At 30.9% G+C, this 115,343-nt stretch carries 102 protein-coding genes and 6 tRNA genes (1 of these 108 only partly in view); 39 read left to right on the top strand and 69 right to left on the bottom strand.

Annotation, left to right across the window (positions count from 1 at the left end; all coding sequences use genetic code 11):
* Window positions 1-89 precede the first annotated feature (89 nt).
* The 3 genes from BM072_RS10245 to BM072_RS10235 all read left to right on the top strand — a co-directional run bounded on the left by BM072_RS10245 (window position 90) and on the right by BM072_RS10235 (window position 3,177).
* Window positions 90-1,264 (top strand): IS3 family transposase gene (locus BM072_RS10245; protein ID WP_245752128.1). Its coding sequence is split into 2 segments (ribosomal slippage): window positions 90-357 and window positions 357-1,264, totalling 1,176 coding nucleotides; the frame shifts between segments, so codons are not numbered across the junction.
* An 81-nt stretch (window positions 1,265-1,345) separates the two neighbouring features.
* Entirely contained in the window at window positions 1,346-2,167 is an 822-nt protein-coding gene (locus tag BM072_RS10240; RefSeq protein WP_245752126.1) for a M15 family metallopeptidase, read from the top strand.
* A gap of 2 nt (window positions 2,168-2,169) precedes the next feature.
* Entirely contained in the window at window positions 2,170-3,177 is a 1,008-nt protein-coding gene (locus tag BM072_RS10235; RefSeq protein WP_092908569.1) for an MORN repeat-containing protein, read from the top strand.
* Window positions 3,178-3,200: 23 nt separating this feature from the next.
* Here the strand turns inward: BM072_RS10235 and BM072_RS10230 are convergent, their stop codons facing one another.
* Genes BM072_RS10230 through BM072_RS10200 form a run of 7 tightly spaced genes read right to left on the bottom strand, consistent with a single transcriptional unit; the run spans window position 3,201 to window position 9,439 of the window.
* The gene (locus BM072_RS10230; protein WP_092908568.1) at window positions 3,201-3,623 is read right to left on the bottom strand and encodes a DUF1810 domain-containing protein; all 423 of its coding nucleotides are present in this window, start codon (window positions 3,621-3,623) and stop codon (window positions 3,201-3,203) included.
* A complete protein-coding gene (locus BM072_RS10225) occupies window positions 3,624-4,094 on the bottom strand; it encodes a hypothetical protein (RefSeq protein WP_092908567.1) in 471 nt (156 codons plus the stop codon).
* Between the two features lie 15 nt (window positions 4,095-4,109).
* Window positions 4,110-5,051 carry an SPOR domain-containing protein gene (locus tag BM072_RS10220; RefSeq protein ID WP_177190303.1) on the bottom strand — a complete coding sequence of 314 codons (942 nt, stop codon included), beginning with the start codon at window positions 5,049-5,051 and terminating at the stop codon, window positions 4,110-4,112.
* A gap of 10 nt (window positions 5,052-5,061) precedes the next feature.
* Window positions 5,062-6,285, bottom strand: a complete 1,224-nt coding sequence (locus tag BM072_RS10215; RefSeq protein WP_143080485.1) for an XAC2610-related protein — start codon at window positions 6,283-6,285, stop codon at window positions 5,062-5,064.
* Window positions 6,286-6,300: 15 nt separating this feature from the next.
* Window positions 6,301-7,218, bottom strand: coding sequence for a hypothetical protein (locus tag BM072_RS10210; protein WP_143080484.1), 918 nt, complete (start codon window positions 7,216-7,218; stop codon window positions 6,301-6,303).
* 1 nt (window position 7,219) lies between these two features.
* Window positions 7,220-8,005, bottom strand: a complete 786-nt coding sequence (locus tag BM072_RS10205; RefSeq protein ID WP_092908563.1) for a hypothetical protein — start codon at window positions 8,003-8,005, stop codon at window positions 7,220-7,222.
* Between the two features lie 9 nt (window positions 8,006-8,014).
* Entirely contained in the window at window positions 8,015-9,439 is a 1,425-nt protein-coding gene (locus tag BM072_RS10200; RefSeq protein WP_092908562.1) for a hypothetical protein, read from the bottom strand.
* 76 nt (window positions 9,440-9,515) lie between these two features.
* Between BM072_RS10200 and BM072_RS10195 the strand changes: the two genes are divergently transcribed.
* Window positions 9,516-9,836, top strand: a complete 321-nt coding sequence (locus BM072_RS10195; protein ID WP_092908561.1) for a DUF805 domain-containing protein — start codon at window positions 9,516-9,518, stop codon at window positions 9,834-9,836.
* Window positions 9,837-9,872: 36 nt separating this feature from the next.
* On the opposite strand, the gene BM072_RS10190 is transcribed toward BM072_RS10195, so the two are convergent.
* The 13 genes from BM072_RS10190 to BM072_RS10130 all read right to left on the bottom strand — a co-directional run bounded on the left by BM072_RS10190 (window position 9,873) and on the right by BM072_RS10130 (window position 25,479).
* A complete protein-coding gene (locus BM072_RS10190) occupies window positions 9,873-10,793 on the bottom strand; it encodes a hypothetical protein (protein WP_092908560.1) in 921 nt (306 codons plus the stop codon).
* A gap of 2 nt (window positions 10,794-10,795) precedes the next feature.
* Window positions 10,796-11,491 carry a hypothetical protein gene (locus tag BM072_RS10185; protein WP_092908559.1) on the bottom strand — a complete coding sequence of 232 codons (696 nt, stop codon included), beginning with the start codon at window positions 11,489-11,491 and terminating at the stop codon, window positions 10,796-10,798.
* Between the two features lie 2 nt (window positions 11,492-11,493).
* Window positions 11,494-13,050, bottom strand: coding sequence for a hypothetical protein (locus BM072_RS10180; RefSeq protein ID WP_092908558.1), 1,557 nt, complete (start codon window positions 13,048-13,050; stop codon window positions 11,494-11,496).
* An 11-nt stretch (window positions 13,051-13,061) separates the two neighbouring features.
* Window positions 13,062-14,303: a TRAFAC clade GTPase domain-containing protein gene (locus BM072_RS10175; RefSeq protein WP_092908557.1), complete on the bottom strand. Its 1,242-nt coding sequence runs from the start codon at window positions 14,301-14,303 to the stop codon at window positions 13,062-13,064.
* A 10-nt stretch (window positions 14,304-14,313) separates the two neighbouring features.
* Window positions 14,314-15,291, bottom strand: a complete 978-nt coding sequence (locus BM072_RS10170) for a hypothetical protein (RefSeq protein ID WP_092908556.1) — start codon at window positions 15,289-15,291, stop codon at window positions 14,314-14,316.
* Between the two features lie 6 nt (window positions 15,292-15,297).
* Window positions 15,298-16,638 carry a S8 family peptidase gene (locus tag BM072_RS10165; protein WP_092908555.1) on the bottom strand — a complete coding sequence of 447 codons (1,341 nt, stop codon included), beginning with the start codon at window positions 16,636-16,638 and terminating at the stop codon, window positions 15,298-15,300.
* Window positions 16,638-17,171 (bottom strand): hypothetical protein, encoded by a 534-nt coding sequence (locus BM072_RS10160; protein ID WP_245752124.1) that lies wholly within the window; start codon window positions 17,169-17,171, stop codon window positions 16,638-16,640. Before BM072_RS10160 ends, BM072_RS10165 begins: the two co-directional genes overlap by 1 nt.
* Before the next feature lie 2 nt (window positions 17,172-17,173).
* The gene (locus BM072_RS10155; RefSeq protein WP_092908554.1) at window positions 17,174-17,941 is read right to left on the bottom strand and encodes a hypothetical protein; all 768 of its coding nucleotides are present in this window, start codon (window positions 17,939-17,941) and stop codon (window positions 17,174-17,176) included.
* Window positions 17,934-20,720, bottom strand: coding sequence for a virulence factor SrfC family protein (locus tag BM072_RS10150; protein WP_092908553.1), 2,787 nt, complete (start codon window positions 20,718-20,720; stop codon window positions 17,934-17,936). Before BM072_RS10150 ends, BM072_RS10155 begins: the two co-directional genes overlap by 8 nt.
* Window position 20,721: 1 nt before the next feature.
* Window positions 20,722-23,721, bottom strand: coding sequence for a virulence factor SrfB (locus BM072_RS10145; RefSeq protein ID WP_092908552.1), 3,000 nt, complete (start codon window positions 23,719-23,721; stop codon window positions 20,722-20,724).
* 604 nt (window positions 23,722-24,325) lie between these two features.
* Window positions 24,326-24,396 (bottom strand) — tRNA-Cys (locus BM072_RS10140).
* Between the two features lie 52 nt (window positions 24,397-24,448).
* Entirely contained in the window at window positions 24,449-24,805 is a 357-nt protein-coding gene (gene folB, locus BM072_RS10135; protein WP_092908551.1) for a dihydroneopterin aldolase, read from the bottom strand.
* A 71-nt stretch (window positions 24,806-24,876) separates the two neighbouring features.
* A complete protein-coding gene (locus BM072_RS10130; RefSeq protein WP_092908550.1) occupies window positions 24,877-25,479 on the bottom strand; it encodes a superoxide dismutase in 603 nt (200 codons plus the stop codon).
* Between the two features lie 134 nt (window positions 25,480-25,613).
* On the opposite strand from BM072_RS10130, the gene BM072_RS10125 reads away from it, so the two are divergent.
* Together BM072_RS10125 and BM072_RS10120 are read left to right on the top strand one after the other, a co-directional pair.
* On the top strand, window positions 25,614-26,816 hold the full coding sequence (locus BM072_RS10125; protein ID WP_092908549.1) for a serine hydrolase domain-containing protein: 1,203 nt from the start codon (window positions 25,614-25,616) through the stop codon (window positions 26,814-26,816).
* Window positions 26,794-27,501: a 3'-5' exonuclease gene (locus BM072_RS10120; protein ID WP_092908548.1), complete on the top strand. Its 708-nt coding sequence runs from the start codon at window positions 26,794-26,796 to the stop codon at window positions 27,499-27,501. Before BM072_RS10125 ends, BM072_RS10120 begins: the two co-directional genes overlap by 23 nt.
* 52 nt (window positions 27,502-27,553) lie before the next feature.
* Here the strand turns inward: BM072_RS10120 and BM072_RS10115 are convergent, their stop codons facing one another.
* Window positions 27,554-28,975, bottom strand: a complete 1,422-nt coding sequence (locus tag BM072_RS10115; RefSeq protein WP_092908547.1) for a hemolysin family protein — start codon at window positions 28,973-28,975, stop codon at window positions 27,554-27,556.
* Window positions 28,976-29,182: 207 nt separating this feature from the next.
* Between BM072_RS10115 and BM072_RS10110 the strand changes: the two genes are divergently transcribed.
* Window positions 29,183-30,886: an ABC transporter ATP-binding protein gene (locus BM072_RS10110; protein ID WP_092908546.1), complete on the top strand. Its 1,704-nt coding sequence runs from the start codon at window positions 29,183-29,185 to the stop codon at window positions 30,884-30,886.
* A gap of 106 nt (window positions 30,887-30,992) precedes the next feature.
* Here the strand turns inward: BM072_RS10110 and BM072_RS10105 are convergent.
* The 5 genes from BM072_RS10105 to BM072_RS10085 all read right to left on the bottom strand — a co-directional run bounded on the left by BM072_RS10105 (window position 30,993) and on the right by BM072_RS10085 (window position 32,033).
* Window positions 30,993-31,064 (bottom strand) — tRNA-Glu (locus BM072_RS10105).
* Window positions 31,065-31,164: 100 nt separating this feature from the next.
* A tRNA-Glu gene (locus BM072_RS10100) sits at window positions 31,165-31,236 on the bottom strand.
* Between the two features lie 289 nt (window positions 31,237-31,525).
* Window positions 31,526-31,597 (bottom strand) — tRNA-Glu (locus BM072_RS10095).
* 14 nt (window positions 31,598-31,611) lie between these two features.
* Complete coding sequence (gene rpsT / locus BM072_RS10090; RefSeq protein WP_092908545.1) at window positions 31,612-31,866, bottom strand: 30S ribosomal protein S20; 255 nt, start codon at window positions 31,864-31,866, stop codon at window positions 31,612-31,614.
* A 95-nt stretch (window positions 31,867-31,961) separates the two neighbouring features.
* Window positions 31,962-32,033, bottom strand: a tRNA-Glu gene (locus BM072_RS10085).
* A gap of 216 nt (window positions 32,034-32,249) precedes the next feature.
* Between BM072_RS10085 and BM072_RS10080 the strand changes: the two genes are divergently transcribed.
* Window positions 32,250-32,882 (top strand): C40 family peptidase, encoded by a 633-nt coding sequence (locus tag BM072_RS10080; protein ID WP_092908544.1) that lies wholly within the window; start codon window positions 32,250-32,252, stop codon window positions 32,880-32,882.
* A gap of 84 nt (window positions 32,883-32,966) precedes the next feature.
* Here the strand turns inward: BM072_RS10080 and BM072_RS10075 are convergent, their stop codons facing one another.
* From BM072_RS10075 to BM072_RS10060, 4 genes are read right to left on the bottom strand one after another with little or no spacing between them, the layout of a single operon-like run.
* The gene (locus BM072_RS10075) at window positions 32,967-33,674 is read right to left on the bottom strand and encodes a rhomboid family intramembrane serine protease (protein WP_092908543.1); all 708 of its coding nucleotides are present in this window, start codon (window positions 33,672-33,674) and stop codon (window positions 32,967-32,969) included.
* Window positions 33,674-36,244, bottom strand: a complete 2,571-nt coding sequence (locus BM072_RS10070; protein WP_092908575.1) for a DNA gyrase/topoisomerase IV subunit A — start codon at window positions 36,242-36,244, stop codon at window positions 33,674-33,676. Before BM072_RS10070 ends, BM072_RS10075 begins: the two co-directional genes overlap by 1 nt.
* A 4-nt stretch (window positions 36,245-36,248) precedes the next feature.
* The gene (locus BM072_RS10065; protein WP_125113481.1) at window positions 36,249-36,755 is read right to left on the bottom strand and encodes a hypothetical protein; all 507 of its coding nucleotides are present in this window, start codon (window positions 36,753-36,755) and stop codon (window positions 36,249-36,251) included.
* A gap of 50 nt (window positions 36,756-36,805) precedes the next feature.
* Entirely contained in the window at window positions 36,806-38,653 is a 1,848-nt protein-coding gene (locus BM072_RS10060) for a DNA topoisomerase IV subunit B (RefSeq protein WP_092908541.1), read from the bottom strand.
* Window positions 38,654-38,762: 109 nt separating this feature from the next.
* Between BM072_RS10060 and BM072_RS10055 the strand changes: the two genes are divergently transcribed.
* Window positions 38,763-39,902, top strand: coding sequence for a methionine aminotransferase (locus tag BM072_RS10055; RefSeq protein WP_092908540.1), 1,140 nt, complete (start codon window positions 38,763-38,765; stop codon window positions 39,900-39,902).
* A 33-nt stretch (window positions 39,903-39,935) separates the two neighbouring features.
* On the opposite strand, the gene BM072_RS10050 is transcribed toward BM072_RS10055, so the two are convergent.
* The 3 genes from BM072_RS10050 to BM072_RS10040 form a co-directional block, all read right to left on the bottom strand.
* Window positions 39,936-40,730 carry a T9SS-dependent choice-of-anchor J family protein gene (locus BM072_RS10050; protein ID WP_092908539.1) on the bottom strand — a complete coding sequence of 265 codons (795 nt, stop codon included), beginning with the start codon at window positions 40,728-40,730 and terminating at the stop codon, window positions 39,936-39,938.
* A 149-nt stretch (window positions 40,731-40,879) separates the two neighbouring features.
* The gene (gene ychF, locus BM072_RS10045; protein ID WP_092908538.1) at window positions 40,880-41,971 is read right to left on the bottom strand and encodes a redox-regulated ATPase YchF; all 1,092 of its coding nucleotides are present in this window, start codon (window positions 41,969-41,971) and stop codon (window positions 40,880-40,882) included.
* Between the two features lie 89 nt (window positions 41,972-42,060).
* A complete protein-coding gene (locus tag BM072_RS10040) occupies window positions 42,061-42,459 on the bottom strand; it encodes a hypothetical protein (protein WP_092908537.1) in 399 nt (132 codons plus the stop codon).
* A gap of 64 nt (window positions 42,460-42,523) precedes the next feature.
* On the opposite strand from BM072_RS10040, the gene BM072_RS10035 reads away from it, so the two are divergent.
* Window positions 42,524-43,033 (top strand): thioredoxin family protein, encoded by a 510-nt coding sequence (locus tag BM072_RS10035; protein WP_092908536.1) that lies wholly within the window; start codon window positions 42,524-42,526, stop codon window positions 43,031-43,033.
* 40 nt (window positions 43,034-43,073) lie between these two features.
* Here the strand turns inward: BM072_RS10035 and BM072_RS10030 are convergent, their stop codons facing one another.
* Window positions 43,074-43,769: an ABC transporter ATP-binding protein gene (locus tag BM072_RS10030; protein ID WP_092908535.1), complete on the bottom strand. Its 696-nt coding sequence runs from the start codon at window positions 43,767-43,769 to the stop codon at window positions 43,074-43,076.
* A 249-nt stretch (window positions 43,770-44,018) separates the two neighbouring features.
* On the opposite strand from BM072_RS10030, the gene BM072_RS10025 reads away from it, so the two are divergent.
* The 11 genes from BM072_RS10025 (at window position 44,019) to BM072_RS09975 (ending at window position 55,450) form a co-directional block, all read left to right on the top strand.
* The gene (locus BM072_RS10025; protein WP_092908534.1) at window positions 44,019-44,840 is read left to right on the top strand and encodes a prephenate dehydratase; all 822 of its coding nucleotides are present in this window, start codon (window positions 44,019-44,021) and stop codon (window positions 44,838-44,840) included.
* Entirely contained in the window at window positions 44,837-45,979 is a 1,143-nt protein-coding gene (locus tag BM072_RS10020; protein ID WP_092908533.1) for a pyridoxal phosphate-dependent aminotransferase, read from the top strand. Before BM072_RS10025 ends, BM072_RS10020 begins: the two co-directional genes overlap by 4 nt.
* The gene (locus BM072_RS10015; protein WP_092908532.1) at window positions 45,976-46,824 is read left to right on the top strand and encodes a prephenate dehydrogenase; all 849 of its coding nucleotides are present in this window, start codon (window positions 45,976-45,978) and stop codon (window positions 46,822-46,824) included. The genes BM072_RS10020 and BM072_RS10015 overlap by 4 nt, the downstream gene beginning before the upstream one ends.
* A 46-nt stretch (window positions 46,825-46,870) precedes the next feature.
* Window positions 46,871-47,950: a bifunctional 3-deoxy-7-phosphoheptulonate synthase/chorismate mutase type II gene (locus BM072_RS10010; RefSeq protein WP_092908531.1), complete on the top strand. Its 1,080-nt coding sequence runs from the start codon at window positions 46,871-46,873 to the stop codon at window positions 47,948-47,950.
* 6 nt (window positions 47,951-47,956) lie between these two features.
* Window positions 47,957-48,874, top strand: a complete 918-nt coding sequence (gene rsgA, locus BM072_RS10005) for a ribosome small subunit-dependent GTPase A (protein ID WP_092908530.1) — start codon at window positions 47,957-47,959, stop codon at window positions 48,872-48,874.
* Window positions 48,875-49,044: 170 nt separating this feature from the next.
* Entirely contained in the window at window positions 49,045-49,278 is a 234-nt protein-coding gene (locus BM072_RS10000; protein ID WP_092908529.1) for a hypothetical protein, read from the top strand.
* Between the two features lie 159 nt (window positions 49,279-49,437).
* Window positions 49,438-49,887: a D-aminoacyl-tRNA deacylase gene (gene dtd / locus BM072_RS09995; RefSeq protein ID WP_092908528.1), complete on the top strand. Its 450-nt coding sequence runs from the start codon at window positions 49,438-49,440 to the stop codon at window positions 49,885-49,887.
* 21 nt (window positions 49,888-49,908) lie between these two features.
* Complete coding sequence (locus BM072_RS09990; protein WP_092908527.1) at window positions 49,909-51,801, top strand: DUF3857 domain-containing protein; 1,893 nt, start codon at window positions 49,909-49,911, stop codon at window positions 51,799-51,801.
* Window positions 51,802-51,809: 8 nt separating this feature from the next.
* Window positions 51,810-53,804 (top strand): transglutaminase family protein, encoded by a 1,995-nt coding sequence (locus BM072_RS09985; protein WP_092908526.1) that lies wholly within the window; start codon window positions 51,810-51,812, stop codon window positions 53,802-53,804.
* Between the two features lie 88 nt (window positions 53,805-53,892).
* Window positions 53,893-54,219 carry a nucleotide pyrophosphohydrolase gene (locus BM072_RS09980; RefSeq protein WP_092908525.1) on the top strand — a complete coding sequence of 109 codons (327 nt, stop codon included), beginning with the start codon at window positions 53,893-53,895 and terminating at the stop codon, window positions 54,217-54,219.
* 1 nt (window position 54,220) lies between these two features.
* Window positions 54,221-55,450, top strand: coding sequence for a 3-phosphoshikimate 1-carboxyvinyltransferase (locus BM072_RS09975; RefSeq protein ID WP_092908524.1), 1,230 nt, complete (start codon window positions 54,221-54,223; stop codon window positions 55,448-55,450).
* Between the two features lie 51 nt (window positions 55,451-55,501).
* On the opposite strand, the gene BM072_RS09970 is transcribed toward BM072_RS09975, so the two are convergent.
* Both BM072_RS09970 and BM072_RS09965 read right to left on the bottom strand, forming a co-directional pair.
* On the bottom strand, window positions 55,502-57,334 hold the full coding sequence (locus BM072_RS09970; protein WP_092908523.1) for an ABC transporter ATP-binding protein: 1,833 nt from the start codon (window positions 57,332-57,334) through the stop codon (window positions 55,502-55,504).
* Window positions 57,335-57,482: 148 nt separating this feature from the next.
* A complete protein-coding gene (locus BM072_RS09965; RefSeq protein WP_092908522.1) occupies window positions 57,483-57,908 on the bottom strand; it encodes a DUF2147 domain-containing protein in 426 nt (141 codons plus the stop codon).
* 333 nt (window positions 57,909-58,241) lie between these two features.
* On the opposite strand from BM072_RS09965, the gene epsC reads away from it, so the two are divergent.
* The 6 genes from epsC to BM072_RS09935 all read left to right on the top strand — a co-directional run bounded on the left by epsC (window position 58,242) and on the right by BM072_RS09935 (window position 64,300).
* Window positions 58,242-59,015, top strand: a complete 774-nt coding sequence (gene epsC, locus BM072_RS09960) for a serine O-acetyltransferase EpsC (protein WP_092908521.1) — start codon at window positions 58,242-58,244, stop codon at window positions 59,013-59,015.
* Window positions 59,016-59,026: 11 nt separating this feature from the next.
* Window positions 59,027-59,935 (top strand): cysteine synthase A, encoded by a 909-nt coding sequence (cysK, locus tag BM072_RS09955; protein WP_092908520.1) that lies wholly within the window; start codon window positions 59,027-59,029, stop codon window positions 59,933-59,935.
* A 154-nt stretch (window positions 59,936-60,089) separates the two neighbouring features.
* Window positions 60,090-62,702, top strand: a complete 2,613-nt coding sequence (clpB, locus tag BM072_RS09950) for an ATP-dependent chaperone ClpB (protein ID WP_092908519.1) — start codon at window positions 60,090-60,092, stop codon at window positions 62,700-62,702.
* Between the two features lie 93 nt (window positions 62,703-62,795).
* Window positions 62,796-63,470: a TIGR02117 family protein gene (locus tag BM072_RS09945; protein ID WP_092908518.1), complete on the top strand. Its 675-nt coding sequence runs from the start codon at window positions 62,796-62,798 to the stop codon at window positions 63,468-63,470.
* 171 nt (window positions 63,471-63,641) lie between these two features.
* Window positions 63,642-63,715, top strand: a tRNA-Asn gene (locus BM072_RS09940).
* A gap of 123 nt (window positions 63,716-63,838) precedes the next feature.
* Entirely contained in the window at window positions 63,839-64,300 is a 462-nt protein-coding gene (locus BM072_RS09935; RefSeq protein WP_177190302.1) for an ecotin family protein, read from the top strand.
* Between the two features lie 52 nt (window positions 64,301-64,352).
* Here BM072_RS09935 and BM072_RS09930 read toward each other — a convergent pair whose 3' ends face one another.
* The 3 genes from BM072_RS09930 to era all read right to left on the bottom strand — a co-directional run bounded on the left by BM072_RS09930 (window position 64,353) and on the right by era (window position 67,467).
* Window positions 64,353-65,597, bottom strand: coding sequence for a DUF445 domain-containing protein (locus tag BM072_RS09930; RefSeq protein WP_092908516.1), 1,245 nt, complete (start codon window positions 65,595-65,597; stop codon window positions 64,353-64,355).
* Between the two features lie 83 nt (window positions 65,598-65,680).
* Window positions 65,681-66,469: a universal stress protein gene (locus BM072_RS09925; protein ID WP_092908515.1), complete on the bottom strand. Its 789-nt coding sequence runs from the start codon at window positions 66,467-66,469 to the stop codon at window positions 65,681-65,683.
* A 110-nt stretch (window positions 66,470-66,579) separates the two neighbouring features.
* Window positions 66,580-67,467: a GTPase Era gene (era, locus tag BM072_RS09920; protein ID WP_092908514.1), complete on the bottom strand. Its 888-nt coding sequence runs from the start codon at window positions 67,465-67,467 to the stop codon at window positions 66,580-66,582.
* Between the two features lie 169 nt (window positions 67,468-67,636).
* Between era and BM072_RS09915 the strand changes: the two genes are divergently transcribed.
* Window positions 67,637-67,960: a hypothetical protein gene (locus BM072_RS09915; protein WP_245752122.1), complete on the top strand. Its 324-nt coding sequence runs from the start codon at window positions 67,637-67,639 to the stop codon at window positions 67,958-67,960.
* A gap of 61 nt (window positions 67,961-68,021) precedes the next feature.
* On the opposite strand, the gene BM072_RS09910 is transcribed toward BM072_RS09915, so the two are convergent.
* Window positions 68,022-69,065 (bottom strand): hypothetical protein, encoded by a 1,044-nt coding sequence (locus tag BM072_RS09910; RefSeq protein WP_125113477.1) that lies wholly within the window; start codon window positions 69,063-69,065, stop codon window positions 68,022-68,024.
* Between the two features lie 177 nt (window positions 69,066-69,242).
* On the opposite strand from BM072_RS09910, the gene scpA reads away from it, so the two are divergent.
* From scpA to BM072_RS09895, 3 genes are all read left to right on the top strand, one after another.
* On the top strand, window positions 69,243-71,375 hold the full coding sequence (gene scpA / locus BM072_RS09905) for a methylmalonyl-CoA mutase (RefSeq protein WP_092908512.1): 2,133 nt from the start codon (window positions 69,243-69,245) through the stop codon (window positions 71,373-71,375).
* Between the two features lie 76 nt (window positions 71,376-71,451).
* Window positions 71,452-71,961: a hypothetical protein gene (locus tag BM072_RS09900; RefSeq protein ID WP_125113476.1), complete on the top strand. Its 510-nt coding sequence runs from the start codon at window positions 71,452-71,454 to the stop codon at window positions 71,959-71,961.
* A gap of 56 nt (window positions 71,962-72,017) precedes the next feature.
* A complete protein-coding gene (locus BM072_RS09895; protein WP_092908510.1) occupies window positions 72,018-74,771 on the top strand; it encodes a TonB-dependent receptor in 2,754 nt (917 codons plus the stop codon).
* 49 nt (window positions 74,772-74,820) lie between these two features.
* On the opposite strand, the gene BM072_RS09890 is transcribed toward BM072_RS09895, so the two are convergent.
* Complete coding sequence (locus BM072_RS09890) at window positions 74,821-75,330, bottom strand: DUF2480 family protein (protein ID WP_092908509.1); 510 nt, start codon at window positions 75,328-75,330, stop codon at window positions 74,821-74,823.
* A 102-nt stretch (window positions 75,331-75,432) separates the two neighbouring features.
* Here BM072_RS09890 and lpxB point away from each other — a divergent pair, with 102 nt between their 5' ends.
* The 4 genes from lpxB (at window position 75,433) to BM072_RS09870 (ending at window position 79,178) form a co-directional block, all read left to right on the top strand.
* The gene (gene lpxB, locus BM072_RS09885; protein ID WP_092908508.1) at window positions 75,433-76,545 is read left to right on the top strand and encodes a lipid-A-disaccharide synthase; all 1,113 of its coding nucleotides are present in this window, start codon (window positions 75,433-75,435) and stop codon (window positions 76,543-76,545) included.
* Window positions 76,546-76,804: 259 nt separating this feature from the next.
* Entirely contained in the window at window positions 76,805-77,251 is a 447-nt protein-coding gene (locus BM072_RS09880; protein WP_092908507.1) for a hypothetical protein, read from the top strand.
* A 15-nt stretch (window positions 77,252-77,266) separates the two neighbouring features.
* Window positions 77,267-77,824: an RNA polymerase sigma factor gene (locus tag BM072_RS09875; RefSeq protein WP_092908506.1), complete on the top strand. Its 558-nt coding sequence runs from the start codon at window positions 77,267-77,269 to the stop codon at window positions 77,822-77,824.
* Window positions 77,811-79,178, top strand: a complete 1,368-nt coding sequence (locus tag BM072_RS09870; RefSeq protein WP_092908505.1) for a porin family protein — start codon at window positions 77,811-77,813, stop codon at window positions 79,176-79,178. Before BM072_RS09875 ends, BM072_RS09870 begins: the two co-directional genes overlap by 14 nt.
* 13 nt (window positions 79,179-79,191) lie before the next feature.
* Here the strand turns inward: BM072_RS09870 and BM072_RS09865 are convergent, their stop codons facing one another.
* Complete coding sequence (locus BM072_RS09865; protein WP_245752120.1) at window positions 79,192-79,629, bottom strand: DUF2141 domain-containing protein; 438 nt, start codon at window positions 79,627-79,629, stop codon at window positions 79,192-79,194.
* Between the two features lie 80 nt (window positions 79,630-79,709).
* Between BM072_RS09865 and BM072_RS09860 the strand changes: the two genes are divergently transcribed.
* Window positions 79,710-81,686 (top strand): ComEC/Rec2 family competence protein, encoded by a 1,977-nt coding sequence (locus tag BM072_RS09860; RefSeq protein WP_092908504.1) that lies wholly within the window; start codon window positions 79,710-79,712, stop codon window positions 81,684-81,686.
* Here BM072_RS09860 and BM072_RS09855 read toward each other — a convergent pair.
* From BM072_RS09855 to BM072_RS09840, 4 genes are all read right to left on the bottom strand, one after another.
* Window positions 81,676-82,119 carry a thioredoxin family protein gene (locus tag BM072_RS09855; protein WP_092908503.1) on the bottom strand — a complete coding sequence of 148 codons (444 nt, stop codon included), beginning with the start codon at window positions 82,117-82,119 and terminating at the stop codon, window positions 81,676-81,678. The two genes, BM072_RS09860 and BM072_RS09855, sit on opposite strands and share 11 nt — an antisense overlap.
* A 12-nt stretch (window positions 82,120-82,131) precedes the next feature.
* Entirely contained in the window at window positions 82,132-84,216 is a 2,085-nt protein-coding gene (locus BM072_RS09850; RefSeq protein WP_092908502.1) for a peptide MFS transporter, read from the bottom strand.
* A 29-nt stretch (window positions 84,217-84,245) separates the two neighbouring features.
* A complete protein-coding gene (locus BM072_RS09845; protein ID WP_092908501.1) occupies window positions 84,246-85,772 on the bottom strand; it encodes a peptide MFS transporter in 1,527 nt (508 codons plus the stop codon).
* Window positions 85,773-85,941: 169 nt separating this feature from the next.
* On the bottom strand, window positions 85,942-88,101 hold the full coding sequence (locus BM072_RS09840) for a S9 family peptidase (RefSeq protein ID WP_092908500.1): 2,160 nt from the start codon (window positions 88,099-88,101) through the stop codon (window positions 85,942-85,944).
* 178 nt (window positions 88,102-88,279) lie between these two features.
* Here BM072_RS09840 and BM072_RS09835 point away from each other — a divergent pair, with 178 nt between their 5' ends.
* The 3 genes from BM072_RS09835 to BM072_RS09825 are packed head-to-tail and all read left to right on the top strand — an operon-like array spanning window position 88,280 to window position 90,411.
* Window positions 88,280-89,635 carry a hydroxymethylglutaryl-CoA reductase gene (locus BM072_RS09835; RefSeq protein WP_092908499.1) on the top strand — a complete coding sequence of 452 codons (1,356 nt, stop codon included), beginning with the start codon at window positions 88,280-88,282 and terminating at the stop codon, window positions 89,633-89,635.
* The gene (locus BM072_RS09830) at window positions 89,636-90,124 is read left to right on the top strand and encodes a YkgJ family cysteine cluster protein (RefSeq protein ID WP_092908498.1); all 489 of its coding nucleotides are present in this window, start codon (window positions 89,636-89,638) and stop codon (window positions 90,122-90,124) included.
* Window positions 90,124-90,411: a hypothetical protein gene (locus BM072_RS09825; RefSeq protein ID WP_092908497.1), complete on the top strand. Its 288-nt coding sequence runs from the start codon at window positions 90,124-90,126 to the stop codon at window positions 90,409-90,411. The genes BM072_RS09830 and BM072_RS09825 overlap by 1 nt, the downstream gene beginning before the upstream one ends.
* A 32-nt stretch (window positions 90,412-90,443) precedes the next feature.
* On the opposite strand, the gene BM072_RS09820 is transcribed toward BM072_RS09825, so the two are convergent.
* The 23 genes from BM072_RS09820 to BM072_RS09710 all read right to left on the bottom strand — a co-directional run.
* Window positions 90,444-90,893: a hypothetical protein gene (locus BM072_RS09820; RefSeq protein WP_125113473.1), complete on the bottom strand. Its 450-nt coding sequence runs from the start codon at window positions 90,891-90,893 to the stop codon at window positions 90,444-90,446.
* Window positions 90,894-91,050: 157 nt separating this feature from the next.
* Window positions 91,051-92,091 (bottom strand): hypothetical protein, encoded by a 1,041-nt coding sequence (locus BM072_RS09815; RefSeq protein ID WP_092908495.1) that lies wholly within the window; start codon window positions 92,089-92,091, stop codon window positions 91,051-91,053.
* Between the two features lie 31 nt (window positions 92,092-92,122).
* Entirely contained in the window at window positions 92,123-92,782 is a 660-nt protein-coding gene (locus BM072_RS09810; RefSeq protein WP_092908494.1) for a hypothetical protein, read from the bottom strand.
* A complete protein-coding gene (locus BM072_RS09805) occupies window positions 92,766-93,341 on the bottom strand; it encodes an RNA polymerase sigma factor (protein WP_092908493.1) in 576 nt (191 codons plus the stop codon). Before BM072_RS09805 ends, BM072_RS09810 begins: the two co-directional genes overlap by 17 nt.
* 126 nt (window positions 93,342-93,467) lie before the next feature.
* Entirely contained in the window at window positions 93,468-94,238 is a 771-nt protein-coding gene (locus tag BM072_RS09800) for a type III pantothenate kinase (protein WP_177190301.1), read from the bottom strand.
* Window positions 94,238-96,091, bottom strand: a complete 1,854-nt coding sequence (locus BM072_RS09795) for a M1 family metallopeptidase (protein WP_092908491.1) — start codon at window positions 96,089-96,091, stop codon at window positions 94,238-94,240. The genes BM072_RS09800 and BM072_RS09795 overlap by 1 nt, the downstream gene beginning before the upstream one ends.
* 190 nt (window positions 96,092-96,281) lie before the next feature.
* Window positions 96,282-97,670: an NADH-quinone oxidoreductase subunit N gene (locus BM072_RS09790; RefSeq protein WP_092908490.1), complete on the bottom strand. Its 1,389-nt coding sequence runs from the start codon at window positions 97,668-97,670 to the stop codon at window positions 96,282-96,284.
* 21 nt (window positions 97,671-97,691) lie between these two features.
* On the bottom strand, window positions 97,692-99,110 hold the full coding sequence (locus tag BM072_RS09785; protein ID WP_092908489.1) for a complex I subunit 4 family protein: 1,419 nt from the start codon (window positions 99,108-99,110) through the stop codon (window positions 97,692-97,694).
* A 7-nt stretch (window positions 99,111-99,117) separates the two neighbouring features.
* A complete protein-coding gene (gene nuoL, locus BM072_RS09780; protein ID WP_092908488.1) occupies window positions 99,118-101,010 on the bottom strand; it encodes an NADH-quinone oxidoreductase subunit L in 1,893 nt (630 codons plus the stop codon).
* 2 nt (window positions 101,011-101,012) lie between these two features.
* A complete protein-coding gene (gene nuoK, locus BM072_RS09775) occupies window positions 101,013-101,339 on the bottom strand; it encodes an NADH-quinone oxidoreductase subunit NuoK (protein ID WP_092908487.1) in 327 nt (108 codons plus the stop codon).
* Between the two features lie 16 nt (window positions 101,340-101,355).
* A complete protein-coding gene (locus tag BM072_RS09770; RefSeq protein WP_092908486.1) occupies window positions 101,356-101,874 on the bottom strand; it encodes an NADH-quinone oxidoreductase subunit J family protein in 519 nt (172 codons plus the stop codon).
* Entirely contained in the window at window positions 101,874-102,377 is a 504-nt protein-coding gene (nuoI, locus tag BM072_RS09765) for an NADH-quinone oxidoreductase subunit NuoI (RefSeq protein WP_092908485.1), read from the bottom strand. The genes BM072_RS09770 and nuoI overlap by 1 nt, the downstream gene beginning before the upstream one ends.
* A gap of 22 nt (window positions 102,378-102,399) precedes the next feature.
* On the bottom strand, window positions 102,400-103,449 hold the full coding sequence (gene nuoH / locus BM072_RS09760; protein WP_092908484.1) for an NADH-quinone oxidoreductase subunit NuoH: 1,050 nt from the start codon (window positions 103,447-103,449) through the stop codon (window positions 102,400-102,402).
* A 25-nt stretch (window positions 103,450-103,474) separates the two neighbouring features.
* Window positions 103,475-104,557 (bottom strand): NADH-quinone oxidoreductase subunit G, encoded by a 1,083-nt coding sequence (locus BM072_RS09755; protein WP_092908483.1) that lies wholly within the window; start codon window positions 104,555-104,557, stop codon window positions 103,475-103,477.
* A gap of 7 nt (window positions 104,558-104,564) precedes the next feature.
* Window positions 104,565-105,923: an NADH-quinone oxidoreductase subunit NuoF gene (gene nuoF / locus BM072_RS09750; RefSeq protein WP_092908482.1), complete on the bottom strand. Its 1,359-nt coding sequence runs from the start codon at window positions 105,921-105,923 to the stop codon at window positions 104,565-104,567.
* Entirely contained in the window at window positions 105,923-106,414 is a 492-nt protein-coding gene (locus BM072_RS09745) for an NADH-quinone oxidoreductase subunit NuoE family protein (RefSeq protein ID WP_092908481.1), read from the bottom strand. Before BM072_RS09745 ends, nuoF begins: the two co-directional genes overlap by 1 nt.
* 15 nt (window positions 106,415-106,429) lie before the next feature.
* Window positions 106,430-107,671, bottom strand: coding sequence for an NADH-quinone oxidoreductase subunit D (locus BM072_RS09740; RefSeq protein WP_092908480.1), 1,242 nt, complete (start codon window positions 107,669-107,671; stop codon window positions 106,430-106,432).
* 2 nt (window positions 107,672-107,673) lie between these two features.
* Window positions 107,674-108,213, bottom strand: coding sequence for an NADH-quinone oxidoreductase subunit C (locus tag BM072_RS09735; protein ID WP_092908479.1), 540 nt, complete (start codon window positions 108,211-108,213; stop codon window positions 107,674-107,676).
* A gap of 8 nt (window positions 108,214-108,221) precedes the next feature.
* Window positions 108,222-108,794, bottom strand: coding sequence for an NADH-quinone oxidoreductase subunit B (locus tag BM072_RS09730; protein ID WP_092908478.1), 573 nt, complete (start codon window positions 108,792-108,794; stop codon window positions 108,222-108,224).
* Window positions 108,795-108,830: 36 nt separating this feature from the next.
* Entirely contained in the window at window positions 108,831-109,196 is a 366-nt protein-coding gene (locus tag BM072_RS09725) for an NADH-quinone oxidoreductase subunit A (protein ID WP_092908477.1), read from the bottom strand.
* Between the two features lie 228 nt (window positions 109,197-109,424).
* Complete coding sequence (gene mfd, locus BM072_RS09720; RefSeq protein ID WP_092908476.1) at window positions 109,425-112,793, bottom strand: transcription-repair coupling factor; 3,369 nt, start codon at window positions 112,791-112,793, stop codon at window positions 109,425-109,427.
* A gap of 88 nt (window positions 112,794-112,881) precedes the next feature.
* Window positions 112,882-114,246: a T9SS type A sorting domain-containing protein gene (locus tag BM072_RS09715; protein WP_092908475.1), complete on the bottom strand. Its 1,365-nt coding sequence runs from the start codon at window positions 114,244-114,246 to the stop codon at window positions 112,882-112,884.
* A 146-nt stretch (window positions 114,247-114,392) separates the two neighbouring features.
* On the bottom strand, window positions 114,393-115,343 hold the 3' portion of the coding sequence (locus tag BM072_RS09710; RefSeq protein ID WP_092908474.1) for a tetratricopeptide repeat protein. Its footprint extends 723 nt past the window's final position; only the last 951 of its 1,674 coding nucleotides appear in the window; the start codon falls outside the window, past its right edge; it ends in the stop codon at window positions 114,393-114,395.

The raw sequence follows: 115,343 nt of genomic DNA, 5'->3' as shown, positions 1-115,343 counted from the left end.
TTCCAGTAATGATTATTGGTTTAACAAAACTGGATATCCTAACGAAAGTTCCAGAGTAAGAAAAGGTATATAATACTTATCTTACAATTATGAAAGGAATAAAAAATCATTACGATGCTTCATTTAAATTACGAGCGGTAGAATTGAGTTATGAAAGAAGTAATATATCGGAATTAGCAAGGGAACTTGGAATAAAAGCCTCCTTATTATACAAATGGCGCAAAGATTATCAAGAATACGGATCCAATAGTTTTCCAGGAAAAGGTAATTTAAAACTAACGCCAGAACAGGAGCGAATAGTTGAATTAGAAAGAAAGCTTAAAGATGCAGAATTAGAATGTGATATCTTAAAAAAAGCAATCAGCATTTTCTCCAAGAACGGTCGATGAAATATAGATTTATAAAGAATCACGATTGCCAATTTCCGATTGAGAAAATGTGTATTATCTTAAAAATCCACTCCAGCAGCTATTATAAATGGAAAAATAAAGGTTGCTCCAATCGACTTTTGAGAAAAAATTTGATGCTAGATAAAATAAAGTATCTATATTTTAAATTCAAGCAGAGATATGGAAGTCCTCGAATTCATTCAGAATTAAATGCTTTAGGTTACAGAATATCAGTTAAAACAGTTGCTAAATATATGCAAGAGCTTGGTTTAAGAAGTAAATTAAGTAAAAAGTTTAGAGTTACAACAAATTCTAAACATAATTATTTAACTGTAAATAATCTTCTTAATCGAGATTTTTACGCTTCAAAACCTTCTATGAAATGGGTATCAGATATTACTTATATTCAAACTCAAGAAGGATTTTTATATTTAACAACAATTATCGATTTATATGATAGAAAGGTCATTGGTTGGAGTTTGAGCAATACGATGAGTACTGAAGATACAACTTTATCAGCATGGCGTATGGCTATAAAGAATAGATCGATTAAAAAAGGAATGCTATTTCATTCTGATCGAGGAATACAATATGCGTCAAAGAAGTTTGCAAATACGCTTGATTCTTATGGTGTTATCCGTAGCATGTCAAGGAAAGGGAATTGCTGGGACAATGCTGTGGCTGAGAGTTTCTTTAAATCGTTAAAAACTGAAATGATTTATGGAAATAAATTAATTACAAGAGAGAAAATGAAAAAACAAATTTTTCAGTATATTGAAATTTGGTATAACAGAAATAGAAGACATAAAGCTTTGAATTATAAAACTATTTTTGAGTTTAATAATAATTTACAATTTTTAAAAAATGTAGCTTAACTTACACTGGAAAATTCAGGGGGATATCCAGTATATTATTTAATATATTTGTTCCTAGTTAAATAATTATAATTAAATCATTTGAAAAAAATATTTTACACACTTATATGTTTTCCGTTTATTTTTTCATGTAACAAATCTGAAAAAAAAGATCAAGAAAAAACACAAACAAACTTATACAATAATTCTGTCGACAGTTCTGAAATTATTTTGGATGAAGAATTAGCTGATACAATTAAAAAAGCTGAAACAAAATTAACTACAAATCAAGAAGAGTTAATAGGTAAAGGAAATCCTACTTTAGTAAGGAAAGATAATTATGCTTTATTGCCGGAAGCTGCAAAAGCTTTTGACAAAATGAAAGCTGAGGCTAAAAAAGCAGGTTTTAATATACATGTTATTTCTAGTTATAGGAATTTTGATTATCAGAATGGAATTTGGAACAGAAAATACAATTCAAATAGCAAGGATTTAACTCCTGAAAAAAATATTCAGAAAATTATAGAATATTCTACAATTCCCGGAACTTCTAGACATCACTGGGGAACAGATTTAGATATAATACACTCTACAACTGGTATTCCTACGGATCCACTAAATGAAAAACACTTTAACAAAGGTGGAAGTATGGAAAAATTCAAAGCTTGGTTAGACGAAAATTCAGAGAAATATGGTTTTTATTTAGTTTACACGAATAATCCAAGTCGAAAAGGATTTAAGTACGAACCTTGGCATTTTACATACAAACCACTTTCTCAAAAAATGCTTCAAGATTACATTAAATTAGATTTAAATACCATTTTAAAAACAGAAAAACTAGCAGGAAGTCAATCTTTTACTCCAGAATTTATTAATCAATATAAAAAAGAGCAAATTCTTGATATTAATCCCGCTATAAAATAATCATGAAAAAAATATTTACACTACTTCCTATTCTAGGAGTAAGCCTTTTATTTGGACAAGTTCATATTAATGAATTTGATATGAAAACAAAAAATAATAATGCTGAAATTTTTATAGAATTAAAAAGCGCTCAACCCAATTATTCTTTAGACGGTTATCAACTTGTTTTTGTGAAACAAGACGACAAAGATGATACTAAGAACTATTTGTATTACAAGATTAATCTAGTTGATGTAACAACAGACAAAGATGGTTTTTTAGTGATCGGTAGCAAAACTGTTAATCCACAGCCAACGGTCACATTTAATACTAAAATCGCTGAAAACACTCCGATGATTGTAGGGTTATATTATGGTGCTGATACTATAAAAATGTATGAACATAATGATAATTTGAAGCTTATAGAAGGTTTTGCGTATAATTATGATTCCAAACCTTTTCCTGCATTTTATACTAATATTGCTGATAATACTTTTTCTGACATTGATGATAACTTATCTTTTCAACGAGATGAATATTTTGATTTTGTTACAAAAAAACCAACACCTGGATATGATTTTTATAACCCAAAAGTAACTTTTTCTGATGATGAATATATAACGGATAGTGTTCCTGAAAAAGTGAAACCTGAAATTGCTCAAAAATCATCAACTAATTTCAAAACAAGTAAGTTTTATTTTCCTGACGGAAGAGTGTTAGAGGGATATTTTCCGAATGAAATACATACAGGAAAAGGTGTTTATACCTTTACAAATGGAGATTCTTACGAAGGTGATATTGTAGATGACGAAATGACTGGTTTTGGCGTTTTTAAATGGAAAAACGGCGATCGTTATGAAGGAATGTTCTTAAAAGGCGTGTTGAACGGAAGAGGAACTATGTATTTTACTGACGGTGATCGATACGAAGGTTTCTTTAAAAACAATCTTTTTCATGGAAAAGGAAAATTACTAAAAACAAATGGTAAAACTGAAGAAGGAGAATTCTTCGAAGGAAATATAAAAGAATAAGAGGCTAATAAGCCTCTTATTTTTTATTTGATAATTAAATTTAGTGTGTTAGAATCTAATTCTCCGTTAAAATATTTATCTAAAACCAACGTAAATAAATTGTCTTCATTCTTTTCAATAAATGCAAAAAGTGTCATACAAGATTTTAATTTGAGATTATCAGGAAAGTAAAAAATATTTTCAATTTTTGTTTCATTACTTTCTATCAACACTTTTGTAATTTGCTTTAATCTAACTCCAAGAGTCGAATCATTTAAATATTCATTTGCTTCGTCCAAACTTTGTATAGAATAATAATTAGCCGTTTCACTAGAGCCAAGTCCTTTGTATTGTGGAAAAATAAACCACATCCAATGAGAAATTTTTCGTCCATTCTTCACCTCTTGTAAAGCTCTTTCAAAATCTATTTCTTGGGCTTCTAAAAATCTATTCAAATTAAATTGCATTTATTGTAAATAAGCCGTTTCTACCCAACCTTTGGATGTTTTGTTCTCCGAATTTGTAAACTCTACATAAGCAAAATCTTTTACAACTTCTTGTACATAAACAATTTCATTTGTTGTAAATCTTGCTTTTCGTTTATCATTAAAATTTGGCGAATTATAAAAATGTGCAGGATAACGATCACTTGCAATTACTCTATACTGATTATAAGGCTGAATATGAGAAGCTGAACTTTCTTGCTCTTGCATCGCTTGTTGTTGAATCTGCTTTTCTTCGTCTAATTTCTTTTTCTCATTAGCAACATATTGCGCATTAGAGTTAACCTTTCTATTTTTTTCTGCTAATTCGCTTTGTTGTTTTAGCAGCTCAAGTTCTTTTACTTTTAACTCCAACTCCTTTACCTTTTGGTCTTCTTTATTAGAACAAGAAACCGTTGCTCCAAAAAGAACTGTAAGTAGAATTATATTTTTCATAGAATTATATTTTATTTAATTATTGGTTACAGTAACTTTTCCGACTCCATTAATTTGAACTCTTTTAGGTTCTTGCGAGACCAAAAGTCCATAGGCATTTTTATCTTTTTTCCTGTATTCTTCTGTTGCTATTTCACACTCTTGTTGTGTAGAAAATGGTCCAATATAAACACTGTAAAATTTAGCACCACTTAACGAAGCATAATCTGGTATCCATAAATAATTTGCTTGATAACCTTTATTTTCTAGCTTTATTACTTCGTTTTTTGCATCCGATTCAGTTTTTACTGCAGCAACACTTACCATATAAAAAGACGATTCAATATTCGGACTTACAGCTTCTACTAATTTTATCCAACCGTAGTCATATTTGTATTTATCAATAATAACGTGTTCATCATTTATCAATAATTTATTTTTTCGATCAAATCTTTTGCCGAAATAATGAAATTTGTCTGACAGAAAATTATCCCGTTCAAAATCACCTTGATCTGTTTGTAAATAGTATTCGTAAAAAAATATTTCTCGATCAGTTTCTTTGCTGTGATATATTGCGATATCATCTTTTCCATCAAAATTATAATCGCCAACTACAATGTTTCCGTCATATAATTTATCACTCCATTGTTTTGAAATATTATAATTTTTGGACAACGATTTTACTTGGTCACATTGTTTGTAAAAATTAATTTCTGAAGCTATTATCTTAGGTTGTGTTGTAATTTTTTTTAGGATATTGTTCTTCTTGTCCGTAATTTGAACAACAAATTCTATCGCTCCATTTGCAATGTTGTTATCTTGATTAATTTTGAAATTTACATTAAACTGATCGGATAAATTGTTATAATCACAGTTTAATTGGGTGTTTTCTGAAACTACTTCACTTACATTTTTCTCATTATTACAGCTTGTAATCAAAAGAAAAATAGTTACATATATTAGAAATTTCGTATTCATTAAATAATAATTAATTACTGAAATTAAAATTAGGATAACCATTATCCCCTATAATTTTTATCCAACCTGTAGTATAGTTTAGAATATAATAATCAGATTCTGGAAAAATAATTTCAGACACTTCAGCCCATTGCCCTTTTTTATTTCCAGTAAAAACAACGTAATAATTACCTATATCTGGGTGAATTTGTCCGATTAATTCTGATTTTGAACTTGGTGATTTTCTCACATTCATAACTATTCCATTTGGAGAAATATACATTTCATGATTTACAAAGTAATCTATAAAACTCTCTGGTTTAAAATTATTTTTTTTCAACTCTAAGGAATTAATATAATAATTCCCAGGAACATCTAATTGTAGAAATAAACCATTTTTGGACTTATATATTAATGATGAAACACGACTATTACTATTATAAATTTCGTTCACGTTAAGAAAACGATTATTTGTTGATACAGAATTTTCCCATGTATTAAATTCTACTTTTCCTACTTTTATAAAATTAGAATCATAAAGTGATATAAAAACTTGACTCTTTCTATCAAAATTAGAAATTATACCCTTTTCAGGAGAACCTGGAAAAGGATCATTTACTTCTTCCTTCATTGTCCAAGAACCATTGTTGTATGCATATTTTTTGATAGCAGATTTATCTTGGATAACAATTGTTTTACCATTCACATCATATTTTTTACTGAAATAATCGGTATCATCAGACAAAAAAATATCTATTTTAAACTCGCCACTCGCATCTTGCAAATAATAATTGTAATACGCTTTGTTGTCTTGTTTACGGTTATAAACTGCGAAATCGTCTTTTCCATCAAAATTAAAATCTCCTACAACTACATTTCCATCAAAAGATTCAATATCAAAATTCTTTGCTAAATTATATTTTGTTGCCAATGATTTCACTTGATCACAAATCTTGTATTTATCCAATTCATCAGTTGAAATAGAAGGTTGAGAAACAATTGTTTTTAAAACTTTGTTGTTTTTATCTAAAATCTGTACAGCATAATCTACACCTGTTGTTGCTTTTTTGGGATCTTTATTGATCACAAATTTCACATTAAATTGATTGGATAAATTGTTATAATCACAATTTAATTGGGTGTTTTCTGATATTATATTTTCAGAAGATCCACCTCCAATTTTTTCTTTAATTTGATTACAGCTCATTATATAAAATAAAGAGCTAACACAAAGAAGTATGTTTTTCGTTTTCATACAGTTACGAGTTTGTTAGTCAATATATAATTCGATTATTTTCCCATTTTTATCAAATTGATAAATACCATAATAAATCACATTTTTTTCATTTCCACCCTCAACCTGATAGTTGTAGTTTATTTTAACTTTATAAGTATTATCTCCCAAAGCGGTGATACCAGCGACTTGTTTATCTTCGAAAACCACAGTGTTCCACCATTCATTAAAAATTGATATTAACTGATTTTTTGAGAGATTATTTTTTGATTTGTAACGTTTTATTTTTGATGAAAATAGATTGACCAATCCATTCGCATTTTTATTATTTTCTAACGAAATAGATTGTTTGATTATTGCTTTGGCTTGCTCTTCCGAAAATTGTTTTTCTTCTGTTTTAGGTGCTACTTCTGCTACTGAAGCTGGTTTGTTTTCTTCAACTTTTTTTGACTCAATTTTTGACTTTTCCTCTTTTGGTTTTTCAGCTTGTTCAACTTCATTTTTATCAACAAACTCTACAGAATTCTCTATATTAGACTTTTCTGTTTCGTTTTGCTCAACCACTTCGGTTTTAATTGTCGTTGATTTTTCGTCTGTTTTCGAATCAAAAAACCAATAACCAAGTCCAATAAATCCTAGTACAGCGACAATTCCACCAATCATATACAATTTATTGTTAGACGATGGTGTGTTTGGATTTAATGCGTCAATTGTTGATCCATCACTGGTATATACTTCCTCTTCATTTTGATTAATTGTTTTCCTGAAAGATTCTTCAATAAAATTGGTGTTTTCATTAATGACAAATTCTTTGATTATTCCGTCATAATTAATGAAAATCTTTTGTCCTAAATAATCTTCTTTATCAATTTCAAAAGGAGTTTTTCCTATTTTATCAAAATTTTGATTTCTTACAATTGCACCTTCTGGAGTTGTGTTAATTCGTATTTTCATGTTAATTTCTTGGCTTATTATCAATATAGTTTATTAGACCATTTTCTGCAAATCCAAAATATATTTTCGGATATTTTTCTTTTTGTTCATTAGACGAATTGGTGTACGTATATTTTACATCAACTTTATACAATTCATTTTCTTTTATGATCGATAAAACTTCATTTTTAGAATTTGAAATTCGGTTTGAATCATTTCTATATGCTTTATCCAACAATGATTCTGCAATATTATCAACGTCCCAAAAATGTAAATTAGATAGATTTAACAATGTTTTTAAATAATGATGATCTCGTCTATCTTCAAAAAATAAATAATGTTTAATTTTTTCTTCGTTGGTTAATTCTAAAAATTGTTTTGATGAAATTTGTTGTTCAATATTAACTAAATTAGGTTTTGACGCAAGTTTATCCAACAAATAATTTCCTCCAAGTCCTATCAATAAAAGGACAAAACCTATGAGAAATGGTCTCATTTTTTTGAAAGATTTTTTCGGTTTTTCTTCCGGAATCGAAACATTTTCTACAAAAACTTCATCCTCTTTTATTTCGTCTTCTTTTGGCAGTTCTGGCGTTTTGATCACTGGAACTTCTTGTTCAAAATTCAAATTAATTTGATCTAAATCATCAGTAATACTAATCTTTTTTGACTCTATTCCGTAATTTATTATGATGAATTGACCAACATATTCTTCTTTTAGAATTGTAATAGGTGTTCGTCCAAGTATATCAAAATTTTGATTTCTTACAATTGCGCCTTTAGGGTTAGTGTTTATAGTAATTTGCATAATTTTATTTTAGTATCCATCGTAATAATAAGCAGAAGAATCGACCGCTGTATCATCATAATAATATGGGCTAGCTGCTGTAGAATCTACATTTATTACTGCGGAGTCAACTACTGCGCTAGCCGAATCAATAGACATAGATTCTTCCTCATATTTATCTCGAGCATAAAAGTCTGAAAACACTGCACTATTGTACAAAATAACTATAATCATTGAAAAAAATAAAATTCCGATGTACGACCAAAAAAACACACGTTGTGTGGTATTTTTAGACTCGGTTACAGTAACAAGAGTTTGTTTTTTTACTTCAGGAGAAATTGAATTTTGAGTTGGAGCAACGGTTTCATTAAAATCAACAAAAACATCATTCATTCCATAAAAAATATCTACTTTTTTAATATTACTTTTTTCAGTTAAAATTAATTGAAATGGATGGTCTCTTTCCTTAACTTCTATTATGTATGGTGTATTACCAAAAACTTCATATTCATTATCTCTCACTGTTACACCTTGTGGTGAAGATGTAATGACAATTTTTTGAACCTTCTCATCTGATCTACTATCTACTATTGAATTTTGAGATAAGTTTTGTAAGGGATAATCTTCAGCATTATGATCGTTTGTTACAAAATTTTCTATTTTTTCAGGCTCGACTAAAGCATCATAATCAAGGTAATTATTTGCTGCTTGATTTTCATAACTATTGATTAACGAATAAGCAACAGAATTTTCAATTTGATTTAAATCTTGCGAATTAAATGTAAAAATTAAATTATTAGACTGAATTGAATTATCAGTTTTAGCAATTTCTAATGCGCTTAAGATCATTGCAAATGATGCTAAATCTTTATTATGTAAATTGACAAATGAATCTTTATTAATTTTTGTAGTTTCAAATTCAGGAATGTATAAATCATCTAAAAAAGTTAAAACCAATTCGTTTTTAGTATTTACTCTAATTGTTTTGAACGTTAGATTTCCATGTGCAAATTGCTTTGCTTTTAATTGTGAAGATAAATCTTTCAGATCCTCTTGAAGCTTTGTTACTAGTTCTGGCAAAAAAGAAATATTGTCAAAATAATTATCTAAAGAAATTGTTTGATCATCTTCAACAAGAACTACAGAGGAATTGTAACTATTTATTATAATTTCATTTTCTTTAAACTCTAATTTTGGGATAAAACTAAGATTATAATTCCCTATTATTTTTGCTAAACTTTTATATCTATTTTCAGCATTTTTATTCTGATTAGTAAAACAAACTAAAATATATTCTTTTTTATCTATTTTACATTTTACATGTACAGTTTCTTCTCCGGAAAACAATAAATAATTATTCTCTGAATTTAAAAATTCAATATTAGTTAATGATGAAAACAAATCAAGTTTATCACTCTGAAATACTTGATTATACGTCAATATATCTGGTTGCATGTTTTTGTCTCTTTAGTATTATATATTCTCTAAAATTAAATATTTTTTTTTATATTTATCAGTATAAAATTTAACTATGTTTTTAAACCCATTTTCTTTAAAAGGACGTATAAGAAGAACTGAATATTGGTTAACCAATTTTATTTATGCCATCTTATATGTAACGTATATTTTCATGTACGAAGTTGTAAAATACAACAACAATGAATTTGCCGTAATTTTTATTGGTTTATTGTTTTTACCTTTATGGTATATACTTATAGCTCAGTCTGTAAAGCGTAGTCATGACATTGGTAATAGTGGCTGGTTTAACTTAATCCCTTTTTATGGATTATTTCTACTCTTTAGCGATAGTAACGAGGGCGATAATAAATATGGAAGTAACCCTAAAAAATAATGAAAAGTCTCTCTAATTTTGAGAGACTTTTTTTATTTATTTCGGTAATTCTTCTTTCTTTTCTTGAACAATCATAGTATCAACTTTTGACTCTTGAGCTAAAGGTTTTGTTTTGACTTGACAATATTTTTCATCAATAAAAGTAGATTGATTAAACGATGTTGGATTTTTCTTGACATCATTAATCATATCTACCAAAAATGGATTGAAGATCTTATCATCATTCATTAATTGATTGAATTTGATAATTGGTTCTTCCGTTTTCTTTTTAGAGATAATATTATCAAAGTCCTTCGATTTGAATGTAGCAATAGAAATACCTGATTTCATAACACCTTGTTGTATTTTCGTTACAACTTCTGTCGCATTACATGCATTTTCTTTGTAATTAACCAGAGCTTCAGTTATAGAATTTTTATCAACTTCTACTTTTGATGTTGGATCAAATTTTTGTAAATTATGTAATCTTGTTATCGCAGATGATACTTTTACCGAATCATATTTTTCTTTCATAACAGTTTGAAAAACCTCATCCATTGCTTTAAGATAATCTGTAAAAACAATTGATTTTTTGGCTCTTTTATAAATTTCTGAATTCTTATCTTCTGCTGCCAAAATACTTTCTACCATCAATTGTGCTTGGCTAATTGTATTTTTATCTTCTTCTTTTAAAATTTTAAATCCTTGTGTTTTGAAATAATCGTCAGAATAAAAATTTTTAAATGTTGAAACAAAATATTTTGCATTTACTTTTGTCAAAATGTCTTTTAACTGTTTATTTTCAACTTTCAGTTTTTCTAATTCCTCTTTATCTTTAGAATTTACAACTACAGTTTTTTGATCATTCTTTGTTTCGACAATCTCTGTGTTTTTTCCTTTATTCTTTTCTTTTTTGTCCTCTTTACTTTGAGCAAAAATGAAACAAGGCAATAAGATTAAAACATATTTTATTTTCATGATTATTCAAATTCTACATCAATACTATTTAACCTTCTCTCTCTGTCGTATTCTTCAAATTTATTTTTGTAAGAATTCAATTTAGAAACTGCACTTGATTTGATACTCGTAAATTTCCCTTTTGATTTGTATTGATTATCTAATCCAGGCATATTTTCGGCTTCTCTTTTCAATGAATTGTATTTTTCTGTAGAAAAACTTGCAGGATTTCCATTGGTAAAAGACGTTACTTTCCCTGGAAACGAATTGACGTAATAATCGTATTTCGGAATTTGAGTTTTATAAAAATCTATTTTTGCGTCTTTACCTGTCGCTTTTTCTAAACTAGACAAATAAGTCAATACCGTATTTTTATCTCCATTTCCTTGGTTAAGAAAATAATCAGCCTTGTTAAATACATGGTTTTTGTATACATTATTTAATTCTTCTGTTAGATAAATTGCAGATGAAGATTCTATCAAACCTTGATCTTTTGATGAATTAATTTCCATTAACAAGGTTGAATATAGCTCTGGTTGAAAATTATCTTTTTTAAAATTTTCAATCTTTTTTTCTAAATCATTTTTATTAGAACCTGCTTTATTATTCACCATTTCAGGTCCCGAAATATTAGAACCCTCAAAAACTGTAACTCCACCTATCAATAACAAACCGATGACAATTACACTTCCTAATATGATTAACTTTCTTTTTTCCATTATTATAAACTTGAATTAACCTCTAAACCTCCTTTATTTACAACTGGTTTAACTAATTTTGTAGATTTTTCTGGATTTGGTTTTCCTTCAACTTTTGGTTGAGAGACTTCTTTATTAGGTTCAGTCGTATTACCATTTTTAGGTTGAGGAGAAGTTACTTCATCTCTTTTATTAGTAGAATTAACATTGTTATCAGCAGATGTCTTATCCTTTTCAGAATCTACAGTTACTTTTTCATTATAAGGTAAGATTAATCCTTGTTTTTTTCCTTCTACTACAATTTTATTCCAGTTTATTGTGTCTGTAGATATATCACCTAAAAATTTATTTAAACTTTCTTTATTTAAAATTTGCTTGTTGGTCTTTGATTTTAAATTTTCAAAAGAAGAATAATATTCTACAGAATTATCGTCTTTATTTTTGAAGTAATATGATTCAAGCATTAGAGTTTGCTTGTCGTCTATTTGGTAATAATCATTTTTAACTTCAACTGAATCTGTTTTTTGTTTGTTAACTACAAATTTGTTAGCTAAAAATCTTTTTATTTCTGGAACATACATTGATACGTTATCAATAGATTCTCTATTCTCTATTTTTCCTAAACTATCAATGGGTTCATTTTCTTTATGTTTTGGAAAAATTAAGTCATACGAGAAATAACCTCCTACTCCCAAAGCAAGAATTCCTATAATTGCTACAATAATAATTGGTGTGTTGTCTTTTTTTGGTTGTGTTGATCTTGATAGAGTAGGTTGAGGAATTACATTAGGTTTTCTTAACTCATTAAAATCTGCAACCGAAATATTTTTCTTTTCTGTAGTAGAATATTTTAGCGTTCCTGCTAAACTTGATGGATATATTATTTTAAAATTTTCTTTACCAACTATTCTGAAATCAATTGGTTGATTATTCTGTGTAATCTCTCTTAAGATACGATCAGAATTGTCAAAGTTTGCTTTCTTTATTTTGTAGTCGTTAAAAGAATCTAATCCATACGCTTTCACTTGATCTTCTGCTAATGATTTTGCAACATCAAAAGCATATAATTTTTCTATTGTAAAAACCTTTTCATCGTTCAACTTTTCTGTTAAAGCTGTAGAATTATTAGGATCAAAATAAGTGACAAATTGTTTTTTTTCGGTTAAATAAAGAAATGGTTTAACTTCTTTTCCTTCCAATAAACTTTGAATTACTGTATAGTCTTGTCCTGCTAAAGTATTGTTATTTTTATGCTCTAAATATTTAGCTTCAATTTTATTAAAAAGACTAATTAGATTAATCGGATTGACAAACTTATTGTGAAAATATAATTTGATTGCATAATAACCAGAACGTCCGAACTCATCTGTAACATTAGGGTTTACGTAGGTATAAATTTTATATGATTTTGTAACCTCAACACTATAAAATTTTGATTGATTGACGAGTTGAGTAGCCAAAATTCTTTCGTCTTGTGTTGTTTGAATTACTTCACTATTATTACGATCTAAATCAGGAGAAATGTATTGAGTGTTTAACCCTGATGTTGTTTCTTGTATAATTATTCCGAATTGATTCATAGTTTCTTAGATTAATTAAATAAACCCCATTTTCCTCCTTTTACAACAAAAGAATCTTCTATCAAATTGTTTATCACAATTGAAGAATAGTTACGATTAAAATCTTCTACAATAAATTCATAACTTACTTTACCAATAGAATATGGTAAAATTTTAATTTTGAATTTGTTTTTTGACTCATCTCTTATACTCGTACAATTATTTAATAAATTTTTAAATTCTTCATTCAAAAATTCATATGCTAAATCAACATCAGGACGGTTATCACCATCATATCGACTTTCTTTTATCGCATCAAATTTATTGGCAACTAAATATATAGCATCTGTTTGATTTAAAATACCACTGCTTTTGAACATATTAAGAATATTTACATAAACTAAACTTTGATCTAAAGCACTTTTAGCATCAGCATAATTTGTATCATGTGCTAAAGAATCAATCACAAAAATTAAAATCTTTTTATTAGAGTTTTTGATGTATTTCAGTAAATCATCCACATTCGCATTATTGAACATATTTACATACAACTCACCTGGAACTTCTACTACATTAAATGGATGTTTCTTTTTATTTTCATCATTTAAAGACATGGCTACATAGTTATAAGAGCCCGAAGCTGTTGCATTAGGTAAAACACCTCTTGATAAATCTGATACGATTTGCGTTTGATAAACTGCTCCATCATTACTATAAGTATCTGGTAAAAGAATACCTTCTTTATTCGCTACATTCAATAGACCTGAAAGCATAGTCGATTTTCCTGAACCTGGTAATCCCACAAAATAAACATCTGTACGACCTTCTTCCATTGGAGGTAAATCATCAATTTTCTTGAAAATGGTTACACGATTAGAGTTAGAGTAATATTTGATTGAATTAATTGTTCTTTGTGAAATTCCTTCATCTTCTAAATCATCAAATGAGATATATCCATTGTTTATTTTATTTCTTATCTCATCAACTGTTACTCTTTTACGAACAACTTTTTTAAGAAATTCATTTTTTTCTTCTTGAATTTTAAATTTAGCTAATCGTTCCTCTTCTTCTCTTTTAGCAATTTCTGCTGCAGCGCGTTCTTTAGCCGCTTCAAGATTTATTTGTCCTTCTATTTGGCGGATTTTATCTACCGTTAAACCTGCTTGTTTAAATTCTTCTAAAGAAATTTCTCCTTTCTCTATTAATGAAATAAGATTGTTTACTTCTAATGTATTTGCATTTTGTAATATGATTCTTTTCTGTACGTCGTTCATGGTATTTATTTTATAATTCTATAGATCCTCCGTTATTACTTGGTCCTTCTTGCGTTTTGTTTGTCGTATTATTATACGATCTTACTTTTTCTGTAAAAAATGGAATTAATATAAAACCATTGATTAATAGAACAACGATAATTGGAAGTATATAATTTGGTGTAAACTTTTTATTGAATTCACTTGGAGTACCTAATGGCAAGTTTTCTTTATTGTAATTAATTATAATTGGAGAATTATCTATCGGAAATTGTGCGATTTTTTCGTTTATTAAATTGATGGATTGGTCTACATAATCATTCAGAGTAGAATATGTACCTACTAAACTTAACCTTTTCCAGTTAGTAAAAGTACTTTTGTATTTCTCCGTGTTATTCTTCGTTATTGAATCAAAATTAACGGCGTTAGCTTCTATATTTTTGATGATTGGTGCCAATTTAGCGTTCGCAATTTGATCAACATTAAGATAAGTGCGATCACTTAAAACCTTTGCATCAATACTATAAGGTTTTGATGTTAATTCATTAAGTGTACTATTAGATCCTGTATTTTTATAGCTTTTAAGTTTAGTTTTAAGATCATTTTCAAAATCTTCTATTACTTTTTTAGAACGATCTTTGTAAATAGTTGTCGCACTATCTACAATTGTTAATTTTGATAGAGCATCGTCTTGAATTTGTTTTTTTGCATTGAATTCAACATTCACAAAATGTGACATCAAAACAAAACTGACGAAGAATAATCCAATGTAAAAAAGCCATAAAACAGATGAAGAATGAATAAATTTATTTTTAAACATTAACTCTTTGTTCTTTGCTAATAGTTGAACTAAGAAATAATAACATATAATAATTAATGTACTTGCTAATGCACTAAATATGATATTTCCTTGTAAGATGTATAATAGTCCTAAAAAATTTGCAATAAATAATATTAATAAAAATATCGACGATACGATATCTACAAATAAAAAATTCTGTTGTTTCATTTTATTCTAAATTGATTTTATTCTTAGTTGTGTTATATTATTTACTATTTCTGTATTCTTCATTAATAATGACATTACATCATCAAATTTGTAATTAGGAAATTTAGATTTTATTAATCCTATAAACCCGCTAACAATTGGTGCAGACATACTTGTACCGTCTAAATATTCGTATTGATTATTTGGTTTAGCTCCATAAATTTCTTCACCTGGAGCATAAATCGTGTTATAATCTCCGAAATTACTAAAACTCGCAATAGTATTTTTACGGGAAACCGTACCAACCTTAATTGTTTGTTTGGAACGTTGAAAAGCATCAAGACCTGTCAATACACTACTATTCCCTGCAGCGATTACACAAATAGAATTTCTTTCGTTCGCATAAAGAAATAAATCATTCCAAAACTCTTGTAAATCACTTGCATCAGAATTAATTACTTCTTTTTGTTGTTGTAAAGAAAGATTCCCCAATTCTAATGGAATTTCAGATCCTAAAGATAAATTAATAACAGCTGCTTTATTCTTTACTGCATACAGAATAGCATCTATCACATAAGACATTGACATATTTCCGTTCTCGTCCTCAACTTTAATCGGCATATAGCTGCAATTTGGACATATACCTTGATAACTATTGCTGTTCCCTACCGCAATTGACGCAACGTGTGTACCATGATTTTGACTGGATGGATTAACCTGATTCGTTTTTGAGATTACATTATAAGACTTTATATCTTTTCCTCGCAAAGATTCATGTTGGGTATCAAAACCATTGTCAATAACCGCAATTATTGTTTTTTTTGTTCCTAAAGTTGTTCTCCAAGCATTCTGAATATCTATTTGATTCATAAATGGAGCTTCTTCATTATTTATAATGACATTGTTGTTCGTACTTTCAAATATCATCTCATCCCAAACAAGCAAACTGTCATTCTTCATATTTTTCTTAACTTCATTTTTAAAAATTTCTCGATCTAAATCGGGTAATTTTACTTGAAGTCGATTGATGACTGAGTCTAAATAGACAATTTGATAAGTAGAATCTTTGTAGACTTTTTTCAACTCATTTGCAAATTGATAAATGTCTTTTGACTTATTTTTAAGTGCAATATTAACAAGATTGGAAACGATTCGTCTGTTTGCAATAGAATCTATGATTAAATCATTTTGATTAATAGGTTGTAAAACATGCACAGATTTATCTTGTCTATAATCAATCTCTTGTTGTGAAAAATATCTTCCATTTGAAAAATTATTGAATACAATCCACCAAAAAAAAACACTTATAATCACAAAAAAAATGATTGCGAAATAATAATAAAAAGGATAATTAATTTTTACTTTCATTATTGTGGACAATTAACAACATATTCCCATATTGTACCATCTTCTGGTGCGGACATTTTTACTATACATGAATTTGGTTGACCTGGTAATGCTTGATAGTTGAAACTTAAATTTCCTTGACCTGAAACAAAATTTGTTGAAGTCGCTACAACTTCTCCATTGTATATTACTTCAATCTTATCTGGAACATCCATCATATCAAAATTTACAACTACTCTACCAGGTGAATTTCCTAAATTATGTGTTGTTTCTGTCATACCTTGTCCTCCAGACTCTACCTTAGCATTACATTGTACTGTATTTTGCTTTTCACGTAAGTTACACTGTGCTAATTGTTCTTCAAGATTTTTGATATAACGATCTTTTCCTTTCAAACTTTCGCGTGCATCAACTAATTCAGTATTTTTCTTATTAATTATATCTTGATAAGGTTTAAAATTAACTTTCCACAACAAAGAATATATCAATAAACCTAATAAAGAAAATAATAGGATGTAATATAACCACCAATATTTATAAAAAAACTTGCTCATAATTAAGAATATAAAAATGATTTGTAAACAAAAATTAAAACAATAAATACAAGTAAAATGATTAGAAACCACCAATAAGTTCCAGCAAACCATTTCAGAAACTCAAGAAAACCAGGTTTTCTTTCCAAAGACTCATCTTCTGGCAATTCTTCCTCCTCTTCTATTATTTCCTCTGGTAATACTTCTTCAACTTTTGGTTCATCGATTGGTAAATCTTCGATAATTTCTTCTTCAATAATTGGTTCTTTATCTTCTACAATTGGCTCTGTTATATTTTCTACTATTGACGTATTTTCTTCAATAATTTCTTCTTTTATCGGTGGATTGGCTAATTGTAATGCTGGTTTATAAATTTGGTTATTTTCAAATTTCCATCCCCAAACTATAGAAATATCTTTCCCATTAGTATATATGAAATTATCTTGCTCATTGAAAACCTTTTCTAAAATCTCTGCCCAATTAATTGCATCTTCATCACGCTGAGATCTAAAATTTTCAATACGTTGTTTTATAACATCTAAAAACTCATAATATTTACGATAAGCAAATTCTTCGTGCGCAGAACCTTGAGCATTTTCAAGATTAGGATAAATAGATAACCATTCTATATTATATCCACTTTTGATTGGTTTAGCTAATAAATTACGATATTGTTGATCGATATTAAACGTCAAGAAATTCGTAATTCTATCATAATGATTAAACAGATAATTATTATCGTGCGACAAAGGCAAATAATGATCTGTTGCTATTTCGTAAAATTTATTCATACTCTGACTGAGGATTAAAATTAGTAAGGTTTTGGATATACGATTTCAATTGAAGATTTGCTTGTTCATCGTAGTTTACAAAACCACAATTTACCAATAAAGAGATTCTCAAAAACTCAATCCATTTAGTATATTTTTCGAGCATAATTGCTTCCGAATTCAAAATTGCAGATTCCTCAAATAAGTTAGATAAATCATTATTTGGTTCTACATTAAATTTTTGATAATTAATAAATTGACGATAATTTGGCATTTTATTAATTTCTGAAATTTCATCTTTTGAAAAGAAATCTAAGTCAAAATTGATGGTAATATCATTGATTATAATGGAAAATGTTTCGGCTAAAAACTCTTCAATACCTCGATTACTTTCCGTTTCTGACACAATATCATTTAGAACTTTTATCAATTTGCTTTCAATATTTCTATTCTTAATAATTGAAAATAAATGATCCGCTAAAAAGACAATACTGCTTTGAGATAATCCATTATTTGTAAAATACTGATAATTAGAAAAATTCATAATCTTCGATTTCCAATTTTCAAAAATTAGTTCGGTATAAATTTCTGTTTTAGATTTTGAAACCTTCTGCTCAAACAACTTGGTCTTATCTATATTTTGGTTGTGTAAAAAATCTTCAACTTCTTCATTTGTACCTAACCAAAGACTAGATTTTAAGATTTCTAACGCTTCTTGATAAGATTTGGCATTTTTTAATTCTGGATACTGAAGTAATAAAATATTGCTTTGATCAAATGAATTATTGATTACTTGAGAAGAATCTACTACAATATTTTCGTTCAATAAATTGAAATTTTCTACTGAATCTGTTCCAATAATTTTAAGAAAAGAATTGAACGCATTTGTGTCTTTCGTCAAAATATTATTGAATGAAAACTGAAACGTATTGGTATCTTTCATTCGATTTGCTCTTATCACAGAGACATCATCTGAATGAACAAGTGATTCTAAAAACGATTTTATATCGGTAATTAATTCGTTCAATCTATTCAAATAATAATTCGTTTTCGTATGATTATTTGAAACAAGATTAAGATTATTGATGATACGTAAAGACCCGTCAGAATTGAGAGATGTAGAATCTTCCCAAACATCGGTTGGATTTTTAAAATGTTTATTTACAAATTCAAAATTCTCAAAAGATGTTTTTAAAGCATTTAAGTAATCAACTCTTTCAGATTTTAAATTGGTCTCTCTATCTTCAGTTTCAAAACCGTCAAATGTATCCACAGAATATTTATAATCGCGTAATAAGTAAAAGTTTTGGAAATGATGATTCATCAATGTCCATTCGGTGTCCCAATCTTTGGTTTGAGTGACAATCTCGTTTTTGAAAAAACGATTAAATCGAGTATCCCATTTGTAGTTTAAAGAATCTGAATCTTCTTTGTAATGTAAATCATTAGTAGTATCAAATTTTAATTGATTATTGAAAAACGTAAAAATTACAAATAATGGTGGTACTTCTGTATTTTGAAGCGCATTAGATCGTTCGATTTTATTTTCACCGATGTTATTTTTTATCCAATTAAAAAGTAATGCAGGTATCTCATTTACATCTAATTGTTTGTCATTTGTACAAAATAGTAAATTATTAATACTGTAATTATCTGAATATTTATTGAATAGATAAGAAACCTTACCTCTCAATAACATATCAGGAACTATTTGGCTGTCAATATCTTCTATCTCTATCGCCAAACGACTTCTTGCACCAGGAAAATCTAATAAATCTGATTGTTTCAAAAATGGTTTTTCATCCACCAATTCTTTTGGAACGGTAAAAATTAATTCTGACGTTAGAGCAGTAATCAACGATTGTAAAATCTGTACAACCTGTCCGTCTTCCGTTTTTACTTCTGTAATGATAGATGAGGTATAAATTTCTTTTAAACGCTGTACATCTAAAATTTCTCCTCCTCCACGTAAAACCTCATTAAATTTGATAAAAGCATTCTTAGAAAAATTAAATTTCACCAAAGAATCAATCAACAAACTATACAATTGATTAAGGTTATCATTCTTTAACCATAAAATACTAAAGATCAACAACCATTGATTTTGAGAATAGTTTTTGATAATTGTACCTACACGTTCAAAGAATTTGGATTCTCGTAAACTCTCAAATAATATGGTATGTTTTGATAAATGATTTTCGAAATACTCTTTAATTTCTAATACATCAAAATCTGTTAAATAATCTTGTTGATTATCAGAAATATTTTGTTCAAATTGCTCTATATGCTCATTCAAATCAGATAAAGTAACATATTTTTTTATTTTTTTGAGATCAAGAAAAAAGCTATCTAATACGATTATTAAAATGTCTTTTGCTGATAATAATTTGATCTGAATAGGAAAATCTGGAAACTTCAAGTTTTGATCAATTGTAAATCTTGTTACAACTCCCGTACTTTCTGCACCCACTCCAGGAGGATTAATATCTTTTAAGAAATCGTAATCAATTTCATTATTTTTTATAAGGAATGGTTGTCCTTCTGAGCTTAATAAATTTTTTATCAAATATGATTTTCCAACTTGACTTCCTCCAAAAACTGCCATAACAGGTTTAGATTCTATATTCTCGAAAATTCTGTGAAATACATTTTTAGAATTTTTTATTTTTAAAAGAAACTGATCTTTTTCCTCATAACGTAGGTTTTCATTTCCCCAATTAATCAGCTGATCTAAAATAGAAACATTATTTTCTATTCCAAGTTTTATTGTATTTATAAATTGATCTGAATAGTTTTTCATTTTAATTGCTTCTAATTCCTAATGTAAATTCACATGTATCTAACCAATATCCGTCTTCATTTCCTAACGTTTGAGGTGTTAATTTTAATAATTTTATTGGTAAATCATCTCCTTCATTGTTCTCTATACTTTCTAAAATTATGTTTTCTTTCGATTCGTCATAATCTCTGGAAATCGTAATTTTTAAAGGTAAATTTTCGAATATTTTGGCTTTTATGTTATTTATTTCTTCTTCTTTCCCTTCAGCTCTTTGATTTATGTAAGCCTCATTAATACTTATACTGTATAAGTTTGAGATTGGATAATTTTTACTTTCGTACTTAGAATAACCAAACTGAAAAGGTAAATTTTCTATCAAAATTGAATTTTCATTTTTCTTAGGAGTCAAAATAACATCTGTTGAATCGAAATCCTTTCTTAAAATATAATCAGCCGTAGAAATCACTTCTTTTCTTAAGGTTTCTATATTCAATTTCAAATCTTCTAAATTTTTCAATCGATTAGATGTTAAAGAAATCATTGCTCCAATAGTTACCATTGTTTTTGCATCTTCTACATAACCCTTATGATCAGAAAATGGAAACCATTTACCTATCCAGTAGGTATTAAGATTGATTAAATTATTAGGTGAAATTGATAAATATTTTAAGAATAAATTTTCTAAACTGTTTAATGAAGCGGGTTTTCCTGATAATACAATATAATCGCAATTATAATGGTTTAGCACTAATGCCAATTGTTTTACCATTCCATCAAAAACTGATGCAATTATTTGATCTAATTTTTTTGGTTGAATTGTAAATTTTATATCAAGAAAACTGAAGCCAAAATGCCTCTCGAAATAACTAATTAAATCTTTATTTATAAAAGGTTTTCCTATTATTTCTTCAAAAGTTTTTATTTCAACTTCATTCTTTTTAGAGTTATTCAAGTAATGCATCGCAATAGGAATTGCAACTTGATGAATAAATCCTTTTCTCATCATTTTACCTAAATACCCTACTTTGTTACTATCTACACCAAAAAAACCGTTTAGTTTATCCGATACATTATTAATGCCATTATTTATAGCGTAATTTTCTATAACTCCAGTACAACCTTCATCAATAGGATTGTTAATTTTTCCTTCTATAATTACTTGTTGAATAATTTCTTTTAATAAATCATCTCCAGCAATTTTGAAACTATCCCAATATTTTGGCTTCGGTTCTAATTCTATCGTTTTATTCTCTTGACTGATCGAATAATCTGCAATCATAATATCAGTTGTTCCTGCACCAATATCAATAGAACCAATCGTCAAATTAGGTTTATTTTTATAGATGAAATTAGAAATTACGTATTGATTGCTATTTATTTTTTTTGAAATAAAACTATATAGAAATACTAATTGACAACTGGTTGCTTCATCGTACATCCAATCTTTACGATCTTCTAATTCAGTATTTTTCTTTTTTATATCTTCTATTGATGGAATAATCTCTGGCATTTCAAACCAAAATTTATTTTCATCTGAATCGAAATAGAATTTCACATAATTATTCAATAATTTACAGGCATCAACTGCTGCTTGTCTCAAAGCAATTTGTTCATACTGTATCATTGCAGTTGGACAGGAAATAGTGATTCGTCGTAAAGTTCTTGGAATTGTTAAATTACCATGTTCTTGTCGAAAATGAAAAGAATTGATTTGAATATAAGCGTGTATTAACATTTCTAAGAACACGAACTTCATCAAACTATTTCTTGAAAAAAGAGATTTAGATCCAAAAATTTCGCCTTGTTTAGTTAATGATCCATCTGCATTTAGTTGCTCTGAAATTCCATTCAAGTAAACTTTTTTGATTCGATTTGTGTAATCAGGTGAAAATTCCCACTCTATATTTGATAGATTATTATCCCATAAATATCTTTTTGGACTAGAATTATATGTTTTTAATTCATATCCTAAATCTAAATTAATTCCTTTTTTGTTGATTAAATCATCCGCTTCAAAACCAATTCGAACAAAACTTGGTATAACAAATTTATTATTGTGGTATTTTTCTTTATTGATCTCTCCAAAATTAGATTCCTTGAAAATCAAATTCATCGGAAAAGGTTTATCATACTCAATGTGAGGTTGAGTATAATCTTGTATAATTAATTTTTTAACCTTATCAAACTGAATATTTTCATTATTATTATTCTCAAACAACAATGCACAAGTAGATGAATTTCCTACATCAATAACCAAGTCTACAGGTATTTTTTTTGTATCATCGGTAAAAAGCTGTATTTCTGGCAAATCCATTAATCTTGATAACCATTTCAGTAACAATAAATAATGAGAAATATATTGTTTAACAGGTTGTTCAAATCTTAAGTCTTCATTATTTCCGTAAAAAACATCTGCTATATACCCTTCTAACCATTTTGTTTGGCTATCATCATTATAAAGAAAATTACTAATCAAACTTTCTTCAAATTTTAATTTATATATATTTTCTTCTGGATTAAAACTTAGTTGCGGACTAGTTTTATCATACTCATTTTTTGCTAAACTTGTATCTATCGCAAGTACAAATTCTGCTTTCGAATAATCTTCATTGCATGTAATAAAAAGGCGAACCCAATCTGTCGGATAAGTTAAATCTTTGTTGATTGAATTATCTTTAAAAAATGGTAACGGAATCCATTTATTGTTAAAGTGTTTTAGAACTTTTTTTAGATTTGATAGTTCATAATATTCAGTAAAAGTTTTACAATCCTCTAAATTTGAATCACTTTTTAATTTATTATTGATAATATAATCCTTTTCAATTAGTTCGTTTTTACGATAAAACAAATCTTCATTATCTGTTTTAACTTTAAAAAGAGGATCATAGATAAAATCAAGTAAGTTATTGTCAAATGGTTGGTGAAAAAATAATTTATTATCTTTTCCAAAATCTAAATCAATATTTCCCGAAAATTTATGGTACTGTATACTCGAATTTGCTATTAAGGAAATTCTTAACATGTAAAAGTTGTTTTTATAATTTGGTTGTTTTAATTATTGTAAATATATAAAATGCATTTAAACAACTATATATTAATCATTACAATATTTAAAAATTATTGGAGATCAAAAAAACAAAATATTATTCAATATTAATTATGGTTTTCCGTAATTGTGGTAAAGTTTTTAGACAATTCTATTTTTTTTGATTAAGTTATAAATGATATTTTAAATTCTTGCACCTATTTATAATGTACATTTTATGAAAATAAACTAGCAAAATAGAGATTTAAGATTATTAACAAGCTCCGTAATAAATGTAAATGCACTAAAATTCCAATAAAAAAAATGCAACCAACTTGTTTCTGATTGATTATTCTTGTTTAATTATAAAATATAAAAAAATATAAAAATTTTTTGAAGCTACTTACTATATAGAAATTATGAATGGAAAGAGGGAGGAGATTTAAGAGGATACGGAGGAAGGGGGTGTATGAAATTAAATAAATATGGTTTATATTAGTAGGAGAATTTAAGTATTAGAGTAGAAATCGGACTAATGTCGGACTATTGAAAAACAAAAAAAGTTAACTATCTAAATACAAGACAATTAACTTTTTAATTGAGGTTCCTAGCGGATTCGAACCGCTGTGGACGGTTTTGCAGACCGCTACCTAACCGCTCGGTCAAGGAACCATTCCCGTTCTTTTGGACTGCAAATATATTAATTTTTTTACAAAAAAAAAGTTTAATATGATTTTTCTAAAATAATGCTCACTTTTTCTACATGCCCACCAATAGGCGGATTCAATTTAGATAATTTTACTTTTGCATATGTCACGTTTGTAAGTTCCTGACCTATACGATCTAATATTCTTTTACAAACATGTTCTAATAATTTTGAACGAATAGAAACTTCGTCTTTTACAATCGCATTTAAAGTGACATAATCCAATGCATCAACCAATTCGTCCGATTCGCAAGCACTTCTAAAATCTGCATGCGCTTCTAAATCTACCAAATAATCCGATCCAATACGAGCTTCTTCCTCTAAACAACCGTGATTAGAATATATTTTAATATTCTCTAAAATAATAATTCCCATGCCCCAAATATAAAAAAAGACTTGCGTATTTCTACACAAGTCTTTGTTATCGTTTAATTTTTTTAAACTAATTATTTTGCAGATGCAAATCTTTCTGCAACCTTATCCCAGTTAATTACACTGAAAAAAGCTTCAATATAATCAGGACGACGGTTTTGGTAATTTAAGTAATATGCATGTTCCCAAACATCTAATCCTAAAATAGGAAATCCTTGTACATCAGCAACTGGCATCAAAGTAGAATCTTGATTTGGAGTAGAAGTTACAACAACTTTTCCATCTTTTACGATTAACCAAGCCCATCCCGAACCAAAACGAGTTGCAGCAGCTTTAGAAAACTCATCTTTAAAAGCTTCAAAAGATCCATAAGCAGCATTGATTGCTTCTGCAACTTCTGCAGTTGGTGCATTGCTTCCTCCTGGAGTTAAAATTTCCCAGAATAAGTTATGATTGTAAAAACCACCACCATTGTTTCTTACAGCTGGTTTATCAGTACCTTTTGCTAAAATTTCTTCAATTGTAGCATTTGCTAAATCTGTACCTTCAATCGCTGCATTCAAATTATTTGTATACGCTGCATGATGTTTATCGTGGTGAATTTCCATCGTTTTTGCATCAATGTGTGGTTCTAAAGCATCAAATGCGTAAGGTAATTTTGCTAATTCAAAAGCCATAATATTTTATTTTTTAGATTTATTTCTTGTATAAAGATAATCAATAACTCAGCAATAATAATTCCGAAGTGATAGAATTTTAACATTATTTAATAGTAAAAGCTTATTTTAGTAAAAGAATAAAAATAAGAAGCATGAAAATAGTCTGGAAAATCATAAAATGGATTGTAATTATCATTTGTATACTCATTCTAATTCTTTATGCTACAGGAAATGACTACATTTTTCGAGGCGTAAAACTAACTTATCTCAAAGGTGAAAAAACTGCAAACATTGACGATTACAAAGATTTTGATAACAATGTAATTATGGCAGGTGCGCCGCGAGTTTGGCAGCAACACATCAATTATAATCAATTTCCCCTTTCGCAAAAATTCGAAAAAGAAATGAATGATTATGGCAGCGCAGCATTTATTGTCATTAAAGATAACCAATTATTAAGCGAATATTATTTTAATGGATATGCCCAAAATAGTTTAACCAACTCTTTTTCTATGGCAAAAACATTTACAACAATGATGTTAGGAAAAGCGATTGAACAAGGTTATATAAAAGGTTTAGATCAAAAAATTACCGATTTTTTACCCGAATTTAAAAATGATAAATTTGGAGCCGAATGTACTGTTGGCGATTTATCTGCAATGACATCTGGTTATGATTGGGACGAAGATTATTATTTTCCCCTAAACCCTACTGCAAAAGCATATTATGGCGACGATATTGTAAAACAAATGTTAGATAGAAAATTTGTAGCACAGCCTGGCGGACATTTTAAATATCAATCAAGCGATACGCAACTTTTGGGAATTGTAATTCAACGTGCGATTAATAATAAATCATTAGCGCAATATTTTCAGGAAGAATTTTGGCAACCAATGGGTATGGAATTAGATGCGCAATGGTCAAAAGATAATCCAAAAGGAATGGAAAAAACGTATTGTTGTTTTAATGCAGATGCGCGCGATTTTGCAAAACTTGGTCAATTATTATTGAATGATGGAAATTGGTACGGAAAACAAATTTTAGATTCCGCTTTTGTTAAAAAAATGGTTTTACCAAATACAAAAGCATTCAACCCAAATGAGCCAAAAATATATGGTTATTCGGTTTGGATGGATTATGATTATAAAACACCTTTTTATACGATGTTAGGTCATCTTGGACAGCGTGTAATTGTAATTCCGTCGGAAAAACTGGTTGTTGTTCGTACAGGAAAAACACATAATGATCAACCAAATAATCGTCCAATCGCAGATGGAGATGTGTATAGATTAGTAGATGAAGCGATGCGTATAAACGAAAATGTAAAGAAAAATGATTCAACGAATTCCTTATAGTAAAATCTTATTTTTAGATATAGAAACTGTTCCACAAACCGATGATTGGTCGTTATTATCGGACCGAACAAAAGCTTTGTGGGAAAAGAAAACAGCTTTTCAACGAAATAATAACGAAATTTCTCCAGAAAACTTTTACCACGAACGCGCGGGAATTATGGCCGAATTTGGAAAAATTATCTGTATTTCGGTTGGTATTGTGGTAAAAGAAACATTTATCCATATTAAAAGTTTTTATGGACACGACGAAACAAAAATATTAGAAGATTTTAATAAAATGTTGGTCGAAAATTTCTTTAAACCCGATCATATCTTGTGTGCGCACAATGGAAAAGAATTTGATTTTCCGTATATCGCACGTCGAATGTTAATTAATCAAATTGAAATTCCAGCAATTTTACAGCTGTTTGGTAAAAAACCTTGGGAAATTCAGCATTTAGATACAATGGAATTATGGAAATTTGGCGATTATAAAAATTATACATCGTTGGATTTATTAGCCAATATTTTTGATATTCCTACTCCAAAAGATGATATTGATGGTTCGCAAGTTGCTAAAGTTTATTATGATGGAAATAATATTGAACGCATAAAAGAATATTGTGAAAAAGATGTTTTAACCTTGATTAATGTTTTTCGAAAAATGCGCTACGAAGCTCCTTTATTACAAAAAGAAGATTTATAAAACAAAAAAAGCTCCGAGAAATCTCGGAGCTTTTTTATTTTATAGTGTGAAATTAATTTTCATCATCGATTGCCGAATCTGGCTCATCTTTATAATTATCAATCAATTCTTCTTTTACTTTTAACTGTACTTGTTCTACAGAATTTCGGTACATTTTTATAATTGTTCCCGTGTATTCTCCTAATTCTACCAAATCGCCTTCTACAAGTTCACGATCAGGATAAGATTCAGAAATTAAACCAGCAAGTGTATCGTAATGTTCGCTTTCATCAAATCTAAACGGTACTAAACGATTAATATCACTAATCGCATTGTGTGCGTTTACATTATAAACACCTTCGGAAACACGAGAAACAATAGGATCTTCGTTGTCATATTCATCTTGAATTTCTCCAACTAATTCCTCCAAAATATCTTCCATCGATACAATACCTGCAACTTCCCCAACTTCATTGGTTACAATTGCGATTTGCATGTGTCTTTTCTGAAATTGTTTCATTACATTTTTAATCAACGCATTTTCCGAAATAAAAATCGGTTCGCGCAATAATCCAGAAATATCCGTTTCGTTTGGATTTCCTAATAATTGTTTGATTAAATCTTTGGCATAAATTACACCTTTTATATTATCAAACTCCTCTTCGTAAACAGGATAACGCGAATAACCTTCGTTTATCGCAAAATCCAAAGCTTCTTTTACAGGCGTTTTGATGTTAATTGCCGAAACATTTTTACGTAATGTTTGAATATTCATTACACGACGATCATCAAATTCAAATACATTTTGAATCAAATTACGTTCAGATTCTTCAATTGCACCACCTTCAGAACTTTCTGTAATAATCATTTTCAATTCTTCTTCAGAGTGAATTTCTCCTCCATGAATTGGATGAATACCAAAAGCACGTAAAATAACATTTGCCAAACCATTCATCATCATAATCAACGGTTTAAACACAAAATAAAATGCACGAAGTGGCCAAGCTACTGTAAATGTAGTTTTTGTAGGATACTGAATTGCAATAGATTTTGGTGCTAATTCTCCAAATACAATGTGTAAAATGGTAATAATAACGAAAGCAATTGGAAACGCTGCATTTTGTGCAATCAATGTCCAAGATGGCGATGTTAAACCAAGAACTTCAAATATTTTTATAATAACTGGCGAAAGAGAACTTTCTCCAACCCACCCCAATCCTAAAGAGGCAAGCGTAATTCCTAACTGCGTTGCCGCAAGATAAGAGTCTAAATGACTAATGATAAGTTTCGCAACGTTAGATGTTCTTTCATTGATGTCTTGATTAACTTCAATTTGTGACGAACGTACTTTTACGATAGCAAACTCTGCCGCAACGAAAAAACCATTTAATAAAACAAGAAAAATTGTTAGCAAAAGTTTTGCTATAGAAATTTCATCGGTGACATTGTGATTAGCAACTAAAAACAATGTCGAAATCTGGGAGTATGTATCCATTCTTCGAATTTAATAACTGGCTTTGTTTAAGTTTTTAATAGCCAGCAAATCATTACATCTAAATTAATAAATATTTTTAAAAATTACAACGTTTTGATTCGTAGCAAATTTAATTAAAATCTAAATACAAAAATGATGAATTTTCATATTCTATTATTTGTTTAAAAAATCACTAAATTTCCACATCATTACAAAGCTTTTGATTACATGCAAAATCAAGATTTAGATTATATTATCGAAGTTAAAAACCTTTCGATTTCTTTTGGCGAAAAACAAGTTCTAAACAACATCAATTTCAAGGTACATCAAGGTGATACATTGGGTATTGTTGGCGAATCGGGTTCGGGAAAATCGTTAACTTCTTTGGCTATTATGGGTTTATTGTCGCCAATGGCTAAAATTAGTCCAGAAAGTCAAATTCTTTTTCGTCATCACGATAAAATGGTTGACTTGTTACAATTATCACAACAAGAATTGCAGCAAATACGCGGAAATGAAATTGGAATGATTTTTCAGGAGCCAATGACTTCGCTAAATCCAAGTTTACGATGTGGCGAACAAGTAGAAGAAGCCATTCGTTTGCATCAAAATTTGGGAAGAAAAGAAGCAAAAGAAAAAGTTATTTCACTTTTTGAGCAAGTAAAACTTCCTAATCCAGACCGTATTTATAAAGCTTATCCGCATGAATTATCTGGTGGACAAAAACAGCGCGTAATGATTGCTATGGCAATTTCGTGCGAGCCAAAACTATTAATTGCCGATGAACCAACAACTGCTTTGGATGTTACGGTGCAAAAAGCAACGTTAGATTTATTGAAAGAATTGCAAACTGAACACAACATGAGTATGCTATTTATTTCGCATGATTTGGGCGTAATTGCAAATGTTTGCGAAGAAGTTTTGGTAATGTACCGCGGCGATGTTGTGGAACAAGGAAATGTAGAAACAATTTTTAATCATCCAAAAGAAAATTATACAAAAGGATTAATCGCGTGTCGTCCTCGTTTAGAAGAACGCGCAAAACGATTACCAACAGTAAAAGATTTTTTAGAAAACCCTGCTTTCAAAACTGAAGTTTATACAGAAGAGGAACGCGAAGCATTTCATCAAAAAATATATGCGAAACCGCCGATTTTAGAAGTTAAGAATCTTAAAAAGTATTTTTATCCGTCGTCATTATTCGGAAATGCAACTACACCAAGCGTAAAAGCGGTAGATGATATTTCGTTTAAAGTATATCCTGGAGAAACAATGGGATTGGTTGGCGAATCGGGTTCGGGAAAAACAACATTAAGTAGAACCGTTTTATTATTAGAAAAACCGACCGAAGGTGAAATATATTTTAATGGAATTGATATTACAAAACTTAAAAAAGAAGAAATCAGAAAATTAAGACGCGAAATTCAGATTATTTTTCAAGATCCTTATTCAAGTTTAAATCCGCGTCAAACCATTTTACAAATTATTACAGAACCTATGCAAGTGCATAAAATTGGTTCTTCTAAAGCAGCGCGTTTAGAAACGGCTACAACTTTATTAGAAAAAGTAGGTTTAACAAAACAAGATTTAGATAAATATCCGCACGAATTTTCTGGTGGTCAACGTCAGCGTATCGGGATTGCTCGTGCTTTGGCTCTAAATCCTAAATTTATCATCTGTGACGAATCCGTTTCTGCATTGGATGTTTCGGTACAGGCACAAGTTTTAAACTTGTTAAATGATTTGAAATCCGAGTTTGGGTTTACCTATATTTTTATCTCGCATGATTTGGCTGTCGTAAAATATATGAGTGATCAATTATTGGTGATGCAGCATGGCGAAATGAAAGAATTGGATGATGCGGACAAAGTTTACGCGCATCCTACAACTGCTTATACAAAAGAATTAATAGAAGCAATTCCTAAGTTATAGAAAAAACAAAAGGGTATGAAATAAATTTCATACCCTTTCTAATACCCAATAATTGGAAGCTATTGAATATATATTAAAAAAGCATTCAAAAACTGAATGCCTTTTGTAGTCCCTAGGGGAATCGAACCCCTCTTTCTAGGATGAAAACCTAGTGTCCTAACCGATAGACGAAGGGACCTCCTTTTTCGTATTATTGTGGTGCAAAAATAAACGTTTATTTTTAAACTCCAAACAATTTTGAAAAATTTTTATATATTTTTTTTATTAAGCCAAATTTGTAGTCCCTAGGGGAATCGAACCCCTCTTTCTAGGATGAAAACCTAGTGTCCTAACCGATAGACGAAGGGACCACTTATATGAATTAATAATTCGTATATTCTATTTTTTAAAGAACGTCTGTACTTTACTGGGGATTTTCAGAAAAGTCGTTGTATAATTCTAATTTATTGAACCAAGTTGAATTATACAGCGACATTTTCATTCCCGATTAATCATCAAAACAAATATGATTAACCTTTACAAACAAAACACAAAAAACAATTTCCTTTACACAGTATTCTACTGGTTGTTTAATTAAAATCAACAACTATGAACAAGGAAAAAAAAGATTGCAATAAATGCAATCTATCTATTAATTTGTAGTCCCTAGGGGAATCGAACCCCTCTTTCTAGGATGAAAACCTAGTGTCCTAACCGATAGACGAAGGGACCACTTATATCTTAAATTAAGCTAATCCCGCAATGTGCTTAGCTAACTTAGATTTTAAGTTTGAAGCTTTATTCTTGTGAATAATGTTTCTTTTCGCTAATTTATCAATGATTGAAGAAACTTTTGGAAAAACCGTTTCTGCTTCATTTTTATCAGTTTCAGTTCTTAAAGCTTTGATAGCTGTACGAGCTGACTTGTGATAATATTTATTACGATCGCGTCTTACTGCCGCTTGTCTAATTCTTTTTAATGCTGACTTATGATTTGCCATAACTTTAAATCTCTTTCTATTTTAGTTCGGCAAAGATAAAAACAAAATTTCTATCTAACCAAATTAATTTTATTAAATTCTAAAACACTTTTATGTAGCCCATAGGAGAATCGAACTCCTGTTTCCAGGATGAAAACCTGATGTCCTAACCACTAGACGAATGGGCCGCATGACGACTTACATTTCTTGTGAAAAGCGAGTGCAAATTTAGTGGTATTTTTTGATTATGCAAATTTAATCGAATAATTTTTTAAACAATTTTATGTTAAAAAATGTTAAGGAAGTTAATATTATGTCAAAATACGTCTTACATATAATGACTTAAGATTTAAATGCTACTTTTGGGCTACTATTAAAATTTTACAAACGAAAACTAATAATATATGAAAACATCGCTATTAGGTGTGGCTGCAATAATTTGTACGATGTTCATCACTTCATGTTCATCTTTGACCCCGGTTAATGATGCAACTGAATATTCTTCAAGAAGTTTCATCCCGAAACCAAGAGCGATTGAAGCTCAAGCTAAAATAATCAATAAACATGCCAATCTAGATGTAATGCCTATCGAAATTAACGATGAAGCAAAATCTATGGTTGTGTTAAACAGTGTTTTAGAAGAGACAAATGATTTATTCGCAGGATTTTTATTAAAAGAAGCAGAAACGTATATTGGTACTCCATACCGATACGGAGGCACAACAAGAAGTGGTATTGATTGTTCTGCCTTTGTTAGAAATGTTTTTGAAAGTTTCAATAAAAACTTACCTCGTGTTTCTGCAGAACAAGCCAGAGAAGGTGTTGCTGTTTCTACAGATGATGCAAAAGAAGGCGATTTAGTGTTTTTTGCAACAAGAGGAAGAGGAAGAGTTTCGCATGTAGGAATTGTACATGGAAGAAATAAAGATGGCGTGTTAGAATTTATTCATTCATCTACATCACAAGGCGTTATGGTTTCTTCTTTAAATGATAAATACTGGGGACCAAAATTCTTATACGTTAAGAGAGTTTTATAATTCAATATAAATTTATTTCATTATCATAAAAAAAGCTTGAAGAAAAATCTTCAAGCTTTTTTGTTTTTTTATATCGTTTGATATTTATTTTCTGTTTTCCTTCAAAATCATAATTAACATAATAATCAAAGGAATCATCATTCCTAAAATATAAACCATATTGATTTGGAAGATTGGTGGATAATACAACACCGTAGCCAAAATACCGACGATTGCGCCACCTAAATGGGCTGAATGACCTATGTTACCCAAACCTTTCTTCATCCCGTAAACCGAGTAGCCTAAATACAAAATTGCAAATACCCATGCTCGCATCGGAATTACAAATAAAAATCCTAATTTCATCGTAGGAAAGGCTGTAATAGCTGCAAATAAAATTCCTGTAACACCACCAGATGCACCAACGGCAGAATATCCAAACTCTTTTTTATGAATTAATAAAGAGAAAATATTTCCTCCAACAATTGCTGCTAAAAATATTAAAAGGAACATTCCGTAGCCTAAATTCAATTTTCCATTTGAAAAATCGCCAAATAAAAATCCTTCTGGACTTGCAAAAAAAGCAATTACCGAATTGGCAAATAAAAATAAAGAGAACATATTGAAAAACAAATGTGTAAAATCAACATGTAAAAAACCAGAACTTAAAATTCTGTAATATTCTTTTCCTTGAAGAATTGAACCAACTCTAAATTTATATTTATCAAAAAAATTATAATCATTAAAACCTTTCCAACTTACCAAAACATTCAAGGCAATTACGCCTAATGTTACAATTGAAATATCACCCATTACTCACTATCACTATTTTCATCATTACTATCTTCTTCTATTCGATCAAATAAAGTAGGTTGTTGATCGTCTTCAATTTCTTCTTCTATCTCTTCAATTTCCTCAAATGGTAAAGGTTCTAAAACATTAATATGTTTTACTTTATACGTTGTTAATTGATTACCTTGCGCTTTTATTCCTTTTATAGTGATAAACTCTTCAAGATTAATTACTTCTGGTTCTTTATCTATTCCTTTTATTTTCGGAAAAATAAGTTCAATAACTGGAAGATAATCTGTCGAAATAACTTTAACCGAAGATTTATCATCTTCTAAACCAAAAAATGTTTGCGGAGATAAAGTATCCTCTAAAACAAAACGTTTCACAAAATATTTGTCTTTATCAGCATCATAATAAACACATGAAATTGGTTTATTTGGCTTCCATTTTTCGATAATTTCTAATTCTTCATCAAAACGATTACTCAATTCGAACGAAACTAATTTAGCTTCACCTTTTTTATTAATCGTTAAAATTTTATCATCTCCTTTAAAAGAGCCCAATAAAATTCCCAAACCATCAGCATTTAAACGCTTAACTTCTGGATCGAACCAAATTTGACGCGGCGCTAAAGTTGAAACACCTTCTTCTTTTAATTCTACTTTTTTAACTGGATATTTTGTAACTAAATTACCTTTAGATGCTCTTCCTTTAATGGTTAAATCTGCAAAATCTAAATCAAATTTTAATTTTTTAATACGTTGATGGGTCTTCAAAATAACCGAAACAACTTGCGCTTCACCATTCGGATTTGCTGTAAAATACAAGACTTCCGAGCCTTTATTACCAGCTGTTAAATCGTATTCTTTGTCTCGTGTAATTCCCGTAACGGCAAATCGTTTTTGATAAGCCGGACCATTTTTACCATCACGATAAATCATATTATAAATGGTACGCTTGTCATTTTTATGCCAAATACCGATATGAATAATTCCTTTTCCGACAAATGTTTTTGTCTCAACTTTCGAGACAATCATAGAGCCATCAGCTCTAAAAACAATAATATCGTCGATATCAGAACATTCAAAAAGAAACTCGTCTTTTTTAAGCGAAGTTCCGATAAAACCTTCTTCACGATCAACGTAAAAACGTGTATTTGCAACGGCAACTTTACTCGCATCTATCGTATCAAACGTTCTGATTTCTGTTTTACGCTCCTTCCCTTTTCCGTATTTTACTTTTAATGATTTAAAATATTCAACCGCATAATCAATCAAATTCGCTAAATGATGTCTTACATTTTCGATTTTTTCTTCTAACGATTCAATAAATTGCTGTGCTTTATCTAAATCAAATTTAGAAATACGTTTGATTCGGATTTCTGTTAAACGTGTAATATCTTCTTCGGTAACTGGACGAATTAAATGCGCGATATAAGGCTTCAATCCTTTATCAATAGCAGAAATTACACCTTCCCAAGTTTCCTCTTCTTCAATATCATGGTAAATTCTATTCTCTATAAAAATTCTTTCTAAAGAAGAAAAATGCCATTGTTCTTGTAATTCATTCAGTTCAATTTCTAACTCACTTTTTAACAATTTAACCGTATTGTTCGTATTATGCGTTAAGATTTCTGTAACTGTTAAAAATTCGGGAGTTTGATCGGTAATAACACAGGCATTTGGCGAAACAGAAATTTCGCAATCTGTAAATGCATACAGTGCGTCAATCGTTTTATCGGTGCTACTTCCAGGAACAAGATGAATTAAAATCTCGACCTCAGCAGCCGTATTATCTTCAATCTTTTTAATTTTAATTTTACCTTTATCATTGGCTTTCAAAACCGAATCAATTAAAGATCCTGTTGTTGTTCCGAATGGAATTTCAGTAATTTTTAAAATCGTTTTATCTTCTTGCGAAATTTTTGCTCTAATACGAACTTTTCCGCCACGAAGACCATCATTATAATCAGAAACATCAATAGAACCAGCAGTTAAAAAATCTGGAAAAACCTGAAATTTTTTCCCTCTTAAATGCGCAATCGATGCATCAATTAATTCAATAAAATTGTGTGGCAAAATTTTCGTCGACAAACCAACCGCAATACCTTCTACTCCTTGTGCTAAAAGCAAAGGAAATTTTATAGGCAAATCGACAGGTTCTTTATTACGACCATCATAAGACGGTTGCCATTTTGTAGTTTTAGGATTATAGACAACTTCTAATGCAAATTTAGTTAAACGCGCTTCGATGTAACGAGAAGCCGCAGCACGGTCGCCAGTGTAGGTGTTTCCCCAGTTTCCTTGCATATCGATCAATAATTCTTTTTGACCAATTTGCACCATTGCATCCGAAATCGCCATATCTCCGTGTGGATGATATTTCATCGTATTTCCTACAATATTTGCTACTTTATTATATCGTCCGTCTTCTAACTCTCGCATCGAATGTAAAATTCGACGTTGAACTGGCTTCAAACCATCATAAATAGACGGAATTGCTCGTTCTAAAATTACATAAGAGGCATAATCAAGAAACCATTCTTGGTACATACCAGAAACTTTCTTGATGCTCTCTTGATTGTCTTGCATCATGTTAAATTGCTACTTCTACTTTGTCTTTGACATGATAATTAGATTGTACTATTTTATCTAACTCACTCAAAATATTATTAATATTTCGGTTAGAGATATACGCTAAACGAAATTTTACTTTTGTTAAATTACTTGGATTCTTTTTACTGTTAATGTAAAAAATCAAGTCTTTTGAAATTACGCCATTGTTATATTCGTATCTAATTAATTTGTATTTCGGCAAATCAATTTTGTTTGGTTTTGGATCTAAAAAAGCAAGAAAGCCAACATTTTTGGTTTCGAAAGTAATTGTTTCTCCTTTCGTATCCATTGCAAAAAATTGGTTTCCCATTCTCGAGTTCACAAAAATCAATAACACAATAAAAAGTGTTACGATATAAGGCGGAATAATGTGGTATTTGTATGGTAAAACACCAAAATACATGATAAGGTTTAGAATGATTAAAATAACGATCGTGATATTCAGTAGCCTAAACAGCTGAATAACTTTTTTATTATTCTTTTTCATAATTTTTATAGGGTTTGTTAGGTTAGGTGGTTGAGTTATATATTCTTTTGTTAATTTTTTATAGATTCTATTGCTAAATTATTAATAATAAATTCTTGTCTTGTTGGTGTATTTTTTCCCATATAAAACTCTAAAAGACTTTCTATGGTTTGATCTTTACCAATCATTACGGGCTCTAATCGAATATCTTTTCCAATGAAATTTTTAAACTCATCAGGCGAAATTTCTCCCAAACCTTTAAATCGTGTAATCTCAGGATTTTTTACTTCTTCTAGTGCTTTAACGCGCTCTGGTTCAGAATAACAATAACGTGTTTCTTTTTTATTTCGTACACGGAAAAGTGGTGTTTGCAAAATATACAAATGCCCTTCTTTGATTAATTCTGGAAAAAACTGCAAGAAAAACGTAATAATAAGTAATCGAATGTGCATACCATCTACATCGGCATCAGTTGCAATTACGACATTGTTATAACGCAAATCTTCCAAACCATCTTCTATATTTAAAGCAGCTTGCAACAAATTAAATTCTTCGTTTTCGTATACAATTTTCTTTGTCAAACCATACGAATTTAATGGTTTTCCACGCAAACTAAATACAGCTTGTGTTTCTACGCTTCTACTTTTTGTGATAGATCCACTCGCCGAATCTCCCTCGGTAATAAATATTGTGGTATCTAAACGTAATTCTGCTTTTGTATCGTTGTAATGTTGACGACAATCGCGCAATTTTTTGTTATGTAAACTCACTTTTTTTGCACGATCACGAGCCAATTTTCTAATTCCAGAAAGCTCTTTACGTTCATTTTCAGATTGTTTAATTTTACGTTCCAACGCTTGCGCAACATTTGTATTCTTGTGCAAGAAATTATCAAGATATGTTTTGATAAAATCATTTACAAATGTTCGTACCGATGTCATTCCTGGCCCAATTTCGTTAGAACCAAGTTTGGTTTTGGTTTGTGACTCAAAAACTGGCTCAATAACTTTTATTGAAACTGCCGCAATAATTGATTTTCTAATATCCGCAGGATCGTAATTTTTATTATAAAATTCGCGCACCGTTTTAACAATTGCTTCTTTAAAAGCCGTTAAATGCGTACCTCCCTGCGTTGTATTTTGACCATTTACAAAAGAATAATAGGTTTCCGAATATGATTTAGAGCTATGCGTCATCGCAATTTCGATGTCTTCACCTTTTAAATGGATGATGTCATAAATCGTTTCATCTTCAATATTATCTTTCAATAAATCTTTTAAACCATCTTTCGAAAAGAATTCTTCTCCATTGAAAATAATTTTCAAACCTGGATTTAAGTAAACATAGTTTCTCAACATTTTGTCTACATATTCTTTTCTGAATTTAAAATTCAAGAAAATTGTACGATCTGGAACAAATGTAATTTTAGTTCCTTTACGTAATGATGTTTCTTTTTCGTCTTCTTGCGCTACTAAAATTCCTCTTTCAAATTCCGCAATACGCGTTTTACCATCACGAATAGATTGTACTCTAAACGATGTTGACAATGCATTTACAGCTTTTGTACCAACACCATTCAATCCAACCGATTTTTTAAATGCTTGCGAATCGTATTTACCTCCGGTATTCATTTTAGAAACGGCATCAACCATTTTTCCTAACGGAATTCCGCGTCCATAATCACGCACAACTACTTCTTCTTCGCGCAAATTAATCTCAATTGTTTTTCCTGCACCCATCACAAATTCGTCGATACAGTTATCTACAATTTCTTTCAGCAAAATATAAATACCATCATCCTGCGACGATCCATCTCCTAACTTCCCGATATACATACCAGGTCGCATACGAATGTGTTCGCGCCAGTCTAAGGTTTTTATATTATCCTCAGTATAATTTACTTGATCTATTTCTGACATTTGAGTTGTTAAGTGTTTTTAAAACGAGTTTTACAAAAATAAGAAAAATTTAATAAAATATTATGGTTTATTGTTTTGATTTTGAGTAAAATCACGCTAATTTAACTTTATGATAAAATCAAAGCTACCACACGTTTCCACGACTATTTTCTCTGTAATGAGCCAATTAGCACAAGAAAATAACGCAATAAATTTGGCACAAGGTTTCCCCGATTTTAATACAGATTCTGAATTAATTACCCGTTTAAATTATTATTCGACACAAAATTACAATCAATACGCGCCAATGTTTGGCGTCGAAAAACTAAGAATCTTACTTTCCGAAAAATTTACTAAATTATATCAATCTGATTACGATTTTCAGAATGAAATCAACATTACAAGTGGTGCAAGCCAAGCAATTTTTAATGTGATTTCTACTTTAATTCATCCAAATGATGAAGTGATTATTTTTGAACCTGCTTACGATTTATATCAACCAACGGTAGAATTATTTGGCGGAAAAGTAGTTCCGATAAAATTAAAACACCCCGAATATTCGATTGATTTTGAAGAATTAAAACAAAAAATATCAGCAAAAACGAAGTTAATTGTCATCAACAATCCAAATAATCCAACTGGACGAATTTTATCTGAAGAAGATTTAAAGCAATTCGAGAAAATTATTTCGGAAACAAACGCGTATATTTTAGCAGACGAAGTTTATGAACACATTACGTTTGACGAAAAAAAACACCAAAGTTTTGCGCAATTAAAATCGATAAAAGACCGTGTTTTTATTGTTGGTTCGTTTGGGAAATTATTCCACATTACGGGTTGGAAAATTGGTTATGTTTTAGCCGAAAAAGAATTGATGAAAGAGTTTAGGAAATGTCATCAGTTTAATGTTTTTTCTACACATACACCGTCACAATATGCACTTGCTGATTATATGGAAAATGCGGAACATTATTTACATTTGAATCAATTTTTTCAAGAAAAAAGAGATTTTTTTATTGAAGGTTTACAGCAAACAAAGTTTGAAATTTTACCGTGCGAAGGAACTTATTTTTTGAGTGCAAATTATGCTAAACTAAGTGATTTAAATGATGTTGATTTTGCGACAAAACTTACAAAAGAATATAAAGTTGCAACAATTCCGTTTTCTGCTTTTTATCAAGACAAAACAGATCATAATATCATTCGTTTTTGTTTCGCGAAGAAAAACGAAACGCTAGAACAAGCATTAGAAAAACTAAGTAAATTATAAAAAAAGGCGTTCATTATGAACGCCTTTTAACTTTTATTTTTTAACAATTTTTCTTGTGAAAACCTGGTTATCTGAATGGATATTCAATAAATAAACGCCTTTTGGTAAAGTTGAAATATTTGTTTGATTACCAACAAATTCTTTCACTAATTTACCTGTCAAATCATATACTTTTACTTTTTCTACTTTATCCAATCCTTTTATTGTAACCACATCAAAAGTTGGATTAGGATAAATTGATACATTTTTATTATTAATATCCGAAACTCCTAAAGTAGATTTTTCTATAACAACATCATCTAGTTTAAGCATCATAGATTCTTGATAATTCGTCTTATAATGTCTAAAAACTAACTGAACTTTTTTACCTGCAAATTCTGAAATACTAACATTAATTGTTTTTGGTACTGACGAATAATCGGCATCTAAAGTTTCTTCGAAAACAGCTATTTCGTTTCCTACAAAAGTTGCATTCGCAGGAATTACATAAACGGCATAATGCTCTATTCCTAAATCTAAATTTATATTGGCTACTTTAAATGATAAATCTAAATTAACACCCGTTGGTAAATCAATTGCAGGACTTATCAATGTATTATCGGCAAACATTGGTGAAAAAAATATACTTGAAAGTGACAATGCACAAGCTCCAAATGGATCTGCATTATCAAAAAAATCCCATGTATATCCATCTCCATCTAATTCGCCTATTGTCCAAAGTCCTCTATCGCCTTCTGGGCTAAAATCTTCTTGAAAAACGGTGTTTCCTTGTGCAAATAAAGTGCTTCCAAAAACAATTGTCGTAAGTAGTAAAAAGTTTTTAATCATAATATTTTAATGTTAATTAACTGGTTATAAATCTATAACAAAAAAACTAACAAATGTTTGTTACAAAAACGTTTCTGCCTAATTTACAGTTCATAAAAAAAGTGTTGATAAAAATCAACACTTTTAGTAAAATTTTCTATAATTAACTCTTAAACATTAAATAAGAAGTGCATAATATCACCATCTTTTACAATGTAAGTTTTTCCTTCTACATTTAATTTACCAGCTTCGCGACATTTAGCCTCAGAACCATATGTAATAAAATCTTCGAATTTAATTACCTCAGCACGAATAAATCCTTTCTCGAAATCTGTATGAATAACTCCTGCAGCTTGTGGTCCTGTAGATCCTTTTTTGATTGTCCAAGCGCGCACTTCTTTTACACCTGCCGTAAAATACGTTTCTAAATCTAATAAAGTATAAGCCGAACGAATTAAACGATTAACTCCTGGTTCTTCTAATCCTAATTCTTCTAAAAAGATTTGACGCTCGTCAAAAGTTTCTAATTCGTTGATATCAGCTTCAATTTGCGCAGCCAAAATTAACACTTCTGCATGCTCGCCTTTTACTGCATCTTTTACTTTATCAACCCATTCGTTTCCGTCTTTTGCTGCTGCTTCATCTACATTACATAAATAAAGCACTGGTTTAGCGGTAATCAATTGTAAAGTATCTACAATTTCTAACTCTTTTTCGTCTAAATCCATCTCGCGCACATTTTTCAATTCCTCTAAATGTGCTGTAACAGCTGTTAAAACTTCAACAACTTTTTGTTCGTCTTTATTTCCTGCTTTTGCTGCTTTTCTAGATTTATCGATACGTTTTGTAACTGTATCTAAATCTTTTAATTGCAACTCAATATCAATAGTTTCTTTATCACGAATAGGATTAATTGATCCATCTACGTGCGTAATATTTTCGTTTTCGAAACAACGTAAAACGTGAATAATTGCATTACACTCGCGAATGTTTCCTAAAAATTGATTTCCTAAACCTTCTCCTTTACTTGCTCCTTTTACTAAACCTGCAATATCAACAATCTCTACAACTGCTGGCACAACACGCTCTGGATTTACAATTTCTTCTAATTGATTAAGACGAGTATCTGGTACAGAAACAGTTCCTACATTAGGCTCAATTGTACAGAAAGGATAGTTTGCCGATTGTGCTTTTGCATTTGACAAACAGTTAAATAAAGTAGATTTACCTACGTTTGGTAATCCAACAATTCCACATTTCATATATGATGTATCTTATTTTTAAACAATTGAATAATAGAACTTCTGTCCTAAAATTTGGGGCAAAGATAATCATTTCATTTTTTAATCTACTAACGTGCAGAAACTCTGTTCAATTTTATATTGAGAATATTACCCGAAAATGATTGCATTTCGCCTAAAAAACAATCGCAATTTACGTGATAAGTCAAATCATAATAATTAGAAGATTGATCTAAATTCGTTTTCTTAAAGGTTAATTTCGGAAAATTAAAAACAATAGAATCTGTTTTATCATTCTCGTAACCATCATTAAAATCAAATTCAATCTGAATTTTCTTTTTTGATTTTGAAATTACAATTATGGTTTTATCATTTGTTTTTGGCACAATTGTATTCTGAGTTTTATAGCTCAAAAAATCTTGTTGCCAATTTCCTTCAATTGTTTTGAAATGATTTGTTGCACAACTTGTCAAAATAAAACATAAAAAAATTCCGAATAAAGCTTTCATATTATGTGAATTAATGAATTGAAAATAACAATATTTTTTTACATTTACTTAAATACTTAAAACAATGAAATCAAAATTATTAATATTCAGCTTTCTTCTTGCTGTAGGATTTGCAAATGCGCAAACTGCAACAGAAATTTTAGCAAAAGCACAAAATCAAGCTAAAATCGAGAATAAAAATGTTTTTGTTATTTTCCATGCTTCTTGGTGTGGTTGGTGTAAAAAAATGGAGAAAAATATGGACGATCCAAAAGTTAAAGCCTATTTTGATTCTAACTACATAAAAACATTTATTACGGTACAAGAACGTGCAGAAAAAAAGAATTTAGAAACGCCAGGCGGCGATCTTATCAACGAAAAATTTGGTGGTAAAAACCAAGGTTTGCCTTTTTGGGTGATTTTAGATGCGAACGGAAATGTTTTGGAAGATTCTAAAGTAAATGGAGAAAATATTGGCGGACCAGCTTCTGAAGATGAAGTTGTAAACCTAATTTCTAAATTAGAAAAAACTACGAAAAACGAAAAAGTAAATTCAGAAAACATTAAGGAAGTGTTTATTCTGAAGAAAAAATAAAATCCAAAAAAAAATAAAAATCCGCAATTAGCGGATTTTTTTATTTTGTCAAAATATGAAAAGCTTCTTCTAAACTTTTATATTGTCCTTTAAATTCTTCTATAGATTGATCGGCAATTATTTTTCCTTTATTTAGTAAAATTACTCGCGAACAAAGCGCTTCCACTTCTTGCATAATATGCGTCGAAAGAATTACCGTTTTTTCTCGTCCAATTTCTTTAATAACTTCTCTAATTTCGATAATTTGATTTGGATCCAAACCATTTGTTGGTTCGTCTAAAATCAAGATTTCTGGGCTCGAAATTATTGCTTGCGCCAACCCAACACGTTGTTTATATCCTTTTGATAATTGATGAATTTTCTTATGTTTTTCGGGTAATAAACCTACTCGTTCTATAACTTCATCAATCTTCGATTTTTTAACATCGCGCATATTTGTCACAAATTCCAAATACTCTTTTACATACATATCCATATAAAGTGGATTGTTTTCTTGTAAAAAACCGATTAACTTTTTGGTTTCAATTGGTTGTGTCGAAACATTAAAATCATTTACAGAAATTTCTCCAGCATCAGGATTAATTGCATTCGTTATACTTTTCATCAAAGTAGATTTTCCTGCGCCATTTGGTCCTAATAAACCAACAACTTCTCCATTTTTTATCGAAAATGAAACTTTATCCAAAGCCAGTTGTTCTCCGTATTTCTTTGTTAAATCTTTAATAACAATTCCCATCTGATAAAAAATTTTGATAAATTTAGTAAAAAATAGTTGTTCATTTAAAAAATAAATTTCTAAGTTTGTAACTCAATTTATATAGAAACCAAGAATGACAACATTCAATCATTTTAACACATTTTTCTTTTACTTTTTTGGATATTATCCAGGAGAGCAGGGACTGTGTTGTCATAATTGATTTGTTAGAATTATATTAAGATAAATAAAAGTCCCACGTTTGTGGGACTTTTTTTTTGCGCAAAACACATGAAAACAAAAGTTGCAATACAAGGAGTAAAAGGATCATATCATCATGAAGCGACTGATAATTACCTGAAAAATGAATTCGAATTACTTGAATGTGACACATTTAAGCAATTAGCAAAAGCTTTAGCAAAAGGAAAAGTAGATAAAGCTGTAATGGCAATAGAAAACACAATTGCCGGAGCAATTTTACCAAACTATGCATTAATCACGAAATATGGTTTAAAAGTAGTTGGCGAAATTTATTTATCAATTCAACATCAATTGATGGTAAAAAAAGGACAGAATTTAGAAGATATTACAGAAGTTCGTTCGCATCAAATGGCGCTTTTACAATGTGATAAATATTTAGAAAAATTTCCGAATTGGAAAGTTGTAAATGATGTAGATACCGCTTTAACAGCGAAAGATATTGTTGATCAAGATTTAAATCACGTAGCGGCAATAGCATCAAGAAAGGCGGCAGAAGTTTATGGTTTAGACATTTTAGCATCAAGCATACAAACGTATCAAGATAATTTTACACGTTTTTTTGTCTTGCAACGCGAACATAACGATTACGAAGATTTTAATAAAGTATCAATGCGATTTTCGGTTCCGCATAAATCTGGCGCTTTGGTAGATGTTTTAAATCAAATTGCAGAATGTGGAATTAATATGGATAAAATTCAATCTGTTCCGATTATTGACAAACCTTGGGAATATTCGTTTCACATTGATATTACATTCGAAAATAAAGAACAATATTATACTTTGCTAGGAAAAATAGCACGAAAATTAACTGATTTAGAAATATTAGGCGAATACAAAAAAGGGAAAGAATGATAACAGAAGCCCAACGATTACAAAGTGTTCAGGAATACTATTTCTCAAAAAAATTACAAGAAATAGCGAACATGCAAACGGATATTCCAATCATTTCATTAGGAATTGGAAGTCCAGATTTACAACCTCATCCTGCCGTGATTGAGGAATTGATTAAAAACGCACAAAACGGAATCAATGGTTATCAAAGTTATCGTGGAATTCCTGAAATGAGAGAAGCGATGGCAACTTTCTACAAATCTAAATTTAATGTAGACGCCAATCCGTCTACAGAAATTTTGCCATTAATGGGGTCTAAAGAAGGAATTATGCATATTTCTATGGCTTTTTTGAATGAAGGTGATAAAGTTTTAATTCCGAATCCAGGTTATCCAACTTATTCATCGGTAACAGAATTAGTGCAAGCGGAACCTTTGTTTTATGATTTGACAAATGAAAATGATTGGTTACCAGATTTTGATCAATTGGAAAAATTGGCCAAGCAAAAACCAAAAATTATGTGGATTAATTACCCACATATGCCAACTGGAGCAAAAGCACCAAAAGACGTTCTTAGAAAATTAGTAGAATTTGCAACACGCCATCAAATTTTAATTGTAAATGACAATCCTTACAGTTTTATTTTAAATGATGAGCCAACAAGTATTTTAGAAATTGAAGGAGCAAAAGATGTTTGTATTGAGCTGAATTCGTTAAGCAAAACATTTAACATTGCGGGTTGGCGAATAGGAATGGTGATTGGAAAAGAAACATTTATCAACTCTATTCTAAAAGTAAAATCTAATATGGATTCGGGAATGAATTTTGCAATTCAGAAAGCGGCTGCAAAAGCGCTTTTGGTAGATGATTCGTGGTACGATGAGTTGACAACTATTTATGCCGAACGCCGAAAAGCGATTTGGGAAATTGCAGATTTATTAGATGTAAAGTACAATCCTGATACTGCAGGCATGTTTATTTGGGCAAAATTACCCGAAGACGTTGATGATAAAGAGTTTATTGATGAAATTTTATACACTAAAAAAATCTTTATCACGCCAGGAAGTATATTTGGAAGTAATGGAAAAGGATTTATTCGATTTTCACTTTGCGCACCAATTGAGAAGTTAATTGAAGTTAAAAAACGATTAGAAGCATGAAAACAATTTCAGTAATTGGATTAGGACTAATCGGAGGTTCGTTTGCATTAGCTCTAAAAAGAGTTGGTGTTGCAGAAAAAATAATTGGTGTTGATCAAAACGAAATTCATCAAAAAGAAGCGTTAGAATTGGGAATTGTTGATGAAATAATGAATTTAGATTTAGCGCTAAAACAATCAGATTTAGTGGTAATTGCAGTTCCAATCAATTCTATTCAAAATGTTTTACCCGAGATTTTAGACAAAATCAACGACAAAACAATTGTGATGGATATGGGTTCTACAAAAGCTGGTATTTGTAAAAAAGCTCTAAATCATCCCAAAAGAAAGCAATTTGTTGCAACGCATCCAATTGCTGGAACAGAAAATTCTGGCCCAAAAGCAGCTTTTCCTGAGTTATTTCTTAATAAAGTTGCCATTTTATGTGATGTTGAAGAAAGTGATAAAGAAGCGGTAAAAAAAGTTAGAAAAATCTATCAATCGCTTTGGATGAATGTAATTACAATGACCTCGGAAGCGCATGACGCGCACATTGCATACGTTTCTCATCTTTCGCATATTACGTCTTTTGCTTTGGGACAGACAGTTTTAGAACAAGAAAAAAACGAAGAAGCAATTTTTGATATGGCTGGTTCTGGTTTTGAATCGACTGTTCGTTTAGCAAAAAGTTCGCCTGATATGTGGACGCCGATTTTGATTCAGAACCGAGAAAATTTATTGAATGCAATTGATGCTTATCAAACACAAATTTCTAAAATCAGAAAAATGATTGAAGAAAAAGACATCGAAAACATTCATAAATACTTAAAAAACACAAACGACATACGTCGAATTTTAAATAAATAATTTACTACCAAATAAATAATTAATAAACTTAAATTTGTAAAACATTATGGAAAATAATAATTGGATTAAGGAATACGATAAACCGATGATCATTGCTGGACCTTGTAGTGCAGAAAGTGAAAAACAAATGATGACAATTGCAGAAGATCTTGACAAAGATTATGTGCAAGTTTTTCGTGCCGGAATCTGGAAACCTCGTACTAAACCTAATTGTTTTGAAGGTGTTGGAGCAATCGGATTAAACTGGTTGAAGAAAGTAAAAGACGAATTCGGAATGAAAATTGCGACTGAAATTGCTAATGCAAATCACGCAAAATTAGCTTTAGAATATGATGTTGATGTCCTTTGGATTGGTGCTCGTTCTACAGTAAATCCGTTTACAGTTCAGGAAATTGCTGAGGCTTTACGCGGAACTGATAAAATTGTTTTAGTTAAAAATCCTGTAAATCCAGATTTAGATTTATGGATTGGAGCTTTAGAGCGTTTAGAAGCACAAGGAATTAAAAACTTAGGGGCAATTCACCGTGGTTTTTCTACCTACAAAAAGACAAAATACCGCAATAATCCACAATGGCAAATTGCGTTAGATTTCAAGAATAAATTACCTAATGTGCCTATTATTTGTGATCCATCACACATTTGTGGAAACAGAACTGGCTTATTTGATGTTGCACAACAAGCATTCAATTTTGAGTACAACGGATTAATGATTGAAACTCATAATAATCCTGACGAAGCTTGGTCTGATGCATCTCAACAAATTACACCAGCGCGTTTATTAGAAATTTTGAAAGACTTAGAAATTCGTCAATCAGATGATCCAGATGCGATTTACAAAACTGGAATAGAGAATTTACGTCATCAAATTGATGAATTAGATAACTCTATTTTAGATACTATTTCTCAACGAATGAAAGTTGCAAATTCTATCGGAGAATTGAAAAAAGATCATAACGTTGCGGTTTTTCAGCCAGATCGTTGGAAACAAATCAAAGATAACTCTATAAAAGCAGGTGTTTCTTTAGGTTTGTCTGAGGATTTTGTTGATAAATTATTACAAGCAATTCACCAAGAATCTGTAGCGCAACAAAACCAAATAATGGTTAAAAAAGACGAAAAAATATAATACATATTGAAAGGAATTGTAATAAAATCTACTGGTAGCTGGTACCATCTTCTTACCGAAGATGGTGCGACTTACCAAGCAAGAATAAGAGGAAAATTTAGAATTGCAAACATCAAACACACTAATCCTATTGCGGTTGGTGATGAAGTTGATTTTGAAATTGACAAAGATGATATTGCCGTAATAACGCATATTCACGAACGCAAAAATTATATCATCCGAAAATCGGTAAATCTCTCTAAAAAAACACACATTATTGCCTCAAACATTGATGTGGCTTTTTTAGTTGTAACGCTTTCTAATCCTAAGACTTCTTTTGGTTTTATTGATCGTTTTTTAATTACTGCCGAAGCTTATCAAATTCCGACCGTTATTTTATTCAATAAAATGGATTGTTACACGGAAAGTGAGATGGCTGATTTAGAAATTTATAAATCGATTTACAATTCTATCGGTTATGAAAGTATGGATATTTCTGCGGAAACTGGTCTAAATTTAGATTTGGTAAGAGCGCGCATGAAAGATAAAGTAAGTTTAGTTTCGGGACATTCTGGTGTCGGAAAATCTACTTTATTAAATGCTTTAAACCCAGATTTGAATATCAAAACACATCAAGTTTCTGATTTTAATAGTAAAGGACAACATACCACAACTTTTGCACAAATGTATAAATGGCCTTTTGGCGGATTTATTATTGACACGCCTGGAATAAAGGAATTTGGATTAGTACACATTGACAAATCTGAATTACAAGGTTATTTTCCAGAAATTTTGGAACTAAAATATGCATGTAAATTTGATAATTGCATACATGTTAACGAGCCAAAATGTGCTGTACAAGATGCTGTAGAAAGTGGTAAAATTGCACCTTCGCGCTACGAAAATTATCTTACTTTTTTACAAGAAGATATTTACAGAGAATAACAGAATTCACATTATAATAAAACAAAAGTCATTCTTAATTTTTAAGAATGACTTTTTTATTTACCTCGATTACGGTTTCCCGTAAAATATATCAATTTGCAGCATTTACCTTTGTCAAAATTGATGAAGATGAATAATTTACACATACAAGTTGCGTTGGATTTTGTAGAATGTACAACAGAACAAAAAAAGCAAAATTCACAAACCATTTAGAATCGATTAACTGGCAGTCAGTCAATCCAAATAAATTATGGAATGTTGCTTGTCATAATCAAAATGATCATCTAGAAATCATTCATAAAATCGAAAGAGAATTATTAATCGCGAAAGAAATTTCTAATCTTTATGAATTGGATTATGCTATAATTTCTCCAGAAGATATCTATTTCAATCAACTGAATTAATATATAAAATAACTTTTACCTATTTTTATAACGCTATAACTTTATCCTAACAGAGTTGTAGCGTTTTTTAATGCCTCTAATTCTCTTAAAATTAATTTAATAAAATCATAAAAAATTACTAAATTTCTACTCAAATTATCTAATAATAAAAAATAATATATGCGAACGATCTTACAACGTGTTCAACATGCGTCTGTAACTGTAGAAGGAGAAATATCGGGGAAAATAAATCACGGAATTTTAGCTTTAGTAGGTTTTGAACCTGAAGATACAAATGAAGATTTTGAATGGATTACGAAGAAAATCATACAATTAAGAATTTTTAATGATGAAAACCACGTAATGAATTTAGATATACAACAAACAGAAGGAGAAATTTTAGTAGTTTCGCAATTCACATTGCATGCAGCAACTAAAAAAGGTAATCGACCGTCGTATATAAAAGCTTCGAAACCTGATTTGGCAAATGAGCAATATGAAAAATTTTTACAGATTTTAGAGAATAATTTCAAAGCTGTTCAAAAAGGAATTTTTGGTGCAGATATGAAAGTTGAATTGTTAAACGATGGTCCAGTTACCATTTTCATCGATTCTAAAAATAAAGAATAAACAACTAACACTAAATTGATAATGAAGAAAACTCTACTTTTTTCCACATTTATGTGTTCTTTTATTTATGCACAAAATTATGCTGTAGATCAAATTCCGGCAGATTTGGTAAAAGACGCTTATGTGGTTATTCGTCAAAATGATGAAAAAATTGAATTACTAAAAGTTGATGAACTAAAATATACAGAAGATGTTGTAGTAACTGTACTAAGCAAAGCGGGCGATAATTATGTTGGTGCGCAAGCTTATTACAATCCAAATACAAAAATTGATTTGTTTGAAGCTACGCTTTATGATGCTTTTGGTAAAGAAGTTAAAAAATTTAAATCAAAAGATTTATTGGATCAAAGTGCTGTTTCTAACGGACAAATGTACACAGATGACCGCATAAAATATTTAAACTTTACGCCAACATCTTATCCGTATACCATTCATTATAAAATTACAACAACTACAAAAAATACAATTGGAATTCCGAAATGGTATCCAGTAAAAGCGCCAAATCTTTCGGTAGAAAAATCGAGTTATCAATTTTCAAATAAAACGAATGCTACTATTCGTCTAAAAGAAAATAATTTTAATGGATTTAACATTCAAAAAACGGGCGATCAAAATAATTTAAACTATACATTTAATCATATTCCTGCTTTTAACGAAGAAGACAAAATGATTAGTATTCGCAACATTTTTCCGAATGCAATTTTAGCGTCAAATCAAATCAATATTGATGGTGTAAAAGGAACTTTTGACAATTGGAACGAATACGGAAAATGGACATATACTTATCTTGTAAATGGAAAACAGGATTTTACAGCACCTCAAAAAGATTATTTTAAAGGATTGGTAAAAGAGGCAAAATCTGACAAAGAAAAAGTCGAAATTTTATACAAACATTTACAGAAAAAAGTTCGTTATATTGGCGTACAATTGGGTATTGGTGGGCTTTCGCCTTACCCTGCATCGTATGTGGAAAGCAAAAGTTATGGCGATTGTAAGGCTTTAACAAACTATATGTTATCTATGTTAGATGCTGTTGGTATAAAATCTTATTACACCGAAGTACATTCTGGCGCGACACCAAAAGACATGACCGAAGATATGATGTATTTGCAAGGCGATCATGTTATTTTATATGTTCCATTAAAAGACGAAGATATTTGGTTAGAAACAACAAGTCAAACTTCTGCATTTAATTATTTAGGTGATTTTACAGCGAATCGTAAAGTTTTTATTTTAGATGAAACTGGCGGAAAAATAATTCCTTCACAACAATTTAAGCCCGAAACAAATCAATTATTGGTTAACGGAACGGCGAATATTTCTATTGACGGAACGCTTAATACAAAACTTTCTGAAGTTTCTAAAGGTTTGATTTACGAAAACCTTGCGCGATATGCACAATTAACAGAAAAGGATTTGGATTTGAGATTAAAAAATCGTTTTTCTAATTTACAAGGAATCAAGTTTAACAAAACTGAATTTAATGATAATTGGAATGATGCAATTTTTACATCAAATTTTGATTTTTCTGTTCCAAATTATGCTAAAATTCAAGGAAATAATATCATTATCAACATCATTCCTATTAATCGCGAAGAAACTTCTTTGAAAAAAGCAAAGGACAGAAAGTTTGATTTTAAGGTAGAATCGGGTTATGTAGACGAAGTTTCTTATGTATTAACTATTCCGAATGGATATAAAATGCCTCAAAGTTTTGAAGCTATAAAAGTAAAATCTGCTTTTGGAGAATATAGTTTAGAAATTCATCCAAAAGATCAAAATAACTTAGAAATAAAACGAGTTTATAAACAATTACCTGGTTCTTTCTCAAAAGAAAAATACAACGAATATGTCGAATTTAGACGACAAATTGCAGGTTATGACAACACGAAACTATTACTAGAAAAACTATAAAAACACTTATGAAGACATTAATAACACTTGTAGCTTCTATTGCTACGTTATCAAGTTTTGCACAAGATGTGAAATTTGGAAAAGTAACAAAACAAGATTTTGAGAAAACAAAAAGTACCATTCAAGTTGATGCGCCTGCGGAAGTTCTTTATGCTGATGGTAATTATAAAATTAGTTTTAATACAAATCAAGGTGGTGTAGAACAAATAAAAAAAGTTTTTTATCGCATTGTTGTATTTGATAAAGATAAAACGCCAGACGATGTACTAAAGATTGATATTCCTTTATACAAAGGAAATTCATCTAGTGATACAGATAAAATTTTATCACTTAAAGCTGTAACATACAACCTTGAAAATGGAAAAATTGTAGAACAAAAAGTTGAGAAAAAAGATATTTTTACAGAAAAAGTTCATCGTTTTTTAGATAAACAGACCTTTACATTTCCAAATGTTAAAAATGGCTCTATTTTAGAGTATACGTACGAAATTCTTTCTCCATTTTACAGCAATACAGATACATGGTATTTTCAACAATCAATACCAGTTGTAAATAGTAATTTTACTTTAGAAGCTCACGAATTTCTTAATTATCAACATGATTTAAGAGGTGGATTTGTTCCAAAAGTTGGTAAAGATTCAAAACAAGATATTTATACTTTAAATGAATTTGTGAGAGGTAGAAATGCAAACGCAAATGTAACTGAACAAAAATTAACTATAAATACAACTAAATATACGCTAACAAACTTACCAACCTATGCAAAAGAAGCTTATGTATTAAATTCTCGTAATTTATTAGCAAGTATACGTTTCGAATTATCATCTTACATAGTTCCTGGTAGAACTACTGAAAATTTTTCGACAACTTGGGAACGTATCGGGAAAGATTTAATGGATCATGAAAATTTTGGACGTCAATTAAACGGAAATAATTTTTTAGATGAAACTGTTAATACACTTATCGCCAACAAAACATCTAATCTAGAAAAGACACAAGCAATATTTGATTATATAAAAACAAATATGACTTGGAATGATTATTTAGGTGAATATACAGACAATGGTATTCGTAAAACTTTTAACGAAAAAACAGGAAATTCTGCAGATATCAATCTAATGTTAATTGCAATGTTACGAAAAGCAGGTATTGATACAAATCCGATTGTTTTAAGCACTGTTCAAAATGGTGTAATCAACTATGCGTTTCCATCTCGTAGTAAATTAAATTATGTGATTGCAGGCGCAACTGTAGATAATAATTTATACTTAATGGATGCTACCGATAAAAATGCTCAAATAAATTTATTGCCAATTCGTGCAATTAATGACCGTGGATTTATGGTAACTGACAAAGGAATGAAAGAAATTACGCTTCGAAATTCTATCATGTCTGCAGATAAAAAAACAATTACAGCTGATTTAAAACCAGATGGAAATCTTTCTGGTATATATTCTAGTGTTCGCGATAACTATTTTTATATGGCTGATCAATCGGAAATTACAGCTGATCCAAAAGCATTTGAAAAAGAGTATACAGAAGATTATAATTTCGAAATTTCTGACTTTAAAACACAAGACAATAAGCAAAATTTAATTCGTCATCAATTCAAATTTGATGATGTAAAAGTCGACGTTGCAGGAAATAAAATCCTTTTCAATCCATTCTTATTTTTAGCAAATACAAAGCATAATCTAAATTTAGAACAACGTAATTATAATATAGAGTTTGGTGCGCCAACAACCAATACAAACACTATTAAAATTAAAATCCCAGAAGGTTACAAAGTAGAATCTTTACCTACGGAAAAACAATTTACAATGCCAGATAAAGCTGGTGGATATGCTTATAAAGTTATTGAGAAAGATGGGTTTATCATTGCGCAGGCGCAAAAAATAATACCTTACAGCGTTTTGCCTCCTCAATATTATAAACCATTAAAAGAGTTTTTAACAAATATTATTAGCGCAGAAGGTCAGCAAGTAATTTTGGTAAAACAATAATTAAAAAACTTCAATTCTATATTAAAACCACTCATTGAGTGGTTTTTTATTTTGTACTTTTATCTTTTCAAACAAAAAATCAAAAATCATGAGTCTTAAACAAGCACAATTAGATGTCGATAATTGGATAAAAGAACATGGCGTTCGTTACTTTAACGAACTAACAAATATGGCTCAACTAACAGAAGAAGTTGGTGAAGTTGCACGTATTATTGCACGTCGATATGGCGAACAATCCGAAAAAGAATCAGATAAGAATAAAGATTTAGGCGAAGAATTGGCCGATGTAATTTTTGTAGCAATTTGTTTAGCCAATCAAACTGGTGTTGATTTAGAATCTGCTTTTTATAAAAAGTTAGATTACAAAACAAAACGCGACCACGATCGTCATCAAAATAATGATAAATTAAAATAAAATGATTGAAATTTCAGCTCATCAATCCCCAATAAATAATCAATTGGCCGTTACAGGTTCTAAAAGCGAAAGCAATCGTTTGTTGTTATTAAACCAATTATTTGAGAATGTTTTGAAACTAGAAAATGTTTCAAATTCAGAAGATTCTCAATTAATGCAAAAAGCATTGGCAAACAAAACCGATTTAATCGATATTCATCATGCCGGAACTGCAATGCGTTTTCTAACTGCTTATTATTCGATTCAAGCAGACAGAGAAGTTACATTAACGGGCTCTGAACGCATGAAACAACGTCCGATAAAAGTTTTGGTTGATGCATTAAATAATTTGGGAGCAGAAATTTCGTATCAAGAAAATGAAGGTTTTCCACCATTACAGATAAAAGGAAAAAAATTAACACAAGATTCAATCACAATTCCATCAAATATCAGCTCGCAATACATTACAGCTTTATGTTTGGTTGGAACAAAATTACCAACTGGATTAACGATTAATTTGGACGGAAAAATCATCTCGATTCCGTACATTCAAATGACTATTCAATTGTTAAATAAAGTTGGAATTAATGCTGTTTTTGAAGGAAATACGATTACAATCCCTTTTACAGCAGCTATTCAACCTCAAACATTACAAGTTGAATCTGACTGGAGTTCTGCTTCTTATTATTACAGTTTGATTGCATTATCTAAAAATTCTGAAATTAAAATTTCTACTTATTTCGAAGATTCTTTGCAAGGAGATTCGGATTTGCAGAAAATTTATGCAGAAAATTTTGGAATTGATTCTAATTTCGAAAATGGAGTTTTAACGTTAAAAAATAATCCAGAATTTCAATTCAAAGAATTAATCGAATTAAACTTAATCAACACACCAGATATTGCACAAACTATTGCTGCAACTTGTGTTGGATTAAAATTGAAATGCCATTTAACTGGACTTGAAACATTAAAAATTAAAGAAACTGATCGTTTAGTTGCTTTAAAAAATGAATTAGAAAAATTTGGTGCACAAATTTCTATTACAGATGATGCTTTAACTATAGAAAATTATACTTCTTACACAGAAATTCCGACGATCGAAACGTACAACGATCATCGTATGGCGATGTGTATGGCGCCGTTGGCACAGCTTTTTACAATTCGAATAAAAGATGAAATGGTGGTAGAAAAATCATATCCAACTTTTTGGGAAGATTGGAAACAATTAGGTTTCGAAATCAAATCAATATAATTAAAAAAGCTTCAGATAAATCTGAAGCTTTTTTAATTATTCTATTTTTTTCTAATCAAAATTCTGCATGTTTACAAGGTTTGCATAAACTCCATCTTTTTCAATAAGTGAAGAATGATTTCCTTGTTCTATAATTTTACCTGCATCCATAACTACAATTTTATCTGCACTCTGAATTGTTGATAAACGGTGCGCAATAACCAAAGAAGTTCGGTTTTGCATCATATTATTCAATGCAACTTGCACCAATTTTTCCGATTTTGTATCCAAAGCCGAAGTTGCCTCATCCAAAACCATAATTGGTGGATTTTTATAAACGGCACGCGCAATACTCAAACGCTGTTTTTGACCTCCAGAAAGCTTTCCTCCTCCTTCTCCAACAGATTCTTGGTACTTCTCTGGCATTTTTACAATAAACTCTTCTGCATTCGCAATTTGAGCCGCATGTTCTACTTTTTCTTGGCTTGGATTTTTATCTCCTAAAGCAATATTATTAAAAATTGTATCATTAAATAAGATTGAATCTTGCGTAACTAATCCAAATAATGTACGATAATCATTTAATTTTATGTGTCGAATATCAATTCCATCAATCAAAATTTCGCCCGATTTTACGTCCCAAAAACGTGTAATTAAATTGGCTAAAGTTGATTTTCCAGAACCAGATTGCCCAACTAAAGCAACAGATTCTCCTTTATTTATCGTTAAATTAAAATCTTTGATGACATCATGTTTTCCATAACCAAAGGTTACATTTCTAAACTCTATTTTATCCTCAAAAGCCTCAATTCCTTTTGCATTTGGCAAATCTTTTATCGAAACATCAGCATCTAAAACATCAAAAATACGTTTGGCAGAAACTTCTCCTTTTTGAACATCTGATAACGCTTTCGAAAAACGTTTGATTGGATCTAATAAAGTGTAAAAAGTTGCGATGTAAAAAATAAATTCTGAACCTGATAAACCATTTCCTTCCAAAGATAATTTTCCTCCAAAAAATACAATTAAACCAATTGTTATTGCACCTAAAAATTCACTTGTTGGTGAAGCCAACGCACGTTTTTTCATTACTTTTTGCAAGTATTTTCGGTACAAATTTATTGACGTATCAAAACGACCTTTTACTTGATCTTCTGCATTAAAAATCTTAATAATCTTAAGTGATGTCAGTGTTTCATCAACATATGTAATAATGTTAGACAACTCTTCTTGCGCATGTTCAGCAGCTTTTTTAAGACTTTTACCAATCAACGAAATGATAGTTCCCATAATTGGAAAAACTAAAATCGCAAAAATTGTTAATTGCGCACTAATCACAAACAAAGTCGTTACACAAACAATAATCATAATTGGCGAACGAACAATTTCTACAATCGAATTTAGAATATTAGATTCTACTTCGTTAACATCGCTCGAAATACGATTAATCATATCACCTTTGCGTTTTTCGGTAAAATAGGCAACAGGCAAATCGATGATTTTGTTGTGTATATCCACGCGCAAATCACGTGTAACGCCCGAACGCAAATCGACCAAACAAACTTCTGATAAAAAGCTAAAAATATTGCGAAACAAAAACATCACAATAAACACAATACACGAAATTGCCAAAACATAAATTGGTCCTTCTGTATTCGAAATATTGTTCATAAAATAGGCAGAATAATCAGAAAAAAACTGTTTTAAATCGCCTAAATTGCCAGAATAAACTGGTTTAGAAAGTATTAAATTCTTTTTTTCATCGAAAAGCACACCTAAAATCGGCATTAAAAATGCCAACGAAACGACATTAAAAATCGCGTATAATAAATTAAAAATAATCGCTGTTACAAACGATGATCGGTATGGTTTTACGTATGAAAGTGATCTTTTATATAAACTCATTGATTTATTTTAAAACGTTCAAAAGAAACTTTTGAAGCTACAAATTTAAGCAAAAAAAATAATGACTACTTTAAATATAAAATAGTCATTATAGAGTAAAAATTTTGTGGGTTTGATTACTCAGAGTAACCTTTTTTTCGTTTTGATTTTATTTAACTCGTTGCCAAGTTTGTGTTCTTCCCATTAATGAAATTCCAATGTAACCTCTTACATCCAATTTATCAACTCCATTTAGGGTCATTTTTGCTTTGTATTCTTTTCCGTTTGTAGGATCAATAATCTTTCCTCCAGACCATTCTTTTCCTTCTTTTTTAAGACCCGAAAGAATCTGAAGTCCTAAAATTGGTTTATTTTTTAGTGCTCCTGTACATTCTGTACATTTTGCATTTTCTTTTCCTTTTGTTAAAATCTTAGAGACTTTACCGTAAAGTTTACCATCTTTTTCGAAAATCTCTACGTAAGACTTCGCCTGTTTCGTTTCGTCATCAATTGTTTTCCATGTTCCAATCGGTGATTGTGCGTACATTAAAGATGTCAACATAAAGAATAATCCGAATAAAATTGATTTTTTCATATTTTTATCCTTTAAAATTTATTTCACTAAAGTAATTAAATTTTAGTGTAATCAAAACACTAAAGCTAAAATTTTATAAAAATTTATCATATTTTATGATTAAAAACGAATAAAACACTTATTAACAAGGAAATATTAAATAAATAAATTATTGATAAATATTATTATTTTTACTCATTAAAGACAATTTAGTGTAAACTATGCTAACATAATAATTATTTTTTTGAATTCTATTTTTTGAAAATTCATGATTTATCACTTCTTCTATCGTATAAATAAAAAAAATTAATACATTTGTCTACTATTTTTATAGAGTTTATAGATAAATAGAGAATGCAGAAATTAAATAAATACAGTTTACCGTTTAATAAACATGAATTAGAACCTCTGATTGAATCAATTATATATGATGAAATATTTCAGCAGCCTAATCCAACTTATTCAAAACAAGAACTTTTAAATAAATTAAATGAAATTTTAATTAAAATTGTTCCGATAGAAAAAGCCGAAAAAATTAGCTTATTCTTTTTTGATCAATTCGAAACAATTCGTCGCGAATTAGAACATTTAATCTTCACGTTTTACGCAAATGATCCTGCTTCAAAATCAGAAATCGAAATCATTTTGGCTTATCCAGGTTTTTTTGCCATCGCAATTCATCGTTTGGCTCACGTTTTATATCAATTAGACGCGCCAATTTTACCACGATTTTTTTCTGAATATGCACATTCTAAAACTGGAATTGATATTCATCCTGGCGCTACAATTGGTAAAAACTTTTACATCGATCACGGAACGGGAATTGTAATTGGTGAAACAACAACAATTGGTGATAATGTCAAAATTTATCAAGGCGTTACGCTTGGCGCATTTTATGTTTCGAAAAATTTAGCGGATAAAAAACGTCATCCAACTATCGAAGATAATGTTACAATTTACGCTGGTGCTACAATTTTAGGCGGAACAACGATTATCGGAAAAAATTCTACCATTGGTGGAAATGTGTGGATTACCGAAAGTATCGAAGAAAATTCGGTTGTTTATTTGGAGCAGCAACCACAAATTAGAAAACAAAAAACAGAACATCATAACGATTACACAATCTAAAAACTTAAACAATGATTTATAATAATGTATTAGAAACAATTGGAAATACGCCAATTATTAAACTAAATAAACTATTTCCGAACCATCAAGTTTATATAAAAGTAGAAAAACAAAATCCAGGCGGATCTATCAAAGATCGTATTGCTTTGGCAATGATTGAAGATGCTGAAAAAGCTGGAATTCTAAAACCTGGTGGAACTATTATTGAGCCTACTTCTGGTAATACAGGAATTGGTTTATCGTTTGTTGCGGCTGTAAAAGGTTATAAAATGATTATTACAATGCCCGAATCAATGTCTATTGAGCGTCGTAAAATAATGGAAGCTTATGGTGCTGAATTTGTTTTGACACCAAAAGAATTGGGTATGAAAGGCGCAATTGCAAAGGCACAAGAATTAGCCGAAACGATAGATGGCGCTTGGGTTCCGCAACAATTCGAGAATAGCTCAAATCCAACAGTTCATTATAATACAACTGCAAAAGAAATTATTGCAGATTTTCCTCAAGGTGTAGATTATCTAATTTCTGGTGTAGGAACTGGCGGGCATTTATCTGGTGTAGGAAAAGCTTTGAAAGAACTAAATTCTGCAACAAAAGTTTTAGCAGTAGAACCATCAGATTCTCCCGTAATTTCTGGAGGGCAATCTGGTCCGCATGCTTTGCAAGGAATTGGTGCAGGTTTTATTCCAGGTAATTTAGATACTTCTATTTTAGACGGTTCTATACAAATCACGAAAGAAGAAGCCTACGATTTTACAAAAATAATTGCGAAAGAAGAAGGTTTATTTGTTGGTATTTCAACTGGAGCATCATTAGCTGCAGTATCAAAAAAATTAGAAGAAATAGGAACTGAAGCAAAAATACTGACATTTAATTATGATACAGGAGAACGCTATTTATCAATAGAAGGATTGTTTTAAAATCAAAATTTAAAAATGCGAAAAGGAGATGTTGTCAAAATGTCTCCTTTTTTTATGTAACAACGTCAAAAAGTCAGTTTTATCCGATTAAAATTAGTTTGGAGTTTTTTTTGATGAATACTAAACACAATCAAACATAAAAAACTAAAAAACAATGGATTTTAATCAATTTACTATAAAAGGACGAGAAGCAATTCAGTCCGCTCAACAAATTGCTGTTGAGCATAAAAATCAAGCAATAGAACCTGCTCATATTTTTGGAGGAATGTTGGATGTTGATGAAAATGTAATTTCATTAATATTAGAAAAACAAGGTGTAAAAGTGGATATTCTAAAACCAGAATTAGACCTTGAAATTAGCAAATATCCAAGAATTGAAGGGCAACAAGGAAATCATCTTTCTAATTCATCTAACCAAATTTTGCAAGTTGCGAAAGAAATTGCAAAAGAGATGAACGATGATTTTATTACGTTAGAACATTTATTATTAGGTTTAATCAAAAATGTTTCGCCTGTTAGTCAATTACTAAAAAACAAAGGTGTAACATTTGATAACACAAAAAAATTAGTAACAGAATTGAGAAACGGAGAAAGAGTAACTTCTGAAAATGCAGAAGGCACATATAATTCATTAAATAAATTTGCTAAAAACTTAACAGATTTAGCAAAAGAAGGAAAGTTGGATCCTGTAATTGGACGTGACGAAGAAATTCGCCGTGTATTACAAATCCTATCGCGTCGTACCAAAAACAATCCAATCTTAATTGGTGAGCCAGGTGTTGGTAAAACTGCTATTGCAGAAGGTTTAGCACACCGAATTATCAATGGAGATGTTCCTGAAAACTTGTTGAATAAACAAATTTTCTCGTTGGATATGGGTGCTTTGGTTGCGGGTGCGAAATACAAAGGAGAATTTGAGGAGCGTTTAAAAGCAGTTGTCAAAGAAGTAACTTCATCTAATGGAGAAATCATCTTATTTATAGATGAAATTCACACATTGGTTGGTGCTGGTGGTGGCGGAGAAGGCGCTATGGATGCGGCAAATATCCTAAAACCTGCTTTGGCTCGTGGAGAATTACGTTCGATTGGTGCAACAACACTTAATGAATATCAAAAATATTTCGAAAAAGATAAAGCATTAGAGCGTCGTTTTCAGAAAGTAATGGTGGAAGAGCCAGATGAAGAATCTGCAATTTCTATCTTACGTGGAATTAAAGATAAATACGAACAACATCATAAAATAGGAATTAAAGACGAAGCAATTATAGCGGCTGTTAAATTATCAACACGTTATATTACAGATCGTTTTTTACCGGATAAAGCCATTGATTTAATGGACGAAGCTGCGTCTAAATTAAGAATGGAAATGAATTCTAAACCTGAAGATTTAGATAAATTAGATCGTCGAATTATTCAGTTAGAAATCGAAATTGAAGCGATAAAACGTGAAGATGATGAGAAAAAATTGAATCTTTTGAAAGAAGAATTATCAAATCTTCAAGACGAAAGAAGTCAATTAAACTCGAAATGGCAAGCAGAAAAAAATCGTGCGGACGAAGTGCAAGATTTACGTAAAAATATCGAAAATATAAAATTTGATATCGAACGTGCAAAACGTGATTATGATTACGCAACAGCTTCTAAATTAGAATTTGAAGATTTGGTAAATGCCAAAAAAGATTTGCAAGATGCTGAAGAAATTCTTGAAAAAAATTCGCAAAACAAATTGGTAAAAGAATTTGTTGATTCGGATGATATTGCAGAAGTTGTATCAAAATGGACAGGTGTTCCTGCTCAAAAAATGATGCAATCTGACCGCGAAAAATTATTGAATTTAGAAGAAGAATTGCATCAACGTGTATTAGGACAAGAAGAAGCAATTACAGCAGTTTCGGACGCTATTCGCCGTTCTAGAGCTGGATTAAGTGACGAAGGAAAACCAATTGGTTCGTTCTTATTCTTAGGATCTACAGGTGTTGGTAAAACCGAATTAGCGAAAGCTTTGGCTGAGTTTTTATTTGATGATGAAAATGCAATGACGCGTATCGATATGTCAGAATATCAAGAACGTCATGCCGTTTCGCGCTTGGTTGGGGCACCTCCGGGCTATGTTGGTTATGATGAAGGTGGACAATTAACAGAGGCTGTTCGTCGTCGTCCATATTCGGTAATTTTGTTAGATGAGATAGAGAAAGCGCATCCAGATGTTTTCAATATTTTATTACAAGTTTTAGATGATGGTCGATTAACAGACAATAAAGGACGTGTTGTTAACTTCAAAAACACCATAATCATTATGACGTCTAACTTTGGTTCGCATACTATTTTAGAGAAATTTGCGGATATTGATAACAATAATGTTGCACAAGTTTATAACGAAACAAAAGAGGTTGTTTTTGACGAATTAAAACAAAATTTCCGTCCAGAGTTTTTAAACCGTATCGACGAAATTATATTATTCCGTCCGTTAAGCGAAAATCAAATTTCTGGAATTGTAAAAATCTATTTAAATGCCGTGGCTAAAAAATTAGCACTTCGCGATATTACATTAGATATTACGCCAGAAGCGATAGATTATTTAGCGAAAAAAGGATACGATCCACAATTTGGAGCGCGACCATTGAAAAGAGTTATTCAACAAGATGTGTTGAATGAACTTTCTAAAGAAATTTTAAAAGGAACAATTAATGATAATGACGCTGTTTTAGTTGATTATTTTGACGAAAAACAAGGCGACAATAAATTAGTTTTCAGAACAAATAACTAAGAATAGACAGTTTTTTATTAATGTGAATATTTAGCTTAAAACCTGCTTTTAATTAAGCAGGTTTTTTTATTTTAGCTCATCAACCTCACAACTATGAAAAAAATATTAAAGTTTATCCTTAAAACATTGGGCGTTTTAGTCGGATTAATTATCATTTATCTACTTGCAGTTCTCATTCTTCCTTTAATTTCGGTTAATAAAACACCAGAAAAACCAATTGATCAAGTCGAAGTTTATATCAAAACAAACGGCGTACATACGGACATTGTGATGCCTGTAGTTACAGATCAAATTGATTGGTCAACTTATATTCCTTTCAGCGATACAAAATCTAAACAACAGTATAAATATCTTGCGGTTGGTTGGGGCGACAAAGGTTTTTATTTGGATACACCCGAATGGAAAGATTTAAAATTCTCAACCGCTTTTAAAGCTGCTTTTTGGTTAGGAGAATCTGCGATGCACACAACTTTTTACAACGAAATGAAAGTAGATGAAGATTGTAAGCGCGTCTACATGAGCAAAGAAGAATATACAGAATTGATAAACTATATAAAACAATCTTTTGATTTGGATGAACAAAATAAAATCCAACTGATAAAAACGGATGCTGTTTACGGTAATAATGATGCTTTTTACGAAGCAAAAGGTAGTTATAGCTTATTTTTTACGTGTAATACGTGGGCAAGCAATGCATTAAAAGCGGCAAATAAAGAAGCGCCTTTATGGACGGCTACACAACAAGGAATCTTTTATCATTACAAATAAATTTCAAATTAAGATTTAAGATGAATATTTTTCAAAAAAAATAAAATTTTTTATCATTCATTTTCAAAGAGTTGCCTGTTTTAGGGCATTCAACGCATCATTTTTTTTAATTTTAGATTTGGAAGTAATAAAATTTGCTCTATATTTGCAACACAATATCGATAACGATACTCCTCCTTAGCTCAGTTGGTTAGAGCATCTGACTGTTAATCAGAGGGTCCTTGGTTCGAGCCCAAGAGGAGGAGCAAAAAAGACAATCATTTGATTGTCTTTTTTTATTTGTGATATTTTTAACACTTCATCACACAACCTTTTCCCACTTCTAGACATCTTACTTATAGAAAAACAAATTCTAAACAAGTATGAAAATGACAAGAATATTTAGCATTGTAGCATTGATCTTAACAACATTATCATTTGCTCAAAAAAGTAAAATTGATTATTCTATGTATCCAAAAGCAAAAAGTGGATACGAACAAAAAGTGATTACTTTAAAAACTTTACCAAACGAAGATAATTATAGTGTAGAGCTATTTGTTGGTAAAAAAACATTGGTTGATACATGTAATAATTTCTTTTTGGCTGGTACTTTTGAAGAAAAAACAGTAGATGGTTGGGGATATAACTTTTATCAATTCGAGTCGAATGGTAATGTAGCAGGCTCTTTAATGGGATGTATGAATAATAAATCGATTGAAAAAGTAGTTCATGCAAAAAGTTTACAAACACGCTATAACAGCAAATTACCAATTGTAGTTTATGTACCAAAAGGCTATGTGTTAGAATATAGAATTTGGAAGGCGGATGAAAAACTGACTACAGTAAAATAATTTTATAATTGTTGATAGAAAAAGCGCGAGATAAATCTCGCGCTTTTTTATTTTAATGAAACACCAATTGTGTTATTGTATAAATGATTAAACCTACTAAACCTCCAACCAAAGTCCCATTGATTCGTATAAATTGCAAATCTTTACCAACTTCTAGTTCTAGTTTTTCACTCAATTGTTTTCCTTCCCAATCGCCAACGGTTTTACTAATCAAATCTTCTACTTCGCCTACATTTCGTAAAATCATGCGGTAAATAAAATGACGAACCCAACCGTTTATTTTAGTAATCATTTCTTGATTATCCGTTAAATTTTCGGCAAGCTTCTTTATATTTTTCTGAATATAAACTTGTAAAGCTGAATCTTTATCATCAAAGCTTTCGGTTAAATTTTGTCGAATCGCCGTCCATAAATCAAGGGCATAATCATGAAAACGTTCGGGCGTAATAAAATCATCGCGCAAACTTTCTAGCTTAATTCTCCATTCAGGCGATTCTTTTATATTCAAAATATTATCTCGAATAATCTGCTCTATATTTTGACGAACCGGATGTTCTCGATCTTCTTCTACTTCATCCAGAAAACTAATCACGCCTTCCACTACTCCTTTCGAGATTTTTTTACCTGCAAAAAAAGAAATTACGGGATGTTTTTCATTCAATTTATCCTTGATAATTAAATCACTTTGCAAAATATATTCTTTTGCTTTTGGAATAATTGATTCTAAAATTTCATCATGCTTTTCTTTCTCTAAAATATATTCTAAACTAGACGAAACAAGTTCTGGTAAATCAAATTGTTTTAAAATTTCATCACCTTTTAACGAAATAAAATCAACAACATCTTTATCATCTAAATCATTGACAATCTTTTTAGAAAAATTGATTAATTCTTCTTGCAATCCTTTTTGATTAGACGGTTTATTTAACCAATCTGCCGCAAATTTTACAACTTCTAGCTTTTCTATATATGGACGAATTGTTTTGGGCGTCAAAAAATTATCGGTTACAAATTGTCCTAAATTATCACCAATTGCATTTTTACTGTTCTCTATTAAATTTGTGTGTGGAATTTTAATTCCCAACGGATAACGAAACAAAGCTGTAACCGCAAACCAATCGGCAAGCGCACCAACCATCGCGGCTTCGGCAAAAGCTTCTACATAACCAATCCATTTGGCATCGGAATGTTGCGCCAAATAAACCATCAAAAAATAGACAATCATCATTACAACAAATAGTCCTGTCGCAATTGCTTTGTGCTTTTTTAGATTATTTTTCTTTTCTTGTTCGGTCATATTCGTTAATTTATAAAAAAAGAGCAAAAATTTAGCCAATCAAAAAAAGCGATGAAATACATCGCTTTAGTATTTATTTATACTTATTTAGATTCTTGAAAAACCAATAAAGCTACACTTGCATTTGACAACAAGCGTTGGCTGTGATTGATTGTAAATAAACGTTCGAAAGATGATAATTCACGGTGAACAACTCCTAAAACATCTACTTTATTTGATGTACAATAGCTAAATAATCCGCCTTCTACATCATCATTATTCACGATTTCTATTTTAGCTTTTGGATATTTTTCTTCCCATTCTCCTTTTACACGAAGCATTTCTGTTGTCACAACTTTTGTTTCTACGTGTACTAATTTTAATTGTTTGTTGTAACGATTTACAACTTCGTCCATTTGCGCTAATGCTTTATTTTCTGTCTCATTAAATAAAGTTGCAAAAGCAAAATTTCTTTCTTTTTTAAACTTTACTTTATTTGGCACAATCATTACCGGAACGGTTGCATTATTAAGCACATTTAGTGTATTAGAACCAAAAAACTTTTTACCCAAACTATTTTGTCCATTGGTTCCCATTACGATATAACTAATATCTTGTTTGTTTACAATATCTAAAATCATCATCAATAAATCTCCAATAACAAGCGAACTTTCAATATTAATATCTTCTAAACCGTTTGCAGTTGCAATGTCTTTTAGTTGATTTATATAGCTTTCGAAATCATCTTCTGTTACATCAAGATAATTTTTAACACTAGATTGAACAGAAATTAATCGGATTTCGGCATTTAAAACTTTCGCAAGATTTAAGGCATATAAAAAAGCATTATTTGCAGTATCAGAAAAATCTGTTGGGAATAATATTTTAGTCATAATTATTTGATTATAAAGATTTATATCTCTTCAAATTTACAATTATTCTTTCAGTTAAAGACACAAAAAAAGCGTTGATTTCTCAACGCTTTGCTATTTTTAATTCGTTTTTAATAACCAAAACGACGTAAATCATTTTCTTTACTTCGCCAGTCTTTACGCACTTTTACAAAAAGTTTTAAGAACACTTTTTTGTCAAAAAACTTCTCTAACTCTTCTCTTGCTTCTTTCCCAACTTTTGATAAAGATTCGCCTTTATGTCCAATGATAATTCCTTTTTGAGAATCACGTTCTACATAAATTTCTGCTTCTATTGAGATTAAATGTAAATCTTCTTTAAAACGTTCTGTTACAACCTCAACCGAATATGGAATTTCTTTTTGATAGTTTAATAAAATCTTTTCGCGAATAACCTCGTTTACAATAAAACGCTCCGAACGATCTGTTAATTGATCATCTGGATAATATTGTGGTCCTTCGGGTATAATTGCTTTAATTTTATTGACTAACAAATCTACATTTACGTTTTCTTTTGCAGAAATTGGTAAAATTTCGGCGTTTGGTAAAAGTTCATGCCAATAATCAACTGCATCATTCAAACGATCTGGTGTAGCGGTATCTATCTTATTTAATAATAAAATAATTGGTGTAGATGTTTTTTGTAGACGTGCAAAAACTTCTTCGTTTTTCAGACTTTTTTCTCCAATTTCTACAACATAAAGAATCACATCAGCATCAACCAACGACTCTTTTACAGCATCCATCATTTTAGTTTGCAATTCGTAAGCTGGGTCTAAAACACCTGGTGTATCCGAAAAAACAATTTGATAATCTTCTCCTGTCAAAATTCCTTTGATACGATGACGTGTGGTTTGCGCCTTGTGAGTTGCAATTACTAAACGTTCTTTCATCATTATATTCATCAAAGTAGATTTTCCAACATTTGGATTTCCTATGATGTTTACAAAACCGGATTTAAATATCTTTTCGTCTGACATTGTGCAAATTTAGTGATTTCTTAGAAAATGATTGAGTTATTATTTTGTTAGATTTCATGAATCCTCAATTTTAAAATATTTCGTAGCTAAAAAACTGATTTGGTCTGTGTTTTGAATATGCGTATTTACACTAAAAAAATAGTCAGAATTTTATTGTTTATTGAAAAATATGACTAATTTCATATTGTGTTATGGAAAATTAAATAATCCAAAATTTAAAAAAATGATGAAAGCAGAATTAATTGAAAAAGAAGAAATATTTAACTATAAATTTTTAGACGCACCAAAAGACGAGGTAACAGTAGAAGCAAGCAAATTGAATGGTGCTGTACGTTTAGGAAACGAATTTAAATCAAAAGCATATATTACTTTTCAAACTGATCAAGGTCCAAAGAAAATCGAAACGACAGTTTGGTCGGTAACAGAAAAATATTTACAAATTAAAAATGGTGTTTTAATTCCATTAAAATCATTAATTGATATTCAGTATTAATTGATTTTTACAATTTTTAAATTAATAATGGGATACTCAAAAAGTATCCCATTATTTTGTTTTAATCTTTTTTATTTGATTCTTTTAATAATCTTTTTAAATCTGCGCGAATTGCAGATTTATCTTGACTTTTCGGGAATTCTCCGATAAAAAATGTTTGTTGCGGAACTTCTCTTTCCTCTAATTCGTTATTCGGAATATTAATTTCTGTAGAAAATCTACTTTCTATAACCAAAGTAATTACTTCTTTTCCGGTCTCTTTTTGTGGAAAATCAATCACAACATAATTTAAATCGATGTATGGTTTTAGCTTTTCTTCAATCTGTTCTAAATTTATAATTTCTCCATTATTACCTAATCGACATTCGTTTTTAGATAAAAATCTGAATTTCTTATCATCTATAATCACAACTTGACGATGTGTGTTTAAAGACTCTTCTTCATAAGGCGAATTTAAAATCAAGCTTCCTTTTTCATCTTCAGAAATATCAATTTTATCTAAAACAGAAAATTCTACATCATTATTCTTTTTTATCGCAACTGGATATCCATTTGCCGTATAAACTTTATAAAATGATGTTTTATCTATTTTATTTAACTGTTTTGATAAATCATTATTTAAACTATCAACCTCTATTGCAACTTTATTTATTCGGACCAAATTACTCATTGAGTTTTCTGCTTGTACTTTTGTAACATAAGCATAATCAATCGCAAACCCAATTTCGTCTTGATGTTCGCCTGTGTACGGAATTTTTATCTCATCAGAATCTTCATTACAATACAAATCCAATCCTCCTTCTATTGCTTGTAGAATAACAATTTCGCCTTCATTTTCTAATACCGAAGAACTTAACAAAGCTGTATCACCTTTTTTTAATCCCAAATAATCATTCAAAGACTTAAAAGTATTGCTTACAAACTCTCTGTTAAAAACAGATGTATAAACATTGTCTTCTAAAGCATAATGAAATTTAACAGCAGACGAGCTTTCATCATGTTTTCTTAAAAAATTAAAAATATCATTCTGCCAATCAAACGTTTTTTTATCTTCAAATTCTGCTAAAATCTCAGAAATTGATTTTGTACTAAATTCTAATTTCATAATCTCATGTTTTTTGTGGTTTGTTATTGTACTGATTATCAAAATCAAATCAATAATTTTACCAAAAATAACAACATTGCTTTATTTAGAATAATTTGTTCACAAATCGTTCAAAAAACTCAAATCAAAAAAAGGTTATTTTATATAATCTTTTAGATTATTATTTATCTTAGCGCTATGAATCACAAAACAGATTTTTCGAATTTACGATTTAAAAGAAATCTAAATTCTAATCCAACACATATAGAATCGTTTGAATTAGATAGTTTACAAGTAAAAAGTGATTATAACTATGACGATGTAAAAGATTTAAAACAAATTAATTTTTTACCAGGTATTGCACCTTATTTACGAGGTCCGTACACAACAATGTATGTTCGTCAGCCTTGGACAATTCGTCAATATGCAGGTTTTTCTACGGCAGAAGAGTCAAATGCATTTTACAAAAGAAACTTAGCTGCAGGGCAAAAAGGTCTTTCTGTTGCTTTTGATTTGGCAACGCACCGCGGTTATGATTCGGATCACGAACGTGTTGTAGGAGACGTTGGTAAAGCTGGTGTTGCGATAGATTCTGTAGAGGATATGAAAATTTTATTTGATGAAATTCCATTAGATAAAATCTCTGTTTCGATGACGATGAATGGAGCAGTTCTTCCGATTTTGGCATTTTATATTGTTGCCGCAGAAGAGCAAGGTGTTTCGCAAGATCAACTTTCGGGTACGATACAAAATGATATCTTGAAAGAGTTTATGGTGCGTAATACTTACATTTATCCACCAACACCATCAATGAAAATTATTGCGGATATTTTTGAATATACGTCACAAAAAATTCCTCGTTTCAACTCAATTTCTATTTCGGGCTATCACATGCAAGAAGCTGGTGCAACGCCAGTTTTAGAAATGGCTTATACTTTGGCTGATGGTTACGAATATGTAAAAACAGGTTTAGATGCAGGTTTAAAAGTAGATGATTTTGCTCCTCGTTTATCTTTCTTTTGGGCCATTGGAATGAATTTTCCTCAAGAAATTGCAAAATTGCGTGCTGCACGTATGCTTTGGGCAAAATTGATGCAAGAATTTGAACCTCAAAATAAAAAATCGTTAATGTTAAGAACTCACTGCCAAACTTCTGGTTGGAGCTTAACAGAACAAGAACCATATAACAACATTGGACGTACGGCAATTGAAGCTTTGGCTGCGGCACTTGGCGGAACACAATCTTTACACACCAATGCACTGGACGAAGCAATTGCTTTACCAACAGACTTTTCTGCACGAATTGCACGTAATACGCAAATTATTTTGCAAGAAGAAACTCAAATTTGTAGAACTGCTGATCCTTTTGGAGGAAGTTTTATGATTGAGTCTTTAACCAATGATATGGCGAATCAAGCGTGGGAATATATTCAGGAAGTGCGCGAATTAGGCGGAATGACGCAAGCCATAGAAGCTGGTATTCCGAAAATGCGTATTGAGGAAGCTGCTGCAAAAAAACAAGCGAATATTGATTCTGGCGATGTTGCCATAGTTGGTGTTAACGCTTATCGTTCTAAATTAAAACAACAAGAATTTGATATTCTTGATATTGACAATACAACAGTTCGTCAAAAACAAATTGATCGTTTAAATCAAATCAAAGCAGATCGTGATAATGAGGCTGTAAAAGATATTTTAGCACAATTAACAAAAGCCGCAGAAACTGGCGAAGGTAATTTATTAGAATTATCAATAGAAGCCGCTCGTCGTCGAGTAACTTTAGGTGAAATTTCTGATGCATTAGAAACAATTTTTGGTCGACACAAAGCAATAACAAGAGGAATTCAAGGTATTTACGCAATGGGAGCAGGAAAAATGGATAAGTTTGAAGAAGCGCGTAAATTGGCAGATCAATTTGCGGAAGAAGACGGACGTCGTCCACGTATTATGGTTGCCAAAATGGGACAAGATGGTCACGATAGAGGTGCTAAAGTAGTGGCTACATCTTTTGCCGATATGGGCTTCGATGTTGATATTTCGCCATTGTTCCAAACACCAGCCGAAGTTGCGAAACAAGCGATAGAAAATGATGTTCATATTCTAGGAATTTCTTCTTTAGCGGCAGGTCACAAAACATTAGTTCCGGAAGTTGTAAAACAATTGAAAGAGTTAGGTCGCGATGATGTTTATATTGTTGTAGGAGGCGTTATTCCTCGTCAAGATTACGATTATCTGTATCAAAATGGTGCTGATGCAATTTTTGGTCCTGGAACCAATTTAGCTGAAAGTGCTTGCGAAATTCTAGAAAATTTATTAAAATCATCTAAATAAGTCTATTTTAATACAAGTATTCCTGTCTATTGACAGGAATATTTTTATATTTATACCACGCAAACCTAAAAACAAGATGAATAAAACCTTACGATATATTATCTTAACAAGCTGTATAATTTTTATACTATGGTTTATTGGATACTTTCTGATAGGTGATTTTATAAGTCTAGAATTCTCAAATTATCAGGTCTCAAAAATATTTCCAAAAGTTTTAACCTTTCTAGCAGCAGTAAGTATTTATGTGTTATTTTTACTTTCTATCAAAAAGAATGAAGGTTGGAGTTTTTCGAATGTCATGAAATTTGTATTGGGAATTATCATTGGTTTGATTCCTTTATTTACTTTCGAATATTACAGTATTAATGATTGTGCAGATTGGAAAATTGATAAAACAACCAAAAAAGTTTTATTTCAATCCAAAACATCTGCTTCAGAAACAATTAAATTAATCGAAATTAATTGTCCAGAATCTAAATCAAAAACCTTAAAAGTAAAACGTGTTGTTGCTATAACACCATTGTTTAATACTTCTTCGACAATAGATACAGCAAAGATTTCTACAAATAGTTGGAAAAAACTTTAGTTTCACATTAAACTTTGCACTGATTTTGATGTCTAACAGATGAAAATCTATTCTCTATGTCAAAACACATTCTTGCATTATTTTTTACTTGCCTTACATTTTTTGCTTTCGGACAAGAAAAAATTACCATAACAGGTAAAGTTACAGATGCTTTAAATTTTCCGTTAACGGATGCTGAAGTTATTGTTGGTAACAAAGCCGATTCTACTAAAATCTCCTCTACAATTACAGACGATAATGGAAGTTTTAAATTCGAAGTTTCAATTCAAGATCATCCCGTTTATTTAATTATTGATGATGCTTTAGAAGGTGTTTTTAAACAAAGTTTTGAATCTATAAAAAATAACATTGATTTGGGCACAGTTGTCATCAATCCTATGGTTTATGATTTACAAGAAGTTGTCGTAAAAAATGTAGAAGCAATGGTTGTAAAGCAGGATACGATTGAATATAATGCAGATTCGTACAAAGTAAAACCTAATGCAAATTTAGAAGCTTTATTGCGCGAATTACCAGGTTTTGAGATGGATGATGCTGGTGCAATTACGGTAAACGGAAAGCAAATTAATGAGATTTTGATTGATGGAGAAACTTTTTTTGGAACGGATGGAAAAGTTGCTTTAGAAAATTTACCTGCGGATATTATCAGCAAAATTCAGGTTTCGGACTTCAAAACAAAGAATGAAAAATTTTCTGGTGAAAAATCTAAATCAGATAAATCTTCTTTAAATATCACTTTAAAAGAAGACAAAAAGCAAGGTTATATGCTAAAAGCGACAGGCGGTTATGGTACAGATAATCACTACGAAGCTAATTTGATGGCGAACTATTTTAAGGGAAAACGCAAGTTAAGTTTAATTGGTTCTTCTACAGATATTGCGGCTTCGGGTATGGTTAGCGGCGAAGGTTCTCGTGGTCGTGGTGGTATGGGAAGAAGAAATTCGGACGGTATTTCAACCAACACTTCGGTTGGATTAAATTACAACGATCAGCTAAATGATAATTTAAAAATTGGCGCTGATTATCGTTTAAATCATTCATTTTCTAAAAATGAACAATACAAACATGTCGAAAATTTTGCTCCAAAAAACATTTATACTTCTGACGCTAATTCAAATACAAAAAATGAAACGTATGGTCATAATTTTGGAACAAATTTAGAATGGACAAAAAACAACACCAAAATATATTTCTATCCATCTTTTAGCAATTCATCTTCTACAAACTCTGCGCAGACAGAAAGTAAAACATTTTCTGATTTAGGCGATTTGAGAAATGAAATGAATCAAACTTCAAATGGAAAATCAACGTCAAATACATTTAAAACGAACTTATCTCTTAATCAGAAATTTAAAAATAATTCGTATTTCGATTTAAATTCAGACATTTCGATTGGTAAAACAGACCGAGATTCACGAATCAATTCGACAACTTTATACACAAATGATCCAATTTCGGATATTTACAGAAACATCAACGAAAGCAATATTTCTAAAAATAATTTGTACATTTTTGATGCAAAATACACGTATCCAATCGCCGATTCTGCAAAAATAACAATTGGTACTGCATACGATTTTAATGATACTGAAACAAATAATAGAACGTGGAATTACAACGATATTACGGGAGAATATGACCAAATGAACAATGATTTGACGCGATTTTATTCAACAAAACAGCATCAAATTACGCCTTACGCACAATTTTTATTAAACAAATCAAAATTATCTGCGGCGGTAAAAGTTGGTGCTAATATTTATAATCAAGACAATTTCGGAATATTTAAATCAACAGATTATAGCTCTGTTCAAAATAAAACATTGCCTAATTTAGAAGGAAATATTCGTTATCAAAACGGAAATAATTCGCTTTCGTTGCAATATAATTATCAAACAAGTTTAGCTTCGTCATCGCAAGTTTTACCGATTTTAGATGAAACCGATCCATTAGATGTTTATAAAGGTAATCCTGATCTTGATCCGAATAAAGCACATAATATTAACTTGATGTTTAGCAATTTTGATCGCAAAACAAGACAAGGCGTTAATGCATTTCTTAATTATACGTACAACGAATCGAGTATTGTAAATTTTACGGATGTGGATTATACGAGCTATAAACGAACAACTACTTACGAAAATGTAAAAGGAAATTATAGATTATCTGGAAATTTTTCTTTCAATAAACAATATCAAAAAGGAATAAATAAATTTAGATTAAATGTTGGTATTTCGGCTAATTATGGCTTGACACAAGGTTTTCGTGATGGAGAAAAATTTGAACAATTCAGCACTAATTTAGCTCCAAATATTCGTTTGAATTGGGATTATGGTGACTATTTAACTATTTCGCCATCGTACCGATTAAATTTCTCAAATTCTAGATTTGAAAATTATACGATTGATAATCAAAATAATATCACACATAATTTTGGAATAAAAACGATTGCAACTTTTCCTAAGAATTTAACATGGACAAATGATTTTAGCTACAATTACAATTCTAGAATGGCTGCAGGTTTCAAACGCGATTTCTTTTTATGGAACACAAGTTTGATGTACAGATTTTTTGATGATAAGCTAGAAGCTGGTGTAAAAGTTTATGATTTATTAAACCAAAATAATAGTTTTACAAGAACTATTAACGCAGATTCTACAGTTGATACACGAAATAATATTTTATCGCAATTCGTAATGTTTTCGTTAACATTCAACTTAAATCAATTTGGAGGAAAATCTACAAAAGGTGATATGGGCGACAGATCTTCAAATTCGCAAAGAAGCGAAAGAATGATGACAAGACCGTAAACAATAAACTATATTGAAATAAAAAAATCGCTCAAATTGAGCGATTTTTTTATTTCTTCTTTTTATACAAAGGCACTGTACTACAAGCCTCGCCAAACATCAACGAATTTACAATTGGTTGCAAACGCTCTATCAACTGTATGTATGCCGAATCTGGAACAGGTTTATGCGAACATCCTTTTACAATAATTTTTCCGTCTTGATATTCTTCATAAGGCAAATGATCTATAATTTCTGTGTACAAAATCATATCCAAATCCTGCAAACTTCCATGCACAACACGCTTTGCAATTGGGTTTAGATACGTTGTAACCAACATATATGCCCACGATGGTACAATTGCATCAGCCGTACACGTTAATACTACATATTTATCTTGGTATTGCGTCCAATCATGCTCTTTTAGGTTTTGACGAAAATCTTTTTCTCTCAAAATTAATTCTTCGTATAACCAATCCTTCAAATCAAATACAACACGCTCTCCATCTGGATAATAATCTTGTAAATCGATTGTAATTAAGCCACTATTGGCAATTTTATTTACTATTTCGTCTGACATTATCATTCTATTTTGAAGAGTAAAATTACGCAATAAAAAATTAGTGGAATCTGTTCGGCTTATAGATTTCTCCTATCTTTGTGTGAAGAAAAACTATTTCCATTGAAATATTATATCATTGCAGGTGAAGCTTCGGGCGATTTACACGCTTCGAACTTAATGAAAGAATTAAAAAAGAAAGATCCTCAAGCCGAATTTCGTTTTTGGGGTGGAGATTTGATGCAAGCGCAAGGCGGAACTTTGGTAAAACATTACCGAGATTTAGCTTTTATGGGTTTTGCAGAAGTTTTAATGAATTTGAAAACAATTTTAGGAAACATTTCTGTTGCTAAAAAAGATATCGAAGCCTATCAACCAGACGCAGTGATTTTGGTCGATTATCCTGGTTTTAATTTACGAATTGCAGAGTTTGTAAAGAAACTTGGTATAAAAGTTTACTATTATATTTCGCCTCAAATTTGGGCTTGGAAAACTGGTCGTGTTCATAAAATAAAAAAGGTAGTTGATAAAATGTTTGTTATTCTTCCATTTGAAGAAGAGTTTTATCAACGCTATGATTATAAAGTTGATTTTGTAGGAAATCCACTACTAGATTCGCTAAATAATCTTCCCGAAATAGATGAAGCAAAGTTCAGGAAAGATAATAATTTGGATGATCGTCCTATAATTGCACTTTTACCAGGAAGTCGTACACAAGAAATTAAAGTAAAATTACCTTTGATGCTTTCGGTACAAAAAGATTTTCCTGATTATCAATTTGTGGTTGCAGGTGCACCTTCTCAACCTATAAAAAACTACAAAGAAATTGCAGGAGATGACTTGAAAATTGTCGAAAATAGAACGTACGATTTATTAAGAATTTCTTATGCAGCCTTGGTTACATCTGGTACAGCAACTTTAGAAACTGCATTATTAAAAGTACCCGAAGTTGTTTGTTACAAAGGAAATCGTATTTCGTACGAAATAGGAAAACGTGTGGTTAAAAATATTCGTTTTATCTCGCTTGTTAATTTAATTATGGATAAAGAAGTGGTAAAAGAACTTATACAACACGAGTTAACATATACGAATATCAAACACGAATTAAATTTAATTCTGAATACACCAAAGCGTGCACAAATATTAAGTGATTACAAAGAATTGTATCATAAACTTGGTGGCGTTGGCGCTTCGGAGCGTACTGCGAATTTAATTGTTGATGATTTAAAAAAATAATTAATACGTAGACGCAACCTTTTTAAAAAATATATCTCTTACAAAAAGAGAGAGCCAAAATATTATTAGGTAATTTCTAGACAAGGTTAACCTAACTTAAAAGTTAACAAACTTTTCTAACACAAAAAATCCTTTTAGCATTTGCTTAAAAGGATTTTTTAATTTCGCTAAATGTTAAAATTTATAATTCTTTTTTTATTATAACGCAACCATTTACAAAATCTAACTCTTACTTTTATAGAACAATAAAATACATACCATGAAATTAGTAAAAAGATTAAGCGCTTTAGCTTTTGTAGGCTTTTTAGGATTAGCAACAACAAGCTGTTTAAATAATGATGATGACAATGATTATTCTACTTTTGGATTTTTTCCAACAACTAAGATTGAAGTTAATCAGGATTCAATAATGCCAGCTGGTAAAACAACAAATGTGCATGTAACTTATCAAAAAACTAATTCTTGTCAAGATTTTATTCAATTTAGTTTATTACAAGGTAGTACTGCTTTTAAACATAACATTGGTGTATATGGGAAACAATCTAATAGTACAAGTTGTACAGAAGGTATCACTTTAGAAACAAAAACATTAAAGTTTACTCCTAAAGATGCTGGTGAATATACATTAAAATTCTGGACAGGTAATAAAGAAGGTAGTACATCTCCAAAATACGATTCTATCGTTTTAGATATCAAAGCACAATAATAGACAAATTAAATTTTGAATGACTCTCTTGAAAATGTAATCAAAAGCTGTCAAGAAAAAAATAGAAAGGCACAAGAAGAAATTTATCTTCAGTTTTCATCTATTTTATTCTCGATATGTCTTCGTTATGCAGAAAATTACGAAGACGCGCAAGATACTTTTCAAGAGGGTTTTGTTATTATTTTTAATAAAATAGACCAATTTAAATTTCAAGGTTCTTTTGAAGGATGGATGAAACGAATTATGATTAATTTGTCCTTAGAAAAAATCAAGAAAAAGAAAACTATTTCATTTGACGATTACGAAAATCATCTTCAATTAACTACTGATAATGAAGTAGATGACTTACCGCAAGATTATGATTATCAACAACTATTAGAAACTATACAACATCTTCCACCACAATATAGGCAAGTTTTTAACCTCTACATTTTTGAAGAATATTCGCACCAAGAAATTGCAGAATTACTCCAAATTTCAGTCGGAACCTCCAAATCAAATCTCTCTAGAGCAAAAAATTTATTAAAACAAAAACTTACCCTTTTAAAACCTATCGCAGATGAAAAAGTTTGATCAATATATAAAAGATAATCTATCGCAACCACAAACTCCGCCTTTGGATGCTTGGAAAAATATCCAAGAAAAATTAGATGAAAAGGAGAAAAAGAAGCGAATTATTCCACTATTTTATTGGATTGGTTCTACTGCTGCGTGCTTAGTTTTGGGCGTTGGTGTTTATTATTTTTATCAAAATGACACGATAAATTCTTCAATTAAAACTCCAGAAATTGTACATTCTAAAAAGAAAAATCAGCAAGAAACTGATTCTAACACTGAAAAAGATTTCAATCAAATAAAATCGATTGAGAATAAAATTAATGCAGATAAAAATATTGAAAAATCTAGTTCAAATTCTGTAAATCAATTTGCTTTTGGAAAAGAAAATAATCTAGAATATCAATCAAAAAATTTTGAAAATATAAATCTGAAGAATGATCATTTATTATCAAATGATGCTATTTTTTCGAATGTTTTCGCAACAAAAAATCCTTCTAATTTTACTGAAAAAATCTTTCCAGAATCGCTTCATACTAATGTAAAAAAAGAAGAAATTACAAAAAATGAGGAAAATACTTTAAAAGAAAACGAACTAGAATTAGCTATTGCAGAACAAAATAAAAAGCAAGAAAATAAAATAGAAATTAAACAAACCGCTCCAAAATTTGCAGTTTCTTCTTTTGTAAATCCATCCGTTTTATTAGATTCTAAATCTATTTTATCTGATGAATTTAATCAAAATGATATCGAAAACGCTGTAACAATGGCTTATGGTGCAAAAGTTTCGTTCAAAATAAATGATAAATTAAACATTCGTTCTGGTATTGCAAAAGTTAATTTAGAACAACAAACAAATCAAGTAAACACTGGGCTAAATACTGCAATTGTAGCTTTATCTACACACGAAAATGCGTCTCCTCAAAACACAAATAACATCAATTATAATAGTAATATTCGTGTAAATTCTTCCGCAGCTAATTCGCAAGCAATTATGGCGATTACTACGGAAGCAAGTAAAATGGAGCAAAAAATACAGTACATCGAAGTTCCTTTGGAGCTCGAGTATAAATTATTGACTTTTGATAAATTTAACGTGTTGGCAACAGCTGGTGGAAGTTATTATGTAGTTACAAAAAATACAATTTCTGTAAATTCTTCGGGTACAGATTTCAAAATTGGAAAAGCAACTAACTTAAACAATACAAGTTATAGTGCAAATGCAGGTTTGAAATTGGAGTATATGATTTCGAATAAAACGAGTCTTAATTTTGAACCAAATTATCGTTATATGCTAAATCCTTTAAAAAATGTAGATGCCAAAAATCCATCATTATTAGGTGCAAATCTTGGCTTTTCAATAAAATTTTAAGTAAAAAGACGGATTATTCTCCGCCTTTATTATTGTTCAATTTTATTGCAATTGTATTATTTTCTTCGGTCATTTCAACTTTCGCTTCTTCAAAAGTTGGTTCTCTAAGAATTGGATCTGCATTTGTCGAAAAACCATAAGGCTCTTTACGAACACCAAAAAAACTTTTGTCCAATTGCTTGTTATTATTCACATCTAAATACACTTTTACAGCGTAAAAAGTAGGTTCAATATTCTTAAAAACTGTTTCATATTTGTCAATATTCTCTATCGGAACATACAGTTTTTTAAACGCATTTTGACCCTTTGTATAATTTTCTACATTTCGATAAAATTCAATCGCTAAATTTCCTTTCATCTTCTTAATATTTGTAATCGATAATTTTACATCGATTTGAGCCATCGCAAATTGTGCTAAAAATAACACAACGATCATTAGAATTTTCTTCATTGTTTGAAATTCTTTTTTAATTATTTCATTTACAAATACTTAAAAATCAATATCTGTAAATTTTAGTTTAAATTATAGGTATGAAAAAGTATCTCTTTTTTATACTAACAATTTGTTTCTCAATTGGAATAATCATTTCTGAATTATTAATTCCTGCTACAAATTTACGAATTATATTTTTTCTGATAATCGCCTTACTTTTTATAAGTGTGTTAAAAAATAAAAATAGACAAAATATCTATCCTTATTTGGGCATTTCGATAATTTTAGGTGTCTATATTCATCAAAATTATAATCGAGATCGAAATAAAGAAATTGAGCAAACATCAAAGATATTCCTCTTAAAAGTCGTTAATCAGGCTAATAAATCAGAAAAATATCACAATTACGTTGTAAAAGATTTAGAAAATAATCAGCAACTAATTTTACATTTAAAGCATCAAAAGCATGAATATTATCCAAATGATGAATTGATTATTTATTCAAAATCAGTAGAAATTCAAGGTGTTTTAAATCCAAATCAGTTTGATTACAAGCAATTTTTAGCGAGAAAAAGAATTTATTCGCAATTATTTGTGGATACTATTATTGCAAAACATAAAGACGGAAGTGGTTGGAAAAATTGGTCTGTAAAATCAAAAGAATCTATTCGAGAAAAATTAAAACAACATGGTTATAATTTAGAAAGTAGAGCAATAATTTCGTCGATGCTTTTGGGCGATAGAACAGAACTTTCACCAGAACTTAACCAAAGTTATATTGCTACGGGAGTTGTGCATATTTTATCCATTTCTGGACTGCATGTCATGATGATTTACATGATTCTACAATTTGTTTTAAAACCGCTTATTCGGCTTAAAAACGGACGAAAAACTCGAATTATTCTCAGTCTTATTATCATTTGGTTTTTTGCTTTTTATGTAGAATTGCAACCACCCGTTTTTCGTTCTGCTTTGATGATTACAATTTATTATTGCAGCGAATTACTAAATCGTCCAAAAAACATTTACCATACTTTGTCGCTTTCGGCTTTTATCATTTTACTGTTTCAACCTAATTTTTTATTTGACGTTGGTTTTCAGTTAAGTTTTTCGGCTGTATTTTTTATTGTTTGGCTTAATCCGATTTTTGAACATTATTTTACTGTAAATAATGATTTTCTTAGACGAATTAAAGTGATGACGGAAACAAGTATTTCGGCTCAATTAGGAACTTTGCCAATTTCTGTATTTTATTTTAATCAGTTTTCTAGTTTATTTTTATTCGGAAATCTTGTTCTAATTCCAGCTTCATTTTTGATGATTTGTGGTGGAATTATTAGTATTCTTCTTGTTATTTTTGATCTCAATATTCCTGCTTATACTTGGCTTTATAATCAATTTATCTACGTTTCAAATTACTATATTTATTGGTTATCTAGCTTTGGAAATTTTGTAATTAAAGATGTTTACATTAGTATGTTTACTGCAATTTTACTGATTGTAATTCTGTATTGTTTAAAACCTATTTTTCTTAAAAAATCTAAATTAGCTTTATTAATTGCTTTTGGAAGTTTATTTTTAATAGAAACTGATCGATTTTTAGCTATTTATCATTTAAATAACAGCAATGAATTAATAGTTTTTAATCAATATAAAAATAGTGTAATCGGTATTAGAAATGGTCGAAATTTTTCAGTTTTGAGCGAGAATTTACTGGATGATAAAACTTATCAATACACTATAAAACCTTACAAAATAAAGAATAGAATTAAGCAAATTGACTTCTATTCGTATCAATCAAATTTTAAACATACTCACTTTATTAAACATCAAAATTCCATCGAAACCAAAACGTTTCAATTGTTATTGAATGAAGAAAATAAGACAGATTTACCTTATTATGTTTTAGTTCATCAATCTAAAATTTATCCTTTTGAAAAGTCTCCAAAACTAAAAAGGGTAATTGCCGATGCCAGCAACTACCCTTCTATTGTTACAGAATTAGAAACAAAATATAGTTTCGATTCTGTGTTATGGAAAACCTCTAAACAAGGTTATTTCTCAATTAAATTTTGATGTCTTGTATAAAATCGTTTGCTCCTCTAAAACCTAAAACAACTTTGTTTATGTTTCCTTTTCCGTCCATCAAAACGGTTGCAGGATAACTTAATTGTCCGTTTGTAAACGCATAAGCCATATAGTTTGCTTTAGCTGGCGCAATGTAAGTGTAATTAATTCCGTTAAATTTCACCATTTCTTTCGTCTCGGCGTCAAATTTTATGGCAATATAATTTTTGTTTACATAATCTGCAACCTTCGCATCTGTAAAAGTTTCTTTGTCTAAACGCTTACAGAATCCGCACCATGTTGTATAGAAATTCATCAATACTGGTTTTTCTGGATGTGCTTTTATTTCTTTTGTTGCTTCGTCTAATGTTAACCATTTAATTTCTTGTCCGAAAAGAAATGATGAAAAGATGAATACAACGATTGCTAAACTCGATTTCATAGCGATTTATTTTTATTTAACTCCGTGCATCAATTTCTTCAATACTGGGTTTAATGCCATTACTAATAATCCTGCAACAATTGGTACAATTGTAAAGATTAAGAAGAAAGTTGATAACGAATATTCTTTTGTTATATTTTCGATTTGACCACCTAAAATGGCTGCCAATTTGTTACCAATTGCAATAGCAAGGTACCACATTCCGAACATAAATGCAATCATACGAGCCGGAACTAATTTCGATACGTAAGAAAGACCTACTGGAGATAAACAAAGTTCTCCTAATGTGTGGAATAAGTAAGCTAATACTAACCAAATGATAGAAACACGAACGCCTTCTGCGATTCCGTAAGAACCAAAAGCTAAACATCCGAATCCGATTGCCATAATGATTAATCCTAAACCGTATTTTACAGCTGCAGATGGATTGTATTTAGAATCCCAAACACGAGAAACTAATGAAGCCAATGCAATAATAAAGAATGAGTTTAGAGTAGAGAACCAAGAAACTGTAATTTCTACTTGGCTGTCTTTAATCTCTGCAACTTTAGCTGGAATAATTTCTGATGGTTTACTTTCTTTTTTGTACTCAGCGTCTAATTTGATTAAATCTGCTGGCGTAACTAAAACAAATTTGTCTCCTTCTTTGTGAATATTAATCACAGCATCTTTTGTTAAAGCGTCTTGCGAAGCTAAATTAACGTTAGATGTTACAATTTTATCTGTAGCGTTTGCAACATAAGAAGCTGTAATTGGTGTTTCGTTAAAAACTGGTTTACCTTCTTCGTCTAAAACTTGTACATTTTTATCGTCTAATTTTGGTGTTTGGATTGATTGATAAGCAACATCGTAAGAGTGAGAACTCCAGTTGTAGTTTAACATCCAAAGTGCAGCAGCCCAAATTCCTAAGAAAGTAATTGCTAATACAATATTAGACCAAAATGCTTTTTTCATTGTTTGTTTAGCCAATAAAACTAAAACGTATGAAATTAAAATTAATGGAACAACAGTTAATAATGTGTTGAAAATATTAAATGTCATTGCAGCGCCTCCTGTTAAGTTACGTTCAGTAAAATCACGTGCGAAGATTACTAATGATGTAGCTCCTTGCTCGAAAGACATCCAGAAGAAGATAACGAAGAATGCGAAAATAATAACGGCAATCATTCTATCACGAACAATTTTCGTATAATTTGCTAAACGACGAATAACAACGATAAAGAATAAAACTAATGCAACAATAATTACAAAGTTTTGTCCTGATAGAGGTCCGATTGAGAATGGAAATAAGTTGATTCCTCCAATAGCACTTAAAGGATCATTAAATGCATATCCTAATCCTAAAACCGTCATTAAAACAATCAATATTTGATCGATTAATGTAAATGGATTTGCTTTTTCGCCTGGCTCGTATTTCGCTTCAACATCTTCTATTTTTTCGTTTAGATTTTGTTTAGAAGGTACTTCACCAACACGACCAAATAAAGGTTTTGCTAACCAAAATTGTAATGTTCCTAATAACATAAAGATTCCGGCTAAACCGAATCCCCAATGCCAACCAACTTTTTCTGCTAAGAAACCACACAACATCATTCCGAAGAATGCACCTGCGTTAACTCCCATGTAAAAAATAGTGTAAGCACCATCTTTTTTCTCAGGGAAATCTTTGTACATTTCTGATAAGATTGACGTCATATTTGGTTTAAAGAATCCTGTTCCAATTACCAAACACGCTAATCCTAAGTATAAGAAAAACGGTGTATCGAAAGCCATAAATGCGTGTCCGAATGTCATAATAATGGCACCCACCACGACGGCCCAACGATAACCTATGTATTTATCTGCGATAATCCCTCCAAAAATTGGTGTAATGTATAATAACATTGCGTAGGTCCCGTACAAAGCTGTTGCTTTTTCGATTGACCACTCCCAACCTGGATTTAATCCAATAACTGCAGCAGTTAAAAATTGAATTAATAAAACGCGCATTCCGTAGAAAGAAAAACGCTCCCACATCTCTGTAAAGAAAAGCACGAACAATCCTGACGGATGTCCTAATACTTTTGAATCAAAGAAATTTTCCGATTTTGAACTCATGTTTGTTTGTTATAATGTATCTTAAAAAATTATTTTACGTCTTGCATTAATTTGCGAACCAATGGAGAAATAAGGATTAAAACTACACCTGCAATCACAGCATACAATGCAATTTCTTTGTATCCATCTGCATAGGCATATAATCTATCTAAATTATCTCCTCCAACAACTGCTGATTTTGACATGTTTGCGCCAATTATACCAGCCACATATTGTCCGTAAGCTGAAGCTAAAAACCACATTCCCATCATCATTCCTTGTAAGTTACGAGTTGATAATTTTGTCATAATTGATAATCCAATTGGTGACAAGCATAACTCTCCGAAGGTAATAACCAATAAGGCTAATGTAAAGAAGTTTAATGATGTTACACCATCTGCATTTGCAAAGAATTTTGTTGCAAATAACACATAATATCCTAATCCTAAGAAGATAAATCCTAATCCGAATTTTATAACTGTATTTGGTTCAATTTTTCTTTTTGCTAACCAAATCCATAATAATCCTAATAATGGTGCAATTAAAATAATAAAAAATGCTCCACCTGAATTATTTACACCATTTGGATCTAAATTTAAACCTAATAAGTTTGAATCTAAATTTTTAGCTGCATAGATACTTAAAGATCCTCCTGCTTGCTCATAAATTCCCCAAAATAAAATAGAAAAGATAATGAAAACTAAAGCTGCATATAATTTTTTACGTTCTACTGCTGTAACTTTCGTCATTTCGTAAAACAAATAAAGTAGTGTTAATGGACCTACAGTGTACATAAAATAATCTGTATAATCTGTATTTTTTACCATTGCCATGATTAATGGAATTGATAAAATAGTACAAACGTAAACAGAAATTTCTTTCCACATAGGCATACGAACTGTTTCGCCTGATGGTAATAATTTGCGCGGTTGTAAACCAATTGGTCCTAAATGTCTTTCTGTAAAAAAGAAGTTAATTAAACTGATTAGCATTACAAAAGCTGCTAAACCAAAAGCAACATTCCAACGATGTGCAACGTCAATAATATCTGTTAACATGTGTCCTTTACCAATGGCAATACACACGTAACCTCCTAAAAATGCACCTAAATTGATACCTGCATAAAATAATGAAAATCCTGCATCGGTTCTATCATCACCTTTTTTATACAATTCTCCAACCATTGTAGAGATGTTTGGTTTAAAGAAACCCGTACCTACAACCGTAAAAGCCATTCCCAAAAAGAAAAAATTATGTGGATCTGTAGCCAATAAGATACTTCCCAAAATCATTAAAATTCCTCCCCAGAAAAGTGATTTCCTAAACCCTAAAATTTTATCTGCAAATAAACCTCCAACAAATGTAAATGCGCATACAAAAGCTTGTATTGCGGCGTATTGCAGTTGCGATTGTGCTTCTTCAAATTTCAGTTGGTCAATCATAAAAAACACCAACATTCCGCGCATTCCGTAGAAGCAAAATCTCTCCCACATTTCAGAAAAGAAAAGACTCCAAATTTGTTTTGGATATTTTCCTTTAAAATTCTGAATTTCTTCTAAAGTTAATTCTTTACTCATAATTTCTTTAACTAAACGCTAATATAACTTTTAGATTTTATTAGCAATCAACGAAAATAAAAAAAACCTCCGACAATGCGGAGGTTTTTTTTGATTTATGCATGATTTTTATCAAATCGATTGATTAATTCTGCTTTTGTTTGGCTAATTAAAATAAATAGCTAGTCAATTATAAATTCTTCTTCAAGAAAGTTGTCATTTTACGATAAAGCTGTACGCGTGTATTTCCACCATAAATCCCGTGATCTTTATCGGTATAAATCGCCATATCAAAATCTTTATTGGCTTGTACCAAAGCTTCTGACAACTCAAACGTATTTTGTGGATGTACATTATCATCAGCAGAACCGTGTATTAATAAGAAATTTCCTTTTAATTGATTCGCATAATTAATTGGCGAATTGTCATCATATCCAGCTGCATTTTCTTCTGGTGTACGCATAAAACGCTCTGTATAAACAGAATCGTAATAACGCCAATTGGTTACCGGCGCAACTGCAATTGCCGCTTTAAAAACATCGTTTCCTTTAAACAAAACATTAGACGCCATAAAACCACCGTAAGACCAACCCCAAATACCAATTCTAGCTTTGTCTACATACGGTAAATTACCAATTTCTTTAGCTGCTGCAATTTGATCTTCTACTTCGTATTTACCTAATTGTAAATATGTTTGTTTTTTAAATTCTTCTCCTTTGTAACCTGTTCCACGACCATCAACACAAAAAACAATATAACCTTCTTGCGCCAACATCATGTGCCAATAATCATTCGAATTAAAATATGTATTGTTTACATTTTGAGAACCTGGACCAGAATATTGATACATCAAAACTGGGTATTTTTTGTTTGGATCAAAATCTTTTGGTTTGATAACATAAGCGTTCAATTCGTTTCCTGCAGCTGTTTTCAATACAAATAATTCTTTTGTTCCGATATTATCTGCATTCAATTTTTCCTTCAAAGGTTGATTGTTTACAATAACACCTAAATCTTTTCCTGATTTAGATTCAACCAAACTAATTGTTTTTGGTGTTGTAACAGACGAAAAAGTATTGATAAAATACGTAAAATTCTTACTGAAAGCGGCAGAATTTGTTCCGTTATTTTTTGTTAACATCGTACTTTTTTTACCATCTAAACTAATTGCAGAAATTTGTCTTTCTGTCGAAATACGTTTTCCGTTATTAGCGTTTGATTGATAATAAAGTGTCTTATTTGTAGGATTGTAACCATAATAGTTTGTTACTTCCCAATCTCCTTTTGTTACTTGATTGATTAATTTACCGTTATCTGCATAATGATAAATGTGGTTATTTCCGTCGCGCTCCGAAGTCCATAAAAATGAATTATCCGCTAAAAATTCGACTGTTAAATTATCCGTCTCAATCCACGCTTTATTTGTTTCTGTAAATAATTTATTTACTTTTTTTGTATTGATATCATAAAAAGATACATCTACATTATTTTGATGACGATTTGACGTTACAACCGTTAATAAATTAGCTTTTGTAGAGAATTTAATTTTCGGAATATAATAATTCTGAACACCACCTAAATCAACATTTGTTGTTGCATTATTTTTTGTATCAAAAACATGTAAACTAACTTCAGAATTGTCTTGTCCAGCTTTTGGATATTTATAACGCAATTCCTCTGGATAAAGGTTATGGTAATAAATAGGAATGTTAATTTCTTTTACTTTAGACTCGTCGAAACGTACATAAGCCAAAGAAGTTCCATCTGCATTCCAATCAAAATTGCGTACAAAACCAAACTCTTCTTCGTAAACCCAATCGTTAATTCCGTTGATGATATTATTCTTTTTACCGTCTGTTGTAACCTGCGTTACTTTATTTGTTTTTAAATCTTGAATGTATAAATTATTATCAAAAGCAAAAGCTACTTTAGACGCATCTGGCGAAAACAAAGGTTCTTGAATTCCTTTACCATCAAATACCAATGTTTTGGCTTTTGTTTGCGTATCATACACTTCGAATTTCGCTGTAAATGAATGACGATAAATTTGATTAGCATTTGTTTGCAATAACACATAACGCTCATTATTACTAAATTCGTAACCTTCAAATTTTCCTGGAACTAAAACAACATCTGCAGCTTCACCTTTTTTTAAAGTTGATGCATACGAGCGTTTTACCAAACCTTCTTTTGTTAAAACAGTATAATTTTCACCATCATTTAAAGAATTTACACCGTACAAAGAATTCTCTCTATATTTTCCACCATAAATACCTTCAAGCGTAATTTGTTGCGAAAAAGAGCAAACGCTCAAGGCAAAAACAGCTAAACTTAAAATAATTTTTTTCATAATTGTATCCTAAACATGTGAGTTCAAACTCTCAAATATAATAAAAACTTGATTCACAGATTTAGTTTTGAGTAGAATTATTCCCTATAAATATGAGTCGTCCAAAACTTTTTAAGTATTTTTATACATTCTATCAGTAGAAACGTTTGTAATTTTGTAACTAAATAAAATATCCAATATGAAGCATCAAGCAGTTGAAGGATTTTCGAAATTATCGAAAGAAGGAAAAATTGAATGGGTAGTTAATGAGTATTTAAATGGCGACGAAAAAGCCATCCAAACATTAAAACAATATTGGAATGATGATGCAGATTTGCAAAAACTGCACGATGAATTTTCTGAAAACACAGTTTCTAATTTTTATATGCCATTTGGTTTAGCGCCAAATTTCTTAATTAACAACGAGTTATTCGCAATACCAATGGCTGTAGAGGAATCTTCGGTTGTTGCGGCGGCTTCTAAAGCGGCTAAATTTTGGCAAACACGTGGAGGATTTAAAACAACCGTTTTATCTACAACCAAATTAGGACATGTACATTTTATGTACGAAGGCGATTTTGAGAAATTGAAAAATGCATTTGACACTAAAATCAGTGCACAATTAATTGAAACAACTAATGACATTACCAAAAATATGCGCGCGCGCGGTGGTGGAATTTTAGCGTTAGAATTAATTGATAAAACATCCGAATTAGCAAATTATTACCAAATAAAAGCTTCTTTTGAAACAATGGATTCGATGGGTGCAAACTTTATCAATTCTTGTTTAGAGCAATTTGCAAAAACATTGCGCGCAGAAATTGAAGCTGACGATACTTTTACATCAGACGAAAAAGATTCAATTCAAATCGTAATGTGTATTTTGTCAAACTATACACCAGATTGTATTGTACGCGCAGAAGTTTCTTGCCCAATTGAGCAATTAGCGGAAGGAAATGTTACGGCAGAAGAATTTATAGAGAAATTTTCTCGTGCAGTTCGTATCGCCGAAATTGAGCCTTATCGCGCCACAACACATAACAAAGGAATTATGAACGGAATAGATTCTGTTGTAATTGCAACAGGAAATGATTTTCGTGCTGTAGAAGCTTGTGCACATACGTATGCATCAAAAGATGGTCATTATTCGTCGTTAACACATTGCGAAGTAAAAGATGGTATTTTCCGTTTTTGGATTGATTTACCAACTGCTTTAGGAACAATTGGCGGATTAACAAATTTGCATCCGTTGGTTAAATTGGCGTTGGCAGTTTTAGGAAAACCAAATGCAAAAGAATTGATGGGATTTGTTGCTGTTGCAGGTTTAGCACAGAATTTTGCTGCTCTGCGTTCTTTGGTTACAACCGGAATTCAGAAAGGTCATATGAAAATGCACTTAATGAATATCCTTAATCAATTAGAAGCAACGGAAAACGAAAAAAACTATTTTGTCAATTATTTTAAAGACAAAACAGTTACACATCATACTGTAATCGAAGAATTTTGTAAACTACGTGGTGTTAAAAACGTAGAAGAAATCAAAAAAGATAAATAGGTGGATTTAGAAGAATATTTTGCCGAAGCGAAGCTAAAACAAAAAGAACATAAAAAGTTTTTAGAAAGGCTAAAGAGAAAACTACCAAAAAATTTAGACCAAAAAATGGAAGAAATTCACGATGATGTTTTCAGTCGTGTGGATTGTCTTTCGTGTGCCAATTGTTGCAAAACAACTGGACCACTTTTTACGCAAAAAGATATTGAACGTTTATCGCATGTTTTTCGTTTAAAACCAAGTCAATTTATTGAAAAATATTTACGAATTGACGAAGATGATGATTATGTTTTACAACAAACTCCTTGTCCATTTTTGGCGAGTGATAATTATTGTTTGGTTTACGAAGATCGCCCAAAAGCGTGCAGAGAATATCCACATACTAATCGTAAAAAGTTTCATCAAATTAATGATTTAACGATTAAAAATACCTTGATTTGTCCTGCGGCTTACGAAGTTGTAGAGCAAATGCAGAAAGAAATAAAAGTGTAATGGACACCATTTTAAAAATAATTGCTTTTGTGATGTTACTTGTTCCGACAATTTATCAGGCAATTGCAGGTTTTAGAACTAAAGATAAAGAAGTTGTCAAAAAAATTGCGTGGCAAACTGTCATTATGCAAGTAATTGGAACATTATTGGCTTATTTTATTTTTATAAAAATTGGTCAAGATAAACAAGTTGCGATTTATGCAGGTTTCGTGTTTTTTTTATCGCTCGTTTTATTAATATTTATTCAAAATATTTTAATTTTCTTGCGAAATAACAACAATCAATAACAATGTAAAATCCCTCAAATTGAGGGATTTTTTTACGCTAATAAATTAACATATTGCTGCGCTTTATCTATAATTTCTGTTTTTACATTATCATAATTAGAATCATAAAAACTGCGTAATTTAAATTTAGATTTTTTGGTTTGAATGGTCAATATTTGATGTCCATTTATTCTCAAAACATCTTCTTCTTCGTACAAATAATAGATTGCACGATATGGAATTTCATCTTTCTTGAAAATTGTTCTGATTTCGAAAGTATCTTCTTTCAATTTAAATAAAGTTAGATTGTAAGTCAAATCATATAAAATTGACATCGAAACTAACAACGAAATCATAAAAATACCAATATTAAGAAATGGATCTTCAAAAAAAAGTTCGCCTCCAAAAAGAAAAGATTTTACAAAAGAAAAAATCACAATCATCATCAAAAAAAATAGAATGATTGGTATGATAACTTGCCAACTTAGCTTAGATTTTATCATAATTTTTTGCTTTGCACTAATTTACAACATTTTGGGATTAAATTTTAGAAAATTATCCATTTAAAAATAAAAAAACCTCGATTATCTCGAGGTTTTAATATGTTATAAAAATGTTATTTGAGGAAAATATCAAATTATATAAAATAATTGATGTTTACTATATTCCAAGATTTATGCCAAACTGAATCATTTTACGATTATCGAATGTATTATCTTTAAAATAATTATTAAAATCTTTGCGAACAAATAGGTTTACAATTCCTAAACCAACTGTAATTTCGGCTCCGTAAACAAAATTGTTTACATTGTAATTTCCTTTATTTTTATTTCGGATTCCATCTCCTTTTACAATATTGTTCGACGATAATAACGTTCCGCCATAGCCGTAAGCCGCAATATAATGTTTAGATTGTGGACGATATGTAAAATCATCTGTTACACGTTTAATCTTAGAAAAATTGTATTTAAAACCAACTGGAACCATAAAATAAGCCGAACGAAGTTTTGATTTATCTAACGATTTTTCGCTTTTTACAAGACCTACATTTCCGTCGCCATCGCGGTTAAACATCATATCATCATCCAAACGATAAGTGCGCCAAGAAAGTAAACCTCCAGCCAAAAAGTTGATTGGACTTGTAATTGACAATTGGCGTTCGTAGACTAAACCAAGTGTTAAATTGCTCGAAAATTTTTCGTGTTTATCCAACTCATCATTATTTTTCCCTGTAAACGCCATATAACCATATGATCCGTAACCGTTGATTGTATTATTAATTTTGTATTTTTTTATGGCTTCTTGCTGCGTTTTCGGAGTTATTGGATCTTCACCATTCATGATAGAAAAAGCAACTTGTTGTTTGATAATATCATCTAAATTGAAATTAACTTCCTGAATACGCTCATTTATTGAGCCAGAATATACATTTGCCAACGCTTCTTTTTTTGCAGTTGCTTCGCTCGAATTTAGCTTACCATCAGCCAAATCTTTGTCTACTTCAGCAATTTTTTTCTCCATTGCTTTTTTTTCTTCTTGTACTATTTGACGAATAACTAATGTAAATTCGCTAATCTGATCGCGGACAATTGGGCTTATTTTATCGTTAGATTTTTCGTTTAAATCAAATGTAAATTTCTGAGCATATAGTGATGTAGCCGACAAACATAGTAATCCTGCTACGATAAGTTTTTTTATCATAATCGTGTTATTTTAACAGTAAAATGGTTAATTAATTGAAGCCAATAGAAACTACGCGCGATTGATTTGACTCTTTTAAATTTTCTTTATTCTCTATTGAATACAACAACATATTTGGATCAACAAAATTCTTTTTCTTCTTTAGTTTTTTGATAGAATCTAAACTGTTATTGGCAACAAATGATTTCTTCGGAATTAAATCTTCTTTGATTATCTCTTTTTTCTCTGTAACAGACGCTGCTTTCGGAATTGATAATTCAACTTGATTCATTTCTTTGTTTACAGCAATTTGTACTTTTCCTTTTTGTACAACTTGTTTTTCTGCTTTTGGTTGTATTTCTTCTACTTTTCTCGCCGAATCAATTTTCTCGTTATTCGCCAACTCATCTGTATGCTTATCTACAATTTCATCTTGTTTTTCGATTGATGAATCTGTATTATTTTGCGTTGGTTGATGAACAACTTCTACATTTGTATCTGTTTGATTGATATATAAAAACACCGACGCAGAAACCGTAAACATGGCTACAACAGCGGCAGACAACCACCATTTGAAATTGGATTGCGGTTGCTGAATTGGCGCCACATCCATACGAGCTTGTATTCTGTCCCATGCATCATGCGACGGATTTAGCTCTCGCTGCTCCAATTCATTAAAAATATGTTTTGATATATTATCCTTCTTTTTCATTTCTTTTTTTCTTTTGCGATAAAACAATTTCTTTCAGTTTCGCCTTTGCTCTAAACAATTGTGTTTTACTTGTTGATACCGAAATATTCAGCATCTCTGCAATTTCTTGGTGCGAATAATCTTCGAGTATATGAAGATTAAAAACCAATCTGTACGGCTCCGAAAGTTGATCTAACACTTCTTGTACATTAAAATCTAACCACTCGTTATCTACTTCATCGTCCACCTCATCATAATCAGCAATTCTATTATCATCCACATAAATCAATGTTTTATTTGAGCGTAAAAATGTTAAACATTCGTTCACCATAATACGTCGTACCCAACCTTCAAAACTTCCTTTATTTTGAAATTTCTGAATATGATTAAATACTTTACAAAAACCGTTAATCATACAATCTTCTGCATAATGCATGTCTTCTATATAACTTCTACAAACACTTAGCATCTTTTTGGACGATTGTTGATAGAGTTCTTTTTGCGCCAAAGCATCGTTCTTTTTTAGTCGATCGACCAAAAGTTCTTCTTTGCTTTTTCTATTTAGGACAAATAAATTCACGTGTGTTAATTGCTTTCTTATTTAATAGACTCAGGTAGTTTGAAAAGGTTACAAAAATTAAGAAAAATATTTCAGATTAAATGACTTTCTATAAAAAAAGCCCGCATTTAGCGAGCTTTTAAATTATTATTTTATTGAATCTTTATTCAACTCATAAAGTATTTTAAGACCTTTTATGGTGTGTAAACGATCATCTGCATCAATTTTTGTTGTTAAAGGCTTATAAACGCCGCCAACACCACCAGTCGAAATAACAAAACATTTTTCACCAGCTTCTTCATTAATACGATCAATCATTCCTTCTACCATACTCAAAAATCCATAAACCATACCTGATTGCATACACGATTCGGTATCGGTACCAAGAACAGATTTTGGTTCTTTCAATTCGATATTTGGTAATTGCGCCGTTTCGCCAACCAAAGAATTAAGCGCGGTAATAATTCCTGGCGCTATAACTACGCCACCAACTGTACCATCATCATTAATTCCTAAAAAGGTTAAAGCTGTACCAAAATCAATCACAATTTTTTTACCATGATAATCTTGATAATGCGCCGCAACTGCATTTGCATACAAATCTGTTCCCATTTGGTTAGATGTATGTACAATTGCTGAAGGCGTGTTACGATCGACAATCATTGGTGTAAAATGATGTATTTTACGCAACGCTTTTTTAACATTTAAAGTTAACGGAGGAACAACCGAACCAATTACAATATCTGTAATATCATCTTTCGAAATTCCGAAAGGCTCGTACATATTCGAGAATTTAGCAAAAAATTCGGATTCTGTACGCGGAGGTTTTGAGTTGATTGTCCAAGTAATAATATCCGTTTCGCTTCTAAATGCCGCGAAACGAATATTTGTATTTCCTATGTTTACTGCTAATAACATTATTTTGTGAATACGTTATTATCAAAGTTTACATCTGCCAAACGTTTTGTTGGATCGATTGTAACTTGTTTTACTTCTTTCGAAACTTTAACATCGTACAAAGGTTTTGTCCAGAACCAATCTTCTAAAATTGTTCTTTTTGCACCTTTATATTCTACTAAGTTTTCTGCTGGTTTTTCGCCACGCATTTCACGTAATGGGATATAAAATAATTCTTTTGAACCATCTGTATATTCAACTAATAAATCAATTGGCATTGCAAAATCAGACTTATTTGCTAACGTAATTGTTTTTCCATTTACACCATCAATTGCATAATCAATTTTACGTGTTGTGTTTAAGAATAAATTGAAATACCATTTTAAATTTACGCCTGAAACTTCTTCTGCAACACGTTTGAAATCGTTACCAGAAGGATGTTTAAATTTCCATTCGTCATAAAATCTTAAGAATGTTTTATTCAAATTATCTTGACCAATAATATAACCTAATTGTATGGCTAAAACTTGACCTTTATAATATGCTTCTAACGAATAAGCGTAATTTGTGTTGTAATAATCTGCCAATAAACTTGCTGGTTCTTCTTTACCAGATAACGCCAAATTGATGTATCCTTTGTAAGCATCTGGATTTGGATTAGATGGAATAACTTTTACTTTTTCGTACACATTAAGATGCGCCATTTGCTCTACATAAGATGTAAAACCTTCGTCAAACCATTCATTATACGTTTCATTAATTCCGAATAATTGTTGGTACCAAGAGTGCGCTGCTTCGTGAAAAATTGTTCCGATTAAGCTATCTAAGTTTTTACCACCAGCAATTAAAGTTGCTGTTCCGTATTCCATTCCACCATCACCACCTTGGATAATTGAGTATGTTTTCCATGGATATTCTCCAAAATGTTCTGAATTATAATCAAAGAAACCTAATGCATAAGGCATTGCTTTGCGCCAAGCTGGCGAAGAATCGTTGTCTTGATAAATTAAGTAAATATCTACACCATGTTTAGATTTTGCATGTTCTACGATAAATTCTTTATCGGCTGCCCAAACAAAATCATGAATATTTTCTGCTTTAAAATTCCATGTTGCTTTCCCGTTTTTCTCTTTAATCACAGGATTTTTTACATAACCTTTTACCTCTTTTGGATTTTGTAATTCTCCCGAAGCACCAACTATATAGTCTTTACCGATATTAATTGTTACATCAAAATTACCAAAAGGTGCAAAAAATTCGCGACCAATATATTCGTCTAAATGCCATCCTTCTGGATCAAACTCTGCCATTTTAGGATACCATTGCGCCATAGAAAAATCTACGCCATCTTTTGAATTTCTTCCTGTACGACGAATTTGTTCTGGAATTTGAGCATTCCAAACCATATCAAAAGTAGCAGTTTGACCTTCTGCAATTGGTTTTGCCAAGGTTACTTCTAAAATTGTACCATCAACTTTATATGTAACAGCTTGTCCATTTTGTGTTAATGAAGTTACTTTTTGATACCCGATTTGGTCTGGTGTTAAAGTAGAAATTCTACTTTGATATTTAGGATTTTCTTTTGTTCCGATATTATTTGTCATTCGCTTATCTGGATCGACAATGTTTTGTAAACGATTATCCATCATGCTTCCTGGTTGAAAAGCATTGTAATACAAATGAAAATAAACTTTGTTTAGGTTTTGACCTGAATTATTCGTGTATTTCAATTGCATTTTTCCGTCGAATTGATATGCATTTTCTTTCATATCAACCGTCATTTTGTAATCTACTTTTTGTTGCCAATAACCTTTGCGTTGCGCAAATGCAAATTGTACTAAACATAAACAGATTAATAGTGTAAATTTTCTCATTTCAAACTAATTCATTAAACTTTAATCTCTCAAAAATACAAAAAAGCTTTAAACAGACAGGTTTTGTTTCAAGCTTTTAAAATAGTAATCATTTTTCCTGCCTTATAATTATACAAAAAGCTCGTGTTAAACAAATTAACACGAGCTTTTTCAAAATAATAAATAATAATAAACTATACCTATTTTACAATTACCACATTGGTGTTTGTAAAAATGTTGATAAAATTCCTGGGAAAATTCCCATTACAATTAAGATAACCATTCCTACAATTAGTAAGAAATTAGTTAATCCGTCTTGAGATTTTACTTTATTTTTTCCTTTCTTAAAGTACATATAGTTGATGACTTTAAAGTAATAATACATACTTAAAACTGCCATTACTAATGCGATAACAATTAAGAAAAGGTTTTTATCATTTGTTCCTCCAATACTCAAAGCCATAAATTTTGCGAAGAAACCTCCCGTTAAAGGAATTCCTGCCAATGAAATTAATGAGATTGTAACTGATGCTGCTAATATTGGATTTGCTTTTCCTAAACCTGTGAAACTATCAAATTTTGGATTTTTGAATTGGTCTATCGCATAAAAAATAATAAAGTTAGCAACAGAATAAGCAATCGTATAAAACATTAATGCTTCTTTAGATGCTGAGTTTATTGTGAACAATACAAATAACATGAAACCTGCTTGTGCGATTGATGAATAAGCCATCAAACGTTTTACAGATTTTTGCGAAACAGCGCCAAAGTTTCCGATGAACAATGTTAAGATGATAATTGATGCCAATAACAAACGATAATATTCGCCATATTCTACATTTGTTGGGAATGATTTTAAAACCATTATAAATCCTAAAAATGATCCTCCTTTGATGATTGTCGACATAAATGATGTAAACACGGTTGGTGTTCCGTCATACACATCGGGCGTCCATGCGTGGAAAGGCGCAGCTGATACTTTAAAACAAAATGCGAAGATGATTAAACACCATCCGGCATAATAAATATTTTCGAATACGGGATTATAGTTTACCAATTGGTCAACCATAAATGTGCCTGTTGCACCGTATAAAAGTGTAACACCTAACATTAAAATTCCTGTAGAAAATGCTCCCATCAAGAAATATTTAACCGATGCTTCTGTACTTTTAACACTTTCTTTGTTTGTACCTGCAATAATGTACATTGGGATCGACATTAATTCGATTCCTAAAAACATCATTACTAAGTTATGAAATTGTGCTAAGACAGCGATTCCTGTAAATGCGAAAAAGATAAGTGCATAATATTCTGCGACATGTTTTCCGACTTTACCAAAAGCGTCTTTGTTTAATAATAAGTAAAAAATTGCCAATGCAGCTAATGCGATAAAAAAGGAAACGCCGTAAAGCGATTGTCCAATCATATTGTCAAATTTACCTGCGAACATTGAGCAACCTCTCAACTCGAAAATTCCTCCTATAATCATTCCGAAAAACAAAACAACAGAAAGAATATTTAAGGCACGATTATTTTTGATGTAGAATCCACTAAACATCAAAATAATTCCTGAAAGTGCTGATAAAATAATAGTATTCATATTCTATTTCTTCAAAATGATTTAATGAGCTAATAAATTAAAAATTGGTGCTGGATAAATCCCTAAAATGATAATCAAAATAGCGATAACAGATAAAACTGCGATTGGTCCAAAACCTCCTTTTTTAGAATCTTTTTCTTTGATATTTTTTACTTCTCCGAAAAGTATTTCACTTGACAATCTTAATGTATAAACTGCTGATAAGATTACACCTAAACATGCCACAACACATAAAACTGGATTGAATGTAAACAATGCCGAAAGCATCATAAACTCTCCAATAAACGAGCTTGTAAGTGGTAATGCAATATTTGCTAAACCAAATATCATAAACAAGATAGACAATGTTGGATCTACTTTTGCTAATCCTCCAATTGATTTGATGTCTGTTAAATGATATTTTCTTTCCATAATATCCACACAAATCCATAATCCTAAAACGACTAAACCGTGCGAAAACATTTGGAAATAAGCACCTGTAATACCATTTGCTAATTCAGAAAATAACGATACAAAAATTAATGCTAAGTGAGCAATAGAGCTATATGCAATAATTTTCTTAACGTTTTTAGAGCTTAAAGCAATTAACGATGCGTAAACCAATCCGAAAATTGCAATGTACATAATGTACTTAAACAATCCCGAAACGGTTGGAAACATACCTAAATACCAGTTTACAACGGCAAACAATCCCATCTTCGCCATCAAAGCTGAAAGTACAACTGTAAGTGGTGTTGGTGATGTTTTGTAAATTGTTGGTTGCCATGTATGAAATGGGAAAATTGGAATTTTGATTACAAAAGCAATTAAAAATAACAAAGCCAATGTTGTGTTTGTTGAATAAACTGCTGAGGTTACTTGTTGCACATCTGCTAATAAAAACGATGTTGGTTTTAAGTAAAATCCGATGTAAACAATTCCACCTAACATAAACATTGATCCTAAAATTGTGTAAAGGAAAAACGTCATATTTGCGCGAAGTTTGTCTTTTCCTTTTCCGAATAATCCAATTAAGAAATAAACCGGAATAAGAACAACTTCCCAGAAAAAGTAGAATAAAATTAAGTCTTCTGCTAAGAAAACACCATTTAACCCTGCTAAAGTGATTAATAATAATCCGTAAAAAGTATTTGAATAATTTTGTTTAGATGTTGACAAATAAACAAATAAAGCCAAATAAGTAAAATTGGATAAAAGCAACATTAAGCCACCTAATCCTTGAGCATTTAACGCAAAATAAGTTTTAACGCTATTGAAGTTAAACCAAGGCGCATGATATACTAATTCATTTGTACCACCTTTGCAAGTGATGAAAAAATACAATGCAACCAAAGCTCCACCTACGAATGCTCCTAACCATCTTTGTGGTTTTTGATCTTTCATTAATAGCATAAAAACTCCTACTATTAATGGTAATATGATAAATAAAGATAAAAGCATTTGTGACTTATTTTGAAATTAAATATCCCATAAAAAAGATTGCTATACCTGCAACGATTCCGACAACCATTAACATAATATAGAATCCGACATTTCCGTTTTGTAGCGTACGTACATTTTTAGATGCGCGTTCCGAAACAGTACCAACTCCTAAAACAAAAGCTGCAATACCTGCTTTTTCTACATATTTTTTCAAGACATCTGCTAACTCATACAATGGTTTTACAATTGCATTGTCATAAAGTTCGTCGATGTACCATTTGTTTTGGAAGAATTTTGCAACACCTGTTGCTTCTTCGTCAACATGATTTGTATATTTTTTGATTGCAAATAAAATTGCTCCAACAACACAAATTAATAAAGCACCCATCATTAACCATTCTGTAGAATGTGCAACATGATGTACTTCGCCAATATTTACAACTCCACTTAAGAAAGTTTGTAATTGATGACCATCTTTCATAAACAATGCTGGAATTCCGATATAACCCGCTACAACAGATAAAACTGCTAAGATGATTAATGGAATTGTCATTGCTGCTGGACTTTCGTGTGGATGAGCGTCTTTGTCTCTTAAATCTCCCAAGAAAGTCATCGCATATAAACGGAACATATAGAAAGCCGTTAATACAGAAACAATGAAACCTAAAACGTAAATAATTGGGTTAGAAATAAACATTCCTAATAACATTTCGTCTTTAGAAAAGAAACCAGATAAACCAGGAATACCTGCAATTGCCAAACATCCAATTAAAAATGTGATGTGTGTAATTTTCATGTATTTCTTAAGTCCTCCCATTTTACGCATATCTTGTTCGTGGTGCATTCCGTGAATAACAGAACCCGCTCCTAAGAATAATAATGCTTTGAAAAATGCATGCGTCATTACATGGAAAACGGCAGCGATATAAGCGCCAGAACCAATTGCAGCAAACATTAAACCTAATTGTGATACAGTAGAATAAGCCAATACTTTTTTGATATCGTTTTGACGCATTGCAATAGTTGCAGTAATAAACGCTGTTGCGATACCTACGTATTGTATAATTTCTAATGTAAATGGTGCAGCTGTAAACAAAACGTTGCAACGTGCTATCATAAAGATACCAGCCGTAACCATTGTTGCAGCATGTATTAATGCAGAAACCGGTGTTGGACCAGCCATTGCGTCTGGTAACCATGTAAATAATGGTAATTGTGCCGATTTACCTGTTGCTGCTAAAAATAACAACAATGTAATTCCTGTTAATACAAAACCTGTAAATGCAGAAGGATCGATTGCTAATTGGTTAAATACTTTTACATATTCTAATGTTCCAAATTCTTTAAAAATCCAAAACATTGCCAATAAGAAACCTACGTCTCCAATACGGTTCATGATAAAAGCTTTTTTTGCTGCTTTTACATATTCTGGATTTGTAAACCAAAATCCAATTAATAAGAAAGAACATAATCCTACACCTTCCCAACCAATAAACATCATTACAAAGTTATTTCCCATTACAAGAATCAACATAAAAAAGATGAATAAATTTAGGTAAGCAAAGAATTTTGCAAATCCTTTGTCCTCGCTCATATAAGCAGAACTATATACATGTATCAAAAATCCTACTCCAGTAATAATTAACAAGAATAAACTTGTTAATGCATCAATTTGAAAGGCAAAAGGCACTTGCAAAGTTGGAATATTGATTAAATCAAATGCTTTAAAAATTAATGGTTGTGCGCCTGCGCCCGAAGGAACTGCGATAAAAACCATGATTGATAAAATGAAACTTGCCAAAACTGCTCCGCTACCGATAAACGTAACTAAGCTGTTAGAAAGTACATTTCGTCCTAAACCGTTTATTAAAAATCCGATGAATGGAATCAAAGGAATTAACCATATATACTGCTCCATTCTTATCCTTTTAATCGATTTAACACATTAATATCTACCGAATAAACTTTTCGGAACAATAGTATTATTACTGATAAGCCAACCGCAACTTCAGCCGCAGCAACTACCATAATAAAAAAGACTAACAACTGTGCGTCTGTTCCTTTTTCTAATGCTGGATTTGTGTGATAGTGCATCTTAGAGAATGCAACTAGCAACAAGTTAACAGCGTTTAACATCAATTCTATACACATAAAAATGACGATTGCATTACGACGAATCATAACACCAGTCATTCCTATTCCGAATAGGATTAATGATAAAGTAATATAATAACTGATTGGTAACATCTTTTACTTTTTATATTTAATCCAATAATTCTTCGTCCTTTTTTGATAACATGACCGCGCCAATCATTGCAGAAATAAACAAGATACTGCTTAACTCAAATGGTAAAACATATTCTGAATATAACAATGATCCTAGGTTGTGTATCAATCCTAAATCTCCTGTTCCCATTTCTACTGGTGTTACTGCGGCAGTTTTATTTCCGAAGAAAATACCAACTGTTAATGCAATAAATAACAACGAGATTAAACTTGCTGCTAGTAGTTTTGCGGGACGACCAAACGAATGTTTTTCGTTGTTCAAATTCATTAACATCACCACAAAAAGGAATAATACCATAATGGCACCTGCATAAACAATTACATTTACGATTGCCAAAAATTGTGCATTTAATAAAACGTAATGTCCACTTATACAGAAAAATGTGACGATTAAATATAAGATAGAGTAAACAGGGTTTTTACTAAACACCATCAGTAACGCGCTTAACACCGTTAAGCTCGATAAAACGTAGAATAAAATTTGTGTAATTTCCATTAGTTCGCAGCTTTTTTGTTCGGTATTAATAAATCTTCTTTTGTGTAGATAAAGTTTTTACGATCAAAACTTGCTGGCGGAACTGTTTGCGATAAATAAACAGCATCTTTTGGACAAGCTTCTTCACAAAAACCACAGAAAATACAACGCAACATGTTAATTTCATATTTTGCGGCATATTTTTCTTCTCTATACAAATGTTCTTCACCAGGAAGTCTTTCTGCGGCTTCCATTGTAATGGCTTCTGCCGGACATGCTAATGCACAAAGTCCACAAGCTGTACAGTTTTCGCGATCTTCTTCGTCTTTATTTAAAACATGTAATCCTCTAAATACAGGACTAAATGGTCGTGTTTTTTCTGGATAACTAATTGTCGCTTTTTTCGAAAAAAAGTGCTTCAATGTAATCATCAATCCTTTTGCGATAGAAATCAAATAGATGCTTTCCCAAAATGTTAAGGGTTTGCGTTCTACTTGTTTTGATCTATTTGTAATTGGTTCCATACTTTTAATGATTTTGATGATTCTATTTGTTTAATAATAAAATCACTAAGCCTGTAATTAACATATTGATTAATGCTAAAGGCAATAATTTTTTCCATCCTAAATTCATCAATTGGTCGTATCTGAAACGAGGAATCGTCCAACGTACCCACATGTAGAAGAAAATAAAGAAACATGATTTTCCGAATAATGAAAGGAAATTAAGTACAGAAACCCAATTCATTCCAATAGATTCTGCCAATTTTGCTTCGTCTACAAATGGTATATCATAACCACCAAAATATAAAGTTGAAATAACCACAGAACTAATAAACATGTTGATGTATTCTGCAAATAAGAAGAATCCCATCTTCATCGAAGAATATTCTGAGTGATAACCTCCAACTAATTCATTTTCTGCTTCTGGTAAATCAAAAGGTGTACGGTTTGTTTCGGCAAACGAACAAACTAGGAAAATGATAAATCCGACTGGTTGTAAAATAATAAACCAAGCATGATCTTGTTGATAATGCACAATATCACTTAATCTTAATGAACCTGTCATCATCAATACAGTGATTAATACAATTCCCATTGGTAACTCGTACGAGATAATTTGAGATGCGGCACGCAAACCTCCCATTAAAGAGTATTTGTTGTTCGACGCCCAAGCTCCAATCATAATTCCGTAAACACCTAAACTTAATACACCTAAAATGTATAAAAATCCGATGTTAACATCTGCAATTTGTGGAACTACAACGCGATCTCCAATCTCGAAAGCTGTTGACCAAGGAATTACTGCACCTGTCATACATGCTACAATCATAGCCAATGATGGTCCTAAGATGAATAAAAATTTATTCGAATCTTTTGGTGTAATTTCCTCTTTAGAGAATAGTTTTAAACCATCGGCAAGTGGTTGCAATAACCCAAAAATACCTGCACGGTTTGGTCCGATACGATCTTGTAAAAATGCTGCAACTTTACGTTCAGCCCAAGTAGAATACATTGCAACAACTAATGCAAAGCCAATCATTACGCCTACTAAAGCTAACTTTTCTAATGCATCAGCAATAAATTCTTCTGTCATTTTGTTAATTTTATTTTACGAATGATTAATCTTTATAGTCGTTACTGGTTGCTGGTCCGTCAATTTTAGACAAATCACGGTCTGGCTCGTTTACCTGACTTACGGTGTGTATGTCTAAAAGAATTTTTGGCTCTCTTTTGATTACTTTTGGTAAAGTTTCTTTTGGCTCTACTTTGTCCTCAAAATAATGTCCTTGACGAATTACAGAATCTTTAGAAATTTCTGATGGTTTTTCTAATGTCCAATCGTTAATCTCTTTTTTATCAAAACGACATGTATTACAAATCCAATCTTCTACTTCGTTGTATTCATCTTTACGTGCTGTTACACGAAAAACCTCATCTCCACGAAACCACACTTGTGCTTTACCCGAACATGTTGGGCAATCGCGGTGCGCATCTACTGGTTTTAAGAACCAAACACGGTTTTTGAAACGGAATGTTTTATCTGTTAAAGCACCTACTGGGCAAACATCAATAATATTTCCGATAAACTCGTTGTCTAAATTCTTGTGAATATGTGTTGAAATTTCTGCGTGATCACCACGATTCATTACACCATGCTCACGACAACCCGTAATTTGATCAGCCGTTTTTACACAACGATAACATAAAATGCATCGGTTCATGTTCAACTGAATATTTGGTCCTAAATCTTCTTTTGGAAAAGTTCTACGATCAAATTCATAACGTGTAGCTTCAGCGCCATGTTCGTAACTCAAATCTTGTAATTTACATTCACCTGCTTGGTCACAAACCGGACAGTCTAAAGGATGGTTGATTAATAATAATTCAACAATACCTTTACGTGCTTCTACTGTACGTTCTGATGTTTTATTGCCAACAACCATTCCGTCCATAACCGTTGTTCGGCAAGATGGAACTAATTTTGGCATTGGACGAGGATCTGCTTCACTACCTTTTGATACTTCTACCAAACAAGTTCTACAGTTACCTCCTGTATTTTCTAATTTACCGTAGTAACACATTGCTGGAGGTGCTACTTCTTTACCAATCATACGCGCAGCCTGAAGGATTGTTGTTCCCGCAGGTACTTCAATCGTTTCGTTATCGATGGTAACTTTAAATAATGGTGTTTCTTCTGCCATCTTCGTATTAATTTGCGGTTTCTTTAATGACTAATGGATCAGCATAATGTGCTAAACCAAAATTACGCGTCAAACATTCTTCTGGATTGTTAATATGCCATTCAAATTCATCACGGAAATGACGAATTGCTGCTGCAACTGGCCAAGCCGCTGCATCTCCTAATGGACAAATTGTATTTCCTTCTATCTTACGTTGTACATCCCATAACAATTCAATGTCAGACATTTTTCCTTGTCCTTCATCTATTCGTTTCAAGATTTTTTCCATCCAACCTGTTCCTTCGCGACATGGTGAACATTGTCCACATGATTCGTGGCGATAAAAACGAGCTAATGTATAGGTATGATAAACAACATCTTGATCTTCATCTAACACAATAAATCCTCCAGAACCCATCATTGTTCCTGTTTGGAATCCTCCTTCTGATAAACTTTCATAGTTCATGTAACGAGGTTTTCCTTCTGCAGTTGTTAACAATAAATTTGCTGGAACAATTGGAACAGAGCTTCCTCCTGGAATACATGCTTTTAAACGTTTTCCGTTCGGAATTCCACCACAATATTCATCCGAATAAATAAATTCTTCGACTGTAATTGTCATATCAATTTCGTAAACTCCTGGTTTATTGATATTACCACAAGCCGAAATTAATTTAGTTCCTGTAGAACGTCCTACTCCAATTTTGGCATATTCTGCTCCTGTAATCTCGATAATTGGAACAATTGCTGCAATTGTTTCTACATTATTTACAACCGTTGGTCTTCCCCATAAACCTTTAACAGCTGGAAAAGGTGGTTTTAAACGTGGATTTCCGCGTTTACCTTCTAACGATTCTAATAATGCAGTTTCTTCTCCACAGATATATGCTCCACCACCGCGTTGAACAACGATTTCTAAATCATAACCTGTTCCTTGAATATTTTTACCTAACCAACCCGCAGCTTTTGCTTCTTCTATTGCTTCTTCTAAAATTTCTGCAACCCAAGCATATTCTCCACGGATATAGATAAATGATGTGTTAGATCCTAAACAAAAAGATGAAATTAAGATTCCTTCAATCAATAAATGAGGAATATATTCCATCAAATAACGGTCTTTGAACGTTCCTGGTTCAGACTCATCTGCATTTACAACTAAATGTCTTGCCACACCTTCTGGCTTTGCCAAAAAGCTCCATTTCATTCCTGTTGGGAAACCTGCACCACCACGACCACGTAATCCCGAAGCTTTTACTTCTTCTAAGATTGCGTCTGTTGTCATTGCAAATGCTTTTTCTGCGTTTGCGTAACCACCGTTTTCGCGGTAAGCTTGGTAATGACGGATTCCTGGAACATCAATATTTTTTAATAATAATTTTTGTCCCATTATGCTAATTTTTTCAATTCTTCTAACAACTCGTCAACTTTCTCGATTGTTAAATGCTCGCGATAAGTTTTTCCTAACTGTAACATTGGTGCATAACCACATGCGCCTAAACATTCAACCGGTTTAAGTGTAAATAAACCGTCTGTTGAAGTTCCTCCAGCTTCTATATTTAATTTTGTTTTGATGTGGTTGATAATTTTATCAGAACCATTTAACATACAAGGTCCTGTTTGACAAACTTCTAAAACAAATTTCCCAACAGGATTTAAATTAAACATCGAATAAAATGAAGCTACTTCGTAAACTTCTACTGGTAAAATTTGCAATACTTCTGCAACATAATCTAAATGAGGTGTGTCTAACCAACCACCAAACTCAGCTTGTGCCACGTGAAGTAAAGGAATCAAGGCACTTTGTTTTTTATCTTCTGGATAACGTGCAATGATTGTATCTACTTTTTTTTGTGTTTCTTCTGAAAATTGAACTGCCATTTTTAATAATTTTTATTAAGCATCTAATTCTCCAGCAATCAAATTAAGACTACTCATTGTAATAATGGCGTCAGAGATCATTGATCCTTCGATTAATTCTGGATAAGCTTGATAATAAATGAAACAAGGTCTACGGAAATGTAAACGATAAGGCGAACGCCCACCATCAGAAATAAAATAATAACCTAATTCGCCATTTGCAGCTTCTATAGAATTATAAATTTCTCCTTTTGGTATATCTACCTCTCCCATAATAATTTTGAAGTGATAGATTAACGCTTCCATTTTTGTATAAACGTCTTTCTTTAGTGGCAAATAGAAATCTGGTGCATCGGCATGATATTGTGTTGCTTCTTCACCTTCTAATGCATTAATTTTTTCGATTGCTTGTTTGATAATGTTCATACTTTGCCACATTTCTTGGTTACGAACCAAGAATCTGTCATAACAATCTCCTGTTGTACCAACTGGAATTTCGAAATCAAATTCTTCGTAACGAGAATATGGTTTTGCTACACGCACATCATAATCTACTCCTGCTGCACGTAAATTAGGTCCTGTAAAACCATAATTTAAGGCGCGTTCTGCAGAAATTCCTCCAACTCCTTGTGTACGATCCATAAAAATACGGTTTCGTAAAAATAGGTTATTGAATTCTGTTAAAACATCTGGGAATTCGGTTACAAAACGATTAATTTTTTCCCAAGCTACGTCAGAAAAATCACGTTCAAAACCACCAATACGACCGATATTTGTTGTAAGACGAGAACCACAAATTTCTTCGTAAATCTCATATACCAACTCACGGTATTTCATCATATATAGGAATCCTGTAAATGCTCCTGTATCAACTCCCATAATCGAATTACACACGATATGATCTGCTACACGAGCCAATTCCATAATAATAACACGCAAATAAGAAACACGTTTTGGAACTTCAATTCCAACAAATTTCTCAACCGTCATGTGCCAACCTAAGTTGTTTAACGGTGCCGAACAATAGTTTAATCGATCGGTAAGTGGTGTTATTTGGTACAATGGTTTGCGTTCGGCAATTTTTTCGAAAGCACGGTGAATGTAACCAACTGTAGGAACAGCAGATTTGATGATTTCACCATCAATCTCTAAAATATTTTGAAAAACTCCATGCGTCGCAGGGTGTGTTGGTCCTAAGTTTAAGGTAATTGTACTTTTTTCTAAAGAACCATCTGGAAGATCAAGATGTTTTTTCTTTTTTGTTTTTTCTTTTCCCATGGTTAATTTGCTTTTACATTAAACCCTCCGAAATTGAAATCTCCTCCACGACCAAACATATCGTCGTCTTTGTCTTTACGCGTTTGATCCTCTAAAGGATATTCTTTGCGTAAAGGGTGATAATCCATTTCTTCTACATTCATCACGCGAATTAAATTTGGGTGACCAATAAAATTAACTCCAAAAAAATCATACGCTTCACGCTCTAACCAATTAGATGTTGCAAATAATTTTGTTGCAGTAAATATTGATGGATTTTCAATTGGTAAACCAAAGTTTAAGCGCACTTCCACATTTGTGTACATGTTATAAACTAAGTAAGTTACGACCAATTCTTCGCCAACACGCGTTGGATAATGTACTGCAGTCAAATCTTTCATAAACTTGAAAGATAATTGTGCATCATCATATAAATATTGAAGAATTTTTAAATTGAAATCTTTATTGGCGTTAATTGTAAGAACACCATAATGTTCTTCGTATCCGTATATATTTTCTTGAAACTTCTGAACCAAACGGTCTTTTATAAATGAGTTGTCCATTATTTCAATTATTTAATTCCATAACTTGTTAAAAGTTGTTGATATTCATCGCTACCTCTACGACGAACGCTTTCGGTTTCTACCAACTCCTGAATACGCATTACGCCATCGATAATAGCTTCTGGACGTGGTGGGCAACCTGGTACATAAACGTCTACTGGAATAACTTCGTCAATTCCTTGTAAAACTGAATATGTATCAAAAATACCGCCCGAACTTGCACAAGCACCAACTGCAATTACCCAACGAGGTTCTGCCATTTGGATGTAAACTTGTTTTAGAACTGGTGCCATTTTTTTAGAAATTGTTCCCATTACCATCAATAAATCACATTGACGAGGTGTAAAGGCTAAACGCTCAGAACCAAAACGAGCTAAATCGTAAGTTGATCCCATTGTTGCCATAAACTCAATACCACAACAACTTGTAGCAAAAGGTAAAGGCCAAATCGAGTTTTTACGTGCTAATCCAACTACTTTTGATAGTTGCATTGCCATAAAACCTTCTCCTTCAAAACCACCAGGAGATTCTACAATCTTTACGTTGGTGTTATGCGTTACTGGTCTTTTATTATGAATCATTTTCCCTAAATTTTTTAATAATAAATTGGTCCTAAATTATTTCTCCCAATTAAGAGCTCCTTTTTTGCGCACATAGATGTACATCACAAAAAATAACCCGACAAATGTTGCTACTGCAGCAAAACCTTCCCAACCTAATTCTTTAAAATTTGCTGCATAAGGATAAAAGAATATCACCTCCACATCAAACAACACAAAAAGAATAGCAACTAAAAAATACTTAATTGCAAATGGTTGTCTTGCATTCCCAACTTTCTCTATTCCTGACTCAAAATTCTCCAATTTTTCGTCTGTTTTTCTCGATGGACCTAACAAATGTGTTGCAACAATTGTTCCTGCCACAAATGCGAAAGCCACGACAAAAAGTATCAAAATCGGAATATAACTTGACGCTGTTTCCATAATCACTTTATAATATTTTCAACATTAATTTTATCGATAAAATTAATAATAAATCTTTACATTAATTATTAAAATTAACAATCAGGTAGTTGCAATGCTTTATATGATAAATTTAATAGTTTTTATTAATTTAAGATATGTGTTCTATTGCAAACAAAAAGGAGAAATAACAATTTAGTCATTTCTCCTCTTATATATTATTAGATTGTTAATTTTAACTTAAAAAATCTAGTGAATTAACAAATTTTGTAGATTATCTAAGGCTTCTTTCACTGTTTTTATATGTTCAAAGCGAAGGAATAACGAAGGAAACTCTTCTCCTTTTTTAGGTGATTTTTCCTTAAAACTGATGTTTTTAGCGTTATTTTGGACGTAATTTAAAATTAATCTAAATTCCTCCGATTGATAAAACTCGGATTGTGGTTTGTTAACAAAATAAGCCAAAAGGATTCCTTTTTTCATTACAATGCGTTCTAAACCTAATTTTTTACTGATCCATTTTAATTGAATCGACATTAATAAATTCTCGGCTTCTTCGGGCATTTTACCAAAACGATCAATCAAATTGTTTTTAAACGTTTGTAAATCTGTTTCAGTTTCAATGTCAGCTAATTCTTTATAAAGCAATAAACGTTCTTCAGAACTCTCAATGTACTCATCTGGAATCTGAATCTGTAAATCCGAATCAATTTGAACATCAGAAACATAACTTTTTGTTTTATCGGTTTGTTGATCTTCAAACAAATCTTTAAAGTCAGTTTCTTTTAACTCTTCAATCGCTTCATTCAAGATTTTTTGATACGTTTCGAAACCAATATCCATCATAAATCCAGTTTGTTCTGCACCCAATAAATTTCCTGCGCCACGAATTTCTAAATCTTTCATAGCAATGTTAAATCCAGAACCTAAATCCGAAAATTGTTCGATTGCTTGCAAGCGTTTACGCGCTTCATCCGTTAAAACAGAAAGCGGCGGCGCCACCAAATAACAAAATGCTTTGCGGTTACTACGACCAACACGCCCACGCATTTGATGCAAATCTGCAAGACCAAAATTCTGCGCATCGTTAATTAAAATCGTATTCGCATTTGGCACATCTAAACCAGATTCGATAATTGTAGTAGAAACAAAAACATCGTAACGACCATCAATAAAATCGAGTAAAACAGCTTCTAAAGCTTTTCCTTCCATTTGTCCGTGACCTGTTGCTACGCGTGCATCTGGAACCAAACGTTGCACCATACCTGCAATATCTTTTAGCGATTGTACACGATTATGAACGATATAAACTTGACCACCACGCTGCATTTCGTACATTATAGCGTCTCGAAAAACTTCTTCGTTAAAACCAACCAAATTTGTATCAACCGGTTGACGATTTGGTGGCGGTGTTTTAATAACTGATAAATCTCGCGCAGCCATTAATGAAAATTGTAACGTACGCGGAATTGGTGTCGCCGTTAATGTTAATGTATCGATATTCTCGCGAAGAGTTTTTAATTTATCTTTTACTCCAACACCAAATTTATGCTCTTCATCAACAATTAATAAACCCAAATCTTTGTACTCAATTTTAGGATTTACCAATTGATGTGTTCCAATTAAAATATCAACTTGACCAGATTTTAATCCCGCTAAAATTTCGGATTTTCGTTTACCCGTCACAAAACGATTGATGTAAGCAACCTTAACAGGCAAATCTCTCAAACGTTCAGAAAAAGTCTTAAAATGTTGAAAAGCCAAAATAGTTGTCGGAACCAAAACAGCAACTTGTTTGCCATCTACAGCGGCTTTCATCGCAGCGCGAATCGCAACTTCTGTTTTTCCAAAACCTACATCACCACAAACCAAACGATCCATTGGACGATCAGATTCCATATCAGCTTTTACGTCTTGCGTCGCTTTAAATTGATCTGGCGTATCTTCATAAATAAAAGAAGCCTCTAATTCATTCTGTAAATAAGTGTCTGGCGAATACGCGAAACCTTTTCTGGTACGACGTTTTGCATATAATTTTATCAAATCGAAAGCAATTTCTTTGACTTTCGCTTTGGTTTTATTTTTTAAATTTTTCCAAGCTGGCGAACCAATTTTACTCACTTTTGGCTCAACTCCATCTTTTCCTCTAAACTTTGCAATTTTATGAAGCGAATGAATGTTAACATAAAGAATATCATTATTTTGATAAATCAATTTGATAGATTCTTGCATTACGCCATTGTTATTTAAACGTACTAAACCCGCAAATTTTCCGATACCATAATCGATATGCGTTACATAATCACCTACTTGCAACGAATTGATTTCCTTTAACGTTATCGCTTCTTTTTTGGTAAAAGAATTGCGAACATTAAACTTATGATAACGTCCAAAAATCTGATGATCCGTGTAACACGCTAATTTAATTTCGTCATCAATAAAACCTTGATAAATAGAACCAAGTACAGGAATATAGGAAACTTCTTTCCCAATATCTTCAAAAATCTCTTCGAAACGACGAATTTGATTTTCGTTAGAACAGATTAATGCATTTTTGAAACCATCATTTTTAAGCTCATTCAAATCATCAATTAATAATTCGAATTGTTTGTTAAATGTTGGCTGCGGTTTAAAAGGAGATTCGATAACTTCTACCGTTTCAAAATACGGGATCGGTGCTAATTCTATCAAACCAAATTCGGAAACCTGATGAAGAAAAGCATTTTGATTCAGAAATAGTTTCTCTGGTTCAGCTTGTTTTATTTCTCCAGTTAATTGTGAAAAAGCTTCTTCGGCTTGCTCAAAATTACGGTTGATTTGCTTTGCTAAAACCGAAATATTTTTTGCAATAATTAAACTATCTTTTGGAATATATTGTAAAAAACTTTCGCGTTTTTCGTCAATTGATTTATTTTCTAAATTCGGAATAATTGTAATTTCCTTTGTCGTCGCAATCGAAAGTTGATTCTCAATATCAAACGTACGAATGGTTTCGACCTCATCGCCAAAAAGAGAAATACGATATGGATGCTCATTCGAAAACGAAAAAACATCTATAATTCCTCCACGAATCGAGAATTCTCCTGGTTCGGAAACAAAATCAACACGATGAAAATGATAGGACGTTAAAACTTCCGTTAAGAAATCAATTCCTAAATCATTTCCAACTTTTACTTTTAATGTATTTGATGAAAGTGCTTTTTTTGTCACAACTTTTTCCAGCAAAGCTTCTGCGTAAGTGACAACTATTTTTGGTCGTTTAGAATGCGAAAGTGCGTTTAAAACCTCTGTTCTGACCACAACATTTGCATTATTTACATCCTCTACAACATAAGGTCTTTTGTAAGATGATGGAAAAAAGAGTACTTGTTCTCTATCAAACAATGTTTCTAAATCGTTCAAAAAATAAGCAGCTTCTTCTTTATCATCAAAAATAAGGACGGTTGGACGCGCAACACGATCGTAGAGATGACCCGCTAAAATGCTTAATCCAGAACCTAAAAATCCTTTTATGTTAACCTTTGTTTGTGGATTATTTTTAAAATTGACAATAAGCTTCTGTACGAAATCTGATGAATCGTATAAGCTAAAAACGTTTTTAATAGTTTTCTGTTCCAAAGTTTAACAAAGATAATCAATTGATAAAAACAAAAAAGAGGATAGACAAATCTATCCTCAATTGTAAACTTTAAACAGTGTTAAAAACTTACTTTTTAATCACTTTATAGGTTCTAGTATTTGCATTAGAATTTACCTCGATAATGTAAACACCTGCTTTATAAGCCGACATATCTACGGTTGAAGTTTTCGTATTCATTGTTTTTGTAAAGATTTGTTGACCAGTCAAATTATACACCGAAATACTTGTAATTTGTTCTTTTGCATCAATATTTAGAATATTATTTACAGGATTTGGGTATAATGTTGCGTCTACAGTTGTTTTTACTTCGTCTGTTGCTAAATTTGGCATTTGAATACGGAAAGTTTTTATTTTTCCTGTTAAAACTGGAGGAAAAGTCCATCCTATAATGTATTTACCGTTTGATGAAATCTGCGTTGGCACATAAATTACATCTCCTTGCATATCAAATTTTAAAACGTTTTTTACGTATTCATTTAAATCTTTCATTCCATCTTTTTTAGTCCAAATCCAAGGGCGATAAATTGGCGATGAATATGGATCTGCTTTTGTTATAGAATATCCTAAAACAGTGCTACCATCATAAGTAAACGATGTAACCCAAGCTGTAGTTCCGGCATCTGTTGTTAATGCTCCTAAATCTATAACGCCAGATTCTTCGCTCCAAATCCATGCATTTGGAAAAGCAAAATCACTTTTTCCACCAATCCATTTTCCATCACCAGAAACAGCTCTTGCTTCTGCTAATACATTGTATTGATCTGTTTCACTACCTTTTGGATCTATTAGGATAAATTTATTTTCTTGATATTTACCATCTGCACCTTTTCTCCAAACTGCTGATTTCCATGGCCCGCCATAATCTCTGTATCCTACAATCACAGAGCCATCTTCGCTTGTTGCATTTGCACGTGCATTTCTATTTACATCTGCAGTAGGTAAATCTTGCATTCCGGTTTGTTCATTCCAAGAAAATCCTACAGCACGTTTAGCAGTATTGTATGCTAATCCAACAACTGTTTTTCCATCACCAGAAATATAATATCCAGAACTTAAACTTGGTCCAGAACCTAGGTTTAAACCACCTAAAGTTTGCCATTGTTTGGTTTGCGTATTATAACGCGACATTTCTGCTAATGGATTGTTTTGATCATTATTCATACTTGAGCCTGAAATATATTTTCCGTCATAAGATAAAGGTGCAACTCCACCAAAACCGTTACCTGGCGCTACACCACCAATATTTTCTACATTTCCCGTTTCTGGATTCCAAATAAAATATGGTCCAGATTGTTCATTGTAACCAGTAACTTGTCCGTTATTAGAAACAGAATGTGGATTTGGAAAAACGTCTGTGTTTAAGTATTGTGCAGAAGCTTGGTTTGCGCCCGCTGCAAAAATTGTTGATAACAATAGTACTTTTAATTTCATAATTTTTTGTGTTAATTGATTGTTTAGCAAATATCTTTTTTTACTAAACTGAGCAACAAAAAACTAGACTACAATTACAGTACATTCTCTAAATTGATTATTACATTTTCAATACAAAACAACTTAAATTATTGATAATTATTCGATTACAAATTCATCAAGAAATTGATTAAATTTATATCTTCTCCTTGAATGTTTAACTTTTTACGAAGACGAGAACGCGAAACCGTAATACTATTTATGGATTGATAAGTGATTGCCGAAATGTCTTTGGTAGACATATTTAAACGAAGAAAAGCACACAGTTTCTTCTCATTTGGTGTAAGATTTGGGAATAATTGGTTTAGTTTAGAATAAAATTCGGGATGTACTTTTGTAAAATACGTTTCAAATTCATTCCAAATATCATCATCCTTTTTCTGGCGCATTTCTACAATCATATCCTGAATTGCTTTTTGATTTGCTGTAGTTGTTGCATTCTTTTTGAGTTCAATTAATTTTTCTGAAACTGAATTTATTAACTCATTTTTCTTTAATAAATACATCATTTTTGTGGTCATTTCACGACTCTGAAATGCCAATTCTTCTTGTAATTTATCTTTTTCTAAAGAAATATTTTTATTGGATAATGTTAACTTTTCTTTCGAAAGTTCTATGTTTTTAATCTTCGTTTTTTGCAAATAAATCCACAAAACAGCAATCGCTAAAAGCGAAAATAAACCTGCACTAATGGTATAATAAAGTAATTTATCTTTTTGTTTTTCGGCTTCTTTACGTTTCAAATCAAGCTCAAAAATTTGCTTTTGTTGATCTAGTTTATAATTCATTTCCAAATCAGCAATTCGTTTCACAGTTTGAGCATTAAACAAACTATCTTTTAACGTTGTTAATTCTTCGAAAGTAAAATAAGCTTTTTCGTAATTTTTGGTTTCTTTAAACAAATATGTTAACGACTCTAACGAATATATTATTGATTCTGAATTCCCTATTTTTTGACCAATTTGCAAAGCTTCATCAAAATATTTCTGCGCTTTTGCATACTCTTTTCGTAAACCATAAGCTTTTCCTAAATTGTTGTAACATTGCGAAATTCCTCG

Source organism: Algoriella xinjiangensis, from assembly GCF_900115015.1.
Classification (GTDB): domain Bacteria; phylum Bacteroidota; class Bacteroidia; order Flavobacteriales; family Weeksellaceae; genus Empedobacter; species Empedobacter xinjiangensis.
The sequence above is the reverse complement of the archived record's forward strand: the minus strand, read 5'-3'. Positions and strand labels throughout refer to the sequence as shown.

Bases quoted from the DNA above. Each gene is read 5' to 3' on its own strand.
- cysK (WP_092908520.1), top strand. From the start codon at position 59,027: ATGATTTATAATAATGTATTAGAAACAATTGGAAATACGCCAATTATT.
- BM072_RS10130 (WP_092908550.1), bottom strand. From the start codon at position 25,479: ATGGCTTTTGAATTAGCAAAATTACCTTACGCATTTGATGCTTTAGAA.
- BM072_RS09865 (WP_245752120.1), bottom strand. From the start codon at position 79,629: ATGAAGAAAATTCTAATGATCGTTGTGTTATTTTTAGCACAATTTGCG.
- BM072_RS10230 (WP_092908568.1), bottom strand. From the start codon at position 3,623: ATGCAATTTAATTTGAATAGATTTTTAGAAGCCCAAGAAATAGATTTT.
- BM072_RS10170 (WP_092908556.1), bottom strand. From the start codon at position 15,291: ATGAAACAACAGAATTTTTTATTTGTAGATATCGTATCGTCGATATTT.
- BM072_RS09740 (WP_092908480.1), bottom strand. From the start codon at position 107,671: ATGGGAAAAGAAAAAACAAAAAAGAAAAAACATCTTGATCTTCCAGAT.
- BM072_RS09965 (WP_092908522.1), bottom strand. From the start codon at position 57,908: ATGAAAAAATCAATTTTATTCGGATTATTCTTTATGTTGACATCTTTA.
- BM072_RS10205 (WP_092908563.1), bottom strand. From the start codon at position 8,005: ATGCAAATTACTATAAACACTAACCCTAAAGGCGCAATTGTAAGAAAT.
- BM072_RS09890 (WP_092908509.1), bottom strand. From the start codon at position 75,330: ATGTCAGACGAAATAGTAAATAAAATTGCCAATAGTGGCTTAATTACA.
- BM072_RS10055 (WP_092908540.1), top strand. From the start codon at position 38,763: ATGATAAAATCAAAGCTACCACACGTTTCCACGACTATTTTCTCTGTA.
- BM072_RS09840 (WP_092908500.1), bottom strand. From the start codon at position 88,101: ATGAAAAAAATTATTTTAAGTTTAGCTGTTTTTGCCTTGAGCGTTTGC.
- BM072_RS09860 (WP_092908504.1), top strand. From the start codon at position 79,710: ATGAAAAAGTATCTCTTTTTTATACTAACAATTTGTTTCTCAATTGGA.
- BM072_RS09815 (WP_092908495.1), bottom strand. From the start codon at position 92,091: ATGATAAAAAAACTTATCGTAGCAGGATTACTATGTTTGTCGGCTACA.
- BM072_RS10040 (WP_092908537.1), bottom strand. From the start codon at position 42,459: ATGAAAGCTTTATTCGGAATTTTTTTATGTTTTATTTTGACAAGTTGT.
- BM072_RS10035 (WP_092908536.1), top strand. From the start codon at position 42,524: ATGAAATCAAAATTATTAATATTCAGCTTTCTTCTTGCTGTAGGATTT.
- BM072_RS09880 (WP_092908507.1), top strand. From the start codon at position 76,805: ATGAAATTAGTAAAAAGATTAAGCGCTTTAGCTTTTGTAGGCTTTTTA.
- BM072_RS10150 (WP_092908553.1), bottom strand. From the start codon at position 20,720: ATGAAAAACTATTCAGATCAATTTATAAATACAATAAAACTTGGAATA.
- BM072_RS10060 (WP_092908541.1), bottom strand. From the start codon at position 38,653: ATGTCAGAAATAGATCAAGTAAATTATACTGAGGATAATATAAAAACC.
- BM072_RS09980 (WP_092908525.1), top strand. From the start codon at position 53,893: ATGAGTCTTAAACAAGCACAATTAGATGTCGATAATTGGATAAAAGAA.
- BM072_RS10125 (WP_092908549.1), top strand. From the start codon at position 25,614: ATGAAAATAGTCTGGAAAATCATAAAATGGATTGTAATTATCATTTGT.
- BM072_RS10235 (WP_092908569.1), top strand. From the start codon at position 2,170: ATGAAAAAAATATTTACACTACTTCCTATTCTAGGAGTAAGCCTTTTA.
- BM072_RS10120 (WP_092908548.1), top strand. From the start codon at position 26,794: ATGATTCAACGAATTCCTTATAGTAAAATCTTATTTTTAGATATAGAA.
- BM072_RS09755 (WP_092908483.1), bottom strand. From the start codon at position 104,557: ATGGCAGAAGAAACACCATTATTTAAAGTTACCATCGATAACGAAACG.
- BM072_RS10175 (WP_092908557.1), bottom strand. From the start codon at position 14,303: ATGAACGACGTACAGAAAAGAATCATATTACAAAATGCAAATACATTA.
- nuoK (WP_092908487.1), bottom strand. From the start codon at position 101,339: ATGTTACCAATCAGTTATTATATTACTTTATCATTAATCCTATTCGGA.
- epsC (WP_092908521.1), top strand. From the start codon at position 58,242: ATGCAGAAATTAAATAAATACAGTTTACCGTTTAATAAACATGAATTA.
- BM072_RS09730 (WP_092908478.1), bottom strand. From the start codon at position 108,794: ATGATTCATAATAAAAGACCAGTAACGCATAACACCAACGTAAAGATT.
- BM072_RS10195 (WP_092908561.1), top strand. From the start codon at position 9,516: ATGTTTTTAAACCCATTTTCTTTAAAAGGACGTATAAGAAGAACTGAA.
- BM072_RS09970 (WP_092908523.1), bottom strand. From the start codon at position 57,334: ATGAGTTTATATAAAAGATCACTTTCATACGTAAAACCATACCGATCA.
- BM072_RS09900 (WP_125113476.1), top strand. From the start codon at position 71,452: ATGAATAAAACCTTACGATATATTATCTTAACAAGCTGTATAATTTTT.
- BM072_RS09845 (WP_092908501.1), bottom strand. From the start codon at position 85,772: ATGAGTAAAGAATTAACTTTAGAAGAAATTCAGAATTTTAAAGGAAAA.
- BM072_RS10185 (WP_092908559.1), bottom strand. From the start codon at position 11,491: ATGGAAAAAAGAAAGTTAATCATATTAGGAAGTGTAATTGTCATCGGT.
- BM072_RS10025 (WP_092908534.1), top strand. From the start codon at position 44,019: ATGAAAACAAAAGTTGCAATACAAGGAGTAAAAGGATCATATCATCAT.
- BM072_RS10080 (WP_092908544.1), top strand. From the start codon at position 32,250: ATGAAAACATCGCTATTAGGTGTGGCTGCAATAATTTGTACGATGTTC.
- era (WP_092908514.1), bottom strand. From the start codon at position 67,467: ATGTCAGACGAAAAGATATTTAAATCCGGTTTTGTAAACATCATAGGA.
- BM072_RS10030 (WP_092908535.1), bottom strand. From the start codon at position 43,769: ATGGGAATTGTTATTAAAGATTTAACAAAGAAATACGGAGAACAACTG.
- nuoH (WP_092908484.1), bottom strand. From the start codon at position 103,449: ATGACAGAAGAATTTATTGCTGATGCATTAGAAAAGTTAGCTTTAGTA.
- BM072_RS09800 (WP_177190301.1), bottom strand. From the start codon at position 94,238: ATGTTATTAGCAGTAAACATAGGAAATACAAATATTCGTTTCGCGGCA.
- BM072_RS09820 (WP_125113473.1), bottom strand. From the start codon at position 90,893: ATGATAAAATCTAAGCTAAGTTGGCAAGTTATCATACCAATCATTCTA.
- nuoI (WP_092908485.1), bottom strand. From the start codon at position 102,377: ATGGAACCAATTACAAATAGATCAAAACAAGTAGAACGCAAACCCTTA.
- BM072_RS10075 (WP_092908543.1), bottom strand. From the start codon at position 33,674: ATGGGTGATATTTCAATTGTAACATTAGGCGTAATTGCCTTGAATGTT.
- BM072_RS10070 (WP_092908575.1), bottom strand. From the start codon at position 36,244: ATGCAAGACAATCAAGAGAGCATCAAGAAAGTTTCTGGTATGTACCAA.
- BM072_RS09925 (WP_092908515.1), bottom strand. From the start codon at position 66,469: ATGACTAAAATATTATTCCCAACAGATTTTTCTGATACTGCAAATAAT.
- BM072_RS09975 (WP_092908524.1), top strand. From the start codon at position 54,221: ATGATTGAAATTTCAGCTCATCAATCCCCAATAAATAATCAATTGGCC.
- BM072_RS10010 (WP_092908531.1), top strand. From the start codon at position 46,871: ATGGAAAATAATAATTGGATTAAGGAATACGATAAACCGATGATCATT.
- clpB (WP_092908519.1), top strand. From the start codon at position 60,090: ATGGATTTTAATCAATTTACTATAAAAGGACGAGAAGCAATTCAGTCC.
- BM072_RS09910 (WP_125113477.1), bottom strand. From the start codon at position 69,065: ATGAAATTAGAATTTAGTACAAAATCAATTTCTGAGATTTTAGCAGAA.
- BM072_RS10015 (WP_092908532.1), top strand. From the start codon at position 45,976: ATGAAAACAATTTCAGTAATTGGATTAGGACTAATCGGAGGTTCGTTT.
- BM072_RS10065 (WP_125113481.1), bottom strand. From the start codon at position 36,755: ATGAAAAAGAATAATAAAAAAGTTATTCAGCTGTTTAGGCTACTGAAT.
- BM072_RS09895 (WP_092908510.1), top strand. From the start codon at position 72,018: ATGTCAAAACACATTCTTGCATTATTTTTTACTTGCCTTACATTTTTT.
- BM072_RS09985 (WP_092908526.1), top strand. From the start codon at position 51,810: ATGAAGACATTAATAACACTTGTAGCTTCTATTGCTACGTTATCAAGT.
- BM072_RS09785 (WP_092908489.1), bottom strand. From the start codon at position 99,110: ATGCTTTTATCTTTATTTATCATATTACCATTAATAGTAGGAGTTTTT.
- BM072_RS10220 (WP_177190303.1), bottom strand. From the start codon at position 5,051: ATGAATACGAAATTTCTAATATATGTAACTATTTTTCTTTTGATTACA.
- BM072_RS09735 (WP_092908479.1), bottom strand. From the start codon at position 108,213: ATGGACAACTCATTTATAAAAGACCGTTTGGTTCAGAAGTTTCAAGAA.
- BM072_RS09850 (WP_092908502.1), bottom strand. From the start codon at position 84,216: ATGAGTTCAAAATCGGAAAATTTCTTTGATTCAAAAGTATTAGGACAT.
- BM072_RS10180 (WP_092908558.1), bottom strand. From the start codon at position 13,050: ATGAATCAATTCGGAATAATTATACAAGAAACAACATCAGGGTTAAAC.
- BM072_RS10110 (WP_092908546.1), top strand. From the start codon at position 29,183: ATGCAAAATCAAGATTTAGATTATATTATCGAAGTTAAAAACCTTTCG.
- nuoL (WP_092908488.1), bottom strand. From the start codon at position 101,010: ATGGAGCAGTATATATGGTTAATTCCTTTGATTCCATTCATCGGATTT.
- BM072_RS10160 (WP_245752124.1), bottom strand. From the start codon at position 17,171: ATGAGCAAGTTTTTTTATAAATATTGGTGGTTATATTACATCCTATTA.
- BM072_RS09930 (WP_092908516.1), bottom strand. From the start codon at position 65,597: ATGACCGAACAAGAAAAGAAAAATAATCTAAAAAAGCACAAAGCAATT.
- BM072_RS09770 (WP_092908486.1), bottom strand. From the start codon at position 101,874: ATGGAAATTACACAAATTTTATTCTACGTTTTATCGAGCTTAACGGTG.
- BM072_RS10155 (WP_092908554.1), bottom strand. From the start codon at position 17,941: ATGAATAAATTTTACGAAATAGCAACAGATCATTATTTGCCTTTGTCG.
- dtd (WP_092908528.1), top strand. From the start codon at position 49,438: ATGCGAACGATCTTACAACGTGTTCAACATGCGTCTGTAACTGTAGAA.
- BM072_RS09915 (WP_245752122.1), top strand. From the start codon at position 67,637: ATGACTAATTTCATATTGTGTTATGGAAAATTAAATAATCCAAAATTT.
- nuoF (WP_092908482.1), bottom strand. From the start codon at position 105,923: ATGGGACAAAAATTATTATTAAAAAATATTGATGTTCCAGGAATCCGT.
- BM072_RS09715 (WP_092908475.1), bottom strand. From the start codon at position 114,246: ATGAAATTAAAAGTACTATTGTTATCAACAATTTTTGCAGCGGGCGCA.
- BM072_RS09725 (WP_092908477.1), bottom strand. From the start codon at position 109,196: ATGGAAACAGCGTCAAGTTATATTCCGATTTTGATACTTTTTGTCGTG.
- BM072_RS10020 (WP_092908533.1), top strand. From the start codon at position 44,837: ATGATAACAGAAGCCCAACGATTACAAAGTGTTCAGGAATACTATTTC.
- BM072_RS09825 (WP_092908497.1), top strand. From the start codon at position 90,124: ATGGACACCATTTTAAAAATAATTGCTTTTGTGATGTTACTTGTTCCG.
- BM072_RS10115 (WP_092908547.1), bottom strand. From the start codon at position 28,975: ATGGATACATACTCCCAGATTTCGACATTGTTTTTAGTTGCTAATCAC.
- folB (WP_092908551.1), bottom strand. From the start codon at position 24,805: ATGGGAATTATTATTTTAGAGAATATTAAAATATATTCTAATCACGGT.
- rpsT (WP_092908545.1), bottom strand. From the start codon at position 31,866: ATGGCAAATCATAAGTCAGCATTAAAAAGAATTAGACAAGCGGCAGTA.
- BM072_RS09810 (WP_092908494.1), bottom strand. From the start codon at position 92,782: ATGAAAAAGAAGGATAATATATCAAAACATATTTTTAATGAATTGGAG.
- BM072_RS09790 (WP_092908490.1), bottom strand. From the start codon at position 97,670: ATGAATACTATTATTTTATCAGCACTTTCAGGAATTATTTTGATGTTT.
- scpA (WP_092908512.1), top strand. From the start codon at position 69,243: ATGAATCACAAAACAGATTTTTCGAATTTACGATTTAAAAGAAATCTA.
- BM072_RS10225 (WP_092908567.1), bottom strand. From the start codon at position 4,094: ATGAAAAATATAATTCTACTTACAGTTCTTTTTGGAGCAACGGTTTCT.
- BM072_RS09945 (WP_092908518.1), top strand. From the start codon at position 62,796: ATGAAAAAAATATTAAAGTTTATCCTTAAAACATTGGGCGTTTTAGTC.
- BM072_RS09745 (WP_092908481.1), bottom strand. From the start codon at position 106,414: ATGGCAGTTCAATTTTCAGAAGAAACACAAAAAAAAGTAGATACAATC.
- BM072_RS09855 (WP_092908503.1), bottom strand. From the start codon at position 82,119: ATGAAATCGAGTTTAGCAATCGTTGTATTCATCTTTTCATCATTTCTT.
- BM072_RS09990 (WP_092908527.1), top strand. From the start codon at position 49,909: ATGAAGAAAACTCTACTTTTTTCCACATTTATGTGTTCTTTTATTTAT.
- BM072_RS10145 (WP_092908552.1), bottom strand. From the start codon at position 23,721: ATGTTAAGAATTTCCTTAATAGCAAATTCGAGTATACAGTACCATAAA.
- BM072_RS09795 (WP_092908491.1), bottom strand. From the start codon at position 96,091: ATGAGAAAATTTACACTATTAATCTGTTTATGTTTAGTACAATTTGCA.
- BM072_RS10165 (WP_092908555.1), bottom strand. From the start codon at position 16,638: ATGAAAGTAAAAATTAATTATCCTTTTTATTATTATTTCGCAATCATT.
- BM072_RS10050 (WP_092908539.1), bottom strand. From the start codon at position 40,730: ATGATTAAAAACTTTTTACTACTTACGACAATTGTTTTTGGAAGCACT.
- BM072_RS10190 (WP_092908560.1), bottom strand. From the start codon at position 10,793: ATGAAAATAAAATATGTTTTAATCTTATTGCCTTGTTTCATTTTTGCT.
- BM072_RS09935 (WP_177190302.1), top strand. From the start codon at position 63,839: ATGACAAGAATATTTAGCATTGTAGCATTGATCTTAACAACATTATCA.
- ychF (WP_092908538.1), bottom strand. From the start codon at position 41,971: ATGAAATGTGGAATTGTTGGATTACCAAACGTAGGTAAATCTACTTTA.
- BM072_RS10200 (WP_092908562.1), bottom strand. From the start codon at position 9,439: ATGCAACCAGATATATTGACGTATAATCAAGTATTTCAGAGTGATAAA.
- BM072_RS10215 (WP_143080485.1), bottom strand. From the start codon at position 6,285: ATGAAAACGAAAAACATACTTCTTTGTGTTAGCTCTTTATTTTATATA.
- BM072_RS09835 (WP_092908499.1), top strand. From the start codon at position 88,280: ATGAAGCATCAAGCAGTTGAAGGATTTTCGAAATTATCGAAAGAAGGA.
- BM072_RS10210 (WP_143080484.1), bottom strand. From the start codon at position 7,218: ATGAAAATACGAATTAACACAACTCCAGAAGGTGCAATTGTAAGAAAT.
- BM072_RS10000 (WP_092908529.1), top strand. From the start codon at position 49,045: ATGTACAACAGAACAAAAAAAGCAAAATTCACAAACCATTTAGAATCG.
- BM072_RS09870 (WP_092908505.1), top strand. From the start codon at position 77,811: ATGAAAAAGTTTGATCAATATATAAAAGATAATCTATCGCAACCACAA.